We start from the raw sequence: 114,026 nt of genomic DNA on the forward strand, positions 1-114,026 counted from the left end.
GCCATCGCCTGCTCATTGTGGGCGCGGTACGTGGGGAAACTCTCCCGATATTGGTACAGCGCCTCGCCCAGGCCCGCCACGTTACCGTGGCCAAAGATGGCGAAGGCGCCGCCGAACAGGGGGATCAAGGAACCATCGCCCTCTTCCGTGCGCAAGGCGGCCAGATAGCGGACTAAAGCCTGGGCCATGGTCAATCTGATTGTGGCGCTCATGCTGCACGCTCCAGGCGGTTGCGCGTGCGCTGCCACAGGGAAATCAGCTGCTCGAAGTTGGCGCGCACTGCGGCGATCAGGCCCGCATCGTCCAGCTCTCCGGCCAGCCAGCGGCGGCTCGGTTCCTGGAAGATGGTGCGGCCCACCATGAAGCCGCGGCACGTCGTGCTGGCACTGGCTTGCTCAAAACTGGCGGCCAGGGCGGCAATCGGCGCGTTCAAGCCCAGCAGGACGACGCCACGGCAATACGGATCGCGCTCGTGCACCAGGGCATCGATGGCTTGCCATTGCTGGGCTGACATGCTTTCCAGCTTCCACCATTCCGGGTAAATGCCCAGGTTGTACAGGCGCTTGACGGCGCGCAAGACCGTGTCGTCGCCGTGCGGCAAGGCATCCGACGGTATGACTTCCAACAACAGTTCGTGACCGCTCACTTGCGCCGCGTCATACAGGGCCTTGATCTGCGCTTCCTGCTCCAATCGGTTTTCCACGGTATCGTCCGGATGCAACTGCACCAGGCACTTGATCACGTGTTCCTTCGGCCAGCTGAGCAGGTGCGAACCGATGGAGCGGCCCCAGTCGAATTGCAGCGGATTGGAGCCGGGCAATTCCACGGGACGGCCGATCCACCAGCCGCGCCCCGTCGCATCGTTGAGCGCGTCGACGCCATAGCGTCCATCGATCAGCACGCCCGTCTTGCCGGCCAGTTGCAAGGCCGTTTCCGTCTGCGCCACGGCTTGCACCATCAATTGCTTCAGGGCGCAAATAGCCGATTCGGGCGCGCCTGCCTGTTGCGCCAGCTCAAAGAATTGCGTGCGGTGATCAAACGCAAACACGCACAGTTCATCCCACTGCGGGCGCGCCACCGTCGTGCGGTGCAGGCGCGACAGGGTGGCGTCCTGGTCCGGTTGCATCAGTTTCGCCGCATTGGCGAGGAAATAGTCGAGCTCGATGGGCGACGGCATGGCCGGTGCGCAACCGTGGCGCGATACGACGAGGGCGCCGCAGCCGTTCGCATAGCGGCAGCACGCTTCGTAATCCTCGCCGCGCAGCCAGCCTTTCAGGAATCCCGACAGAAAGGCGTCGCCCGCGCCCAGCACGTTCAGCACTTCCACGCGCACGCCGCGGTAGTTATATGCGTCGTCCAGGCTGTGCGGCACCACGCTGTCGATGACGGCGCTGCCCAGCGGGCCCCGCTTGACGACCAGGGTGGCCAGGGTAACGGCCCGCACGGCGCGCAAGGACGCCATGATGTCGGCACCGCCGCCGGCGATCATGAATTCCTCTTCCGTGCCGACGATCAAATCGAATTGCGGCAGGATCGCCTGCAGGTGGCGCGTCACGCCGTCGTTCGAGACGAAACGCGTTTCGCCATCCGCCTTGCCGGAAAGTCCCCACAGCACGGGCCGGTAATCGATGTCGAGCACGGTGCGCACGTTGTTGGCGCGCGCCAATTTCAGGGCCTGCGTGCTGACGGCGTGCATCGTAGCCGTCGAAAAATGCGTGCCGGTGATCAACAGCGCCTTGCTGGAAGCGATGAAGGCGGCGTCGACGGCGGATGGCTCGATGGCCATGTCGGCGCAATTTTCACGGTAGAAAATCAGGGGAAAGGTGTTTTTATCCTTGATGCCCAGCATGACGAGGGCCGTCAGGCGGTCGCGGTCGATGCCGACATGGCTGACGTCGCAGCCCTCTTTCGATAACGTGTCCGTCAAGAAACGGCCCATGTGGTCGTCGCCCACTTTCGACAGCATGGCGGACTTGAGGCCCAGGCGGGCCGTGCCGAAGGCGATATTCGCCGACGAGCCGCCCAGGTACTTGGCGAAACTGGTCGCGTCTTCCAGGGTGCTGCCGATCTGCTGCGCATACAGGTCCACCGCCAGGCGGCCCAGGCAGATCACGTCCAGCGCGCGGCCCTGGGCAAATTGTGTCGGGTTATTCATGGTTATCCTTAAATCGTGACACCGTCGAGTTCACTCATCAGCGTTTGCATTTCCGCACCGCCCGCCATCATGTCGAGTACTTCATCCTTGGAAACAGTTTCCTTGGTGTAAGTGCCCAGCGATTTGCCCCGGTTCAAGAGGGTGAACGAGTCGCCCACGGGGTAGGCATGGTGCACATTGTGGGTAATAAAGATCACGGACAAGCCACGTTCGCGCGCCTTATAGATCAATTTCAACACATTGAACGACTGTTTCACGCCCAAGGCCGCCGTCGGCTCGTCGAGGATCAGCACGCGCGCGCCGAAGTGGATGGCGCGGGCAATCGCCAGGCATTGCCGCTCGCCGCCCGACATGGTACCCACGGCCTGGTGCGGGTCGCGCACCATGATGCCCATTTCGGCCAGCTTGTCGCGCGCCGTGGTGGCCGCATATTCCATATCCATCACGGGCAGCACGCCGAACATTTTCCGGATCGGTTCGCGGCCCATGAAGAAATTGCGCGCCACGGACAGCAATGGCACCAGCGCCAGGTCCTGGTAGACGGTGGCCACGCCCAGGTCGAGCGCTTCCTTCGGCGAATTGAAGCTGACGGGCTTGCCGTCAACCAGATACTCGCCGCTGGTGGGCCGGTGCACGCCGGCCAAGGTCTTGATCAGGGTCGACTTGCCGGCGCCGTTGTCACCGAGCAGGCAATGCACTTCGCCCGGTTTCAGGCGCAGGGTGACGTTTTGCAGGGCGATGACGGAGCCGAAACGTTTGCTGATGTTTTCCAGCGCAAGGATGTATTCGCTCATGGCTTATCTCGCTTCCGTGACACGGGCACGGACAAAGTTGTTGAACAGTACCGCGATCAACAGCATGACGCCGAGGAAGACGCGGAACCAGTCCGAATTGATATTGGTATAAGTAATGCCGATCTGCACCACCCCGAAGATCAGCGCGCCGAAGCAGGCGCCGACGACGGAACCGTAGCCGCCCGTCAGCAAGGCGCCGCCGATGACGGCCGCGATGATGGCTTCGAATTCCTTTTGCATGCCGCGGTCGGCGGCAGCCGAACCCACGTCAAATACTTGCAGCGTGGCAAACAGGCAAGCGCAGAACGCCGTGAAGACAAACAGCGATACCTTGATGGTTTTCACGGGCACGCCCACGTTCTTGGCCGCGTTGGCGTCGCCGCCGACGGCGAAGATCCAGTTGCCGATGCGGGTGCGGGCCAGGACGAAGCCGGACACCAGCGCCAGGCCGGCCCACCAGACGATGACCTTGGGGATGCCCTTGACCAGCGGCGCGCCATTGTCGAGCGCCGTAATCCAGCCCGCCTTGGCCATCCAGGCGAACAGCGACGTGCCCACTTCGCCATGGAACAGGGTCATGGCCAGCCAGTCGTCGGCGGCCAGCGCGCCGATGCCGCTGACGATGGTGCGGTTGGCAAACATGATGGACAGGGCCAGGGTCAGGCCGCGCAGGATGAACAGGAAGGCCAGGGTGACGATAAACGAAGGCAAGCGCGTCTTGATGACCAGGTAGCCGTTGAGCCAGCCCAGCGCCATCGAACCGGCAAAGGCGAACAGGATGGCGGCCCACACGGGCCAGTGGAAGTAGACGGAAGGGATGGCGATCATCATGCCGGCAAAGCCGATCATGGAGCCGATCGACAGGTCGAATTCGCCGGCGATCATCAATACGCAGGCGCCGATGGCGATGATGCCCAGGTAGGCGGCCACTTGCGCCCAGTTGATCACGCCGTCGAGGTTGAACATGCCGGAGTCGCCGGCCGTCAGGATAAAGAAGGCGAACACCAGGATGGCGCCCGAGATCGAGGCGAATTCCGGGCGGCTGAACAGCCGCTTGAGCCAGCTGACCTTCCCCACGCGCTCATCAACGCCCTGCTTTTGCGGCGGCGTGCCCGAGGCGGCCATGCCACCCTGCTCCACGCTTAATTTCACGGTACTCATGCTATGTCTCCCTTGTTTTATAGCAACCTACCAGCCTCGACAGCAATTCCAGGGCGGCAGGACCCGCGCGCCGGCAAGCATGGCCTGCGCGCGGGGACAACGACTAAGGTCTTGATTGAACTGAAAAGCGGGTGCTTAACGGAACTGGCCGGCGTATTTCTCTACCTTGCCGATATTGTCCTTGGTGACATAACCAGGACCGGAACCGATATGGCGCGGGCCATACGATGGTGCCAGGCCGTACTCGGCCAGGCGCGCCTTGAATTTGGCGTTATTGATCAGCTTTTCGCGCACCTTGGCCAGGTCCGTGGTCTTGTCCTGCTTCATGATGGCCAGCACCGCAACGGGGATATAACCTTGCAGGTAAGGTTGCTGGTCGATGGCGAACTGGATGCTGCCATCCTTGATGCCCTTCGAGATTTCATCGGACAGGTCGAACGTGGCGAACCACATCTTGCCCTTCAAACCCATTTTTTCCAGGGCCTTCAGCGAAGCGTGGGCCGAGGTGGGGCCCAGCGCCAGCACGGCCTGGGTTTTCGGGTTGTTGCGCAGGTAGGCGCTCAACTTGCTTTCGATGGTGGTCGGATCTTCGCCCGCATCCAGGGTGGCGGCCTTGAAATCGACGCCGATGGCTTCGGCAAAGCCGCGGCAGCGCTCGAATGACGACGGATTCGTCGCGTAGTGGTTGACGCAAACGAAGGACTTGATGCCGGCCGCCTTGGCTTTTTCGCCGGCGCCCTTGCCTGCCTCGTATTCAGGCTGGCCCACGTGCATCACGGCGCCCAGCTGCTCGCTTTGCGTCAGGGTGCCCGAATTGATCGTGACAAACGGAATCTTCTTGGCAGCAACAAGGCCCAGGGGTTTTTGCAGCACGCTGAAGTCGGCGATGCTGACGATCACGCCGTCGTAGTTGCGGGCAGCCGATTGCTCGACCAGGCGCGCCATGTCGGCCAGGTCGCCGTTCGGTGGATTGCGGTAATCGACGGTGACATTGAAGTCTTCGCCTGCTTGCTTGACGGAATTTTTAATCGTATTCCACCAGGAATCGGAATCGGGCGCATGGCTGATCAGCACGAATTTCTCGCCTGCCGCGTGGCTGGCGCTCATGCCCAGACCCAGTCCCAGGCCAAGGCCCAGCACGGCCAGGTGCTTCAGAAATCCCTTACGCTTATTGCTTTGCATGAATGTCTCCTTGAAGGATTAATTTTTATAGTTGCCAGCTTTTGTCGCGTGTCAGCGGGGAGCCGGAAGACCGGCAAGACCCGATGCACTGCGCACAGCTTAGGCCACAAAAAAGACAAATGCAATAAAATTTTCAAAATAAATTTAAATAGAAAATCATTTCTATTTTCCGGATTCACTCCTATAATTCTCGCCAGAACCAGCCGCCGCAATCCTGTTGCGCGGCCCAGCAAGCAACCGAGGAAAACACCATGGCAGCCACCGCCCCCATCGAACAGCTGATGCAGCACATTGCCGCCGAGTACGACAACCTGTCGCGCCAGCTGAAAGTCATCGCGCAATACATTGAAAAGCACCGCGCCAGCCTCATGCTCGAACGCATCAGCGACATCGCGGCCGCCTGCGACGTGCAGCCGTCCGCCATCGTGCGCTTCGCGCAGCGCTTCGGCTATACGGGCTTTTCGGAAATGCAGGACGTGTTCCGCCAGGCCTACACGGACCAGGCCGGCGCCACGCCCGACTACCAGCAGCGCATCCGCAAGCTCATTTCCACGCGCGACGCCGCCCTCAGCGCAGGCGACCTGACGCGCGAATTCGTCGGCGCCAGCCGCGCCGGCCTCGACGACCTGGCGGCCGGCCTCGACGACGCGCAGCTGGAAGCGGCCGTCAACCTGCTGTTAAAAGCGGAAAACATCTATGTGATCGGCGTGCGCCGGTCCTTTCCGATCGCCTCCTACATCGCCTACGCGCTGGAACACACGGACAAGCGCGTGCACCTGATTAGCGGACTGGGCGGCATGCACCGCGAACAGATGCGCAGCGTGCGCGAACGCGATGTGGCGATCGCCATCAGTTTCTCGCCTTACGGCAAGGAAACCCAGCAGTGCATCAAGGCGGCGCAAGACAAGGGCGCCAAGGTCCTGGTGATTACCGACAGCAAGCTGGCCCCGCTCGCACGGGCCACCGACGCGCTGCTCACCGTCACCGAGGGCAGCGCCTTCGCCTTCCGTTCGCTGACCAGCACCATCTGCCTGTGCCAGGCGCTGTTCATCGCGCTGGCATACAAATTAGAGCTCGACATCGAAGAAATCCACACCCCAGGAGAACATGATGATTGAAGTAGCGTTGTTCGGCGCCGGACGCATCGGCAAAATCCACGCGGCCAACCTGGCTGCCCAACCCGGCGTGCAGTTCAAGTACGTGGTCGACGTCAACCAGGAAGCGGCCGCCGCCCTTGCCGGCTTGCACGGCGGCAGCAGCGCAACTGTGGAAGCGGCGCTGGCCGACCCGGCCATCAAGGCCGTCGTCATCGCTTCCAGCACGGATACGCACGCGGACCTGATCCTGCGCTCGGCCGCCGCCGGCAAGGCCATCTTTTGCGAAAAACCCGTCGACCTGACCATCGACCGCGCGCGCGCCTGCGCCGCCGCCGTCAAGGAAGCCAAGGTACTGTGCATGCTGGGCTTCCAGCGCCGCTACGACCCGACTTTCAATGCCGTCAAGACACGCATCGAAGCGGGCGAGATCGGCACGCCGGAGTTGCTGGTGGTCACCAGCCGCGATCCCGGCCCGCCGCCCGTGAGCTACATCAAGGTCTCGGGCGGCATCTTCAAGGATATGCTGATCCACGATTTCGACATTTTCCGCTGGATACTCGACGATGAAGCCGTCAGCGTGCACGCCACGGGCAGTTGCCTCGTCGACCCCGCCATCGGCGAGGCGGGCGACCTGGACACGGCCGTCGTCACCATCCGCACGGCGAAAGGACGCTTGTGCCAGATCAATGCTTCGCGCCGCGCCGCCTACGGCTACGACCAGCGCTTCGAAGTGCTGGGCAGCGCCGGCATGCTGCAGGCAGGCAACCACAAGCCGACGGAAGTGACGGCCTATGGTTCCGTGAACGTCAGCGTGGACAAGCCGGAAGATTTCTTCCTGGAACGTTATCGCGTGGCCTACGCGCAGGAAATGGCGCACTTCTTTGACGCCCTCACCCACGGCACGCCGCTGCGCACCACCGTCCACGATGGCTTGAAGGCACTGGAACTGGCCGAGGCGGCCACCTTGTCGTGGCGCGAACAGCGCGTGGTCACTTTATAAACCAATAATAAAAATATCTGGAGACACCATGTCATCCCCAACATTAAAAGTCGGCATCGTCGGCCTGGGCCGGCTGGGCCAGCGCCACGCCATCAACCTGGCACAGCGCGTGCCGAATGCCGAGGTCGTGGCCGCCTGCAGTCCTGTGCAAGCCGAACTGGACTGGGCCGCCAGCACGCTCGGCATCACCAATGTTTATGCGGATTACGACGCCCTGCTGGCCCACCCGGGCCTGGACGCCGTGTTCCTCGTCACGCCCACGTCGCTGCATGCGGACCAGATCATCGCCGCCCTGCGTGCCGGCAAGCACGTATTTTGCGAGAAACCGCTGTCGCTGGACCTGGCCGACTGCCTGAAAGTGGAAGCGGAAGCGGCGCGCCACCCGCAGCTGACCATCATGATCGGCTTCGTGCGCCGCTTCGACGCCAGCTACCATGACGCGCAGCAAAAGATCGCGCAAGGGCTGATCGGCAAGCCCTACCTGGTGCGTTCGCAAACCTGCGACCAGAACGACCCCAGCGGCGCCTTCATGCGCTTCGCCCCCACCAGCGGCGGCATCTTCCTCGATTGCAGCGTGCACGATATCGACCTGGCGCGCTGGCTGCTGGGCAATCCCGTGCCCAAACGCGTGTACGCCAGTGGCACCAACGCCATCCACACGGGCTTGCAAGCGTTTGGCGACGTCGACAATGGCTTGGCAACGGTGGAGTTTTCCGATGGCAGCATGGCCAGCTTCATGGCGTCGCGCACCATGGCGCATGGCCATGAAACCCTGACGGAAGTGTTCGGCACGGGCGGCCGCCTGGCCGTGGGCAGCAATCCGCGCCTGAACAGGGTGGAAATTTCGGATGCGCATGGCGTGCGAAATGAATGCACACCGGACTTCTATGCCCGCTTCGCCGACGCCTTTTTGATCGAGGCGCAGGAGTTTACGGATGCGGCGCTGGGCCGGCGCACCTTGTCCTTGACCTTGCACGACGCGACGGAAGCGACGCGCATCGGCCTGGCCATGACGCAAGCGATGCGCGAAGCGCGGCCCGTCGAGTTTTAAGCTGCCAGTGGACTCAGGCAGCCGGCGCAGGAAACGGTTGCTTGGGTTCCACGGCCAGCCGCAAGCCCATGGCATCGAGGATGGCCGTCAAGGTGCTCAGCGAGGGATTGCCTTCGGGCGACAGGGTGCGGTAAAGCTGGGTAGGATTGAGCTTGGCCGCCTGCGCCACGGCCGGCACGCCGCCAAAGGCGCGCGTCAGCTGGCGCAGCACGGCCAGCAGTTCGCCATGGTCGCCATCGACGAGGATATTGTTGATCAATTCCAGGGCGAAGGCGGGATCGTCGCGGTACAGCTCAGCCATCGCTTCGTCATGCGAGCGGTCTCTTGGTGGTTTGCGGATGTCCTCGTTCATGTTCTCTCTCATGTCCCCTCTCCTTCCAGTCGTGCCAGCAGGCACAGGCGTACTCGATATCTTTCGGTTGCGTGCGCTTGTCGCCACCGCACAGCAATAAAATGATCTGTTCGCCGGCAATGGCATAGTAGATACGGTAGCCGGCCCCCACATCGATGCGCAACTCCCACACGCCGTCGTGGCAAAACTTGTGGTCGCCAAAATTGCCAGGAATCATACGCAGCACGCGGCGCACGATGGCCACCCTGGCCGTGTTGTCGCGCTGGCGATTCAGCCATTCCGTATATAAATCCCTGCCCGATGATGTCAGATAGTGCCGGATCTCGTACATCATATTCGTCCATAAACGAAGAAAGATCAAGGAGAAAATCACGTGTACATGTAAAAAAGAAGACCACGCCATCTTGCTACCAAACCCGCTCACACAGGCCGCAAATGCCGGGTTCACTGAGCTACATCAAGATGCATTTCTCTCATTGTTATAGGGAAATGATGTCGCCCGACCGTGCCTCACGTCTGGCTGATTGCGCTATACAATAGGCGCTGTCCAACCGTGAAGAACCCTGCCTCCATGACCAACAACGACAGCAACTCCCCTTCCCTCGCCGACGTGGCCGAACGCTACGTCAAGCTGGTCCTGGCCATGGGCCAGCACGATGCCTCGTATGTCGACGCGTATTACGGCCCGCCCGCGTGGCAGGCCGCAGCGGTCAAACAGCCGCAGAGTTTGAGCGATATCAAAGATGGCGCAAATGCGGCGCTGGCCCTGCTGGCTGACGCCTCCTGCCTGCGCGCCCTCAACCTGCGCAAGCAGTTGCAAGCCGTGCTGGCCAAGGCGGACATGCTGCAAGGCACACGCCTGGATTTCGACACGGAAAGCGCGCGCCTGTACGACGCCGTCTCGCCCCACCACAGCCGCGCATATTACGCAAAACTGGTGGCGCAGATCGATGCCCTGCTGCCTGGCGACGGCACGGTCAGCGACCGGGTCAACGCCTTGCGCGCGCAACTTATCATTCCCGCCGACAAGCTGCGCGCCGTCATGGATGCGGCCATCCGCGCGGGCCGCGAACGCACCTTGCAGTACATCGCCCTGCCCGAAGGCGAGGATTTCGTGCTGGAATTCGTCACCGACAAACCGTGGAGCGGCTACAACTGGTACAAGGGTAACTACCAGAGCGTGATCCAGATCAATACCGACTTGCCCGTGTATATCGACCGCGCGGTCGACCTCGGCTGCCACGAAGCGTATCCCGGTCACCACGTCTACAACGTGCTGCTCGAGCGCGACCTGGTGCGCGGCAAGGGCTGGATGGAATACTGCATCTATCCGCTGTACTCGCCGCAATCGTTGATCGCCGAAGGCACGGCCAATTACGGCATCGAACTGAGCTTTACAGATGCAGAACGGCTGGCATTCGAACAGCAGGTGCTGTACCCGCTGGCCGGCCTCGATCCGGCGCTGGCGCCCCGCTACGCACAGCTGAACCAGTTGCTGGCCAAGCTCGGCTACGCCGACAACGACATCGCGCGCCAGTATCTCGAAGGCAGCCTGACCCGCGAAGAAGCGCTGGAATGGCTGGTCAACGTGCGCCTGTATCCGGCCGAAAAATCCGCGCAGCGCCTGCAGTTCTACGACGCCATGGGCGCGTACGTCATCAATTACAACCTGGGCCAGGACATGGCGAAAGCCTATGTCGAGCGCCAGGGCGCGACGCGCGCCGAGCACTGGGCCGCGTTCCGCGACCTGATGTCGTCGCCGCGCGTGCCCAGCCATTTGCAGGCATAAGCCTTACTTCGGCGACAGCCAGTACAGCGGCAAGGCCACGGCCAGGCATGCCAGCCCCGCCAGCAGCATGGCCAGCTGAAAACCGGCGGCCAGGGCGGCAACCTGCCCCGCCCGCTCCAGCAAAGCGGCGGCGCGCAAGCTCATCACGCTGCCCAGCACGCCCACGCCCAGGGTCATGCCCGCCTGGCGCAAGGCATTCATGATGGCCGAAGCCATGGCGGCTTGCTCGCCGCGCACGGATGCCATCACCAGCAAACCGGTGGCCGGCACGGCCAGGCCCATCGCCAGGCCCAGCAGGCCGAACAGGCTGCCGACGATGGCGTAGGGCGTCCGCGGCGCCAAGGTCGCCGTCGCCAGCAGCACCAGGCCCGCCAGCACATAGCCGCCCAGCATCATTCGCCGCAGCGACAAGTGGCGGCTGAGGCGGCCGAAGCAGAGGGAAACGACGCCCATGGCCGCGAACTGCGGCAACATGCGCCAGCCGCTGGCGCCCGCCGGCCAGCCCTGGATTTGCTGCAGGTACAGCGAGAAAAAGAACAGGCTGCTGTAGCAGGCAAACCCCAGCACCAGCGACGCCAGGTTGATCAACGCAAAGGTCCGGTCGCAAAACAGCCGCAAGGGCAACAGAGGACGTGGCGCGCGCGCTTCGACAGCCAGGAAGGCGACGAAGGCCAGCAGCGCCACGCCCAGCGATGGCCAGGCAGCCATGCCGCCCGGTCCGTTCACCTCGCCCAGCGCGATCAAGCCGTAGGTGAGCGCACCGAGCCAGACGATGCTGAGCACCTGTCCCGTCCGGTCCAGCGCCGCCTGTTCCCGGTAATGGCGTTCCGTCATGCCCCAGGCGCCCAGCAGCATGGCCAGCACTCCCAGCGGCAGGTTGATCAGGAAGATGCTTTGCCAGCCCGTGGCCTCCAGCAGCATGCCGCCCAGCAGCGGTCCCAGGATCAGCGCCAGCGCACTGAAGGCCGACCAGCCGCCGATCACGTGCGCCCGCTCGCGCGGGTCGGGAAACGCGCGGCTCAGTATCGGCATGGCGCCCGGAATCAGCAAGGCGCCCGCGACGCCCTGCACGGCCCGCCCCGCCAGCAGCAGCGGCAGGCCGACCGCCAGCGCGCACAGCAGCGAACCGGCCGTAAACAGGGCCACGCCCAGCAGCCAGATGCGCTTGTGCCCATGCCGGTCGCCCAGCGGACCGGCCGACAGCATGCAGGCCGACAGGCACAGCGCATACGCGTTGACCACCCACTGCAAGCCCGCCATATCCGTCGCCAGCGCCGTTTGCAGGGTGGGCAAAGCCACGTTGACGATGCTGATGTCGAGCGAGGCGAGAAAAGTGCCCAGGTAGGCGGCGGCCACCAGGGCCGCGCGGCGATAGCGCTGCATGGCGTGTCTCCAATTCATGAGTTCGCCTTCATCATAACCATCGACTGACCGTCGGTCAATTAAAAGCTAATCGTGTGCACGCGGACGCTTGGGCGACGCCCGCGCTTCACTTATACTGGGCGTATGACCACGACACGACACGCCAACCCCGCCCTGCCCGATGCCGCCGCCGCGCCGGCCCCCGTTCGCCCGCGCACCAAGCCTGCCGAAGTGCGCCTCGATGAATTGATGGCCGCCGCCGAGCGCCTGTTTCTCGACAAGGGCGTGGAAGCGACCACCGTCAGCGACATCACCACCCTGGCCGGCGTGGCGAAAGGCACGTTCTATCACTATTTTCCATCCAAGCACGAGATGCTGGCGGCGCTGGCCGGACGCTATACGCAGCACTTCCTGGCCAGCCTGGAAACGGCCGTCGACCTGTGCATGCCCGGCGACTGGGAAGGCCGGCTGCGCGCGTGGGTGCAGGCGAATGTGGCCACTTACCTGCGCACCTGGCAATTGCACGACATCGTCTACACGAGCCACCGGCGCAGCATCGGCATCGACCCCGCGGACAATCCCGACAAGAATGCCATCCTGGCCCAGTTGGGCGCCATCCTGGCGGGCGGCGCGGCGGCCGGCACCTGGCCTTTGCCGCAGCCACGCCTGGCGGCCCTGATGATTTACTCGGCCGTGCATGGCGTGACGGACGACGCCATCGCCGCACAGTTACAGGACAGCAGCGCCTTCGCCGCCGACGTGGCCGACGCCTGCCTGCGCATGCTGGGCCGCTGACGGCGCGCAGCGATGTGAGCCACTCCTGCGCGGCATCAAGGCACGGCGCCTGACGTCATCCATACTGTATCGATTGGAGACACAGGCAATGAACCGGATTCTTTCCCGCATCCCCGCCCTGCTGCTGGCCCTGGCCTGCCTTGCAGCCTTCCTGCCGCCGGCACTGGCCCGCGATGCTGCCGTCGCGCCCGCCCTCAGTGCGCGCCAGCAGGCGCTGATGGCGACCGTCACGGGCAGCGCCGCCCATCCGCGCATCCTGCAGGTGCGCCTCGATGAACTGCATCCGACCCAGCCGGCCATCGGCTACGACCAGGTGTACTACAAGCTGGGACGCTATGCGGCCGAAGAAAAACATATCGCCGACATCGCCAAGCCAAAGAAATTCGCCGACCTGTGCGAAGCCAATGGCCAGGGCGACGTCTTGCCCGGCACGGCCAATGTCGCCGGCGCCACCTTGGCCACGCCACCGCCCGGCTACCGCTGCAAGGCAGCCGTGGGCAGCCGTCCCGACGACATGAAGACTGTCGTCATCGGCCCGCGCGGCACCTTGTACCTGACCGATGGCCACCACACGTTTTCAACTTTCTGGGATGCCGATGACGGGCGCAACCACCAACTCAAGGTGTGGGTCAAAGTCAGCGATAATTTCAGCGCGCTGGGCGAAACGGCCTTCTGGGCCCGCATGCGCGCGGAAAACAAGGTATGGCTGAAAAACGGCCGGAACCAGGCCATCACGCCGCAGCAGTTGCCGTCCGCCATCGGCCTCGCATCCCTGGGCGACGATCCCTACCGCTCGCTCGTGTACTTTACGCGCGAGATCGGCTACCAGCCGCCCGGCCAGGCCACGGAATTTCTCGAATTCTACTGGGCCGACTGGCTGCGCCGCAAACCGGCGCTGGACCTGGCGCGTGTCGACCTGCTCGATCCCGCCGTGTATGCCAGCACCATCCTGCTGGCGGCGCAGGCGATGGTGGCGCTGCAACCGGCGGAGCTCGTCAGCGGCGGCAAGCGCGCGGCGGACCTTGGCGCCCTGCGCAAAGTCGACCACGCAGCGTTCGACGAACTGACCGAAGACAAGGGCAAGCTGGGCTACGCCATCGACTACCGCAAGTCGCTGCTGCGTCAGTAACATCCAGGCGTGTCATCATCCTGACATCTGCGCCCGCTAGCATGTCGGCACTTTTCAGGCCGACATCACGGGACTCCATGTACAAGCACAGCATCCGCCGCAGTACCTTATCGATTGCCATCGCCCTCGCACTGGGCGCCAGCCTGGTCGCCTGTGGCGGCACAGACTATCGCGACACCACGGCGCCCGTCGCCCCGGTGGACCCCGTCACCCCGGCACGCATCCTGAACGTGGTAGCAGCCACCGGCAAGGCCGTGGCGAATGCTTCCGTCTCCGTGCTCGACGCCGGCAAGAATGTCGTCGGCAGCGGCACCACGGACGCGACAGGCAAAGTGGCCATCACCCTGGCTGCCGCGGCGAAGGCGCCCTTCCTCGTCTCCGTCACGCCGGCAGGCGGCACCACCCTGTACGCGCTGTCGCTGAAGGAAAGCGCCGTCAACCTGACGCCGCTCACCTCCGTCATCGCCATGCAGCTGCTGGGCAGCATCCCCTCGAGCGCGTCTCCCGCCAGCCTGGCCGCCATCGATGCGGCCAGGCTGCAAACGGCGCAGACGCAGCTGGGCACGGCCCTGGCGGCGCCCCTGCAAACCCTGGGCATGGCGGCCAACTACGACTTCGTCAATGGCGCCCTGACGCCGAACAGCAAGGACCCGGCCGACGTCCTGCTCGACAACCTGCAGGTAAAACAGAGCGGCACGGATATCGACATCGTCAATGCCAGCGGCAGCATCGTCGCGCAGATCATCGATGGCGGCGCGCCTATGGCCACCGGCAAGAGCGTGCTGGAAACGCCGCCCGTGCTCGGCGCGCGCCAGCAAGTGCTGGCCGCCACGGCCCCCGGCACCGATGCGGCGCCCGTCTTCCTGCAAGTGTCGCTCGACGAACTGCATCCCACGCAGCCAGCCGTCGGCTACGATCAGATCTACTACAAGCTGGGCCGCTACGGCGCGGAAGACCTGGTCATGGCCAAGACCAACAAGCCGAAGAAATTCGCCGAACTGTGCGAAGCCAACGGCCAGGACGACGTGGTGAGCAAGACGGCCAACGTGGCCGGCGCCACCCTGAGCAATCCACCGGCCACGTTCCAGTGCAAGTCCGCCGTGGGCACCAAGCCGGGCGACATGAAGACGGTCGTCATCGGCCCGAACGGCACCCTGTACCTGACGGACGGCCACCACACGTTCAGCGCCTTCCGGGATGCCGACAATGGCCAGAACCATCAGCTGAAGGTATGGGTCAAGGTGACGGACAATTTCAGCAAGCTCAGTGAATACGATTTCTGGGCGCAGATGAAGAAGGTCAACAAGGTCTGGCTGAAGGATGGCGGCAACAAGGCCATCGCCACCAGCCAGCTGCCCGCGTCCATCGGTTTGAAGTCGCTGGGCAACGACCCGTACCGCTCGCTCGTCTACTTCACGCGCGACGCCGGCTACGTGGTGCCGTCGACGGCCACGGAATTCCTCGAGTTCTACTGGGCCGACTGGCTGCGCACGCAGCCTGGCATCGACCTGGCCAAGACGGACACGCGCGACGTTGCCAGCTACATGGCCACCATCAAGAGCGCATCGACGGCGATGGCGGGCCTGAAGGCGAACGATATCGTCAGCCGCGGCGTGACGGCGCAAACCCTGGGCTGGACGGGCGTCTTCAGCCAGGCCGCGCTGGACGACCTGGTCACGCCGACGGGCAAGCTGAGCTACGCCATCGCGTATAAAAAATCGCTGGCCAAATAAGCGCGGCGCAAACGACAACGGCCCGCCTGTCAGCTGACAGGCGGGCCGTTTTTATGGACAACGTCGCTTACGCGATGCGTTCACCATTCTCCGGATCGAACAGGGCCGCTTTCGACAGGTTGAACGACAGCTGCATCGTCTGTCCTGGCAGCACGGCTTCGCGCGGATGCGTGCGGCAAGTCACGGCGGCGCCGTTCAGGCGCGTCGTCAGCAGCGTATCCGGGCCGGTCGGCTCGACCAGGTCGATCAGGCAACCCAGTTCCTGGCCCACGTCGCCGTGCGCGCTGCTCATGTCCGTGATCTGCTCCGGGCGCACGCCCAGGATCACGTCGCGGCCCGCATAGCTGCGCAGCTTGTCGGTGGCGAACGGCAGGGCCAGGCGCATGCTCTTGCCTGCGTTCTCGATGGCGACAAACACCTCATTGCCTTCGACGACGGGCTTGACGGTGATGAAGTTCATCGATGGCGAGCCGATGAAGCCGGCCACGAACAGATTCGCCGGATTATCGTAGATTTCCTGCGGCGTGCCCAGTTGCTGCACCACCCCATCCTTCATGACGGCGATCAAATCGCCCATGGTCATCGCTTCGATCTGGTCATGCGTGACGTAGACGATGGTGGCCTTCAGGCGCTGGTGCAGCAGCTTGATCTCGGCGCGCATTTCCACGCGCAGCTTGGCGTCCAGGTTCGACAGCGGTTCGTCGAACAGGAACAGCGACGGCTTGCGCGAAATGGCACGGCCCATGGCGACGCGCTGACGCTGACCGCCCGACAGCTGCGCCGGGCGGCGGTCCAGCAAGTGCGTGATCTGCAGGGTTTCGGCGACGCGGGCGACGATTTCCTCCTGCTCCGCCTTCGGCACTTTTTTCACGTTCAAGCCGAACGCGATGTTTTCGCGCACCGTCATCGACGGGTACAGCGCATACGACTGGAACACCATGGCGATGTCGCGGTCCTTCGGCGGCAGGTCGTTAACCACCTTGCCGTCGATGAGGATTTCGCCGGAAGTGACGCTTTCCAGGCCGGCCACCATGTTGAGCAAGGTCGACTTGCCGGAGCCGGAGCCGCCGACGAGGATCAGGAACTGGCCATCCTTGATCTCGATGTCGATGCCCTTGAGGACTTCGACGCCATTCGTGTACACCTTGCGGATGCTGCGTATCGATAAACTGGACATATTCTTTCCTTAACCTTTGACTGCGCCTGCGGTCAGACCGCGCACAAAATAACGGCCTGCGACCAGATAGACCAGCAGGGTCGGCAGCGCGGCAATCACCGCGGCCGCCATGTTGACGTTGTATTCCTTCACGCCCGTGGACGTGTTGACCAGGTTGTTCAAGCCCACCGTGATCGGTTGCGAATCGCCGCTGGCGAAGACGATACCGAACAGGAAGTCGTTCCAGATCTGCGTGAATTGCCAGATGATGCAGACGACGAAAATCGGACCCGAAATCGGCAGCACGATCTTGCGGAAGATCAAGAAGAAGCCGGCGCCGTCGATGCGGGCCGCCTTGATCAATTCTTCCGGCACGCCGATATAGTAGTTACGGAAGAACAGGGTCGTGAACGCCGTGCCATACACCACGTGGACGAAGACCAGGCCGGTAGTCGTATTGGCCAGGCCGAATTCGCCCAGCAGGCGCGCCATCGGCAGGATCACCACCTGGAACGGAATGAAGCAACCCACCAGCAAGGCGGCAAACAGGATTTCCGAACCGCGGAAGCGCCAGTGCGCGAACACGTAGCCGTTGAAGGCGCCCAGGAAGGTCGAGATCAGCACGGCGGGAATCACCATCTTGATCGAGTTCCAGAAGAACGGCTGCATGCCGTCGCAGGTGACGCCCGTGCAGGCCGAGGACCAGGCCTTGGACCAGGAGTCGAACTGCCACACATGCGGCAGTGCCAGCAGGTTGCCGCTGCGGATCTCGTCGAGCGACTTGAACGACGTCGACAGGGTCACGTACAGGGGCACGATGTAGTACACCGCAAACAGGATCAGCAGCAGATATACAACCACCCGTCCGAGGGTGAGGCGATTATTGCGTGTAGGTGTCATCTCATCGCCTTTGCGCTGCGCGTTTCCAGGTACATCAGCGGCACGAGCACGGCCACGATGGTGGCCAGCATCATCATTGCCGATGCCGAGCCCAGGCCCAGCTGGCCGCGGGTGAAGGAAAACTGGTACATGAAGATGGCCGGCACGGACGACGAATTGCCAGGTCCGCCAGCCGTCAGTGCGATGACCAGGTCGAAGCTCTTGATGGCGATATGCGCGAGGATCAGCAGCACGCTGAAGAACACGGGACGCATGGCGGGAATCACGATGCGCCAGTAGATCGTCGGCAGGGATGCGCCATCGACTTGCGCCGCCTTGATGATTTCATCATCGATGCCGCGCAGGCCGGCCAGGAACAGGGCCATGACGAAGCCCGACGATTGCCACACGCCGGCGATCACCACCGTGTAGATGGCCATGTCGGAATTGACCAGCCAGTCGAAGGTAAACGAGGTCCAGCCCCAGTCGTGCATGACCTTTTCCAGGCCCAGGCTGGGATTGAGCATCCATTTCCACGCCGTGCCGGTGACGATGAAGGACAGCGCCATCGGATACAGGTAGATGGCGCGCAGCGCGCCTTCGGCGCGGATTTTCTGGTCCAGCAGGATGGCCAGGAACAGGCCGATGGCGATGCTGCAACCGATGAACAGGACACCGAAGATACCGAGGTTCTTGAGCGAGGTCCACCAACGCTCGTTGTCGAACAGCTCGACGTATTGCACCAGGCCGGCGAACTCGTAGTTCGGCATCAGCCGCGATTCGGTCAGCGACAGCCAACCGGTCAAAAAGATAAAACCATAGACGAATACCAAGCTGGCGATGAGCGTGGGGCCCAGCACCATCTGCGGTATCCATCGGTCGAATTGCTTGCGTATGGACATAGGACAGCCGTAGAAGTAGAACTGCGTGTGGCGCCGGCCTGGACGAATGCCAGGGCGGACGCCTGCGATGCATGCGATGCAGAGGGCGCCGGCGGGAGTGCCGGCGCCGTCGTGATTACTTCACTTTTGCCGCTTTGGCCAATGCAGCAACCGCGTCTTTCGAGCTCATGTTGGTGTTCATGAACTTGGCGATGACGTCGGTCACGGCGCCTTGCGTGGCCGATGCCAGCGCCATGCCGTGGGCGAACGATGGCACCAGGCCGCCGTTCTTGTTGGTGGCGTCCATGTCTTCCATCGATTTCAGGGCGCAAGCGTCAAACTTGTCCTTCGATACGCCGGAACGCACGGGGATGGAACCCTTGTTCAGGTTGAAGATCGACTGGAACTTCGGATTCATGATGGCGTTGGCCAGGGCGATCTGCCCTTTCTTCGCATTCGCATCCTTTTGCGTGAACATGGCAAACGAATCGATGTTGAAGGTGTAGGCCTTGTCCGTGCCAGGAGCGGCCACGCACAGGTAGTCCTTGCCCGGCACCTTGCCGGCTGCCGTGAACTCGCCCTTGGCCCAGTCGCCCATGAACTGGAAGCCGGCCTTGTTGTTGATGACCATGGCGGTCGCCAGGTTCCAGTCGCGGCCTGCCGCATCCTTGTCGATGTAGGTCTTCACCTTGCCCAGGGTGTCGAACACCTTGAGCATGGTCGGGCCGGTCAATTCCTTCTGATCCAGCTTGAGGATGGCCTTCTTGTAGAATTCCGTGCCGCCCACGCCCAGCGCGACGGATTCAAACACGGTGGCGTCCTGCCATGGCTGGCCGCCGTGGGCGATCGCGATGCCGCCCGATTTCTTGATTTTCTCGGCCGCGTCGAAGAACGCATCCCAGGTGGTCGGGGTGGTGGCCACGCCGGCTTTTTTCAGCACTTCCGGGTTGACCCACATCCAGTTGACGCGGTGGACGTTGACAGGGGCGGCAACGTAGTGGCCCTTGTATTTCATGATGTCGGCGACGACTTTCGGCAGCACGGCATCCCATTTGCCTGGAATGGCGGCATCATCGATATTGGCCAGCACGCCTTCCGCGCCCCACTCCTGGATCGACGGGCCCTTGATCTGGGCGGCCGTTGGCGGGTTGCCGGAAATGACGCGGGTTTTCAGCGCGGTCGCGGCGTTTTCGCCAGCGCCACCGGCCACGGCGAAGTCTTTCCAGCCGAAGCCGCTTTCCTTCACGATTTGCTGCAACTGGCCCACGGACTTCGCTTCGCCGCCGGAGGTCCAGTAGTGCAACACTTCCACGTCGGTCGCAAAGGCGCTGCCGGCAAATGCCAGGGTGGTCAACGCGGCCAGTTGGGTAATCTTGAATTTCAGTTTCATCTCCACATTCCTTTTTTGATCAAGCTTTTAGGGGGCTTCGGCATACGGGGGCCGAAAAAGGTGAAATCTGCGCCTGTACCGGCGCTCTTGTGCTCAGACCCGCTTGCAAACGGGCATCATCTTCAGTGAAAAGACGGCGCCGTGATCCATGAAACGACTACATTGCATTTATATCACGGGACGGCGCCAAAAACGCATCCGCGAAGGATGCGCCAGGTTGATCTAGACTTACAACGCCTGCTAACTTAGAACCAAGTTTCTACCTGGAAACCATAGGACGTGCCGCTGGTGTTGTTGTTATAGATCGGGCCGCCGTTGTTCGACGCATTGACCGAGGCGGTGGCCGCATCGTTCCATTTGCCGTAGGTCACGAAAGCGCGCAGTTCTGGACGCGACCACAGGCCAGGACCGGCCGAGATCGTCGGCGCGATGGTCAGCTTGGTCAGGCGCTTGGCCGGCAGGCCGCCCGCTTGCGTCACGCGGTCCGTGCCCAGTTCGCCCACCAGCTTGAAGTTGTCGGTGAATGCGTACACAGGGCGCACGCCAACCGAGGTCCAGGTCGACGAACCGTTGGCGTTCGACTCGTCTTTTTGCCACAGGGCGACGAATTCCATGCCGAAGTTGGCCATCGGCTGGATCGCCATGTCATTGAAGATACGCGTGCGCTTGACGTCCGAACCGAAACTGGTGTCGCCCGAAGCGCCGAACTGCGCGCCCTTGCCCGTGCCGGGACCGACGCCGTACTGCACGCCGAAGGTGTTGCCGCCGCCAAACACTTTACCTTGACGGTGGAAGGCCGACAGCTGCCAGCCATTGTGTTTCTTACCGTACAAGTCGTTGTCCTTGCCTTCACCGATGATGTAGGTCGCGGCCAGGTCCAGCGTGCCGTTTTCATTGACGGGAATCTCGCCGTAGATGAAGTTCTGGCGCACGGCCGAACGGGTGCCGAGCAAGGCGCCCGGCTTGCCGCTGATCGTGCCGAGGCTGTCATCGAACTTGTTGAAATCGTTGTCCTTGAAGAAGGCATACGAGAATTTACCAGGACCAGCAGGAATGCGGTCCAGGCCGGCGCCCGTGCCGTTCATATTGATGTATTGCAAGTCCAGCATGTGGATGTCAGGACGGTAGTAGAAGCGTTTACCGATCCAGGCCGTGCCGCCGTTCAGGAAGTCGAGTCCCTGCGCTTCGACGTAGGCCTTGACGATGCCCAGCTTGTTGTCGCCGAAATCCGAGTTTGGCGCGTAGGCGTTGACCCAGATGGTGGCCAGGTAGTTCACGCCGCCGGACTTGGCGATGGACTTGGTGTAGCCGAATTCCGTATAGGCGTCGCACTCATTGCCCAGACGGTATTTCATGGTATTGCCACCCAGGCCGAAGCAGCCTTGCGAACCTCCGTCGCCCGATGTATTGCTGCCAGCGCCGGCGCGCAGGTAGCCGTGGAAGCCTTCGGAATCGGATGGGTACATAGGGTCGGCGGCAGCGGAACCGCTGGCGATGGCTAAGACGATGGCAGCTGGCAGCGTTTTCAACACGGCCTTCAACATGGTGCGATGCAGCATGGTAAGTCTCCTCAGTAATTTATTTTTTATCTAGTCATTCGTGGCCGAATGTACTGGCCAGAATTCTTTCCAGCAGGGACATAGTAACTATACTACGAACAAATATCAACATATTATGTTGTAATCCTACGACTACTCTGCGACACTTTATTTGCGTACCGACAGGCGCGTTGACTGCCCTGTTTTTTCCGCTGGCGCCGCCCATTTCCGGCACTGCGGACAAGCATTTACGCAGGCGTCCCGCATTTTTCGGCACGCGGCACGTATACGAATTAAAATCCTTGGTTTTTGCCATAATGACAGTGCGCCGCCAAGACAGCGCACGCAGACGAGACTAGGCACCGCCATGAAAATAGATGAAAAAATGGAAGTAGCAGGCAGCGATCCGGCGGAGCGTTTCAGTGAAGGGCCGCGCTTGCTGGCCGACATTGGCGGCACCAACGCCCGCTTCGTGCTCGAAACGCGCCAGGGCCACCTGGAAGCGGTCGCCGTGCTGCCCTGCGACGACTACGCTTCGCTGCTCGACGCCATCACCGCCTATATGGATAGCAGCGAGGCGCGCGCCGCCGGTTCGGCGCGCGTGCGCCATGCGGCCATCGCCATCGCCAATCCCATCGACGACGACAATATCCGCATGATGAACCATCACTGGTTCTTCTCGATCGAGGCCATGCGCGCCACGCTGGGCCTCGACACCCTGCTGGTGGTGAATGACTTCACGGCGCTGGCCATGGCCCTGCCCTATCTGCGGCCCGACCAGCGCCTGCAGATCGGCGGCGGCATGGCGCGCGCCGACAGCGTCATCGGCCTGCTCGGTTCGGGCACGGGCCTGGGCGTGTCGGGCATGATCCCCGCCGAAGACCGCTGGATCGCGCTGGGCAGCGAAGGCGGCCACGTCAGCTTCGCGCCCTGCGACCAGCGCGAGATGGACGTGCTGTCCTTCGCCTGGCGCGAGCTGTCGCACGTCTCGGCCGAACGCCTCGCTTCCGGGCGCGGCCTGGAACTGATCTACCGCGCCCTGTCCGAGCGCGCCGGCAAGCCCGATGCGCTGCCGCTGCTGGCAGCCGAAATCACCAGCCGCGCCCTGAACAATGAATGCGACGTGTGCCTCGAAGCGGTGGACTGCTTCTGCGCCATCCTCGGCTCCATCGCTGGCAACGTGGCCATGACCCTGGGCGCGCTGGGCGGCATCTATATAGGCGGGGGCATCGTGCCGCGCCTGGGCCCCCTGTTCGAACAGTCGCAGTTCCGCGCCCGCTTCGAGCAAAAGGGCCGCCTGAACGAATACCTGGCGCAGATTCCCACCTTTCTGATCACGGCCGAACTGCCGACTTTCCTCGGCATCGCCGCCATCCTCGCGCAAAAGCTCAAGCGCGCCCATTCCGGCGCGCCCGTGCTCGAATCCGTGCGCCAGGCGCGCGGCAGGATGAGCCCCTCAGAGTGCAAGGTGGCCGACTGGGTCTTGAAGGAGCCGAACGCCATGCTGACCCTGCCGATTGCCGAAATCGCCCAGCGCGTCGGCGTGAGCCAGCCGACCGTGATGCGCTTTTGCCGCTCGATCGGCGTGCAGGGCCTGGCCGACTTCAAATTGAAGCTGGCGTCCGGCCTGACGGGCGGCGCCATCACGGTGGCCCACTGCCACGTGGAGATATCGGATTCCGACGCCGAACTGGCGCGCAAGGTGCTGGGCAATAACGCCTCGGCCGCGCTGGCCCTGCGCGACATGCTCGACGTCAAAGCGCTGACGGCCGCCATCGAACTGCTGCGCGGCGCGCAGCGCGTGGAATTGCTGGCCGTGGGCAGCGCCCGCGTGGTGGCCGACGACATGCAGCACAAATTGCTCAACCTGGGCATCGTCAGCAGCTTCTTTGCCGACCCGCAGGCGCAGGAAATGAGCGCCGCCATGCTCAAGCCAGGCGACGTGGCGCTGGTCATTTCCCGTTCCGGCGCCCTGCCCGACCTGCTGCGCACCGTCAAGGTGGCGCAGGGCTGCGGCGCGCGCGTGCTGGCGATCACGGCCAGCGGTTCGCCGCTGGCCAAGCTGGCCGACGTGCTGCTGACCTTGAACCACCCGGAAGGCAACCTCAATTTCGTGCCCATGATCGTGCGCCTGCTGCAGCTGATGATGCTCGATATCCTGTCGGTGGGACTGGCGCGGCGCGACACGGCGCAGCGCACCAGCGCCGCCGAACTGGAAGAGGGGCAATTGCATGGCATGCGCATCAGCGGCAAGCTGAAATTCGGTGGCCACCTCGAATAAGGCGGCGCACGCCGCCCCCACCTCCTCCGACGCCGCCAGCGGCGCCACCGTGCACGACGTCGCGCGCGTGGCCGGCGTGTCGGCCATGACGGTGTCGCGCGTGATCAACGGGCGCGCCAGCGTCAGCGCGGCCACGCGCGACAAGGTCGAGGCGGCGATCGCCAGCCTGCACTACCAGCCCAACCTGGCGGCCAGGGCGGCGCGCACGGGCACCCTGCGCATCGGCCTGTTGTACAGCAACCCGAGCGCGGCCTTCCTCAGCGAATTTTTAGTTGGCGCCATGGATCAATGCCGCCAGGGCGGCGGCCAGCTGCTGCTGGAACGCTGCGAAGACCTGGACAGCCAGCGCGCCGGCATCGATTGCCTGGTGGCGGCCGGCGTGGATGGCATCCTCGTGCCGCCGCCCCTCTGCGATTCGCCGGAAGTGCTGGCGCAGTTGAACCGGATGGGCATCCCCGCCATCGCCGTGGCCACGGCGCGGCCCTCGCCCGGCGTTTCGGCCGTGCGCATCGACGACTACGAAGGCGCGCTGGCCATGACGCGCCACCTGCTCGCGCTGGGCCACCGCGACATCGGTTTCATCGAAGGCGATCCGGCGCACACGCCGGCCCTGCTGCGCCGCCAGGCTTTCGAGGACGCCATGCGGGAAGCGGGTTTGCGGGTAGCGCCGCACAGGGTGGCGCAAGGTTACTTTACGTATCGTTCGGGTCTCGACGCGGCGCGCCAGCTGCTGGCGCAAGCACCGCATCCCAGCGCCATCTTCGCCAGCAACGACGACATGGCCGCCGCCACCCTGGCCGTGGCGCACGGCATGGGCTTGCAGGTACCGATGGAATTGAGCGTGTGCGGCTTCGACGACACGCCCGTCGCCACCACGGTCTGGCCCGAGCTGAGCACCATCCACCAGCCCATCGCCGACATGGCGCGCGCCGCCGTCAATCTCGTCATCGACGAAATCCGCCAGCGCCGTGCCGGAGAAACGGTGCCCGCCACGCATCATTTGATGGCGTTTACCTTGATGGAGCGGGCGTCGACGGGGGAATGTGCTCCGGTCGGGCACATTCCGGGCGCGAAGTGACTGCCCCCACCAACCCGTCGAGCGCCACTTAGCGCACCACAGTGCGCTGCACCAGCGACTCCACCAGTTCCACCGAAGGGGGCGCGCCACCGGCCGCCAGGCAGGCGCCCGCGCCCGCCGCGACGGCAAAGCGCAAATGCTGGCCGCCATCGGCCTCGGGCCGGTACATCTGGCTGTACAGCAAGCCGCCGATGCTGGCGTCACCCGCCCCCACCGAATCGACCACCTCGATGACGGGCGGCGCCGCCTGCCATGTCTGCTCGCCCCGGTACAGCGCCGCGCCTTGCGCGCCGCGCGTATACAAATACGTGGCTTGCGGATTCCAGCTGCGCAGGGTGGCAAACGCGCCATCGATGTCGTCATGGCGGAACAGGCCCGCCAGGTCTTCGTCCGACACCTTGATCACGTCGGCCAGCTGCGTCATGCGGCGCAAAGTGGCGTCGTAGCGTTCATCCATCATGATGCGGAAATTCGGGTCGTAGCTGATCTTCACGCCAACCGCCTTCAGTTCCTGCGCCAGCGCCAACAGCTTGCCCGCCAGCGGTTCGCGCGCCAGGCTGATGCCGCCGAAATGCACCCACTGCGCCCCCTCCATCCAGCCGGCCGGCAGGAGCGAAGAGTCGAAATGCAGGTCGGCGCTGTCGTCGCCGATGAAGTAATACGTAGGCGGATGCAGTTCATGCACGATGGCCAGCAGCGGCGACTTCGCATGGCGCTGCAGGAAGCGCATGTCCAGGCCCGCCGCCCCGGTCGCCTGCGCCAGAGCGTCGCCGAAGACGTCCAGGCTGACGCCGCCCGCAAAGGCGCTTGGCACGCCCAGGCGCGCCATCACGCGCGCCACGTTCCAGGTCGAACCGCCCACCTGGCTGTTCCAGGAGTCGGCGCCCGTGCGCAGCATGTCCGTCAGCGCTTCTCCGGCCGACACAAAGCGTGGGAAATTGGCGGCGCTCATGCGGCACCGCCGATCACGTTCAGCACTTCATAGCAGGCGCCCATGGTGTGGTAATCGGTCTTGCCGGCCGGGCTTTTCTCGTTGCTGATTTTTTGATTTTCAGGCGTCAGGATGCGGTACCAGGCGCCGTGTTCGTGGTCGACAAAGTGCGTCCAGCTGTAGTCCCATATCTTGTCGTAGCTATGCCAGTAAGCCTCGTCGCCCGTGCGCACGGCCAGCACGGCGGCGGCCGCGAAGCTTTCCGCCTGCACCCAGAAGTATTTGTCGCCGTCGCAGATCTCGTCCTGCGGGCCGAAACCGTAGTGGATGCCGCCATGTTCGCCATCCCAGGCCTTGGCCAGCGCCGTGTCGTACAGGGCGCGCGCGCGCGGCAGCAGCCAGTCCGACGGGCCGGCCATGAACCGGCTGTGGCGCTCCATGATCAGCAGCAGCTTGGCCCATTCCGTGAAATGGCCGGGCTGGTAGCCCCACGGACGGAAGATATTGCTCTTGTCGTGCAGGTTGTAATCCCAGTCAATCGACCAGTCGGGCTTGTAGTGCTCCCAGATCATGCCGTTCGCCAGGCCCGCCTGGCGCACCGTGATGTTGTGCGCCAGGGTTTCGGCGCGGTGCAGATATCTCGCTTCGCCCGTCGCCTCGAACGCGGCCAGCATGGCTTCGCAAGCGTGCATATTGGCGTTCTGGCCCCGGTAGCCGTCCAGGGTGGACCAGTCGGCGCTGGCCACGTCCGCATACAGGCCGTGTTCGGGCAGCCAGAAGCGCTGTTCCATCAATTCGAAGGTCTCGTCCAGATACGCGCGCGCTTCCGTCACGCCAGCTTGCAAGGCGTGCGCATAGGCCAGCAGCACGAAAGCCAGGCCGTAGCAGTGGTTGGCGCCGTCTTCCACCGTCTTGACGCCGTCTTTCCACGACAGTTGCCAGGCATAGCCGCCCGTGGCCGGGTCGCGGTGCACGTCGCGCAGGAAGGCAACGCCGTGGCGCAGGGCCGCCTGGTAAGCGTCATCGCCGAAGTGGCGGTACGCCATGGCGTAATTGAAGATGAAGCGCGTGCTGCTGACCAGGTGACGCGTACTGGCGTCGTACACCGTGCCGTCATCGAGGAAGAAGTGATAAAAGCCGCCGCTCGGGTCAAACGCGCGCGGGTGATAAAAATTCATCGTGTGCTGGATATGCTTTTCGAGCATGTCCCTGGAGCGGAAATCGGGATTCATGGGTCTCTCATGATATTGTTATCGATAACAATGATGATATCATGCCGTCCCCGCGCCGTCATGCCCGCTCAGGGAGTCTTGGCCAGCCTGAGCTTTTCGCGCCACAGGGCCGCTTGCGCGGGGTCGGCCGCCTGTTCCAGCTCGCCCCTATCGTACACCTTGATCAGCCGTTCGATGGCTTCCAGGTCGCCCTGCTTCGCCGCCAGCAGGTACAGCGCGAAGGGCTTGGGCGCCGGCCCTTGCCGGGTCGGGCCGCCACGGCCCTGCTCCAGCAGCCGCGCAAAGCCCGTCTGGCCCGGCGGACTTTTGGCGATGGCCGCCATTTCGTACCAGCCCAGGGCCGCCTCGTCGCTCTGCGGCACGCCCTGCCCCACTTCATACGAGTACGCCACATTGTTCAAACCGGAGGGATCGAGCGCCTTGGCCGCCCGCATGTACCAGGTGAATGCCTGCTTGCGCTGCGCCTCGTCCTGCGCCGTCATCATCAGGCGGTAGCCGATTTCATTGTAGGCGGGGATGAAGCCGTTTTCCGCATAGAACTTCAGCCAGTGCAGCGCGTGCGCCTGTTCTTCCGGGCTGCTGCGGATATTTTCATAGTGCATGGCCAGCGTGAAGTTGGCCAGCTCCACGCCTTGCGCGGCGCCCTTGCGCGACCAGTATTCGCCCAGCTTGCGGTCGATGGCCATACCCTGCCCCAGCGTGTAGGCCACACCCAGGAAAGCCTGCGCCGGGCCATAGCCGCCTGCGGCCGATTTCCGCATCCACGCCAGGCCGGCGTCGACGTCGCGCGGCGTGCCTTCGCCGCCGTGCAGCATCTGCGCCAGCTCCAACTGGGCAGCCGCATTCCCCCCTTCCGCGGCCAGGCGCGCCTTCCCGAAGGCGGCGACCTTGTCCGGCGACAGGTCGGCAGGACGGTCGACCACGGCCCGCACCCTTGCGCGCATGTCATCGAGGCCGGACATATCGAATTCGACCAGCGCCGGATGCTGGCGCGGTGCGTTGGTGGACGCTGGCTGCGCCAGCACGCTCTGCGCCAGGGCCAAGCTCAATACCAACAGGATGGTCTTCATTTGTTTTCCTTCTCTGCCAGCTTGCCGCGCCATTCGGCCGCGTCTTCGGCATTCGCCTGTTCTCCCAGTTCGCCTTTGACGTACACCTCGATCATGCGCCGCATGGCGGGCACGTCGCCGCTCCATCCGGCCCGCTCGTACCAGACCAGGGCCCACTTGTCCGACCGTTTCACGCCCAGGCCCAGCTCATGTGCGCGGGCCAGGTTGCGCATGCCGGCCGGCTCCTTTTCACGCGCCGATCTGTAATACCAGTGGAAAGCCTCGCCGCGATCTTGTTCATCGACGGCTGCGCGCATCAGGTGCTCGCCCAGCGCATTGTAGGCGGGCACAAAGTGCTGCTCGTTCGCCGCCGCCTTCAGCCAGGTGATGGCCAGCGCCTGCTCTTCGGCACTGCTGTCGCCATCGATGTATTCCATCGCCAGGATGGTTTGCGCCTCTGCATCGCCCTGCGCCACGCCCCGGCGCAGCCAGTATTCGCCCTGCACGCGGTCGATGGGCACCTTGCCGCCCAAGGTGTAGGCCACCCCCATGGCCGCCTGCGCCGGCGCATAGCCGCCTTCGGCCGACTTGCGTATCCAGGCCATCGACTGTGCCGTATCTTGCGGCGTGCCGACGCCCAGCTGCAGCATGCGCGCCAGGTCCAGCTGCGCCTCCACGTCGCCCGTTTCCGCCACGCGCCGTGCCTGCTCAAATTCGGCGATGCTTTCCGGGCTATGACTAGCCGCATCCGCCCTGACCTTGATGGCGAGCAGCTGCAGGTCGAGCAAGGTGGGCGGGGTCTGGGCCAGGAGCGGCAACGGCAGCAGGAAAGGAATCAGCAAGAGGAGTTTCTTGGGCATGCGAAGGTGTCGGGAAGAAGAAAACACGCATGGTAGCCGATGCCATGCCAGACAGGCGCGCACTGCACAAGAAGTTTGACAGGGCAAGCCGGCAGGCTTACATTGCACGAGCCCACCACTTACACAGGAATGCCATGAACCGCCTCGCCACAACCGCCTTGACCCTGCTGCTCGCCGCAGCCTCCGTGGGCGCCAGCGCCGCCGACACCCAGCTGGCCGGCTGCGCCGCCAAGCGCGAAAGCATCCGCAGCGAATTGCACCAGGCGCAGGAACAGGGCCTGTCCGACAAGGTCGCGGGCCTGACGCGCGCGCTCGACGAAGTCAACGCCCACTGCCGCGACAGTACCCTGATCGAGCGCCACAACAAGAAAATCGTCAAGGCGCAAGCCAAGGTGAACCAGACGGAGCGTTCGCTGCGCCTGGCCCAGGAAGCGAACAAGGAGCCGAAGAAGATCGCCAAGCTGGAAGGCAAGCTGGAAAAAGCCAGGGCCGAGTTGGCGGCCCTGCAGGCGCAACAGCCTTAAGCCTTCTCGCCCAGCAGTTGATAAATGCTGGAAAAATCCAGCCCGCCCGCCCCTGCCTTGCTGTGCAAACTATATAGGTTGCGCGACAAGGCGCCCAGCGGCACGCTCGCTCCGCTGGCCAGCGCGCTTTCCACGGCCAGCCCCAGGTCTTTCAGCATCAAATCGACGCCAAAGCCCCCCGTGTAGCCGCGCGACGCGGGCACGTTTTCGGCCACGCCCGGGCACGGGTTGTAGACCTCCAGGGTCCAGTTGCGGCCCGAGCTTTTCGCCATCACGTCCGACACCACCTTCGGGTCCAGCCCATTGGCCACGCCCAGGCGTATCGCTTCGCTGGTGCCGATCATGAGTATCCCCAGCAGCATGTTGTTGCAGATCTTGACCGTCTGGCCGCAGCCCGAACCGCCCGCGTGGAAGATGGCCTTGCCCATGACGTCCAGGTAAGGCCGCGCCGCCGCCAGCGCGGATTCCTCACCGCCCACCATGAAGGTCAGGGTGCCGTTGGTGGCGCCCGCCGTGCCGCCCGACACGGGCGCGTCCAGCATCGGCATGCCCTTGTCCTGCGCCGCGCGGCCCACCTGGCGCGCTGCCTCGGTGGAAATCGTCGAGCAATCGATCAGCAGGGTGCCGGGCCGCGCCTGCGCCAGGATGCCAGAGTCCCCCAAAGGGTTACCCAAATAAGCACCCAGCACGTGGCGGCTGGCCGGCAGCATGGTGATGACGATGTCGGCCTGACCTATCGCCGCCGCCTGGTCATCGGACACCAACCCGCCGCCGTCGGCAAACTGCTTCACGCTGGCCGGCAGCAAGTCGAAACCCGTCACCGCATGGCCGGCCCGCACGAGGTTCTGCGCCATGGGCAAGCCCATGTTGCCCAGGCCGATGAAAACGATATTGGTGCTCATCGCCGCCTCCTTACTTCATCGAAATGGTGGTATTGACGCCGCTGCCGCCGTCGTCCGGGGCGAACCAGCGCGCCGTGACGGTCTTGGTCTGCGTCCAGAAGTACAAGGCTTGCTTGCCGTTCGGGCCCAGATCGCCCAGCTTCGACGCGCGCGACCCCGTGAAGCTGAAGTAGGCGACGGGCACGGGAATGGCCACGTTGATGCCCACCTGCCCTACGTCGATTTCGTTCTGGAACTTGCGCCCCGCCCAGCCGGACGAAGTGAAGATCGAGGTGCCGTTGCCGTTCGGGTTGGCGTTGATGAAGGCGATGGCCTGGTCCAGGGTGTCCGTCTCCACGACGCACATGGCGGGGCCGAAGATTTCCTGCGTGTAGACGGAATTCGACGCTGCCACCTTCGAGAAAATCGTCGGTCCCATGAAATTGCCGCCTTCGTAGCCGGCCACCTTGTGGCCGCGGCCGTCGAGCAGCAATTGCGCGCCTTCGTCCACGCCCGCCTGGATCAGCTTTTCCGCGCGCTGCATGGCTGCTTTCGACACCATCGGCCCCAGGTCGGCATCGCGGTCGCTGCCCGGCCCCACTTTCAGGGCCTGCGAGCGGGCGACGATTTCCGGCAGCCAGGAACGGGCCTCGCCCACCAGCACGACGACAGAATTGGCCATGCAGCGCTGGCCGGCCGCGCCGAAGGCGGCGCCGATCAGGTTATTGATCGCCTGTTCCTTGTTGGCGTCGGCCAGCACGACGCAATGGTTTTTCGCGCCCATCATCGATTGCGCGCGCTTGCCCGATTCGCTGGCGCGGCGGTACACATGCGTGCCCACGTGGGTGGAACCGATGAAGGAGACGGCCTTGATGTCGGGATGGTCGCACAGCATGTTGACGACGTCGGCGCCGCCATGCACGACGTTCAGCACGCCGGCCGGCAAGCCCGCCTGGTACATCAGTTCGACCAGGTACATGGTCGAGGACGGGTCTTGCTCGGACGGTTTCAGGACAAACGTATTGCCGCAAGCGATGGCGATCGGGAACATGAAGCACGGCAGCATGACGGGGAAGTTGAAGGCCGTGATGCCGGCGCCCACGCCCAGCGGCTGGTAGATATTGTAGACATCGACACCCGTGGCCGCGTTTTCCGCGATTTCGCCCAGCTGCAGGGTGGCGATCGAGCACGCGTGTTCCACCACTTCCAGGCCGCGCATGACCTCCCCTTCCGCGTCGGGCAAGGTCTTGCCATGTTCGCGCGTGATCAGTTCGGCCAGGGCGACTATGTTTTCGCGGATCAGGTGCTGGTACTTGAGCATGATGCGCATGCGCGCCGCCAGCGGGGTATTACGCCAGGTTTTAAAGGCTTCCTTGGCCGTGGCGACGGCCAGGTTGACTTCGTCGGGCGTGGAAAACGGCACCCTGGCGACGATTTCCTGCGTGGCCGGGTTGACGACGTCGCGCCATTCGCTGCTGGTCGAGGCGTGGTGCTTGCCGCCGATGTGCAGGGGGACGGCGGGGACCGGGGTGACTGCGTGAGTGAGGGCTTGGTTCATTTGAGGCTCCATTAATTCGATACGCGAAAGTCGCGTCACAGCAGCGGAAATCTGGGGTCAGACCCGGCGGGTCTGACCCCGGCACTCTGCTGATCCGCCGAAAATTATTTCTTGACCAGGTTGCACGCCGCCGCATCCATCGGCTTGAACGCCTGGTCGGCGGGGATGGTGGACAGCACTTTCAGGTAATCCCACGCGCCTTTCGATTCGGCCGGGGTCTTCACCTGCACCAGGTACATGTCGTGGATCACGCGGCCGTCGGGGCGGATCGAGGCGTTGTTCATGACGGCATCCTTGATGGGCAGCTCGCGCATTTTCTGGGCGACGATCTTCGAATCGTCGCTTTTGGCCGCCGCCACCGATTTCAGGTAGTGGTAGACGCTGGAATACACGCCCGCCTGCACCATGGTCGGCTTGGCGCCCTTGTTGAGCGCTTCAAAGCGTTTCGCAAACGCGCGGCTGCGGTCATCGTAATCCCAGTAAAAGCCGTCCGCGTAGACGAGGCCCTGGGCCGTTTCCAGCCCCAGTGCATGCACGTCCGAGAGGAACACCAGCAAGGCGGCCAGGCGCTGGTCCTTGCCGCTGCCGATGCGGAATTCGCGCGCCTGCTTGATGGCCGATACCGTGTCGGCGCCGCCATTGGCCAGGCCGATCACCTGCGCTTTCGAGCCTTGCGCCTGCACCAGGAAGGACGAAAAATCGGACGCGTTCAGCGGATGGCGCACGGCGCCCAGCACCGTGCCGCCGTTGCGCTTGACGACATCGCTGGCGTCCTTTTCCAGCGAATGGCCGAACGCGTAATCGACGGTGACGAAGTACCACGACTTTTGCCCCAGCTTGGTCAGCGCCGCCGCCGTGCCGGCTGCCTGCGAATACGTGTCGAACATCCAGTGGAAGCCGTTCGGCGAGCAGTCTTCATTGGTCAGGCGCCCCGTGGCCGGGCCGCTGAACATGGCGATGCCGCCCTTCTCTTTCATCAGCTTTTGCACGGACAGGGCCACCGAGGAATTGGTCAGGTCGGCGATGGCGTCGACCTTGTCGCGGTCTATCCATTCGCGCGCCTTGGAGGCGGCGATGTCGGCCTTGTTCAAGTGGTCGGCCGAGAGGATTTCAATCTTCATACCCTTGCATTCGGCCTTCAGGCAATCCTCGACGGCCATCTGGCTGGCGACGACGGAGCCGCGCCCGCCCATGGCCGAATACGGCCCGGACATGTCGGTCAGGATGCCCACCTTGACGACGCCATCGGAAATTTGCGCGTGCGCGCCGGTGAAAGACAGGGAAAGCGCCAGCGCGCCCATGGCCAGAACGGTTTTTTTCATGCGTGTCTCCTGAGGGGTGAGGGTTTTTCTTATATGTATAGATGCATTCTGCATGTGTAAAAATATGCACTCAAGTGAAATTAATGCATAATTCCTTTGCAAAAATGCACAGGGAGGGTTTGCCATGCTCGATTGGGACAATGTACGGGTCTTCCTGGAACTGACGCGCAGCGCCGGCCTCGTCGATGCGGCGAAAAAGCTGGGCATCGACCATTCCACCGTATCGCGGCGCATGCGCAAGTTCGAGGAACAGGTGGGCACGCAGCTGTTCGACCGCAACTACGTGGGCTACCAGCTGACGCCCGAGGGCCACCGCCTGATGGAATACGCGGAAACCATGGAAAGCACGGTGTTTGCCGCCACCGAGGAGCTGGGCGAACACAACCGCCTGCTGTCGGGCCAGGTGCGCCTGGGCGCTACCGAGGGCTTCGGCGCCATCGTGCTGGCGCCCCACCTGGCGCAGTTTTGCGGCAGGTACCCGCACATCAGCGTGGACCTGATCGCCGTGCCCCGTTTCGTCAGCCTGTCCAAGCGCGAAGCGGACGTCGCCATCTCCATCGAGCGCCCCCTGTCCGGCCCGTATGTCGTGACCAAGCTGTCCGACTACCGCCTGAAACTGTACGCCACGCCAGGCTACCTGGCGCGCCACGCGCCGATCGCCAGCGTGGCGCAGCTGGCGCAGCACCCCATCATCGGCTACGTGGACGACCTGGTTTTCAGCGCGGAGCTGCGCTACATGGATAACGTGGCGCCCGATTCCCTGCGCGCGTTTCGCAGCACCAGCGTCATCGCCCAGTACCACGCGGCGCGCGCGGGCCAGGCGCTGGCGATCCTGCCCTGCTTCGTGGCGCAGCAATCGAACGAACTGGTGCCCGTGCTCGACGGCGAGATCGACCTGCTGCGCGCCTTCTGGATGATCTCGCCGAGCGAGCGGCGCAATATCGCCCGGGTCAGCGCCCTGTGGAACTACCTGCGCACCGCCATCGACCTCAATCACGCCTACCTGATGGGCGAAACGGCCACGCCCAGCTGGCCAAGCTGACTGCGCGCTACACTGTCGCCACAAATGAATAAGGGAGAACGCCATGCTGATGGATGCAAACCAGGCCGTTTTGGTCATTGTCGACCTGCAAGGCCGCTTGATGCCGGCCATCCACGACGCAGGCCTGGTGCTGGCGCAAAACTTGCGCCTGGCCAAGATCGCCCGCCTGCTCGACGTGCCCGTGCTGGGCACGGAACAGAACCGCCAGGGGCTGGGACCGAACGTGGAAGAGATCGCCGCCCTGTGCGAACAGACCTTGCACAAGACGCATTTCGGCGCCTGTTCTGATGGCTTGCAGGACATGCTACCCGCCGGGCGCAGACAGATCGTCGTCACCGGTTGCGAAGCGCATGTGTGCATGCTGCAGACGGCCATCGGCCTGCTGGAACGCGGCTATGACGTGAGCATCGCCATCGACGCCGTCGGTTCGCGCCAGGCCGCCAGCCGCGACGCGGCGCTGGCCCGCCTGGACAAGCTGGGCGCCCACCTGGTGACGGTCGAGATGCTGGCCTTCGAGTGGTTACGCGACTGCAAGCACCCGCGTTTCCGCGAAGTACTGGCGTTAATTAAATAATACGCGAGGTTTAAGCCAGATCAAGCCCTTCGGCGGCCCATTTGCTAGCTTGGTAACAGCGCCGCCATTGCGAGCGGCGCGCCGTCCATATCAGCAAGGGAACCATCATGGCCTATATCCTGCGAGGCAAGCTGTGCGGCTTGATCTGCGCCGAGTGTCCTGAAGCCTTATCCCACGTCATCGTGCGCCTGTACCGGCCGCGCGCGTCGCAAAACGTCACGGCCCTGGCCGTGGCCAGCGCCAAGGAAACCTTCGCCATCCTCACCGATGACGAAGTGCAGGCCAAGGCCCCCTTTCTGCTGGCCGAAACGCGCACGGACGACGATGGCAACTACAGTTTTACCCTGGCAGGCGATTACCAGGGCGAGGCCGTCGAAGTCGACATCCTGTGCCCTACCGTGCCGCATCTGAAACCGGGGCCGAAAGGCCCCGTGCCGCTGCAGTTTTCCATCACCACGCTCCAGCCCCGCTGGCGCCAGGCCGACAATGATTTCCTCGCCGTCTGGGACTATTGCCTGCCGCAACGCTTCTGGTGCCTGGTGCGCGCCCGCTTCGGCGCCTGGACCATCTGCGGCCGGCTGCGCACCTGCGATGCGCCGCATGCGCCGATCGCCGGCGCCACCGTGCGGGCGTTCGACGCCGACTGGCTGCAGGACGACGCGCTGGGCCAGGCGATCACCGATGCCGGCGGACGCTTCCGCATCGATTACCTGACGTCCGACTTCACCTTGACGCCCTTCTCGCCCTTCATCAACGTGGAGTTCGCCAGCGGACCCGACGTGTATTTCACGGCGCAGCTGGGCAGCGTGACCATCCTGTCGGAAACGCAGGCCAACGGGCGCCAGCCGGGCCGGGAAAACGTGGGCCACTGTTTCTGCGTGGAATTGTGCTCGAAAGAAGTCTTGCCGCCCGACGTGGAAGGCGTGCCGCACTGGCAACAGGTGGAAATCTTCGACATCCACCCGTTTCCCTCGCTGGCGGGCTTTTCCCCGCAAGGTTATGCAGGCGGCGCGGGCGCCTCGTATGTCTTCGCCGGCGGCGTCACCCTGAAGGGTAATTGTCCGCTGCGCAACAGCGCCATCCCCGCCAACCCGCTCGAATACCGCTTCCTGACCGGCGAATGGTCCTGGCCCGGCGGCACGGACGATCCCACGGCGCTGCCCACGGTGGCGCCGGCCAGCCTGGCGCCGTTGACGCAAGTGCTGGGCACGCATGTCGGTTATGTGTTTTATACAAACGGACTGGGCCTCGCCGATTCGGCGCCCGTCATCATCAATGCGGGCGATCTGCAAGCGGGCGGCTGGATACGCGTGGATGGCAAGCCCGTCACGGTGGACATGCGCGATGGCACGACGGCCATCGTCAACGTGGCGCCCAATATCTTCCTGCGCACGTTTGATCTACTGACGGTGAACACGCCGGCCATCACCAGCCTGCATCCGGCCAAGTTGCCGGGCGGCTTGCCCATCCTCGACGCGGGCCGCAGCCTGACGGCGGCCGAAAGCGAACCGATACGCCGCTACCGCCTGGGCTTCGAGGTGCGCGACGGCATCAGCCTGGCGCAGGTGGCCACGGACGGACTCGACTCCATCGTCTTCGACAATTCGCCCGTCATCGTGGCGCTGGACCTGGAAGAGCTGCGCAGCAATGCCTGCAACCCCATCGCGGGCGGCCTCGTGCATATCCTGTACACGATCGACCATCCGCATTTGCGCTTTTTCAATATCACGATTTCCAACAACAACGGCATCCAGCATCCGCCGCCACCGCTGCCGGCCGCCAGCTTTACCCCACCGCCGCCACCGAGCAACTATCTGTTCCGCGGCGGCGCGGGCGGACCGCATTTATCGGGCAACAATGGCGGCTTCCCCGTCAACGTGGCGCTCGATCCGCCGTGCGCCTACCGCGTGGCGATTTCGTGGCAGACACGGCATTACCTGGCGTCCAGCCACAGCATCGACAGGCTGTACTGCAAGTAGGCATGCTTCAGAAATAGCGCACCCACGCCCGTTGCGAAGTGCGCTTGTAGTTGGCGAACGCGCGGCAGGGAAAGTACAGCACGGGCATCAGGGCCAGCGCGATCAGCCACACTTGCCAGACATGCTCGACGCCATACCGGGCACCGTGGTTGGCGCCCAGCACGACCGTCAAGGCGAGGCCGATGGCCAGCAGCAGGTATAAATGCAGCAGATAGTAAAACATGGGCGCGCCGCCAAAGGTGGCGCACGCCCGCGTGAACCAGTTGTCGACGCTTTCCAGCCAGGCCAGGCCCAGCAAGCCCAGGCCCAGAGTGAACAGCAGGAAATCCAGCGACGGCGGATACTTGGTGAAGTTCAGTACGCTCATGACCGTGCGCAAGGCCGTGTCGCCCGCCACCCACGGCAAGGTTTCGCCATACATATTCAAACCGCGCAGCACGGCCAGCAGCAGCAAACTGCCGCCGCCCAGCGCCAGCAACAGGCGGCGCCGTCCTTCGACAGAGCGGCCGCGCGCATACAGGGGGCCGGCCGCATAGCCGAGCACGATCACGCCTATCCATGGCAGCAGCGGATAGCTGACCTTGATCTTCATGGCGCCGTCCGCCACTAGGTAACCCCGTTGCAGCAGCACCGTCAGCGCGTAATAGGCAAAGCTGCCCTCTTCCGCGCGCAAGCCGGTCAACAGATGCTGTCCCGCGATGATCGCCACGCCCAGCAGCGCCAGCACTTTCAATGGCAGCCGGTGCAGCACGGCCAGCGCCATCATGGCCAGGCCGATGACCCAGATCACCTGCAAATACAGCACGGCCGGCGGAAACGCCCCGCTCCAGGCGAAGTTGACGAAGACCAGTTCCAGCAGCACCAGCAGCAAGCCCCGCTTGAACAGAAAACCGCTGGCGCTGCGGGGCCCGGCCGCCGGATGCGCGTACAGCCAGGCGGACAGACCCGTCAGGAAGACGAACATGGGTGCGCACACGTGGGCCGCCAGGCGGGTAAAGAACAGGGCCGGATCGACGCTGGCCGCATCCATCGGGTCGCTCACCTGGTGGTGCAGGAAGACCGTTTCGCGCACATGGTCGAACAGCATGATCAGCATGACGAGGCCGCGCAATACGTCGATGACGGCGATGCGGGCGCGCAAGGTAGCAGTAGAAGTCAAGGTCATGGCGATAGCTTAAAAACGGTAATACGCGTTCAGGGTCAGCGTGCGTTCGGCCCCCGGCGCCACCCACAGCTGACTATAGGAACTCGCATAGTAGCTGCGGTTGAACAGGTTTTCCACGTTCAAGGCCAGGCGCAGTTTGGCGTTCGGCGAATACGAGGCCAGCAATTTGGCCGTCGTGTAGGCCGGCAGGGTAAAACTGCTGCTGACGGCGACGTCGCCCAGGCGCTCGCCCACGTACTGCACGCCGCCGCCCACGCTGGCCGTGCCCGTACCCAGCGCGAACTGCTGCGTGGCAAGGACATTGGCGCTGTGGCGCGGCACGTTGGCGAAGCGGCTGCCCGTCACGATCGTATTGTCGCCGCGCGTGACGGTGGCGTCCGTATAAGCATAGGCGCCCGAGACGCGCAAGCCGCGCGCCACTTCGCCCGACACGTCGAGCTCCAGGCCACGGCTGCGCACCTCGCCCGCCGCGATGGCGAAGTCCGTGTTGGCGGGATTCGTCGTCAGTACATTGCGCTTGCGGATGTCGTACACGGCCACGGTGCCCGTCAGCTTGCCCGTTTCCAGCTTCGCGCCCAGCTCATACGAGCGGCTGCGCTCGGCCGGGAAAGCCTGGTTGGCGATGCTGATGCCGCTGTTGGGCCGGAAGCCCTTCGCCGCGCTCGCATACAGCGACCATGCCTTCGATGGCTGGTAGACGAGGCCCGCGCGGGGGCTGGTGGCCGACAGCGACTGGCGGTTGCTCACGTTCAAGCGATTATTCCTCACATCCTGCGTGTAGCTATCGTGGCGCACGCCGACCAGCGCCTTCCATTGGGCACCCAGGTCCAGTTGATCCTGCGCATACAGGCCGCGCGCCCGTTGCCCTTCCTGCGTATCGATGGACAGAGCCAGCGGATCGGCCTTGCCGCCATACGCGGGATGGAAGATATCGATGGCATAGGCATTTGCTGCCGAGGGATTGCGCCGCAGCTGCACCCGGTGGTCGTCGAAATGATAGGCGTCGACACCGGCCAGCACTTCGTGCGCCAGGCCCCCCGTCCTGAACTTGCCCAGCAACTCGACCCGGGCCGACGCGTCGGTGGCCGAAAAATCGCGGTGGCGGCGCTGGCGGTTCAGGGTGCGGCCATCGGCCAGCAGCTTGTTCGCCTCGGTCGAATAGCCGGTCAGTTCGCTGTCGCGGTAAGAAACGCCCGCCTGCACCGTCCAGTCGTCGGACAGCGCGTGGTGGAGGAACAGCTGCTGCCCCAGCGACTTGACGGTCATGGGACCGTCGCCCGGTTCGCCCAGGAAGCGCGAGACGGGGACAAGTCCCAGCTGGCCATGCACGGCCACCACGCCCCGGTCGAACGGCGCGCGCTGCCGCACCGCTTCGATTTCATACGACACGGTCGTGTGTTCGCCCAGCAGCCAGAGGAAGGAAGGCGAAAACAGGCTGCGTTCGACCTTCAAGGTATCGCGGAAGCTGTGCCCCTCTTCATGCGCCGCGTTGAGGCGGTAGGCGATAGTGCCGCTCAACGGCCCCGTCAAGTCGGCGGCGGCGCGGCGCGTCTGGAAACTGCCCAGTGAAAAATCCGCGCCATATTCGGGCGTGAACTTCGGCTTTTTCGTCGTGATGTTCACCGTGCCGCCCGGCTCGCCCCGGCCGTACAGGGCCGAAGCGGGGCCTTTCAACACTTCCACCGCCTGCGTATTACCGCCGTCGCGCATGCCGTTGTAGCCGCGGCTGGAACTGAAACCGTTGACCATGTAGTCGGAACCGAAATTCGGGTCGCCCGTGAAGCCGCGCATGGCATAACTGTCCCACAGGCCGCCCAGCGGGCTTTGCTTCGCAATGCCGCTGGCCAGGTCCAGCGCGCCAGCCAGGGTCGTCACGCCCGCGTCGCGCAGCAAGTCGCCGGTCAGCACGCGCACGCTTTGCGGCAAGTCCATCAGCAAGGCATCCGTCTTGGTGGCGCCCGTGGCCGACAGGCTGCGGTAGTGCTGGCGCTCGGCCTTGACGGTGACGACATCCTGCCCAGCGGGCTTGTCGGCGGCAGGGTCAGCCGCCAGCACCAGGGGAGAGGCGGCGGCAAGCAAAAGCGCCACGGGGCGGCGGTAAAACACGGACATGGGATTCCTGACAATGGGCAATTCAATGCAATAGGCTTGCATTATAATTGATAATCAATTCTCATTAAAGATTTCATGGAAAATCTGCGCCAAGAACTCCACGGACACTGGCACCTTGGCCGTGGGCGTGACGACCGTTCACGTCGGCGTAACGGTGTCTGGCAGCGCGCGGCAAGCTGGTGGTGGATGCGGCCGGCTGAACGCCGGCTTGTTACTGGCAGGTGGAAGCGTTAATATGCAAGAACAAACTTGTATATTAACGAGGCCGGACATGCGTGAAAAACTGGAAAAACTGCTGGCGCAGGGGCGCGACAACGCCCTGCTGCGCTTTGGCCTGGGAGATGCTTACCTGAAAGAGCATGACGCGCAACAAGCGGCCCTGCATCTGGCGCAAGCCACCGTGCAGCAACCGGGCTATTCCGCCGCCTGGAAGCTGCTGGGCAAGGCTTTGCACCAGCTGGGCCGGCTGGATGACGCGCAAGCCGCCTGGACCACCGGTATGACGGTGGCCCAACAGCAAGGCGACTTGCAAGCCGTCAAGGAAATGACGGTGTTCCTGAAACGCCTGCAAAAACAGCGGCAGGCGGCACAGTAAAAACGGCTTAGTGCGCGTGCGCCGCGCCCTTGGCCTCCGCAGGCAGCGTTTCGCCCCGTTCCTTCGCCAGGCGCTTGGCCAGCAAGCCGCCCGCTTCGGCCGCATAGGCGCGGCAGGCGCTGGCGTCGATCAGGGGATTGTCCGTGCCGCTGCGCCTGGAGGCCTTGCCCAGCACGTCCGTCGTGCCCGGATGCACGGGGATGATGATGTCGCATGGCAAGGCCGCCACCTTGGCGATGCTCGCTTCGAACGAGGCTGAGATGTCAGGCGTGCCACCCTTGCCCGCGCCTTTGCCTGTATAGCGGAAATCGCCGCTCGCATACGGGTTCAGGCTGTCCGCATACACGACGTCCAGGCAGCGGTCGCCTTCGCACGAGGTCCACGTCCACGTCGTGCCGCCTGGCGTGTGGCCCGGCGTCATGTGGGCAGTCAAGGTCAACGGTCCGACCTTGACGGTATCGCCCTCGCCCACCAGGCTGACCTTGCGCACCTTGGCGACGTGTACGACGGGATTGGCCTGGTACTGCGGATCGTCCTTGCCGTTCGTGCCGCTTTGCAGGCCAAGGGCGCCCGAGGCGCTGGCCATCACGGTGGCGCCGCTGGCCCTTTGCAACGCGGCAATGCCGCCCGCATGGTCCCAATGGGCGTGCGAATTGAGGATGACTTTCACGTCCTCGATGCGAAAGCCCAGCGCCTGGATATTCGCAATGATCAGGGGCGCCGATTGCGGCAGCGCGCCGTCGAGCAGGATATGGCCCTGCGGACTCGTCACCAGCACGGCGGACAAGCCGGCCGTACCCACATACCAGGTATTGCCAAAGACATTGAACGGCTTGACGGGCGCGTTCCATTCCTTGCAACTATCACAATTAACAGGTTTGTCCTGCACCGGTGCGGGCGTCTTCGCCTGCACCGCGCCAGCCGCCATGGTCGCAACCGTAGCCAGCATCAACTTCGCCAATAGTGTCATCTTCATCTCCAGAGTGTCAAAAAGAAGGGCGCCCGCACTGGCGCGCCCGGGGGGGGTATCAATGCATGCGGCCGGTCCTGTCGGCCAGGGTGTCGCGGATGTGTCCGGCGTCGAGCGAGCGCCGCTGCGCGCCGGCGGCGTCCAGCAGCACCACGGTGACGTGCTTGCCGCCGCTGCGCATGCGCATCGTCAGGCAGCTGCCCGCCGCGTTGCTGCTGCCCGTCTTGGACAGCAAAATGTCCCAGCCCTTGCCGCCCACCAGCGGATTCGTGTTGTGCAAGGTGCGCGTCCTGCCATTGACGGCCACGCTGGCCTGCGGGTGGCTGGTGATGCGCGCGATGTCCGGATAGCGCGCGGCCGCCGCGACGATCTTCGCCACTTCGCTGGCCGTGGACGTATTCGCCGGCGAACTGCCGACCGGGTCCGTCAGGGTGGTGCGCGTCAAACCCAGCTGGCGTATCTTCGCCTGCAAGGCGAGGTGAAACGCCGCGCTGCCGCCGGGATAGGTGCGCGCCAGCGCGGCGGCGGCGCGGTTTTCGGATGGCAGCAGCGCCAGTTGCAACAGCGCGCCGCGCGACACGGCCACGCCCTCGGCCAGCAGGCTGTGGCGCTGCATGGAAGCGTCGCCATCGGCGCGCACGATGCGCAGCTGTTCCTCCGGGTCGAGGCCCGCATCGAGCACCACCATGGCCGTCATCAGCTTGGTGATCGAGGCGATGGGCACGACGGTGTCCGCATCCTTCGCCATCAGCACCTTGCCGCTGGCGTCATCGAACACCAGCATGTGTTTCGCGCTGACGGGCAAGGCCAGCATGCCGGAGGCGGCCTCGGCCAGGGTCGCCCCGTTGACGGCGGGCTTGCCCTGCACCTGCAGCAGCAAGGTGGCGCAAGCCAGCAACAAGGCGGGCACGGCCAGTTTCCAGCCGGCCGTGTCCGGGCCGGGCGCCATCAGGCGTTCTATGCGCGTCAGCAAGGCCCCGCCACGTGCCGACATCAGCAAGCCGGAATGTTGCGGCACGGCAGCGTGCAGGGACAGCGCATGCAGCGCCGTGGCCAGCTGCTGCGGGTCTTGCAGCGCTTGCGCCGCCAGGGCATCGGCCACCTGTTCCCGTTCGGCCCGCATGCGCGCCGACAGCCACCAGACGACGGGGTGAAAAAACAGCAGCGCCTCGGCCACGCTTTGCAACAGGTTGACCAGGTAATCCCAGCGCCGCACGTGGGCCAGTTCATGCGCCAGCAGCGCTTCCAGCAAGGCGACGGGCATGCCGCTCAGCAAGGCGGCCGGCAGCAGGATGACGGGGCGCCAGAAGCCCACGGTGACGGGGCTGGCCAGGCCCGCATGCAGCTTCAGCGGAATCTGGCCACTGCGGCGCAAGCCCATGCGCTCCGCCAGCGCATCGAGGCGCGCTTGCCAGATGGCCGGCGCGGCCACTGCCTGGCGGCGCAGCTTGCCAACCCAGGCCAGGCCCAGGCACAGGCGCAAGCTCATCAGGCCAACGCCCGCGCTCCAGGCCAGCACCAGGGCCGGCATCCACGCTTGCAGCGCGGCGCGCCAGGCGGGCGGCGCGTCCACCGGCAGCCGGGCCGGCGAGACGCCCGACAGCAGAGACAGCAGGTGCACAAAGGGAATACACAGGCACAACAGCAACGCCAGCGCACAGACGGCATAGCGCCAGCGCGCGCTGGCGTGGCGCAGCAGCCGGAGCAATACGGCAGATACGGCGCCGACGATCAAGCCCTGCCAGACGAAATACAGCAAGACCCAGCCCAGCGCGGGGACAAGGTTGCCCACATCGATGCCGAGGTGCATGTCCACGTTCATGGCGCCTTGCCATCCTTGCTGCTCAGAATTTTTTCAATTTCCAGGCGTTCCGCGTCGCTCACGTGCTCGCGCAGCGCCGTCAGCACGAGCGCCTTGCCGGAACCGGAAAACACCTTGCCGATCAAGTCCTTGAGCAAGCTGGTCTGCAGTTTTTCCTGCGCTTCGACGGCGGCATACAGCTGCGGCCGCTGGCTTTCATCGCGGCTCAGCAAACCCTTGCCATGCATCAATTGCAACTGGCGCAGCACGGTGGCGTAACTGGCGTCGGCACGCTCCGCGGCCAGGGCGTCATACACGGCGCGGGCGTCGGACGGACCGCGCTGCCACAGGATGCGCAGCAGGTCCAGTTCGGCGGCCGTGGGATGGGGAGTGGAGGTATTTTTTAGCATGACGCTAGAATACCCAGTCTAGAACGTCCTGTCTAGAACTTTTTTTCTAGATTGCCGGCAAGCCTAGAATTCGCGCAAGCGGTCGAACAAGTCCAGCAAGGCCGCCTCGTCGACGAGCGCGGCCCCCTGCCCGCCCGCTTGCTGCAATTGCTGCCGCAGCTGGGCCAGCAGCTCTGCCAGCACCGTGTAGATTTCCTCGCGCTCGACCGTCTCGATGATGCTGGCGCGCCGCTCGATCTTGTTGAATGCCTCCACATAGGCGGCGACCATCGCTTCCAGCGCGGCGGCGGCGGCCGTCGCCGCCATGGCCGCATCGATGCTGCGCGTCACGGCCAGCATGTTCTTGTAGGCCAGCGCCGCCTTTTTCGCATACGCAGGGGAAATTTGCTCGCGGCCATCCCAGTCGCGGAACGGGTTGAGCAGGTTTTCAGCCAGCCATTCCGGCTTGCGCGCCTTGGTGACCGATAGGTCCAGTCCCTGCGCCGCCGCTTTCTTGTAGCCGGCCTTGATGGCCTTGGCGACATCGGCTGGCAAGCTGGTCAGCCACAAGGCCGACAGCTGCGGCAATTGCGCGGCCGATGGGAACTCCTCCGCCGTGAAGCCGAACAGGTCATAGGCGGTGAACGTCCGCAGCCGGGTCAGCTGCGCAAGGCTGGCCATCTGCGACGCCATCCCCGGTTTGCCCCAGATGCGCAAGGATGTCAGATGGGGAAAACGCCGCGCCACTTGCGCCAGATCAACTTCCTTCATGCCGATCAGCGACAGGCCGCCCAGCTGGCCGAGACCGTGGAACGGCGGCAGCGCGTGCTTGCACTGCAGTGTCAGGTGGCGGCCATCTGCGCCATCTTCGATGCGCAGCGCCGGCGATGGCGCGCTGTCCAGCGCGAGAAGGTTCAAGCCTTCGTTCAAGACGAGGCTGGTGACGCCATCGGGCTGCAGGATCAGGCGTTCCAGGCCGCTGCCGCTGAAATCAAGCGCATGCACCGTCGATGATTGCCAGTCCAGCTCATTGATGAAGGGATTGCCCTGGATAAACTCCATCAAGGCTTGCGTGCCGTTGCCCGTCTCGATCGACATCAGGCAAGGCAATTGCTCCAGCTCGGACACGTCGCCCAGCGCCAGCAAGACGCTGTCATTGATTTTCGTCGCGTCTTGCCGGAAGACCTGGCCGCCCAAGGTCACTTCACGCTTGTCCGACGCGGCCTTGAACTGCTGGCGCCGCAGCGGATCGATGCGCTCCCAGTTGCGCTGGCGCAGCACGCTGTCGCCCACGTACCAGGCGCTGCGGTAGCTGTTGACTTCCACATCCACCAGCGGCGCGATATTGCCAACGAGCGTATAGCCAGGCGGCACGTTCGCCGTGGCATAGCAGTGATCGTGGCGATTGTTCCAGAAGAAATAATCGCACAGCAGCGGCCGCATGGCTTGCACGGCCGCCGCATCGGGCAAGGCGTCGCCGGTCCAGTCCAGCTCCAGCACGGCAGCTACCGGCCTGGACGAGGATGCATCCTTGATGCGGGTGACCTGGCAAGCCACATACTGCTGCAGCTCGGGCGAAAACACACTGTAAACATCTCCAACATTCGCTAGCACGCAACTTCCTTTTCAAAACACCTGACGGTCGAATGTTGAAAGATAGCAAAAATGACAGCGCGGTGTCGTCCTGTTCAGTCCGCGTGCAGCTTGTGGTGCATGCGGCGCAGTCCCAGCCACACGGCGGCCGCCACGAACGGCACCAGCGCGCCGACGAGGATTTCCGGATTCACGGGCAGGCCCAGCACCTTGGCCGCCTTGCCCGTGTAGCTGAACAGGCCGATCACGTAATACGAAATGGCGGCCACGGACAAGCCTTCCACCGCTTGCTGCAAGCGCAGCTGCTGCGCCGCGCGGGCGTTCATCGATTGCAGGATTTGCCGGTTCTGCAATTCCTGCACGATGCCCACGCGCGTGCGCAGCAAGTCATTCGTGTTGGCGATGCGCTGCGCCATCGCTTCCTGGCGGCTGGCCATCGCTGCGCACGTATTCATGGCGGGCGTCAAACGGCGATCCATGAATTCCTCGACCGTGGGGATGCCTTCGATGCGTACTTCGCGCAACTCGTCGATGCGCGCCTTGACGAGGCCCATGTAGGCTTTCGAGGCGGAAAAACGGTAGCTATTGTCGAGCGACAGCTTTTCAATGCGGGCCGCCAAACGCGTGATGCGGTCGAGCAAGGTTTGTTCGGCCACGCCCTCGTCGGCCTTGACCAGACCCGGCGCGTCGTCCGTGTCGACCATGGCGGCGGCCAGGGTCGCCAGTTCGTTCTCGATGGCGTTCAAGGATGGCGCCGCCTGCATGGCGTAAGGCAAGCCCAACAAGGCCATCATGCGGTAGGTTTCGATTTCCAGCACGCGCTGCACCAAGCGGCCCGACTGCTGCGAACGCATGCCCGCGTCGCGGATGACGAAACGGCTGAAGCCGTCGGACTGGATGGTGAAATCCGTCCACAATTCGCCGCCCTGCAATACCTTGCTGCCGGCCAGGGTATTGCCTTCAAACACGCGCGACAAGCCTTGCATGAAGATCTCGGCCGGCTCGGTCGCTTGCTCCAGCACCACGTGCGCCGCCACCATCAGCTTGCCCTTCAAGCCCGCCAGCCATTGCTGCGGCAATTGCGCCAGCGGCATGCGCTCGAACGCCTGCTCCAGCGGCAAGGCGGTACCGGGATGCTCGGCGAAGGTGAACGTGGCAAATTCCGTGTGGCATTCCCATTTCAGGCGGAAGCGGCCGAAGTCGTAATAAAAATACTTGGCTTCGGTGCTTGGCGGCGTGACGCCGAAATGCGTGCACAGGGCCGCCAGGGTGGCGTGCTGGGCCGCCATATTCGACGCACCGGGCGCCGCGCTGTCATCTTTATACACGGCCAGATGGGTGATCAGCTCGGGGGCGTCGAGCTGCAAGAATGGCCGCGAGTGGATTTCCGCGGCCAGCGGCACGCGCAAGGCGTGGTTCAAACTGGAGTTAATCAAGTGCATGATAGCCAAAGGTAAAGTTGCGAAACTGCTTAGACCCGCGCGGGTCTGATTGTCACAGTGTAACAAAGCAGAAAGCATGCCATCCTTTTCAAACTCCGCTCATGCCGTTTTAGCAACTCCCATCGCGCCCTGCGCCGCGTCCTGGCGCGTGCCCAGCCACCAGAAAAACGCGGCCAGCGCCACGGCCGAAGCCTGTCCCAGTGCCAATTTCAATGCGCTGTCGAACAGCAGCGGTGCGACAAAACCGGACACCAGCGCAAACACCAGCATTTGCACGAAGTTTTGCAACGAGGCGGCCAGGCCCCGCATCTGCGGGAAGATGTCGAGCGTCGACATGGTCATGCCCGGCAAGGCCAGCGACATGCCGAACGCGTACAGCATCACGGGCACGACGGCGAACGGGATGCTGGCCGCGAACCAGTGGTTGTAGGCTATGTTGAGCGCGCCCGTGGCCGCCATGGCCAGCAAGCCCCAGCGCACCAGCACGGTGCTTTTCACCGCATGGGCGAGCTTGCCCGACAGCGCCGAGCCGCCCACCAGGCCCGCCACCATGGGGATGAACATCCAGCCGAACGCCGTTTCCGGCAAGCGCAGCAGTTCCAGGATGAAATGCGGCGCGGACGCGATGTACAGGGCAAAGCCGCCAAACGCGAAGGCCACGGCCAGCGAACGCAGCAGGAAAGCCCGGTGGCGCAAGGCCAGCCAGTAATTGCGCGCGATGTTGCCTGGGTGGAAGGATTGGCGTTGCTCGACGGCTAAACTTTCCGGCAAGCCTTTCAGGCAGGCGAGCGCCAGCAGCACGGTGACGGAAAACGTGAAGACGAACGTCGATTGCCAGCCGTAGGCCACGTGCAGCCAGCCGCCGATGATGGGGGCGATGGCGGGCGCGATGCCGAACACCATCATGATATTGGCCAACATCTTTTGCGCGGCCGCGCCCGACAAGCTGTCGCGCACGATGGCTTGCCCGATCACCCTGCCCGCCCCCGCCGAGGCGCCCTGCATGCCGCGGAAGAACAGCAGCCAGCCAAAACTGGGCGCGAAGGCGGCGCCGATGGAGCCGACGGCAAAGATCAGCAGCGAGGCGAGGATCACGGGACGGCGGCCGAAGGAGTCGGACAAGGTGCCATAGAACAAGGTCATGAAGGCATACGCGGCCAGGTAGACGCTCAGGGTCTGCTGCACCAGCACGCTGCTGACGTCGAAATGCGTGCCGATCGCGGGAAACGACGGCAGGAAGGTATCCGTGGCGAACGGGCCCAGCATGGCCAGCCCCGCCAGCACCAGGGTCAGGTTGCGCGCCTTCATGCGAGCGCCTGCGCGGCATGCTGACGGCGCAAGCCATCGAGGGCGGCCAGCGAGAACGCGGCGACATGCTGCGCAATGCTGGCCGTGCCCGCCTCGTCATAGGTGATTTCCGGCGCCACCAATTCATGCACGATGCGCGACCGCGCGTAGAACACGGCCTGGCCGATCACGCTGAACACGCATTTCTGCACCACGTCGGCCGGCATGGCCTGCCCTACCACGCCACGGATCAAGCCCGTAAACAGCGCATGGTGCGCGCGCACATCGCGGTCTGCCAGCATGTGGATGGCGGCCGTCGGCTCGATCAGTTCGCGCGCCACCAGGCGGCTGAACAGCGAAGCCGGTCCCGGACGCAGCATGTCGAATACCATCGATTGTATCGCCAGGCGCAACTGTTCCACGGGCGCCACGGCCGCCGCAGTGCCGGCGTCCGGCGCGGCAGCGGCCGAGGCACGCGCCAGCGCGCGCGCATGGTCGAAGGCGGCCAGGTACAGCTCTTCCTTGCCATGAAAGTAATAATTAACCATCGCCACGTTGACGTGGGCCGCTTCGCAAATCCGGCGCACGGACGCGAGCCGGTAGCCTTCGTCGGCAAACAGCTGGACCGCCGCTTGCAGGATGCGCGCGCGGGCCGGTTCCGTTTCCTGCTCGCTTCTCTTTTCTTCCGTCATGCCACTCCCATCGTTTAAACAGCCGTTTAATATTGGATGGCATTATATCAAACAGCCGTTTAACTTTCAGGCGAACACAAAAAAGCCCGGCGCACCGGGCTTTTCAAGGGCGTATCGGCAGCTTAATGCTTCATGGCCGGCATCGGGGCCGAGGCGGCGCCCAGCGGACGGGCCACGGCATTGACTTCGATGGTTTCGCGGCGCTTGTCCTCGCCTTCGACGACGAGGGTCAGCGGAATCTTGTCGCCCGCCTTCACCTGTCCTTTAAGTTCCAGCAGCATGACGTGGTAGCCGCCCGGCTTCAGTTCGACGGCTTTGCCGGCTGGCAAGGCGATTTCCTTGACCTGGCGCATGCGCATCATATTGTCCGTCATGCTCATTTCGTGGATTTCCGCCACGCCCGCCACGGGCGAGCGCACTTCCAGCAGGCGCATGGCTTTCGGCGCCGTGATCTGCATGAAGGCGCCCGTGGCTTTTTGCTGCGGTACGGTGGCGCGCACCCACGGGTCGGTGATTTGCACGGCAGTCTGGGCAACGGCGGAGAAGGACAGCACGGTCAGGGCCGCGGCCAGCAGGGTTTTGACATGGGTCATGATTATTCCTTTCGTGATAGTTACAAGGTGTATTTCGATTTCATCAAGGTCTTGATGTCCTGCACGCACTCGTCGCCCGTCAACTGGTGCTTCAAGCCCAGGCGCATGCGCCCCTCGTTATCGAGCACATAGCTGATGGCCGTGTGGTCCATCGTGTACGAGCTGCCGCTGGGCACGCGGCGGTAGAAGACCTTGTAATTGAAGGCCGTCTGCGCCGTCGCCTGCGGGTCCGTGCGCAAACCGAGGAAGCTGGGGTCGAAGGCGCGCATGTATTCGCCCAACAACTCCGGCGTATCGCGCTCGGGGTCGATGCTGATGAAGATGACTTGCAGCTTGTCGGCATCGGCGCCCAGCTTCTGGCGGATTTCCAGCGCGCGCGACAACGCTGTCGGGCAGACGTCCGGACATTGCGTAAAGCCAAAGAAAACCATCACATATTTGCCCTTGAAGTCGGCCAGGGTGTAGACCTTGCCGTCGGGGCCGCTCAATTTGAAGTCGGGCTTGTAATCGCCTCCCGTCAAGTCGAGACCGTTGTAATGGGGTTTGGGCGCTTGTTCGCAAGCGGCAAGCGTGAGCAATCCCGCCGTGCCGGCGAGAAGGAAAAGACGACGTTTCATGGCATTCTGGCCCGATGGGCGTAGTGGATACAGTTAAGACGTGGAAAGCGTGACGGCTGCGTTCAGGCAGACGCAGGGGGGCCGCGCGGGCTGGCGGCCAGCCACGCGAACGGGGCCCGCGGCGCCTGGTAAAACAGGGGCGGATACAGGTCGTGGCCCGTGATGACAGGCAGCGTCGATGACGACGACGGCGGCAAGCCCACGCTGCCCGCATGGCTCATGCAGAACGGGCAATGTTCGATGTGGTGCAGCACGGAATCGGTGGTGGACTTGGCGGCCGGCGCCAGGTCCGCTTGCGTGTAGACGGCGCCGCTGGCCGAGCAGATTTCGACGGCGGCATTGTTCGCGTTGGCGTGCAGCGAGGCAAACGCATACGACAGGGATGGCGACAGCGCATTGAGCAGTATCGCCAGGCAGGCGAACCACATATGCCACTGTTTGCGCTTCAATAATGATCCCATGGCCCCGATTATAACGGAGTCTGGCTATCCGGGCGCCGGGCCGCGCAGGAACAGGCTGGGACGCACGCCCGCCACGTCCACGCAGGCGTCGCAAAACGCGGGGATCGAGGCAAAGCCGGAACCGGCCGCCACTTGCGCCAGGTCGCGTTCGCCGTCTTCGTCGTCGGCATCCGCTTGCGCCGCCGTGTGCAGCGCGTGCGCCAGGCGCTGTTCGCGCACCAGACTGAGCAGTGCCTCGCCCTCGGCAAACAGGCGCGCCCTGGCCTTGTGCGGCGTCACTTGCCACAGGGCCGCCAGGCGGGCCGCCGTCCACTTGCCTTGCGGCGTATCAAAGATGTGCTGCGCCAGCGCCTGGCTCCAGCGCTTGCCGCCGCCGTGGCCGCCCTCCGCCTCGTCGCCTTCCAGCGCCAGGGTGAACACGGCCGGCTTGCCCCGCCCCGGCATCACGTCGCAGGCGAAGCGCAAGAAGGCGGGCACGACGAAACTGTCGCCGCTTGCCAGTTTCTTGGTGGCGATTTCATTGTGCAAAGTCACAAAACCCTGGCGCACGGTAACGCGCAGCCGGAGCGGAAAGCGCAAGCCCAGCAAGTGCAAGGGGTGATCGGAAACGAGGGCCATGCGTCAGGTCAAGGTGGTGAACGAGCCGCCAGCATGCCACACATCGCGCGCCGGGTCTGTCATCACAGCGACGCCACGCCGTAGCGGCGCAAGCCGTCGAGGTCGACGACGCGGATGGATTGGTAGGCGATGCTGATCAGGTTCAATTCCGCCAGGTGGCCCAGCGCCTGATTCACGCGCTGTCGCGAAATGCCCGTCAGCAAGCCGATTTCTTCCTGCGACAGCTCAAGCACGCTGGACGTGCGCGGATATAACATGGGGTGGAACAGTTGCGCGATGGCTTGCGCCACTTGCGCGTCGACGGCCAGCAGGCGCTGGTTCTGGATGGTGGCGATGAATTGGCCCATGCGCTCGTTCAGCTGGCGGATGACGAAGGCATTGAAGGAGAGGCTCTCGGCCAGCAGCAGGTGAAACAGGTCCACCGGCACGAGGAGGATGCTCGATGCGCGCACGGCCACCACGTCGTAGCGGCGCAGTTCGCGCTTGAGTACGCTGCCCTCGCCGCACCAGCCGCCGGCCGGCACGCCGGAAAACGTGGCGCCGCGCCCATCGGCGTTGTAGACGGCCAGCTTGATCAAGCCCGTGTGCACGCCGATCCAGTGCGCCGACGGTTCGCCGCGCCGCGTGATGAAGGCACCCGCCTCGTAATGCCGCAGCACGCTGTCGGCGCGCAACAGGGTCTGATGCCGCGCGTCGAGGGCCGTGAACCAGTCATGGCTGTCGAGTTCTGGCACGGCAAGGCCTACACTATCGTTGCTATCCATTCCATCCTTCTGTTGTCACTCGTCACCTGTCACTAAGATGACAGTGATTTTCCAGCACCGGTGCTATGCTAACCGGTATCAATCCCGAAACAGGGAGCTATAGAATTTTATTTACCAGGAGACAAGCATGACACCTGATTTCAATACCGGCCTCGGCAAAAACAGCGCCAACTACGCCGCCCTCACCCCGCTCGACTATATCGCCAGGGCAGCGGCAGTATATGGCAATCGCCTGGCAATTGCACATGGCGCCGTGCGCCAGACGTGGCGTGAAACGTATGCGCGCACGCGCCGCCTGGCATCCGGTCTCATCAAACTGGGCGTGGGCACGGGCGACACGGTCGCCGTGATGTTGCCGAACACGCCCGCCATGGTGGAAGCGAGCTTCGGCGTCCCGATGGCCGGCGCCGTCCTCAACGCCCTGAACATCCGCCTCGACCTGGCCTCGCTGACCTTCATGCTGCGCCATGGCCAGGCGAAAGTCTTGCTGGCCGACACGGAATTCGCCGAGCTGGCGCGCCAGATGGCGGCGCAGATTCCCGGCTTGCGCGTGATCCAGGTCAACGACGTGCTGGGACCGGAAGTGGACGCCTTTTCCGACCTCGACTACGAAAGCTTGCTGGCCAGCGGCGACCCCGATTACGACTGGCAGCCGCCCGCCGACGAGTGGGACGCCATCGCCCTGAACTACACGTCCGGCACCACGGGCGACCCGAAAGGCGTCGTCTACCACCACCGGGGCGCGGCGTTGAACGCCCTGTCGAACATATTAGAGTGGGACATGCCCAAGCATGCCGTGTATTTATGGACATTACCGATGTTCCACTGCAACGGCTGGTGCTTCCCGTGGACGGTGGCCGCGCGCGCCGGCGTCAACGTGTGCCTGCGCAAGTTCGAGCCGAAACTCGTGTTCGACCTGATGCGCGAATTGCGCATCACCCACTATTGCGCCGCACCCATCGTGCACGCGGCGCTGGCCAACGCGCCCGCCAACTGGCGCGACGGCATCGATTGGACCGTGCGCGGCATGGTGGCTGGCGCGCCGCCGCCGGCGGCCATGGTGGCGAAGATCGAAGCCATGGGTTTCGACCTGATCCACTCGTATGGCTTGACGGAAGTGTACGGCCCGGCCGCCATCTGCGCCGAGCAGGACGAGTGGGCGGCCCTGTCGCAGGAAGAACGCGCCGTACTCAAATCGCGCCAGGGCGTGCGCTACCACTTGCAAAGCGCCGTGGCCGTGATCGACCCGGAAACCATGCAGCACGTGGCGGCCGACGGCGAACAGATCGGCGAGATCATGTTCCGCGGCAACATCTGCATGAAGGGTTATTTAAAGAATGAAAAGGCGACGCAGGAAGCGTTTGCGGGCGGCTGGTTCCACACGGGCGACCTGGGCGTCATGTATCCGGACGGCTACATCAAGCTGAAGGACCGCAGCAAGGACATCATCATTTCCGGCGGAGAAAACATTTCCAGCGTGGAAGTGGAAGACGCGCTGTACCACCACCCGCAAGTGCTGGCCGCCGCCGTCATCGCCCAGCCGGACGAAAAATGGGGCGAGACGCCGTGCGCGTTTGTCGAGCTGCGCGAAGGCGGCACGGTGACGGAAGCGGAATTGATCGCTTTCTGCAAGAACAACCTGGCCGGTTTCAAGGTGCCGAAAGCCATTTATTTCGGTCCCCTGCCCCGCACGTCGACGGGCAAGATCCAGAAGTTCGAATTGCGCAAGCGCATGCAGTCGGACAAGGCCATCGACGTCTAGGCTTAGCTGCCCTTGCCTGTCAGCCACGCCGGCTGCGCCACCACCAGGCGCGAGAAGCTGGCGATGCTGGCCACGGCGGCGAAGCCTGCCGCCAGGCAAAGCGCATACGTCGTGCCCCGGCTGGCGGAAACCGTGAAGCAATACGCGACCAGCGCCGCGCCCGTCGCTTGCCCGATCAGGCGCGACGTGGCCACCACGCCGCTGGCGCCGCCGGCCCGCTCGGGCGGCGCGCTGCCCATGATGGCCTTTAAATTGGGCGCCTGGAAGAAACCGAAACCGATGCCGCACAGGGCCATGCGCCAGCCGATGTCGAACACGCTGGGGTGGGCCGGTATCCACACGAGTGTCAGCAAGCCGCCGGCCAGCGCCGCCAGGCCGATGCCGCCCAGCACGCCCGGCGAATAGCGGTCGCTGAGGCGCCCGGCGACGGGCGCCATCACGGCCACCAGCACGGCCCACGGCGTCATCAAAAAGCCCGTCTCGACGGGCGAACGGCCCAAGGTGACTTCAAAATAAAACGGCAGCGAGACGAAGGCCAGCCCCTGCGCGGCAAACGTGCAGATGGCCGTCAGCGACGACAGCAAGAACAGAGGACGGCGGAACAGGTCGATCGGCAGCATGGGCGCCGCATGCCCCGCCTGGCGGCGCAGCAGCAAGACAAAGAACACCACCACGGCCACCAGTTCCGGCAGCAAGGTCGACAGCGCCGCGTGGTGGGCCGCGTCGCCGAACAATAAAATCAGCAAGCCGAAGGCGCCCACGTTGTACAGGGCCGTGCGCGCATCGAGGGTATGCCCGGAAAGTCTGGTGGCCGGCAGCATGCGGCTGGCGAGGAAGAAGCCGGCCACGCCCAGCGGCACATTGATGGCGAACAGCCACGGCCACGACGCCGTCGCCAGGATCAAGGAGGCGGCCGTGGGGCCGATGGCGAACGCGACGGCCACCACCAGCGCATTGTTGCCGAACGCGCGGCCCAGCAAGTGTTTAGGGTACAGGGCGCGCAGCAGCGCCGTATTGACGCTCATCATGGCGCTGGCGCCGACACCCTGGAACAAACGCGCCACCACCAGCGACGGCAAGGACCAGGCCAGCGCGCACGCGAGCGACGCCAGGGTAAATAAAAACATGCCGGAGATAAACACGCGCCGGTAGCCGGCGATTTCGCCCAGCGCGGAAAACGGCAGCAGGGTCGCCACCATGGCCAGCTGATACACGTTGACGATCCAGACGGAAGCGGCGGGTGTCGTGTGCAGCTCGCCGGCAATGGCCGGCAAGGCCGTGTTGGCGATCGCCGTATCGAGCGAAGCCATGCCCACGCCGATGGCCAGCGCCAGCATGGCCCATACACGGGCGCCGGGCGGCAAGCCGTCCTCGCCCACCATCACGGCTTGCGTTTGCTGCCGCATAGACTGCTGCATAAATACACTACCTGTTCATCTTGTTGATCCGGGTAATACACTAAGTAATCCTCAGGAAATTATTGTGAATTTATGACGAACAGAACTGGATGCTATGCAAGGCGCACGCTGCGACGCAGTGCGAGCACTGCTAGCAGCGGGCAACGCCGCAGAGCGCCGGTTATGGAAGTCAGAAATCACAATAATTTATTGGGGGTTACTTGGCATGTATGTAAGAAATCTGCAGGACAGGCCAGCTTACTTCTGGCAATCGATGACCTTGAAATCTTTCGAATAGCAGATGCGCAACTCGCCCGAGTGCTTTTCATAGCCGAGCCAGCGGCCCTTCAATTGCGGATTATGCTGCTTCATCCACTGGAACAACTCATTCTTGGGCATGCTGGAGTCCGGCAACTTCAAGGCCTGGAACAATTCGCGCTCCTTCTCGAAATACTGCTTGGCCGTATCGAAATCGCAGGCGCCATGCTTTTCCCATTCGCCCTGCAACAAGGCTTCGCCCGGCTGCATGCACATATAGGGCAGGATCTCGGACGGCGCCAGCTTCGGCAAATTGCCCTTGCAGTAACGCGGATGCAACTCCGTCTTGCGCGGCGGCGTCACGGAAATGTCGTCGCAGCTGGCCGGGTTGTTCGACTGCGCCCACAGGCCATGCACGATCCAGCCGAAGTGGTTGCTGTCTGCACACTGGAAGGCGGCCTTCTTCGACACGGCGCCGCGGCGGCGCTGGCTGTCGCAAAAGCCTGGCGACCACGACAACGCCAGCATGAAGTAATCGGTGGGCACGTTGGTGCTTTGCTTGTAGCACGTGTTTTTCTCGTCCGACGGCTTGACGTCGTAATCGTAATAGCTGACGTTGCGGGGAATGGCGCAGCTGGCGTCGGCCGCGTGGACGGCGCCGGCAGACAGGCTGAGGAACACGGCGGCCAGCGCGGGCAAGACGGAGCGGATTTTCATCGAGTTTCCTTCAAGATATAAAAACGCCGGCAACTGAGTGCCGGCGCGGTATCAATCAAACAAGTTGATCAGCAAACCTTGTGCATCCAGCCATGCGTATCAGCCGCCGTGCCATGCTGCAAGCCCAGCAGCGCTTCGCGCAGGGCCAGCGTGACGGCGCCGTTTTCATTGTTGTTGATGGTCATTTCAAAGCCATTGGCCTTGGCCACGCCCACCGGGGTGATGACGGCGGCCGTGCCGCAGGCGAACACTTCGGTCATGCGGCCCGAGGCGATATCGTCGCGCCATTGCTGGACGGACAATTTACGCTCTTCCGTCGCATAGCCGAGGTCTTTCGCCATTTCCAGCAGGCTGCGGCGGGTGATGCCTGGCAGCAGGGTGCCCGTCAATTCCGGCGTCACGACGGTGACTTTCTCGCCATCCTTGTAGACAAAGAACAAGTTCATGCCGCCCATTTCTTCGATGAATTCGCGGTGCACGGCGTCCAGCCAGACGACCTGGTCGCAGCCCTTCTCTTGCGCTTGCGACTGGGCCATCAGGCTGGCCGCGTAGTTGCCCGCGCACTTGGCTTCACCCGTGCCGCCCGGCGCGGCGCGCACGAAGTCTTCGCTGATCCACACGGTGACGGGTTTCACGCCTTTCGGGAAGTAGGCGCCGGCCGGCGAGGCGAACAGCACGAACAGGTATTCTTCCGAAGGACGCACGCCCAGGTAAGGATCGGTGGCGATCATCAGCGGACGCATGTACAGGCTCTCGCCCGTGTTCTTCGGCACCCAGTTGCGGTCTTGCGCAATCAGCGCATCGCCCGCTTCCAGGAACAGCTCGACAGGGATGGCCGGCATGGCCAGGCGCGCGGCGCTGCGGTTGAAGCGTTCCGCGTTTTGTTCTGGACGGAAAGTCTTGATGCTGCCATCGGGCTGCGCGAACGCCTTATAGCCTTCGAAGATGGCCTGGCCGTAGTGCAGCGACGACGCGGACGGGTCCAGCATCAGCGGACCGTAAGCCTTCAGTTCGCCCTGCTGCCATTTGCCGTCGCGGTAAGGAATCACCACCATGTGGTCGGTGAAGATGCGGCCGAAGGCGGGATTGACCATGCGCGCGGCGCGTTCGGCGTCGGACAGGGGGTGGGCGGATGGGGTGACGACGAGATTCGGTGTGGAAGTGGTCATGGCAGCAGAAGACGAGTCAGGGAGAATAAAGAGATTCCCTATTGTAGCGCCTAATGCGCGCGGCGAGGCGGCGGATGGCCTTACAGCAATGTTGCGCCGCATCAAAAAACAGCGCCGTCAGGCGGCCCGCAAGGGCTTGCCCCGCCCCGCTTGCGCTTCCCCGGCGCACTGGCTGCAGCGCATCTGTACGGAAATCACGTTGGCGCCGATGTCCATGCCGTGCGCCAGCGCCGCCTGGCGCAGCTGCTCCACCAGCGGCGCATCCTGCACCAGCACGCTGCGTTCGCACACGCGGCACACGAGGTAGCAACTGTCCGTTTCCACCTGGTCGGGCTTGATCAAGTAGCGCGCCTTGTTGCCGCTGGCGCTAGCTTCGCGCTCGCGCAGCAGCAAGCCGGCCAGTTCCATTTCCTTGAGCACGCGGTAAATCGTGCCCAGGCTGACGGCAATGCCGATGTGCAGCAGTTGCTGATAAATGCTTTCCGCATTCATCGCTTGCCGCTGCGTACCGGCCAGCACTTGCAAGATGCAGATGCGCGCGCTGGTCGGACGCAGGCGCACGGCGCGCAAGCGCTCGAACACGCGGCCATCGCCCTGGTATTGAATGTCTTGCATGGGATTCTCCGCTTGTGCGTTCTGCTCTACTGACATTGCCAAGCGAGAAGCGCAAAAGGGAACCGGGAAATGAAAAAAAGCGCCGTTCCCGACTACTGGAACGGCGCCTTGCGCTACCTCAAACCGGCAAACATCAGAACTTCATGTTGGCCGTCAGGGTTGCCGAGCGGCCCGGTGCCACGCCAGCGTAATGCGGCGAGGAAACCTTGTCGAAGTACAGCTTGTTCGTCAGGTTCTGGATATTCAGCTGCAAGGTCACGTTGCGGTTGACCACATAGCTGGCCATGGCGTCGAAACGCGTGTAGGCCGGGGCAAACTTGTTGTTGGCCACGTTCGCGTAGACCTTGTCGACGTAGTTCACGCCGCCGCCCACCGTGATGGCGGGCGTGACCAGGTAGGACGTCCACAACGAGGCGCTGTTTTTCGGCGTGGTCGGGAACTGGTTGCCGTTGTACGGCGACGGTGCATACACGGGTACCGCCGTCGTGCCCGTATTGACGTAGCCATTGTTTTCCACGATGGCGTTCAGGTGCGTGTAGCCGCCGAACACCGACCATTCCTTGGTGATATTGCCGCTCACGCCCAGCTCGATACCCTTGACTTGCTTGTCGCCCACGTTTTGCGTGGTGCCGTCCGGTGCCGTCACGCGCGCATTGCTCATGTCGCTCTGGAAATAGGCGCCGCTCACGGACAGGCGGCCACCCGGCAACACTTCCCATTTCGTGCCCAGCTCGAAGCTCTTGCTCTCCTGCGGCTTCAGGTTCTGGATGGCGACCGTCAAGCCGTCGATGCCGTCGCCGCCGTCATTGCCCGGTGGCGTGGACGAGGTGCCGTAGGAAACATACACGCTGCTGTTGGTCGATGGCTTGTACACCAGACCCGCCTGGTAGCTGGCGAAGGTGGCGTGCACCTTGGCGCTGGTGGCGGCGGTGGTCTTGCCGTCGAGCGTGTATTGCGGCGTGTTCAGCGAACTCTTGTAGTCATCCCAGCGGATACCCACGTTGAGCAGCCATTGCGGCGTGAACTCGATGGTGTCGAAGCCGTACACGGAACGCGTGTTGGTGACGATGTTCGTGCGTGCCGGCGACACCGTGCGCGTGTAGACCCATGGGTCGTTGGCGTTCGGGTTGAGCAACGGTGCGCAGTTGTACAGGGTGGCCGCGCCATAGGTCGGGCAGTTGGAACCGACTTTTTCCAGCGGGTTGTTCGTCCCCGGGCTGAACATATAGGAGCTGCGATCCGTTTCTTCGCGGCCGATTTCCAGGCCCACCGTGTAGGTGTGCTTCACGCCGCCGGCCAGGAATTCGCCGCCCAGGCTGGTCGCATTGGCCAGCGCGTCCGTATCGGTCGTGCGCGTGTTGGCGCGGCGCCAGACGGTGCCGTACAGCATGGTGTTGCCCTTGGAATCGTCGGGCTGGGTCCACACGTAGTCATTGCTGGTCTTGCCGTAACGGGTCACGTTGCGCAAAATCAACTTGTTGCCGAAGTCGTGGCGCACGTCGATGGTGCCGATATCGCTTTGCGTGTCGCGGAAATCGCGGTTCACCAGGCCATAGAAGGTGTCGCGCGGCACGTTGACGGGGGTGCCGTTGCCGTTTCTCGATACATTCGCGCCCGACGAGAACGGGTTGTTGAACGGCAAGCCGGTGTCCGGCAATTCGCTCGACTGCATGTGGTAGTAGCTGAGCGTCGCCTGCGTGGCCGATTTCAGGCCGAAGGTGATCGATGGCGCGATGCCCCAGCGGTCGCCATTGATGTAGTCGCGGCCGGCCATGTGGGCGTCATGCGCCATCACGTTCAGGCGCACGGCCACGTCGTCGCTGATGACGCGGTTCACGTCGGCCGTGGCGCGGCGGTACTTGGCGCTGCCCAGGCCCACGGTGGCGTTGGTGAAATTGTCGACTTTCGGCGTCTTGCTGATCAGGTTGACGCCGCCGCCCGCGGACGAACGTCCACCGTAGGCCGAGTTCGGGCCCTTGACGACTTCGATTTGTTCCAGCGCAAAGATTTCACGCGATTGGGAACCCGTGTCGCGGATGCCGTCGATATACGTATCCGTTTGCGCGTTGTAGCCGCGGATGAACAGATTGTCGCCCACAGGATTGCCGCCTTCGCCGGCGCCGATGGTGATGCCCGGCACGGTGCGCAGCGCATCCGTCAGCGAGACGGCGCCCGTTTGCGAAATGATTTCGGCAGGAATCACGGTGACGGATTTCGGCGTGTCCAGCAGCGGCGCCGTCAGCTTGTCGTTGGCCGATTTGACGGGCGCCTGGATCAGGCGGTCAGCCGTGCCCACGACCTTGACTTCCTGCAACTGCTGCGGCTTGTCCACCGTTTGCGCGTGCAGCGCCAGCGGCATGGCCAGGGTGGCAAACGCGGCCAGGGCCGTGCCATGCATGCGTGGCGCGGAAGTGGTGTGGTGCTTGCGGCTGCGGATGAGGGCTGCCGGCTTGGCGGCGCCCGCTTGGTCTTTCAATGTCATCGCTATCTTTCACTCTATCGGATGGATTAAATTATGGCTGGCTACTGCGCCGTGGCGCCTGGCTGGCTCGTTGATTGCTTGGGTACGACAAAACTAGAACCGCCACAGCGCCGTCATGCGCAACGCCCGGGGCGAGCCGGGCGCGATGTTGTCGTTGCTGTGGGCGGAGGCAAAATATTTTCTGTTGAACAGGTTTTCCACATTCAGCTGCAGCTGAAAATTTCCTTGCGGCTTGAAGTAGACGGCGCCGTCGACGCGGGCATATCCCGGCAGCGCCACCGTATTCGACACGGACGCATACACGGCGCTGCGGGCAATGATGCCCAGCGCCGCGCCCCAGGCAGGCGAAAAATCGTAACGGTTCCACAGCGACAGGCTGTGCCGGGGCACATGGGCCACCGTGGCCCCCTCGAATGCCGTGGCCGATTGCATGGCCGTCAGCACGGCCCGCTGCCAGGCATAGCCGCCCGCGATGCTCCACCCGGGTTGGACCTTGCCCTTCACTTCCAGTTCCAGCCCCTCGCTGCGCTGGCCATCGACCAGCATGGCCCGCGTGGCGTCATTCGGGTCGGTGACGGCGACCTTGCTGCGCGTCAAACGGTACAAGGCCGCGCTGGCCGACAGGTCCGGCGTGGCTTCCCATTTCACACCCGCTTCCACATTGCGAAAACGCTCCGGTTCAAACACGGCGTTGCTGGGAGTCAATGACGCCAGCTGTTCGCCCGCGCGCGGCAAGAACGATTGGCTGACGCTGGCATACAGCGACAGCGCCGGCACGGGCTGATAGATCAGGGCCGCGCGCGGCGACCACGGCGCATCCGTGCGGGCGATGCGCGCGCCATTGCGGCGGTTGACGAAATCGACGGCGAAGCGCTCGTAGCGCAGGCCGGCAATCGCCTGCCATTGCGGGCTGAAGCGGACCTGGTCCTGCAGGTACAGGGCGGCCGTGTCGGCCACGCCATGGTTGTCGGCATCCGTGGCGCTGGGGCGGAAGGTCACGGGCAAGTCCGTCACGGGGTGCGAAGTGGGCAGGCTGATGTGCGTGACGCCCTCGCCCAGGGTGGTGAAATAGCCGGTGTTGCGCAGATTGTCCGTCGTCTGGCGGCCCAGTTCCCCGCCCGCCGTCAGGCGGTGCCGCACGGCGCCGCTGCTGACCGTCCACTCCACGTCCGTCTGGTTGAACAGGTTGCGCCGCAAGGTGGCGCTGTTGTACGCCAGCACCGTCACGCTGGCGCCATCCGCGCTGACGGGGCCGGGAAAGGCATTCTGGTACAGCTTGTCGTAATCGGCCAGGCGCGTGCGGTTGCGCAAGACCGCGCCGCCGACGAACGCATGCTCGATGGTCACGCCCAGCGCATCGATGTACGCCCACGACGGGCTGCTGCCGGCGATGCCGAAAAACGTGGACGGGTCCGTGTCGAACGGCCGGCCCCGGTACGACGGCACGCCCCGGTCCGTCACGCGGTCGTCGCGAAAATGTTCATAGCTGGCTTGCACGGTGGTGCGCGGCGACAGGCGCCAGGCCACGACGGGGTTGACGGCGCTGCGGCGCACCTTGACGCCCTGGCGAAACGAGCCGCTGTTTTCCGCCATGGCGTTGACGCGCACGGCCACGTCGCCTTTCACGACCTGTTGCAGATCGATGGCGGCGCGCCCGTTGCGCCAGGCGCCCAGGCTCAGCGTTGCTTCGCCGCCATTGACCCACTGCGGCTGCTTGGTGGCCCGGTTGATCACGCCACCGCCGCCGCCATGGCCGAAGACCAGGGCGTTCGGCCCCTTGATGGCCTCGACCGCTTCGATATTGTAGAAATCGCGGTAGTACTGCACGTCGTCGCGCATGCCGTCCAGATAGAAATCCGAGGTCGAGCTGTTGCCGCGCAGCACGGCCGTATCGCGGTTGCCCTCGCCTGCGGCCGTGCCCACGCCCGGCATGTAGCGCATGGCGTCGGCCAGGGTGCGCATGTCCTGGTCGCGTATCAATTCACGGCTCACCACGCTGACGGCCTGCGGCGTGTCATGCAGGGCCGTGTCGTTGCGGCTGGCGGCGGAAGAACTGGTACGGCGGTAGCCATCGTCGCCGCTGCCCTGCACGGTGACGGGCGCCAGCACTTGCAAGCCGGCGCCCTCCCCGTCCAGGTCCGCGCGCAGGGGCGTGGGCGCCAGGCGCACGATGTAACTTCCGTCCGGCAACTGCACGGCCACGAGGCCCGTTCCTGCCAGCAATTGCTGCAAGCCCTGGCCCGTGGCCACGGTGGCGTTCAAGCCTGCGCTGCGTTTGCCCTGCGTCAAGCCGCCTTCGGCCGACAGCAAGATTCCCGCCTGGCCCGCGAACTGGCGCAGGGCCTGGCCCAGGGGCGCGGCGGCGATGCGGAAGCTGTGCACGGTCTCTTCCGCCGCCGCTGCCATCGCATGCATGACAGGCACGGCCAGCAGCGCCGCGGCCAGGGACAGCGGCAGCAGACGGCGGGCAAACGGCAGGGAGACAGGGTACGGCGGCACGGCATTCCTTATTGATGTTGAGCAGCTTACTTCTACCTTGCCAAACAACTTTTCAAAAAGGGAACTACTTTTTGAGAAATATTCTCATTTACTATTTTGACTGCGGCAGCTGGGCTTCCACCGTCACCCACCAGTCATGCAGGCGATGTATTCTCACGGGCAAGGTCGCTTCCAGCGCCGCCAGGATGCGGTCCGTATCGGCCAGCGGGTAGCTGCCCACCAGGCGCAGGTGGGCCACCTCGGGCGCGCAGCCCAGGTGGCCGCGCCGGTAGCGCGACAGTTGCGCGAGGAAATCATCGAGCCGCATCTGCTCCGGCTGCAGGCGGTACTCGATCCAGGCGGCCCCGTTCGGGTCGGCGGCGTATGGCTCGCCGATGAAACCGTCGCCGAAGCGCACTTGCTGGCCGGCCGGCACGATGCGCGGCACGCCGCCATCGCGGGGCGCCACCTCGACGCTGCCCTCGTAGACGGCCAGCAAGGTGGCATCGCCCTGCGGCTGCACGCTGAAACGCGTGCCCAGCGCGCGCAGGCGGCCGTGCACGGTGTCGACCACGAGCGGGCGCGCCGGCTGGCGGCTGTCGCGCGCGGAGGAGAGATAGATTTCGCCGCCATGCAGGGCGATGCGGCGCAGATGGTCGCTGTAATCGATGTCGAGGGCAGTGGCCGTGTTCAGCCACAGTTGCGAACCGTCGGCCAGCGCCAGCTGGCGGATGGTGCCGACCGGCGTTTTTTCGCCCGCATGCAGGCTGGCAACCCAGCTGCGCGTATCGCGCCGCAGCAGCGCGGCGCCGCCCGTGCCGGCCGTCAGGCACAGCGCCAGCAAGCCCTTGACCAGGCTGCGGCGCGCGGCGTCGCTCTGGCGCGGGCCTGCGGCGTCGAGCGCCTGGCGCGCCGGTTCCGCCGGCACCTGGCGAAATTCGGCGCTGACGGCTTCCACCCTGCGCCAGGCGGCGCGGTGGGCGGGCGAGCTGGCATGCCAGCGCTCCCAGGCTTGCTGGTCGGCAGGACCGGCATCGTCCCCGCGCAGCACGGCGAACCATTCGGCCGCTTCCTGCAGGATGGCGTAGTCGGCCGGCGGCATGGCGGCGCCTGGCTTAGGCGGCATCATCCATGCACAGCATGCATTGCAGCATGGCTTGCGCCATGTATTTTTTCACCATGCGTTCGGATACGTCCAGCTGGCCGGCGATCTGCGCATACGTCAGGCCGTCGAGCTGCGCCAGCAGGAAAGCCTGGCGCGCGCGCGGCGACAGGGTATCGAGCATGGCGTCGATGCGGCACAGGGCTTCGACCACGAGGACCCGCTCTTCCGGCGACGGCGCCATCATTTCGGGATGGCTAGCCAGGGCCGCCAGGAACGTGCGTTCCAGGGTCAGGCGGCGCCAGTGGTTGACCAGCAAGCCATTGGCCACCGTGCTCAGGTAGGCGCGCGGCTCGCGCAGGCTGTCCGCCGATTGCGTCGCCAGCATGCGCACGAAGGTATCCTGCGCCAGGTCGGCCGCACCGTCGCGGCAACCGAGCTTGCGCCACAGCCAGTTATACAGCCAGCCATGGTGGCTGGCGTACAGGTCGCTAAAGGTATCGAGGGAGGGAGAAATGGTGGACACGGGCAAACAAACAAAGGGGCTGCCATACTTGCCGGTCAAGTGGGTCAGCACTGCATCACGAATGAGAATGATTTTCATTTTCACACAATTTCACGACGATGTAAATTGTCAAAAGCATCATCCCAGCCTGGCGCGGACATTTTGCGCAACAGTGCCAGCGCACCATCATTTGCGAATGATTCTCGTTTGCGTTAAAATGTCAGCCTTCCTTCTTCCCCGCCATGCCTGACACCCCCGCATGGCGGCGCCATCGAAAGCCGCCATGACGACCTCCTCCCTTCCACAACCCCAGTTGCGCGCCAGCGCCGACGAGGCGCCGGAGACCCGCCAACAGCAACGCCAGCCTGCCGCCAACCCGCCACAACGGCGCTGGCACTGGAGCTGGAAACAGGTGTGGTTTCAATTGCACTGGTTTATCGGCATCACGGCCGGCACGGTGCTGGTGATCATCGGCCTGAGCGGCGCCACCCTGGCATTCAAGGATGAATTGCTCGATGTCATGAATCCCGGCGTACGCCATGTCGCCGTGGAAAGCCGCGCGCCGCTGACGCCTGGCCAGTTGAGCAACATTGCCGCTGCCGAACATGGCCAGCGCGTCGCTTCCATCACCATGTACGCCGAGGCGGGCACGGCGCCACGCGTCTTCTTCGCGCCGAAGAATGGCCAGCGGCGCGGCGAGTCCATTTATGTCCACCCCTACACGGGCGCGACCCAGCCGGCACTGACGGGGGCGGGCTTTTTCGAGTGGACGGAATCGCTGCACCGCTGGCTGCTGCTGCCCCGCGATCCGGGCCGGCAAGTGGCGGGCGCGCTGGCCCTGTGCCTGCTGGGACTGGCCCTGTCCGGCCTGTATCTGCGCTGGCCCCGCCGTCCGCTGGACTGGCGCACCTGGCTGACCTTCGACCCTGCATTAAAGGGCCGCTCCTTCCTGTGGAACCTGCACGCCGTGGCCGGCACCTGGTGCCTGGTGGTGTACGTGGCGCTGACCCTGACGGGCATTTACTGGAGCTATGACGTGGTGCGCGACAATATCGACGCCTGGGCCGGCAAGCCGCCAAGGGTGGCGCAGGCGCCGGCGAAAAAGGGACCGGCCGGGGAAAAGAAAGAAGCGCCGACCGTCGACCTCGGCCCGGCCTGGAGCAGCTTCCAGCAGCACGCGGCCGGCTGGACCCTGGCCAGCGTGCGCCTGCCGACACGCGCCGGCGAAGCCGTGCAATTCACGTGGCTGGCCAGCGACGCGCCGCACGAGCGGGCGCGCAGCCGCATGAGCATTGCAACGGCCGACGGCGCGGTGACGGAAAACGAACCGTACAGCCAGCAAGCGCTGGGTGCGCGCCTCGTCAACATCATTTATCCGTTGCACATGGGCACGTATTTTGGTTTGCCGGGCCGCATCATCGTCACCCTGGCCAGCCTGGGCCTGCCCCTGTTCGCCATCACGGGCTGGATGCTGTACCTGGGCCGCCGCAAGGCGAAACGCGCCGTGCAGGCGCAGCGCGCCATGCTGGGCGCCGGCGCGCCGGGCCAGGCGAACACGGGCTTGCCCACCCTGGTGGCCTACGCCAGCCAGTCGGGACAGGCCGAGCGCCTGGCCCTGGAAAGCGCGCGCGCCCTGCAGCAGGCGGGCGTGGCCGTCGACGTGCAATCGCTGGACCGGTTCGATCCCGCGCAATTGCGCCAGTACGAACGGGCCCTGATCGTCGCCAGCACCTTTGGCGAAGGCGAGGCGCCGGATGGCACGCGCCGCTTCGCGCGCCTGCTGCAGCAAACCTCGGGCACGCCGCTGGCGGGCCTGGAATTCGGCATGCTGGCCCTGGGCGACCGCCATTACAGCGCCTTCTGCGGCTTCGGCCATGCGCTGGCGCAACAATTGCAGGCACTGGGCTCCACGCCCCTGTTTCCCCTGATCGAAGTGGACAAGCACGACCCCGCCGCCCTGGCCGACTGGTCCACAGCGCTGGCCCGCTGCAGCGGCAGCGCCATCGACGCCATCGGCGTGCAGGAAGAAGCGTCGTATGCCGAGTGGCGCCTGGCGCGCCGCGTGCTGCTCAACCCGGGCAGCCAGGGCGGCGAACTGCATGAAATCACCTTGACGGGCCCGGCCGGCGCCAGCTGGGAAGCGGGCGCGCTGGCGGAAATCATTCCCTGCAATGCGGACGGCAGCGATGGCGATGCCGGCAATGCCCATCACGCGCCGCGCAGCTACTCGATCGCCTCGCTGCCGTCCGATGGCGAACTGCAGTTGCTGGTGCGCCAGGAACGCCATGCGGGCGAGGAAAATCAAGGCCATGGCCTCGGCTCCGGCTGGCTGACCCGCTTCGCCCCGCTGAACGCCACCGTCCGCCTGCGCCTGCAAGCCAATCCGGCCTTCGCCCCCGCCCTGGTCGACGTGCCCTGCATTTATATCGGCAACGGTTCCGGCCTGGCCGGCCTGCGCTCGCACTTGCGCGCGCGCCAGCGGGCGGGACTGGCCCGCAACTGGCTGCTGTTCGGCGAGCGCCAGCAAGCTTTTGACAGCGTCTGCGGCACAGAGTTGCAAGGCTGGCTGGACGCTGGCCACCTGGCGCGCCTGGACCGCGTCTTTTCGCGCGATGGCGCCGATGCCGGCAAGCGTGAATACGTGCAAGACCGCCTGCGCGCCAACGCCGGAACGCTGCGCGACTGGCTGGCGCAGGGGGCCATCGTCTACGTGTGCGGCAGCCTGCAAGGCATGGCGGCAGGAATCGATGCTGTACTGCAAGAATTGCTGGGCCAGGAGGGTCTCGACGCCTTGCTGGCGGCCGGACGCTACCGCCGCGACGTGTATTGACCTGGCTCAAGCCATCGCCGGTGCCGCCCGGCTATGTGGGCCGGCGCACGGTCGGCGCCAGCCATCGGATTACAGTGGGGGCATGGCGGCAGGACGATAAACCCGCGCCGCCCCACCCACTGTCTGCGAGGCTTCCCATGAAAAACCCCTGGATGAGCATGTACCTGAGCGCCGCCAACCGCATCGCCAACACGGCGCGCAGCCATGCGACGGCCGCCGTCAAGCGCGAAGCGGCGAAAAATACGCGGCAATTAACGCAAGTGTGGTTCGATTCCTTCCTGCCGCCAACAGGCAAGCCCCGGCGCAGCCGCAAGGCGAAATAAGCTCCTGGCAATGGGCGAACTGGTGCGGTGCATCACAGCAATAAATTGAAGTTTCAATCAGATGAACTAAACTGCAAGCATGGTAGTACATAAGAAAGTGACCGGCAGGCGCCGCATCCCCGCGCCGCCGCCGGGACACCGGGAGACGACCATGTTGACGCTCAAAGTGCTGGCTTGCCTTGCCCTGTCGGCCTTGCTGCTCGTACCCCTCGTGCTGCGCGACGCGATGCAAACGTCCGCCGGGCAGCAGTTGCAGGTGCCGAATGTCGATGCGCAAGGCATGTGGGCCCACTGGCCTAAGCAATAAGACGCGCGGCTGAGAAAACACCGCTGACTGCGTTGCCGTGCCTCGTCGTACATTCGTACTGCCTTCGGCGCGGCGCCTTGCCAGCGGCGTTTTTCAGCGGCGCTCGGTAACACGTCGCATCGATGAAAACCGCTTGAGTGCGGGTGGGGATTTGTTCCCTTATGTTCTTTGCTTTTTTCGTATTGCCTTCCTTCCCTCTTCACCACACTTTTGATCCAGATCATGGATTTCCACCTTTGCTGCGCCCAAACTGGAACAGTCCGCTTCGCACCGTGACGGACTTAACCTGGAGCATCAGCATGGGTAAATCGGATTGGAAGGATGAGATGGCGCTGGGCGTTCCCGTCATCGACGAGGCGCATGAGGCGCTGTTTCAGGAACTGGCGCGGCTGCAGCAGTTGGGCGACCAGCATTTCAGCACGGCGTTTCGCGAGCTGATCGCGGCTGTCGAACGCGATTTCCGCGAGGAAGAGGATTTGATGGAGCAAATCGCCTTTCCCTCGCTGGCCAACCACCGCGAACAGCATGCGCGCGTGCTCAGCGGCCTGCACCATGCCTGGGCCGCCGTCGATGAAGGCGACCTGGAACAGGGGCGCCACGCGCTGTCGCTGTTGCCGCAATGGCTGATCTTTCACCAGGCCACGATGGACCTGGCCCTGGCGGCGGCGCTGGAAATGGTGCAGCGCCAGCCTAGCTAGCTTCTACAGCAGCAGCACCGTGGCTTGCTCGGGCAAGACGACGCGGTAGTGGCCCGGGTATTTGTCTTCGCCATCGAAAATCTTGCAAAACACGGGCTGGTTGATGTCGTTGACGGCGGCCTCGTTCATGGGCAGGGTGGCGATCAGCTGCTCGCCTTCGACCAGTTGCAGCGCGCTGCCCCGCTCGGCAGCGCAAAACGCCAGCGATTGCACATCGCTGGCGAACGGCCGCTTGTACCACGGCGTGATGGCCCGCACGGCGCGCCGGGCGTCCTGCAAGACCTGCCCCACGCGCTTGACGTTCCAGGCATCGCGCGCCACGGACGGCTGGAGCACGATATTCGCCGTCAACTCGCCCCTGCTCTTATTCACCAGGAAAGTACCGTCCTGCGCGGCGATGTCTTCGTTGAGCGGCACGACGAACACGCCGCCGTCGGACACCTTGATCGGCATGGGCGCACCATTGCCTTGCAAGGCCACGCGCACGTCGTCGATGGTGGCGCTCAGCTTGGCCGGAATCAGGCGCAGGGCCATGACCACGCTGCCGCTCGACACTTGCCACACTTTCCGGGCCGTCAGATAACTGTCGCGGTAAGCCGTGAAGCGCACGCGCGGCGCCTTGGCGTCACTGCTGGCGGTGACCGTCACCGTTTGCGATGGCAAGGTTTCCTCCGCGCCCGCCGGTGCCGCTGGCGCCACGGGCGTGGCTGGCGCAGGGAGTGGCTGCACGAGCGGTGGCGGCACGACGGCGGCGGGCGGCACGCTGGCGCTCTGCAGCGGCGCGGGGATAGCCGGCGGCGCGTGCTCCTGGGCCTGGCCCAGCGACACGACACACAACCATCCGGCACAAGCGATCCATGTACGCATGCATTTCTTTCAATGAGGAAAATATTTTATCAGCGCCTGCATTATCGCAGAAGGCCAGCCCATGCGCCGCCCCGGGTCTCCCTCCACTCCTGCCCGCACTCTTTTGGTGCGCACGCTTGATTATTTAACAAATACCACTTATATTGATAATGATTCTTATTCGCATAAGTGAAGGGAATCGCGCGCCCTTCTTTTCCACTGCCCGCACGCGCCGGGCCTTGCGGTGGAACTGCTATCCAAGCCAGACCACGGGCCAGCGTCACGCCATCCCCCAGCTACTGCGCACCTCGCCAGACGAGATAGGAAAACACACAACTACAATATGCCAGGAAAATGATGCAATCGACGACAGTCTTCCCTCCTTCGCGCCAGCCCGCCTTGCGCCCCCTCCCCCGCCTGTTACATGTCGCCCTGCTGAGCCTAGCCGCCGGCACAGTCTTGCCGGCCCAGGCCGCCGACGCCGCTGCGGCCGACGTCACCATGCCGGCCGTCACCGTGCTGGGCCAGTCGATGGCCGGCACGGAAGGCACGCAGTCGTACACGACAGGCGAAGCGCGCAGCGCCACGCGCATGGACCTGTCCCTGCGCGAAACGCCGCAATCGGTCAGCGTCATCACGCGCCAGTTGCTCGACGACCTGGGCGCCGTGCGCCTGGACCAGGCGCTGGCGCAGACGACGGGCATCCAGGTTGGCCAGAACGACACGGAGCGCACGACCTTTTATGCGCGCGGCTTCGGCATCAACAATATCCAGATCGACGGCATGGCGCGCGGCGGCCAAGCGCCGCTGCAAGACACGATTTTGTACGACCGCATCGAGGTCGTGCGCGGCGCCACCGGCCTGATGGGCGGCAAGGGCGACCCGTCGGCCACCATCAACATGATACGCAAGCGCCCGACGAAGGAATTCCAGGCCAGCGCCGGCCTCATCATGGGCCGCTGGGATGACCAGCGCGTCGAGGCCGACCTGTCCACGCCGCTGAACCCGCAGGGCAGCGTGCGCGCGCGCACGGCCCTGGCCTGGCAAAAACGCGATTCCTACCTGGACATGTATCACGAACGCAAGACGGTCGGCATGCTCATCGTCGAGGCGGACCTGCGTCCCGGCACCCTGCTGACGGCGGGCGTCGACTTCCAGGATAACCAGCCCACGGGCGCCACCTGGGGCGCCGTGCCCTACTGGAATGCGGACGGCAGCCTGGCCAATTTGCCGCGCAACACCAGCTGGACGGCGCCATGGAGCACCTGGGCCAAAAAACAGCACACGGTGTTTACCTCGGTGGACCAGCGCCTGCCGGGCAACTGGAATCTGCACCTCGGCTATGCGCGCACGGAAAGCACGAACCGCACCACCGTTCTGTATGCGGGCAAAGGTTATCCCGATCCCGCCACGGGCAAAGGCATGGAACTGTGGACGGGCGCCTGGGGCGCGGGCAAAAATTACAGCGACAATTTCGACGTCTACGCCAGCGGGCCGTTTACCTTGCTGGGACGCAAGCACACGGCCATCATCGGCTGGAATGGCGACAACAGCCAGGATCGCTCCATCGGCGGCAAGGAAAAAATCGATTACTCGAAACTCATCCCCGATTACCGTAGCTGGACGGGCAACATCCCCCGCCCCGTGTTCACCCCGGATGGCTCGCACACGGAAACCGTGACACGCCTGGCGGGCGGCTATGTGGCCACGCGTTTGAGCCTGGCCGACCCGCTGCACGTGATCATCGGCGCGCGCAGCAGCACCTATCGCACGGACACGCGCAGCTACAACACGCAAGGCGTGTACACGGGCAGCAGCGACTTTGTGGAAACGCGCAATGAAGTCACGCCGTACGTGGGCGCCGTGTTCGACCTCAACAAGCAGTATTCCGCCTACGCCAGCTTCACGCAGCTGTTCAATCCGCAATCGAGCAAGGACCGCAACAACCAGTTCCTGGCGCCGGAAACGGGCGACAATGCGGAACTGGGCGTCAAGGGCGAATTCTATGAAGGCAAGCTGAATGCATCGGCCGCCCTGTTCCACACGAAGAAAAAGAACCTGGCGGAACTCGACCGCACGGTACCGCCCGGCTTTTTGCTGCCCGACGGCAGCCAGGCCATGGTGGCCAACGGCGCCGGCGTGACGGCCAAGGGCGTCGAATTCGACGTTTCCGGCCAGTTAACGCCCGCCTGGGAAGCGAGCGGCGGCTATACCTATCTGCACGCGGCCGAGGCCGATGGCCGCCGCGCCGCCACCACCCAGCCGCGCCATTTGCTACGCCTGGCCACCAGCTACCGTTTCGACGGCCGCCTTGCAGGGCTGAAAGCGGGCGCCAGCCTGACGGCGCAAAGCGCCACCTACAGCGAATCGTGGTACGGCCGTCCGCCGTCAAGCGAGATGACGAACATCCCGCAAGCCGGTTATGCGCTGGTCAACGCCATGGCCAGCTATGCCATCAACCGCCATGCCAGCATGCAGCTGAACGTGAATAACTTGCTCGATAAAAAGTACTACCGCAACGTGGGCTTCTTCGATGGCGTGTTCTGGGGCGAACCGCGCAACATCAGCCTGGCCGTGCGCACGGCGTTTTAAGCGGGGTGCAGTGCCTCAGGCTGCCGGCGCGCTGCGCCAGTGCGCGGGCGCGGGCAAAGTGAAGCCTTCGAGCAAGGGACCGCCCACGGGCGCCAGCACGGCGGCGGCCACCTGCCCGAACGCATGCTGGCCGGCCGGCAAGTCGCTGGCGACCAGGCGCAGCGCGCCGTCCAGCTGCCCGGCGACGGCGGCGTCGAACGCCTGCAGGCGGCGGAACAGATGCTTGCCGCCGCCGCTCCATACGCCCGCCGCGCGCAAGTGCAGGTCGGCCAGCGCTTCGTACAGCTGGCAAGCCACGGCCAGCGCCTCGCCCGGATGCACGCTGTCGACCAGGTCTTCCAGTGCGGTGGTGATGGCGTAGCGGCGGCGCTGCAGGTTTTCCACGTCGAGCAAGGGCGGCCCGGCTGCGGCGATGGCTTGCGCCAGCGCCAGCAGCTGCGCGTGCTGCGCTCCGGGCGCAAGGATGTTTTCCCCTTCCACCACCATCATCACCAGCGGCACCTTGCCGCCCGGCGCATCGATTTCCTTGCAAAAATACGTGAACGTGGCCATGTCGTGCGCAAACAGTTCCACCGTGCGCCCTTCGGCCACGAGGGTGTCGCGCCAGGCGCAATCGACGTGGTCGAACAGCAGCAGCAAGTCGATGTCGGAAGTGGGCGTCTGCCGGCCCGTGGCGAACGAACCGCCGATGATGGCCGCCACGGCCGTGGGATAGCGTTCACGCACCAGCCGCACGGCGATCGCGCGGATAGCGTCATAGGTGGAAATGTCTGTCACAGCCAGTGCTCCTTGCCGAAAAGCACTATCCTACACGCGATACGCGGCCTGCCGCCATCCTGCTACACTGGCGCTCTCTGATCAAGGAACCAACATGGAATACGATTGCATCGTGGTGCCTTCGCCCGTGGGCGAGCTGACGCTGGTGGCGCGCGGGACGGCCCTGGCCGCCATCCTGTGGGAAAACGACAAGCCCAACCGCGTGCGCCTGGGCGCGATGCGCGTCGATGACGGTTGCGCCGTGCTGCAGGAAACGGCGCGCCAGCTGGCGGAATATTTCGCCGGCACGCGCCAGTGTTTTGACGTGCCGCTCGATTTCGCCGGCACCGCCTTCCAGCAGGAAGTGTGGCGCGCACTGCTGACGATACCGTATGGCCAGACGCGCAGCTATGGCGAGATCGCGCGCCAGATCGGCCGTCCTGCCGCCGTGCGCGCCGTGGGCGCCGCCAACGGCAAGAATCCCATTTCCATCATCGCCCCCTGCCACAGGGTCATCGGTGCCACGGGCGAGTTGACGGGCTTTGCGGGCGGCCTGCATGCCAAGGAAACCCTGTTGGCGCTGGAAGGCATCGCCCTGTCCAGCGACCGCGAAGCGCTGAAAACGGGCCACGCCCGCCGCCGCGCCGTGCCCGTCGATACGGCGCAAGGCTGCTTGTTTTAGACGCGGCATCGCTCCCCTTGTGGGATACTCACGCCCTCCGTTCAAGCAAACACACCCTATGCCCTACCTTGTCATCCTGTTCTTTGTCGTCCTGTATTTGCTGGCCACGTTCTTTTTTCACATCCCCGCCCTGGTTGCCCTCGTGTATGGCGTGCTGAGCCTGAGCTGTTTCGTTGCCTATGCGATCGACAAATCGGCCGCCAAAGGGGGCCGCTGGCGCACCTCGGAACGCACCTTGCTGCTGCTGGGGCTGCTGTGCGGCTGGCCGGGCGCCGTGCTGGCCCAGCAATGGCTGCGCCACAAGTCCAGCAAGCGCTCGTTCCGCATCCTGTTCTGGATCACGGTCGCCCTCAATATCGGCGCCTTCGTGTATTTCAGCATGCATTACGCGGCGCCCGATATCGGCACCGAGGTGGCGCCCATCGAACTGTAAAACCACTGCAAGCCAAGATGTAACAATTATTGCAGCCCGTTGTTCTTGAAATGATCGCCTGTCAGAATATCAATATTCACGATATTCAAGCCAATTCATTTACACGGGAAAGCCCTTTTCGACCATGCGTACCTTGCAATTCCACAATTCCTTCCTGTTCCGCCTTGCCGCCGCGATTTGTTTCGCCATCACCTTGGCGGGCTGCACAAGCTATCGCTTTATTCCCCCGGACTCCGATGCGGGGCGTCAATGCGTGACGAGCTGCGGAACCAATCGGCAAATATGCATTGCCGGCAAGGAACAAGTTGCCGCGGCCCAGGCACAAGCCTGCGAGATGCGCAACGTCAGTACCGTTTCCCTCTGCCTGGCCGTGGCGAAAACAGATGCGGACCGGGAACTATGCTCGAAGAAACGCCAATATTGCGCCTCAAACAACTCTGCAACGTGGCAATGCGAGGCGGATTACCGAAGCTGCTATACGCAATGCGGCGGCAGGATCGAGGAAAGCGAATAAACGCGGACAGCCTGATGCCGTCGAACAGGATGCCGCGTGGCAAGCGCAAGGCGCGATGAACGACGCGCGGCAGGCATCTGCTTACTCGCCCAGCAGGCGCAGCGATTCCAGCCAGTCCGCCTTCCATTCACGCAGCAACGGTTGCGTGGCGAACGCCTTCTTCAGGTGCGCCATCGGCACGCGGTGCACGTCGTGCAAGCCGAACGCCAACGTCACCGGATGCCACAGATGGCTGTTCTTGCCGCCGCGCGAATTCTTGCGCACGCGCGCGCCATCGTCGCCGAAGATGCCCACGCCGCTGGCCAGCCCCTTGTCCAGGTCGACCTTGCCCACGCCGGCGAAGGCCAGCAGAATCTGCTCGCGCCCCAGGCCCTTCAAGGCGCTGGGCAAGACCACGGGGCCCTTGTCCGCCTCTGCGACATCCGGCTGCGGATGCTGCAACTCCTTGAGCAAACGCAACAGATCGCGCTCCTGGAAGTGCAAGCCGTCCAGCGGCGCGCGCAATCCCGGCGCCTTCAGTTCGATGGCGATGTTGCCCGAGTCGCGCGTAAAGCGCAGCCACACGTCGTCCGCGCCCGAGGCCAGGTGCTGCTTGTCCCCGATAAACACGACGGGCGCCGCATAGCGCGTCACGCCGTCATGGAACAGCTCGGCCCATGCGTCGCTGTAATCGAGCCAGACGTAGGGCAAGCCGCCCTGCTCCAGCAAGCGCGCCAGGGTCCATGGCGTGCCCGTCTGTTCAGCCAGCCAGGCACAGGCGTCAAGGGCGGTGGCGCGGTATGGCAGGGATATGGCAGTCATGGCGGTTCCATCGATAAAAGTGGAGCGCAGTGTAGCAGACCTCGCCATCATCCCCTGCGGCAGGCGCTGCGCGATGTGCTAAGCTGGAAGCATCAGCACGCGCCATGCCCATTCCGGCCGCCTGGCGCACCACCGCGAGGGGATCACCATGCATTCGAGCACCAACGCCGCCACCGCACCTGCCCCGCCACCGGAACGCGATTCGCCCACGCCGGCCAGCGAAAGCCATGCCGAGGAAGCACTCGATGAAGCGCTGAAGGAAAGCTTCCCGGCCAGCGACCCGATCGCCATTGCCACGCCAAAACCAGCCGGCAAGACGCCGCCCTGACGGCGCGCCCCGCCAGCCACCGTTGCGGTGGCTTTTTTTTGCCTGAACTGAATCCGGACGCCCCGCCCCCGCGTAGATGGCTATGCCACGACCGAACGAAGTTACTACGCGGAAAGGAAACGCCATGCAGCACTACAGCAAAAAGACGGATACCCTGGACCAGCGCCTGTACCTGGCCCAGCGCATCGACCGGGCCGATGCGCGCCTGCAACACCTGCACGATGCGGCCGAGCGCGAACGCTGCGCGCAATGGATCACGGCCTGGGCCGTGGCGGCGGGCGCCGACGCGCCGCGCGGCATGAAGCTGCGCATCCGCGGAGAATTCATCCTGCTTTGATCCAAAACAAAAGCCCCGCCCGGTGCATGCGCACGGGGCGGGGCCAGTCAAACCGGCACGGACTTAATCGGACGTGTCGCGGTACTGCTCGGGCGTCGTGTCGCCATCGGCGACTTCATACCACATCGCATTGAGCACGGCGAAGGTCGCCGCCAGCGGAAGACCCAGTATCCAGGCGAAATACCACATAGTTATATCCTTTCGTTGATTCTTAGTAGGCGTGACCGCTGTCATCCTTGATTGCTTTTGCATCAACCTTGCCCCACAGCACTTTATACACCCACGTCGTGTACGCCACGATGAGGGGAATGAAGACGGCCGTGACGACCAGCATGATGAACAGGGTCATGTGGCTGGACGAGGAATCCCACACCGTCAGGCTGGCGCGCGGGTCGATCGACGATGGCAGGATGAACGGGAACATGGCCGCGCCCACGCCGAGGATGATGCCGGCGATGCCGGCCGCGCTGGCCAGCAAGGCGGGCACTTCGCGGCGCGCGCGCTGGAAGGCGAAGGCCAGCAGCGGGCAAAGCAGGCCCAGCGCGGGGGCGATCCAGGTCCACGGATGGGCGGCAAAGTTGAGGAACCAGGCGCCCACGTGGACTTCCGCCGTTTTCAGCAGCGGATTCGACGGACCGTCGACCACCACCGTGCTGCTGATGCGGTAGCCATCGACCCACAGCCACAGGGCCACGCCGGCCAGCGCATACAGCACGACGGTGGCAAGCGCCGCCACGCTGCCGTAGCGGCGTGCCCGTTCGGCAACCGGGCCGTCCGTTTTCAGCTGCAGCCAGGTGGCGCCGTGCATCACCAGCATGGCCACCGAGACGAGGCCGCACAGCAGCGCGAACGGGTTGAGCAGCGCAAAGAAGCTGCCGTCATAGAAGATGTGCATGTCTGGCGAGAAACGGAACGGCACGCCTTGCAGCACGTTGCCGATGGCCACGCCGCAGATCAGGGCCGGCACGAAACCGCCCACGAACAGGGCCGCATCCCAGCGGGCGCGCCAGCGCGGGTCTTCGCGCTTGCTGCGGAACTTGAAGGCCACGGGACGCACGATCAGCGCCACGAGGATGACGAACATGGCCAGGTAAAAGCCCGAAAACGACACGGCGTACAGCTGCGGCCAGGCGGCAAAGATGGCGCCGCCGCCGAGGATCAGCCACACCTGGTTGCCTTCCCACACGGGACCGATACTGTTGATGACGACCCTGCGCTCGAGGTCCGTCTTGCCGACGAAGGGCAGCAGGATGCCCGTGCCCAGGTCGAAGCCGTCCGTGATGGCAAAGCCCACCAGCAAGATGCCGATCAGCAGCCACCAGATCAGGCGCAGTGTTTCGTAAGAAATCATTTCATGCAAAATCATGGTCTGGCCCTCCTTAGGCGCGTTGAGTCTGAATGGCAGCGGGGGCTGGCGCGGGGGCCGGCGCCTTCTCTTCCGGCCCCTTGCGGATGGCCTTGAGCATGAGCTTCATTTCAATCATCAACAGCACCGTGTAGATGGCGGCAAAGCCGGCAATCGTGATCAGGAGGGTCGAGGCGCCCAGATTCGAGACGGCCACGGCCGTCGGCAGCACGCCTTCGATCACCCACGGCTGGCGGCCCACTTCGGCCACGATCCAGCCCGCCTCGATGGCCACCCACGGCAGCGGGATGGCGAACACGGCCAGCTTCAGCAGCCAGCGGTGCTTGTCCAGGGTGCGGCGCGTCGACAGCAGGAAGAACGTGCCGGTCAGCAAGATAAAGAACATGCCCAGGCCCACCATCACGCGGAAGGACCAGAACAATGGCGCCACGGGCGGCACGGTATCGAGCGCGGCCTTGCGAATTTGCTCGGGCGTGGCCTGGCGCGGGTCGTCGACATAGCGTTTCAGCAGCAAGGCATAGCCCATGGACTGGCCTTTCGACTCGAACATGTCCTTCGCATCCTGCGGCACGGGGCTGCCCGGCGCCACGCTGCGGATGGTTTGCAGCGCGTCATACGCCTTGATGCCATCCTTGATCAGCAGTTCGCCGCGGTCGACCAATTGCTCGATGCCGGGGATTTCCGTCGTCAGCGAACGCGTGCCGATCAAGCCCATCACCATCGGGATGTGCACGGCGTAATGCGTCTCGCGCGCTTTCGCGTCGGGGAAGCCGAAGGCCGTGAAGGCGGCCGGGGCCGGCTCCGTGGTCCACATGGCCTCGATCGCGGCCAGCTTCATCTTTTGGTGTTCCGACGACAGGTAGCCGCTTTCATCGCCCAGTACCACCACCGACAGCGAAGCGGCCAGGCCGAACGAGGCGGCGACCGTCATCGAGCGCTTGGCCAGCTGCACGTGGCGGCCCTTCAGCAGATACCAGGCGGAAATACCCAGCACGAACACGGCCGCGGCCGTATAGCCGGCCGACACCGTGTGCACGAATTTCGCCTGAGCAACAGGATTCGTCAGCACGGCGCCGAAATCCGTCACTTCCATGCGCATGGTTTGCGGATTGAAGGCCGCGCCGACGGGATTTTGCATCCAGCCGTTGGCGATCAGGATCCACAGGGCCGAGAAGTTCGAACCGATGGCCACCAGCCAGGTCGTGACCAGGTGGCCACGCTTCGACAGCTTGTCCCAGCCGAAGAAGAACAGGCCGACGAAGGTCGCTTCCAGGAAGAAGGCCATCAAGCCCTCGATGGCCAGCGGCGCGCCGAAAATGTCGCCCACGTAATGGCTGTAGTAGCTCCAGTTCATGCCGAACTGGAATTCCATGACGATGCCCGTCGCCACGCCCATGGCGAAGTTGATGCCGAACAAGACACCCCAGAACTTGGTCATGTCGCGCCAGATGGGGCGGTTCGTCATCACGTAAACCGTCTCCATGATGGCGAGGATCACTGACAGGCCTATCGTCAGCGGAACGAATATAAAGTGGTACAGGGCTGTCAGCGCAAACTGCAGTCTGGATAAAGCGACAATATCGAAGTCCATATGATTTCCTTGGTGTTTCCCTACTGTAATTGTAAACTTGGTATCTATCTGATGCGATTCGATTGGTTCCGCCGCCTTCGGGCTGGCGTGCGGCACCGCCTGTCTCCGTTCTTGTCAATCCCCCCGCAAACCCGCCAAGGCCGCTTCGAAGCCATCCGTGCCGCGCCGCAGCTCTTCGACGATGCGGCCGTCGCGGATGCGCAGCAGCCGGTCCGCCAGCGCCGCTTCGCGCCGCAAGTGGGTTGCGATCAGCAAGCTGCGCCCTTCACAGCGCGCGCGCAAGCGCTGCAAAACGTCGCCTGCCGTCCCCGCATTCAGTGCTTCCGTCGCTTCGTCGAGCAGCCACAAGGTCGATTCGTGCAGGAACAGCCGCGCCAGCGCCAAACGCCGCGCCTGCCCGCCCGACAAGCCCAGGCCGCCCTCGCCCAGCATGGTGTCGAGGCCGCCCGCCAGGGCGCGCACCTCGTCGTCCAGGCCGGCCGCCTGCAGCGCAGCCCACAGCTGCGCATCGCTGGCGGCGGGGTCGGCCAGGCGCAGGTTGTCGCGCAAGCTGTCCTGGAACAATTCCGTCTTCTGCGTGAACAAACAGGCGCGCGGCGCGCTCACCTTGCCCGACAATGGCGCCAGCTCGCGCGCGGCCAGGGCCAGCAAGGTGGACTTGCCCGCGCCGCTGGGGCCGATCAAGGCCACGCGCTCGCCGGCGGCGATGTGCAGCGATACGTCATGCAGGATGGCAACGTGGCTGCCCGCATGCGCGGCGCTGACGCGTTCCAGGCGCAAGCCCGGTGCGGCATCCAGGGGCAGCGTGGCGACATCCTGCTGCTCCAGGCGCGGCGCCAGGCGGCGCATCGCCAGCAGCATGCGCCCCGCCTCCAGCGCGCCGCGGCGCAATCCCGCAAACGGCTCCACGGCCGTCAGGGCGATCAGCAGGGCCAGCGCCGCGGCCGGCACGCTCAGCGCCTGCTGCTGCACCAGCGCGGCGACGGCCAGCAGCACCCCGGCCAGCGTCGCGCTGCCGGCCACGCCATACGCGGCGCCCGCCGCCGTTTCCAGGCGCAGCAGGGCGAAATCGGCTTGCGCCAGCGAGCGGTCGATCCGCCCCAGCGCCGCGCACTGGGCGTCGATGCGGCCCGCCATCACCAGGTCCGTCTGGCCGGCCACCAGGTCGATGGCGCCGGAACGCAGTTTTTCGATGGCGCGCGAACGCAGGATGGCCGGGCGGCGGGCGCGGCGCGCCACGCTCCAGCTGATGCCGCCGCCGGCGGCCAGCAGCCACGCGGCCAGGCCCAGGCCCAGCTGCCACTGCATCACGCCCAGCGCCACGCCAGCCAGCAAGGCCGCACACAGGGCCGTGAAGGCAGGCACCAGCAGGCGCAGATACAGCGATTCGAGCGCATCGATATCGGCCGTCAGGCGGAACAGCAGCTTGGCGGGCTGGCGCAGCAGGCGGCTGGCCGCTTCCGGGCGCGACCAGCCGCGAAACAGTTGCACGCGGATGCTGGCCAGCGCGGCAAACGTGGCGTCGTGCGTGACGAGCCGTTCCGCATAGCGCGAACCCGTGCGGCCGATGGCCAGCAGGCGGATGCCGGCCGACGGGCCGAACACGTCGAACAGGATGGCCGTCGAGGCGTGCAGGCCGGCAATCGAGGTGGCCGTGATGAACCAGCCGGACAAACCCAGTAAGGCCATGCCGGACACCGCCGTCAGGGCCGCCAGCAAGGCGCCCCCGATCAGCTTGCCTGGTTGGGCCAGCAGCAATTGCCGCAGGACGGGATTCGAGATCAATGTGGTGTTCATGCGCGCAACTCCTGTGCCTGCGCCCGGGCATCGACCTGCACCGTGCGCTGCAGGCGCCCGGCCAGCACGGGGTCGTGCGTGGCGACGATCATCGTCTTGCCTTTCGCCAATTCCAGCAAGGTGTCCGTCACGCGCGCCGCCGTTTCGCTGTCCAGGTGGGCCGTCGGTTCATCGACCAGCAGCAAGTCCGCGTGCGGATGCAGGGCCACGCGGGCCAAGGCCAGGCGCACGGCTTCGCCGCCGGACAAGCCCTGCCCGCCATCGCTGAGCATGACGGCCGGCTGCGCCTGCGCCACGGCAGCCAGGTCGGCCAGGTGCAGCGCCTGCGTCACTTGCGCGGCATGCGCGCCCACGCGGCCCAGGGTCACGTTCTGGCTGACGGAGGCGGCAAACACGTGGGGACGCTGGCCCATCCACGCCATGCGTTGGCGCAAGGTATTCACGGTGCCGTCGTTCAGGCGCACGCCGCCGATGCGGATCTCGCCGCCGCTGGCGGGCAGCAAGCCGGCCAGCAAGGACAGCAAGGTGGTCTTGCCGGCGCCGCTGGCGCCCAGCAGGGCGACATGTTCGCCGGCGCGCACGGTCAGGTCGAAGCCGTCGAAGACGGGCGCCTCGCCGGGATGGGCAAAGCGCAGTTGATGGATTTCGATAGCGGGCGGCGGCGCCACGGCCATGGCGGCGGCGGAGACGGCAGCGGCTGCCACGCCGGCGCCGGGCAGGGGCACGCCCTCCCCCGCCAGGTCGTGCAGGCCGGCCAGGCCCGCTTCGCCGGCCGCCTTGTCATGCCAGACGGCGGCCAGTTCGCGCAAGGGTTCGAAAAACGCGGGCGCCAGCAGCAGGATGAACAAGCCCTGCCCCAGGCTCAGTTCGCGGCCCCAGGTGCCGAAATTGATGCTGCCCAGCAAGGAGAAACCGATAAACGCGGCCACCATGGCGACACCGAGCGCGGAAAACAGTTCCAGCACGGCGGACGACAGGAAGGCGATACGCAGCACCACCATCGTGCGCCGGCGCACGGATTGCGACGAGGCATCCAGGCGTTCGGCCGTGGCATCGACGGCGTCGAGCGCGCGCAGGGTAGCCAGGCCGCGCAGGCGGTCCAGCAGAAACGCGTTCATGCTGCCCATTTCCACCATCTGCGCGCGGCTGGCCGCTTGCGCGCCCATGCCCACGAGGGCCATGAAGACGGGAATCAGGGGCGCGGCGATGAGCAGGATCAGGGCGGCGATCCACGACAGGGGCGTCACCACGGCGAGGATCACGAGCGGCACGAGCATGACTTTCCAGCGCGCGGGCTTGTAGCGCACCAGGTAGGGCACGATGGCTTCGGCCTGTTCGGCGATGACGCTGGCCGCCTGCCCCGACTGGGCGCGCTGGCGGTCCAGCGGCGAACGGTGCGCCAGCGCTTGCGCCACTTGCGCGCGCAAGGTGGACAGGTGGTCGCGCGCCGCCGCATACATGCGCCGCGCGCCCCACGCTTCGCCGCCGGCGCGCAGCACGCCCAGCAGCAGCACGCCGGCGGCCGGCAACAGGGCCGCGCGCCACGGTGCGCCGGCCAGCATGGCTTGCACGGCCCAGGCCAGCAAGGCCGCTTGCGGCAGCCACAGCAAGGCGGCGCCGCCCTGCGCCAGGCCGGCGGCACGGGGAAGGATAAAGCGGGGCAAGGACAGCGGCGTGGTAGGCATATCTATACTTTTTGAGTTTTCAGAATTTTCTGTAAATTCGATATTTTGTATAATACTGCGAAACATGACATATATCAATTGACCCTGCGGGTGTGGCGTGAAAAAATTCAGATAATTATGAAAACTCAACATATCCAAATGACGCCGCTGATCCTGACCTTCGTCAGCCATTTCGGCGAGATGGGCAGCCGCTGGGGCTTTAACCGGACAGTGGGGCAAGTGTACGCCTTGTTGTTTGTCGCAGAGCATCCTTTACACGCGGATGAAATCGCGGAACACCTGAGTTTTTCACGCTCGAACGTGAGCATCGGCTTGAAGGAATTGCAGGGCTGGGGCTTGATACGCCAGTCGCGCATCCCCGGCGACCGGCGCGAGTATTTTTCCTCGCTGGGCGATGTGTGGCAAATCTTCCGCGTGGTGGCCGCCGAGCGCCGCCGCCGCGAAGTGGCGCCGACCTTGACGGTGCTGCGCGAATCGCTGCTGGCGCCGGCCACGGAGCCCGTCGACCAGTATGCGCAGGAGCGCATGCGCGAAATGTATGAACTGGTCGACCTGGCCAACACCTGGTTCGACGACTTGCAGCGCCTGTCGCCCGAATCGATGGCGCAGCTGATGAAAATGGGCGCCAAGGTGCAAAAGCTGCTCAATGCCAAGGATCGCTTGTTCGGCGTCAGCAATAACAGCGACTGAAACCCGCCTCCCCTCTTCCCACTCAAGGCATTGCTAGCACAAGCTGGCATGCCTTGTCACGCCATTTCCGCTCGCCGTACAGGCTTTCGCCAGCACAGCCATACATAGCCGTATGCGATGTTGTCAAGCATGCCAATAGCATTATTTAAATTGTATTAATTTACATCAAGACTAAGCTTGCATATGCGTACTCACGCAAAGGCGACCGGGCGACAAGTCGACCTCCCTGACCGGACGGCGCGCACCCTGAAGCAGTGAAATGTCTGCAATAAAATAAAAGGGGATTTTCATGAAAAGCATAACAAGCATTGCCATACGGGCATCCATGCTGGCCGCCCTGACGGCCTGCATGGGCGTGGCACAGGCTGCTACATGGGTCGATGTGGGACCGGCCAGCGGTTTCAGCATCGAAGGCAGCACCGTCACTTACTCGCCGTCACCTGCCCTCATGGTGAAATACTATAACGACAATCTCGTGCCGCAGAGTCCCACCGACATCCAGGGCTACATCAACGGCGTTTTCGGCACCAGCCTGGGTGCGGCTGTCTCGTTTTGCGACAATGCCACCTCAGGCTGCACCGCCGGCACCACGGCAGGCGCCAGCGGCGGGGTGAATTCCTTCACGAGTGCGGCGGACTATGATTACCTGGCCATCCATTTCGGCCAGGGCGAACTGGTCTTCCACTGGGCAGCGCCCGTCGCAGCCGGCACGACCTTCACGGTGGAAGGCTTGCCCAAGGACCTGAGCAATTACCGCGCCTACGTTTCCGCCATCCCTGAACCGGAAACCTATGCCATGCTGCTCGCCGGCCTGGGCCTGCTCGGCATCCTGGCGCGCCGCCGCCAGGCAAAATAAGAGCATCGGGCAAGACCCGCAACACGGCGCCGGCGCACCCATGTTTACAGCGCGCTTGCGCCGCGCCGCCCACTCTTTACACCGTCTTTATGCCCCTCCCGCTATGCTGACCGGCATCTTCAGTCATCGTTGCGAGGGAGCCCACATGCATGAATCCCCATTCCAGCCGCGCGCGCGCCATGCGCTGCGCCAGCACTTGCCCGTGCGCGAACGGCTGCGCCTGGCGCGCCTGGCCAGCAAGAAAGTACTGTCGCTGTGTTCCGCGCTGCTGTGCGCGGCGCCGCTGCTGTATTTGTTGAGTGTGGTGCTGGGCGCGCAGCCCTGAACCGCTGCGCGAAAACCGGATGTGGGGAAAGATGGGGTGCGTTGCGGCAGCTTGCCGCCGCATGATCGTGGCCAGTATGAAACTGGTCCGCCCAGAGGGAATCGAACCCCCATTCACGGTTTAGAAGACCGTTGTCCTATCCGTTGAACGATGGGCGGAGAGGTGCAGTATTTTAATCCATGCGCGCCAGCAATGAAATGCCAGCGCGGAATAGAAAACGGGCTGTCATTTCTGACAGCCCGCTTATGACTTTGGTCGGAGTACAAGGATTCGAACCTTGGACCCCCTGGTCCCAAACCAGGTGCGCTACCGGGCTGCGCCACACTCCGAAGACAAGATAATAACGCCCCCACCCAATTTCGTCAATTGCCATAGACGAATTAGATGGAAATAACTATCGCTCCCTGCCTTTATGCACCGACCTTGTCGGCAATGCGGCGCGCCATCGACTCGGCCTTTTCCTTATCTTTCGCCTCCACCATCACGCGGATCAGCGGCTCGGTGCCGGAAGCGCGGATCAGCACGCGGCCCGTGTCGCCCAGCTCGGCCTCGACCAGTTCTTTCTCGGCCACCATGGCGGCATTTTTTTGCCAGTCGAAACCGGGCGCCACGCGCTGGTTGATCAGGGTTTGCGGGAACAGCACCAGTTCGGCCAAGCATTGCTGCAGGCTCTGGCCGCTGCGCTTGAGGGCGGACAATACTTGCAGCGCGGAAACGATGCCGTCGCCCGTCGTGTGCTTGTCCAGGCACAGCAGATGGCCGGAACCTTCGCCACCCAGTATCCAGCCCTTTTCCTTCATGACTTCCAGCACGTAGCGGTCGCCCACCTTGGCGCGCGCAAAGCCGATGCCCTGCTGCTTGAACAGCACTTCCAGCGCCATATTCGTCATCAGGGTACCGACGGCGCCGGCCACGGGGCCTGTCGCCAGGCGGTCCTTGACCATGACGTACAACAACTCGTCGCCGTTATACAGGCGGCCCGTGGCATCGCACATGATCAGGCGGTCGGCGTCGCCATCGAGGGCGATGCCCAGGTCGGCGCCGTGCTCGACGACTGCTTCGGCCATGGCCTTGGTTGCCGTGGCGCCGAAGCCCGCATTGATGTTGAAACCGTCGGGCTTGTTGCCGATGGCGATGACTTCCGCGCCCAGCTCATGGAACACGTGCGGCGCGATATGGTAGGCGGCGCCATGCGCGCAATCGACGACGATCTTCAGGCCGCGCAAGTCCAGCTCGTTCGGGAAGGTACCCTTGCAAAATTCGATGTAGCGGCCCTGTGCATCGTCCAGGCGCTTGGCGCGGCCCAGCTTGTCCGACGGCACGCAAGCCATGGGCTCGTCGAGTGCCGCCTCGATTTCCAGTTCCACGCTGTCGGGCAGCTTGGTGCCCTGGCCGGAAAAGAACTTGATGCCATTGTCGTGGTACGGGTTGTGCGAAGCGGAAATGACCACGCCGGCCGACAGGCGCAGCGCCCGCGTCAGGTAGGCGATTGCCGGGGTCGGCATAGGGCCGGCCAGCATCACGTCCACGCCGGCGGCCGACAGGCCCGCTTCCAGCGCCGCTTCCAGCATGTAGCCGGAAATGCGCGTGTCCTTGCCGATCAGCACCGTCGGTCGCGTCTTGCCGCCTTGCGACTTGGCCAGCACCTTGCCGGCCGCATAGCCGAGGCGCATGACGAAGTCGGGGGTGATCGGAGCCGTGCCCACCAGGCCACGGATGCCATCCGTGCCAAAATATTTACGCGTCATAGTATTTCTCTTTTTGTTGTTTATGATAAATCTTACAGGCTCAGTGTGCCATGCGCCAGACCTTCAGTGCATCGACGGTTTCAGCTACATCATGCACACGGATAATTTCCGCACCTTGCGCTACCGCAGCAAGCGCACCGGCGACACTGCCGGCCAGGCGCTGCTCGACGGGACGTCCCGTGACGGCGCCGATCATCGACTTGCGCGACAGCCCGGCCAGCACGGGCAGGCCCAGTTCGCTGCGCAACTGGCGCGTGGCGCGCAATAAGGCATAGTTCTGTTCCACCGTCTTGCCGAAGCCAAAGCCGGGATCGACGCACAGGCGCTCGCGGGCGATGCCGGCCGCCGTCATCGTGTCGATGCGCTCGCGCAGGAAGTCGATGACTTCGCGTACCACGTCTTCGTACTGCGGCTGGGCTTGCATTGTTTCCGGCACGTTTTGCATGTGCATGATGCACAGCGCGCAATCGCTGTCCCGCACGGCGTCGATGGCGCCCGGCGCGCGGAAACCGTTGATATCGTTGATCATGTCGGCGCCCGCCAGGATGGCTTCGCGCATCACTTCCGGCTTGTAGGTGTCGACGGACAGGGGTTTGCCGCAGTCGCGCAAGGCGTACAGCACCGGCATGACGCGCTGCAACTCGTCGTGCAGCGGCAGCGGCGGCGCGCCGGGACGGCTCGATTCGCCGCCGATGTCGATGATGTCGACACCGTCGATGATCATCTGCTCGGCGCGGGAAATGGCAAATTCCAGGTGCTGGTACTGGCCCGCATCGGAAAACGAGTCGGGCGTGATGTTCAGGATGCCCATCACCAGCGCCTGCGTGCCCTGCAGGTTGAAGCCGAAACGGCCGAATTGCAAATAGTGTCGCATGTGAATCTTTGTAGTCGTCAGGAAAAAACTGCTGCGGCAACGAAAAAGGGCAAGGATTGCTCCTTACCCTTCTCTTGCATGCCACGAATCAGGCAGTGGTCGCTATCAGGCTGGCGCCGTCACGTTGGGCGAAATGCCGCCCGTGCCGCTGTCGCCCGCATTGCGGCGTGGCGGGATGACTTTCGGTGGACGCGGCTCCAGGCCGGCCATGATGTCATTGATTTGCTCTGCATCAATGGTTTCCCATTCCAGCAAGGCTTTGGTCATCATTTCGACCTTGTCGCGGTTGCCTTCCAGCAAGGTGCGCGCCAAAGCATATTGCTTGTCGAGAATGTTGCGGATTTCAGCATCGACCTTTTGCTGCGTCGCTTCCGAGATCGTCTTCGTGGCGCCACCGAAGAAACCTTCGTTTTCGCTGTCTTCGTAGACCATCACACCCATGCTGTCGGACATGCCGAAGCGGGTCACCATGGAACGGGCCAGCTTGGTGGCGCGCGAAAAGTCGTTCGATGCGCCCGTGGACATTTGGCCCACGAAAATCTCTTCGGCGATACGGCCACCGAACAGGATGGAAATTTCTTCCAGCATCTTGTCCTTGTAGGCGGACAGATTGTCGTGTTCCGGCAACTGCCACGTCAGGCCCAGGGCCCAGCCGCGCGGCATGATCGTTACCTTGTGCACGGGATCGGCCTTCGGCAGCAGCTTGGCGACGACGGCGTGACCGGACTCATGGTAAGCCGTATTGCGACGCTCTTCCTCGCGGATGATCATCGATTTACGCTCTGGACCCATGTAGATCTTGTCTTTCGCATCTTCGAAGTCCGCCATTTCCACCAGGCGCTTGCTGCGGCGCGCGGCGAACAGGGCTGCCTCGTTGACCAGGTTGGCCAGGTCCGCGCCCGAGAAACCGGGGGTGCCGCGGGCCAGGATATCGGCTTTCACGTCGGTACCGATAGGTACTTTGCGCATGTGCACGTTCAAGATCTGCTCGCGGCCGCGGATATCGGGCAAGCCGACGGACACCTGGCGGTCGAAACGGCCCGGACGCAGCAGCGCTTTGTCGAGTACGTCGGCGCGGTTGGTGGCGGCCACGACGATCACGCCGGAGTTCGCTTCAAAACCGTCCATCTCGACCAGCAACTGGTTCAAGGTCTGTTCGCGCTCGTCATTGCCGCCGCCCATGCCGGCGCCGCGGTGACGGCCGACAGCGTCGATCTCATCGATGAAGATGATGCATGGCGAATGCTTTTTCGCGTTTTCAAACATGTCGCGCACGCGGCTGGCGCCGACGCCGACGAACATTTCCACGAAGTCGGAACCGGAAATCGAGAAGAACGGCACCTTGGCTTCGCCAGCGATGGCGCGCGCCAGCAGGGTCTTACCCGTGCCCGGAGGACCGACCATCAGCACGCCGCGGGGAATGCGGCCGCCCAGTTTCTGGAATTTGCTGGGGTCCTTGAGGAAGTCGACCACTTCGTTGACTTCTTCTTTCGCTTCGTCGCAACCGGCGACATCGGCGAAGGTGACGGTGTTGCTGGCCTCATCCATCATGCGCGCCTTCGACTTGCCGAACGAGAATGCCCCGCCCTTGCCGCCGCCTTGCATCTGACGCATGAAGAAGACCCAGACGCCGATCAACAGCAGCATGGGGAACCAGGAAACAAAAATAGTTTGCAGGAAAGACGCTTCCTCGGGCGGACGCACATCGAAATGCACGCCATTGTCGCGCAAGTCGCCGATCAAGCCCTTGTCGAGGCTGGTGGCGGTGGTACGCACCTTGGTGTCGTCCATCAGCTTGGCGGTGATCGACGAACCTTCGATCACGACATCCTTGACGCGCTTGGCTTTGACTTCATCCAGCAAATCGGAATAAGCGATGGCCTTGCTGCCGCCTGTGGCGCCATGACTGTCGAATTGCTTGAACAGCATGAACAACAGCAGCAATACGACTACCCAGATGGCAGATTTGGAAAACATGTTATTCACGAAGACTCCTTGGATGCAGTGCGCATCTCTTTACCTATAGCTAGAAACACGATTTTACTCGCAATAAGCGGGCCGTGCCAAAGCCCGCCGATCCGTGCGCGCGAAAAAATCGCGTTCACGCAAAAAAATGCAGTATAAACAATTTAGGCTTTTATGCCATCAGACGCTACTGCACTTCTCGTTCCCATGTGCGGATTCCCTCTTAAATATCAAGGGCGGAATCATCTTCTTCCACGGCATTTTTCAGCGGATTCTTGATTCCACGGCCCATCAGGAAGATTTCCGACGATTTATCGCGGCTGGCCTTGGGCTTTTTCTGCACGACGACCTTGAATTCGGCGCGGAATTTCTCCACGATCTGGCTGAAACCCATGTCCTTGAAGCATTTCACCAGCAGCACGCCAGACGGTTTCAGGTGCAATTGCGAAAATTCGATGGCCAGGTCGATCAAGTGTTCCATGCGCGCGGCATCCGCCGTGGCAATGCCCGACAGGTTGGGCGCCATGTCCGACAGGACCAGGTCGACCTTGCGGCCCTGCAACACCACTTCTAGCTGGCGCAACACGCGCGCTTCGCGGAAGTCGCCCTGGATGAAGTGGAAATCGGCGATTGGCTCCATTTCCAGCATGTCCAGGCCAATCAGGGTACCATTGACCCCGCCGCCGTCCTTGCCGGCCAGCTTGCGCCGCGTGTACTGGGCCCAGCTGCCAGGAGTGCAGCCCAGGTCGACGATCACCTGGCCAGGTTTGATCAGTTTCTCGTCTTCATCGATTTCTTTCAGCTTGTATGCTGCCCGGGCGCGGTAGCCCTCTTTTTGCGCCAACTTCACATATGGATCATTTATGTGGTCGTGCAACCAGTTTTTGTTTAATTTCTTCTTTGCCATTCGCGTAGAATACTGCTTTTAAGGGAATTACTAAATATTATTATGCTAAAACTTACACCCGTAGAGCGCAGCGCACTGCGCGCCGAAGCACACGCGCTGAAGCCTATCGTCATTATTGGCGAAGCGGGCTTGACACCTGCTGTCCTCAAAGAGATCGACCTTGGCCTGGATTCGCACGGTCTGATTAAAGTCCGCGTGTTCGGCGACGACCGCGAAGCCCGCGTCGGAATGTACGATACGATTTGCGGCAATCTCGGCGCCGCCCCGGTACAACATATTGGCAAACTGCTGGTAATCTACCGTCCGAAAAAAGAAGTGGTTAAGGAGAAGGTCAGCGCCGGCAAAGGCATGCGCGAAGTGACCATCGTCAAGGCCAGCGCCAGCGGCACCAAGCGCCCGAGCGTGACGAAAGTCATGATCAAGGGCAATGAGCGCGTTACCGAAGGCGGTTCCATCAAGCGTGCCAAGCCACGTCAGAAAAGCGCCAAGAAAAGCGCACTGGGCAGCAAGTAAGCCTGTTCACCCGGCAACCGCGAGGCGGCCGGGCTTGAAACAAGAAGCGGAGCACGGGATATTCCCTGCTCCGCTTTTTTATTGCTGCTGATTCAAGATTACTGCTGTTTCCAGATCAGCACGCCCGCCAGCAGGCTCTGCACGGCAAAGATCAGGGTCGACACGCCATGCAGCATGCCGAAGCGGCTGCGCATGGCCTCGTCCATGAGGCCCGACGGCGCTTGCGCCTTGATTTCGGCCATCAGGGGCGAAATGCCGAAATGGCTGAGCAGCGCGCACACCAGCATCGATAGTACCAATGCGGCCAGCAAGCGCCGGCGCTTCAGTTCCAGCGCGCCCGCGCCCCATTGCAACAGGGCCAGCAGCACCAGCGCACAGGCGATGGACAGCCAGGCCTCGGCGCGGAACATGCTGCCGGCGATATTGCCCGCCAGCACGCGGTCACTGAGGGTGCCGAACAGGGTGGGCGCCACGATGAAGCCGATGGTCCACAGGCTGCCGGCCCACAGGGTGGCAACGAGGAGGCGCACGCGCGTCAGCATCAGATGTACAGCACTTCCAGGATTTCGTATTCGCGCGGGCCGGACGGCGCCTGCACTTCCACCACGTCGCCGGCGTACTTGCCGATCAGTGCGCGGGCGATCGGGGACGTCACGGAAACCTTGTTCATTTTCAAGTCGGCTTCATCGAGGCCGACGATCTGGTACGTGACTTTCTGGCCCGATTCCAGGTCTTCCAGGTTCACGGTCGAGGCAAACACCACGCGGCCTTCCGCGTCGAGCGCGGTCGGGTCGATGATTTGCGCTGCGCCCAGCTTGCCTTCGAGCTCGGCGATGCGGCCTTCGACGAAGGCCTGGCGTTCCTTGGCGGCATCGTACTCGGCGTTTTCCGACAAATCTCCGTGCGAACGCGCTTCGGCGATCGCATCGATGACGATGCGGCGTTCCTTGGTCTTCAAATGATGCAGCTCTTCCTTCAAGAGTTCTGCGCCGTATTTGGTCAATGGGACTGAGGTCATGTTATCTCTACTATCTGCTAGTTATCGGCGCCGCTGTCCGTGTTTTGCCACGGTTAACGGACTTACCAAGTGAAAACCACAGAGGCCGCGCGCTGCTCTGCACGGAACTCTGTGGTTGATAAGCATGCAGTGTACCGCCTAACGGCGGCCACTGCAAACGCACTTAGTTCAAGGTCTTGTGCAGACCTTGCAAATCGTACACACGCAGCTCATCCAGGTGGCGGATGCCTTCGACGGCCGCTTCCGCGCCGGCGATGGTGGTGTAGGTCGTCACGCGCGACGCCAGGGCCGACGTGCGGATGGCCCGCGAATCGACGATGGCGCTGCGTTTTTCTTCCACGGTGTTGATCACCAGCACGATTTCATGGTTCTTGATCATGTCGACCACGTGCGGACGGCCTTCGATCACCTTGTTCACTGGCGTGACGGCGATGCCGGCAGCAGCGATCACGGCGGCGGTACCCTTGGTGGCGACCACGGTGAAGCCGGACTCGACCAGGTCACGCGCCACTTGCACGGCGCGCGGCTTGTCCGACGCTTTCACGCTGATGAAGACCTTGCCCGATTTTGGCAGGTTCACGCCGGCGCCCAGCTGCGATTTCACGAACGCTTCGCCGAAGGTCAGGCCGACGCCCATCACTTCGCCCGTCGATTTCATTTCAGGGCCCAGGATGGTGTCCACGCCCGGGAACTTGACGAACGGGAACACGGCTTCCTTGACGCTGAAGTATGGCGGCACGACTTCCTGCGTGATGCCTTGCGAGGCCAGCGACTGGCCAACCATGCAGCGCGCGGCGATCTTCGCCAGTTGCAGGCCGGTGGCTTTCGAGACGAATGGCACGGTGCGCGAGGCGCGCGGGTTGACTTCCAGCACGAAGACGACGTCTTTCATTTCGCCATCGATCTCCTGCTTCTGGATCGCGAACTGCACGTTCATCAGGCCGACCACGTTCAGGCCCTTGGCCATCAGCGCCGTCTGGCGTTTCAGTTCTTCGATGGTTTCCGGCGCCAGCGAATACGGTGGCAGCGAGCAAGCCGAGTCGCCCGAGTGCACGCCAGCCTGTTCGATGTGTTCCATCACGCCGCCGATGAAGGTCGTTTCGCCGTCGGAGATGCAATCGACGTCGCACTCGATGGCGTCGTTCAGGAAGCGGTCCAGCAGTACCGGCGAATCGTGCGACACCTTGACGGCTTCGCGCATGTAGCGCTCGAGGTCGCGTTGCTCGTGGACGATTTCCATGGCGCGGCCGCCCAGCACGTACGATGGACGCACGACCAGCGGGTAGCCGATTTCCTGCGCCAGCGCCAAAGCGTCGGCTTCCGTGCGCGCGGTGCGGTTAGGCGGCTGGCGCAGTTCCAGCTTGTGCAGCATTTGCTGGAAACGCTCGCGGTCTTCGGCCGCGTCGATCATGTCGGGCGACGTGCCGATGATCGGTACGCCGTTCGCTTCCAGGTCCAGCGCCAGTTTCAATGGCGTCTGGCCGCCGTACTGCACGATCACGCCCACCGGTTTTTCGATGGCGACGATTTCCAGCACGTCTTCCAGCGTCAGGGATTCAAAGTACAGACGGTCCGAGGTATCGTAGTCGGTCGAAACCGTTTCTGGGTTGCAATTGACCATGATGGTCTCGTAGCCGTCTTCGCGCATGGCGAGGGCCGCGTGGACGCAGCAATAGTCAAACTCGATACCCTGGCCGATACGGTTCGGGCCACCGCCCAGCACCATGATCTTTTTCTTGTCGGTCGGATTCGATTCGCACTCTTCGTCGTACGTGGAGTACATGTACGCCGTGTCGGTCGAGAACTCGGCCGCGCACGTGTCGACGCGCTTGTAGACGGGACGGATGTTCAGCGCATGGCGCTGCTGGCGCACGGCCGTGTCGGTCGTCTGCAGCAGGAAGCCCAGGCGGCGGTCCGAGAAGCCCTTCTGTTTCAACTTGTACAGGGTGTTCTTGTCCAGGTTTTCCAGCTTCTGCGTGTCGAGCCACAGTTCCAGGTCGACGATTTCCTTGATCTGGATCAAGAACCATGGATCGATCTTGGTCAGGTTGTGCACTTCTTCCAAAGTGAAACCTTGGGCAAACGCATCGCCCACGTACCAGATGCGCTCAGGACCAGGCTCGCCCAGTTCTTCTTCGATCTTTTCGCGGTCCTTGGTCTTTTCATTCATGCCGTCCACGCCCACTTCCAGGCCTCGCAAGGCTTTCTGGAACGATTCCTGGAAGGTACGGCCGATGGCCATCACTTCGCCGACGGATTTCATCTGCGTCGTCAGGTGGTGGTCGGCGGTCGGGAACTTCTCGAACGTGAAACGGGGGATCTTGGTGACGACGTAATCGATCGACGGTTCGAACGATGCCGGCGTGGCGCCGCCCGTGATTTCATTGCGCAACTCGTCCAGGGTGAAACCGACGGCCAGCTTGGCGGCGATCTTGGCGATCGGGAAACCCGTCGCTTTCGATGCCAGGGCCGACGAACGCGATACGCGCGGATTCATCTCGATGACGATCATGCGGCCATCGACGGGGTTGATCGAGAATTGCACGTTCGAGCCACCGGTGTCGACGCCGATCTCGCGCAGCACTGCCAGCGAGGCATTGCGCATGATCTGGTATTCCTTGTCCGTCAGGGTTTGCGCAGGCGCAACCGTGATGGAGTCGCCCGTGTGCACGCCCATCGGGTCGAGGTTTTCGATCGAGCAAATGATGATGCAGTTGTCCGCCTTGTCGCGCACCACTTCCATCTCGTACTCTTTCCAGCCCAGCAACGATTCTTCGATCAGCAACTCTTTCGTCGGCGAAGCTTCCAGGCCGCGCTTGCAGATGGTTTCGAATTCTTCTTCGTTGTAGGCGATGCCGCCGCCGGAGCCGCCCATGGTGAACGATGGACGGATGATGGTCGGGAAGCCCAGGGTGCGCTGCACGGCCCACGATTCTTCCATCGAGTGCGCCACGCCGGAACGGGCCGAACCGAGGCCGATCTTGGTCATCGCGTCCTTGAACTTGGAACGGTCTTCGGCCTTGTCGATGGCTTCCGGCGACGCGCCGATCAGCTCGACGTTGTATTTTGCCAGCACGCCATTGTTGAACAGGTCCAGCGCGCAATTCAGCGCCGTCTGGCCGCCCATCGTCGGCAGGATGGCGTCAGGACGCTCCTTGGCGATGATGCGTTCAACGACCGACCAGGTGATCGGTTCGATATAGGTCACGTCGGCCATTTCCGGATCCGTCATGATGGTCGCAGGATTGCTGTTGACCAGGATGACTTTATAGCCCTCTTCGCGCAGGGCCTTGCACGCTTGCGCGCCGGAATAATCGAATTCGCAGGCCTGGCCGATCACGATCGGGCCAGCGCCAATAATCAGAATACTTTTGATATCTAAACGTTTAGGCATTTTTCTTTTTCTCCTCCGCAGCCATCAAGTTGATGAAGCGGTCAAACAGGTAAGCAACATCCATCGGGCCCGGCGACGCTTCAGGGTGGCCCTGGAAGCAGAAGGCCGGCTTGTCCGTGCGGGCAAAGCCCTGCAGGGAGCCGTCGAACAGCGATTCATGGGTCACGCGGCAATTCGCGGGCAAGGTTGCCGCATCGACTGCGAAACCGTGGTTTTGCGAGGTAATCAAGACCTGTTTCGTTTCCAGGTCTTGCACCGGGTGGTTGGCGCCGTGGTGGCCGAACTTCATCTTCAGCGTTTTCGCGCCGGAAGCCAAAGCCATGATCTGGTGACCGAGGCAGATGCCGAAGGTCGGGATGCCCTTCTCGATCAGTTCCTTGGTCGCCGCGATGGCGTAGTCGCACGGCTCCGGGTCGCCGGGGCCGTTCGACAGGAAGATGCCGTCCGGATTCAACGCCAGGGCGTCGGCAGCCGTCGCTTGCGCGGGCAGCACGGTGACTTTGCAGCCGCGCGCCGTCAGCATGCGCAGGATATTGCGCTTGACGCCGTAGTCGAAGGCGACCACGTGGTATTTCGCGTCCGCGTCGGCCAGCTGGCCGTAGCCTTCGCCCAGCGTCCATTCCGTTTCGCGGTACTCGTAGGCGTCCTTGCTGGACACGACCTTGGCCAGGTCCATGCCGGACAGGCCGGGGAAGGAGCGGGCCAGTTCCAGCGCTTGCGCGGCGGATGGCTCGTTGCCTTGCGTACCGACGAGGATGGCGCCGCCCTGCGCACCTTTTTCACGCAGGATGCGCGTGAGCTTGCGTGTATCGATGCCGGCGATGGCGACGATATTTTCAGCTTTCAGGTAATCGGACAGGGAGAGGGTGGAACGGAAACTGGATGCCAGCAATGGCAGATCGCGGATGATGAGGCCAGCGGCGTGAACCTTGGAAGATTCGACGTCTTCCGGATTGACGCCCGTATTGCCGATATGCGGATAGGTCAGGGTGACCATCTGGCGGCAATAGCTTGGGTCGGTAAGGATTTCCTGATACCCGGTCATCGAGGTGTTGAAAACAACCTCGCCCGTGGTATGACCGGCGGCACCGATCGAAAAACCTTTAAAGATCGTTCCATCAGCAAGCGCTAATATGGCTGGAACGGCAGGGCCAGAAAAAAATGGCGGCAAGGGCAACTCCTGATAAAGTTACCGTAGCTGCGCCACGTCAGACCGACCGCCTAGATACCCGAGCCAGATGCACTCAGGGTGTTTCAACGGTCATTTTGAATGAGGGGATGGGTAGTCGCTACGGTATATGTGTGATTGGCTAAACCTTTGAATTATAACCAAAAGGAAGCTTTTCCACAAGGAAGAAAACTCGGAATCGGCGGCATTTTTTTGCGCAGCAGCATAAATCCCCCGCCCCATGAAAAAAGCCGCCCGGCTTGCGCGGGGCGGCTGGTTCATTCTTCTGAACTATGCAATTGCGGTTATTACTTAAACCAGATAAATCACAGTTGACGTCACGACACTTGGCAAAACCGTAGCGAGCGGATGTGATTTGTGGCCGAGAAGCGCAACCGTACTAAAGTACGGTGAGCATCGCCGGCCGCAAAGCGCGCCGCGCAGTAGGTTTGGCCAGGTGTCCATCACACCAAGGCGGCGATACCTGCTTTCGCGATTTGCGCATCTTCCGCCGACTTGACGCCCGAGACGCCGACGGCGCCCACGTAATGGCCGTCGAACACGATGGGCACGCCGCCTTCCAGCAAGCCGTCGATTTCCGGTGCGCTCAGGAACGAGACGCGGCCGCCGTTGATCATCTCTTCATAGATGCGCGATTCGCGGCGGCCCAGCGCGGCCGTCTTGGCTTTCGATGGGGCGATGTGCGACGAGATCGGCGCCACGCCATCCATGCGCTGCAGCCACAGCAGGTGGCCGCCGTCGTCGACGATGGCGATCGTGACCGCCCAGTTATTCTTGACCGCTTCCGCTTCGGCGGCGGCAGCGATTTTCTTTACGTCGTCCAGGGTCAAAATCGGTTTCGATTGCATGGTGCATCCTTGTTATGTTGAATCAAAATTGTATACGAAATGCGCAGCGGCGCTATCCCCTACTGCTCGCGCTTGGCTTTCAGCTTTTGCTTGAGCTGCGCCATCACGGCAAAGGTCGCCTGCTCGCCCGCCAGGATCGCCTGGTTGCGGCTGTTGAAATCGTTGCCCTTCATGGTGCCCAGGCTGGGCTGGATCACCACGTCCGCATCCTTGAGCTCGAACTGGTTGATGCGCTGGCCCATGATGGCGAAGGTCTGCATCAGCACTTCCATCGAGCTGATGGCCTTCTGGGTATCCGTTTGCGACGAGATATTCACGGCGATGATGAAATCGGCGCCCATGTCGCGCGCAAAGCGCACGGGTACGGGGGCGACGAGGCCGCCATCGACATAGGTGTGGCCGGCAATCGTCACGGGCTGGAACACGCCCGGCACGGCCGACGAGGCGCGCACGGCCATGCCGGTGTTACCGCGCTGGAACAGGATCGGCTGGCCATTTTTCAGGTCGGTCGCCACCACGCCAAACGGAATTTTCAGTTTTTCCAGCGGCACGCCGCCCACGGCCTTGTTGACATAGCTTTGCAGCGCTTCGCCTTTCAGCACGCCGGACGACTTGCCGAACAGGGGCAAGGCCCAGTCGGAAATGGCTGCCTCGTCCATGTCGAACGCCATCTTTTGCAGGGCAAAGCCGGAGTTGCCCGCCGCATACATGGCGCCCACCACGCTGCCCGCGCTGGTGCCCGTGACGATGTCCGCGTTGATGCCCTGCGATTCGAGCGCCTTGATCACGCCGATGTGCGCGAAACCGCGCGCCGCGCCGCCGCCCAGGGCCAGGCCGATCTTGATCTTGCGCGGCGCGACGACGATGGGCTCGGGTGGCGTCAATACCTGGATAGGTTTCGGGGCGGTGGTTTCGCAGCCGGCCAGCGCAAAGGCGGCCAGGGCAAGCAGGGTCAGGCGTTTAGGGAACATGGTGGAGAATGAGAACCGCGCGCGGCAGTGGCAACAAAGGAGAGCCGATTGTAGCGCAAGCGGGGCCGCCCGCACTGAAGGCCGCCTTAAATGTTTATAAATGACAAGATTCTGAATCGTGCGCGCCACTGCGGCTGCTAGACTGGCGCCTGGCTTACCGCATCATTAATGTTGTTTTTAATATAATCAATTGCGCGCACCAGCCTGGCGCCGCAAGCCAACCTATATTGATCGGCTTATGAAAACAGACCTGTTACGCCTCATCGCCCATCCATGCCTGCTCGCTGCCGCCCTGCTGGGTGCGGCAGGCGCCAACGCCGTCGCGGCGACGCAGGGCGCCAATAACATCGCGGCGAAAATGGCGGGCTTTACCTGCACGGGGAACTTGCAGATGCCCATGGATCCGGGAGAGCACACGATAGCGCTCAGCTTTGACGCCCCCGACCAGCACGGGGCGCAAGGCACCCTCATGGTTGACGAGCGCGGCAAGGCGAGCAACTTCTACGACTGCCGGCAAAGCGGCGACAACCTGGCGTGCACATATGACGCGGGACCGGCCAGCGGCCCGCTGACCATGCGCTTTAGCGGCAAATTGAAGGAAGTAAAGGGCGAGATCAATTCCCCGTTTGAAAACAGCGCCACCATGCACTTTTCCGCGCGCTGCCAAAAATCGGCGCAGTAGCAGCCAACCCTCCGGCGTCGCAGCGTCCGGTGTATTGCTCAACCCTGCTTGCGCAACCCTGCCCCTGGTCTGGCAGGCAGTCAACCTATAAACTCTTCTCACTAGCCGAATCACAGAGCATGTCCGACGCATATCAATTTTCCGACAGCCGCGCCCTGAGCGACCCGTTTGCGCAACAGCTATCGCAGCAGCCGCCCGACGGCGCCCTCGCCTGGCTGACCGCCATCCTCGCCACGCAGGCGCCCGCGCTGCGCTCGTCGAACGCCACCTTGCTGGCCTACACGGGCAATCCGGCCGCCCTCGCCTGGATCGACGCCAATGTGGGCTCGCCCGTGGCGGGGCAATGGGGCGTGGCGGCGGCGCTGCTGGACACGCCGTGGCCGCGCATCCTGGACTGGCTGCAGCGCGGCGGCCCGCACCGGCTGATGGCGCTCGATACCTTGCTCGCCTACCGCAAGCCGGCCGTCAACATGTCGCCGCTGGAACAGATCGCCGCCCCCGTACTGCCGCAAGCGCCCGCGCGCGCCGACCTCGACGCCGCGCTGGCCGCCTGCCTGGCCGCCTCGGCGACGCCGCGCATCCAGGCGGCCGTCAACTCGATCCAGCAGCATGCGGACGACATCCTGCGCGGCGGCCCGCGCGGCGTGGCCGTGGCCGACTTGCCGCGCCTGTATCTGGACCCGGCGCCATTCCAGAATGCGTCCGCTCTCCTGGAACGGCACGAAACGGTGGTCGCCGGCATGCGTGCAAACCTGCAGAACTTACTCAAGGGAATAGTGTGAAGAGACCAACCCTTGTGTCAATCGACTTGAGCGATATCAACTCGCCGCGCCAGCTGCACGCGGCGCTGGCCGCCGCACTGGGTTTTCCTTCCTTCTATGGCATGAACTGGGATGCTTTCCACGATGCCATCACGGGCCTGGTGGACATGCCGCAACAGCTGGAGCTGCGCGGCTGGCCAGCCTTCGCCGCGCGCCTGCCCGACGAAGCGGCCATCCTGCAGCGCATCCTGGCGCGCATGGCGCAAGATGCGCCGGACGGGGCGGCGCAGCTATGCTATGCCTGACATGTCAGCACCTTTTTACTTCGAGTAACCCTGCTCATTGAATTGCCCCGCATCCAGGGTCGCCCAGGCATGGCGGATGCCCCACCACATCAGATAGGCATTGCCGCCGCCGCGCGCGCGGAACCACGGTTTCACGGGGTCGATGGGCCGCACCTTGGCCGGGGGCAAGATCAACACGCCCCTCGTCTGGCCCGCGTCGCTGGTGCCCGCCACCAGCACGTTCTGGCCGAAGTGATTCGCCTGCGCGATGCCCAGCGCCACGTTCGTCAAGGCCGTGGCGGCGCCCATCTCGCCCAGCAAGGCCGGCGTATTGAACGTCTGCTGGAGAAAATCGAAGGCCGGCAATTCCATCGTCAAGGTTTGCGCCAGGTAGGCGATGCGGTCCGATGAAGCCGGATGCGCGTTGTGCGCATCGTGGATCACATAGCCGATCTCGGCATCGGTCTTGCGTCCATTCACGGCCGCCTGCGCCAGCGTCGCCTGCCACGCCTGCACCGTCGGCGGCGGCAAGCCCTTCTGCGCAGCAAAGGCGCTGACCTGCTGCGTGGCCGGGTAGCCTATCCACGCCAGCGCATCGCGCTCCGTCTTGTAGTGGGGACCGGCCAGCACCAGCAACACCATGTTTTCATTGATCTGCTCATCTTTCGGAAAACTGGGCGCATCCCAGCTCATCACCCACACCGTTTCCTTCGGATGCGCCTGCAGGTAATCGAGCGCGGCCGCCAGGGAAACAAATCCGGCATGCGCGCCACCGGCCGTCACACGCACGTCAGGCGGGGTGGACTTGGTCCAGGAGTTGGGGAAGCTTGGATTCCCGATGGAAAAAGTATCGATGATTTCTTCGCGCAGGGCGGCGCCGGCCAAGAGAGGATCAAAACGCTCTGCGGGCACGGCATATTCGACATGAATGCCCGCCAATTCATTCCAGCCTTTTTTATGTTTGAAGTCGTGGGCGTTATAAAAATAGGTGGGATTGGAAAAATACACACCGTGGAAATTACCTATCATTTCAAACAAATATTTACCATGAAAATTAAAAAAAGTGCCCTTTCCATTATTTGACGAAGCTATCCCCGAAACAGATCTTACTTCGGAAAATATAGCAGGATATTGTTCTAACATATCGTCTTTTTTATTTGGCTTTACTTTCCCGAGCGTCCATAGCAGTTGCCATTCGGTTGGATAATCCTGACGCTGCAGCGGATTTAACCATTGCACACCGACCACTTGAGCAACGAATGGCTTCTCTGCTTCGATTGCTTTTAGCATGTCGTCATTAGTAGTAGTTCCCGAATGCACAGCGCAGGAAGATAGTCCTATTGTGGCCATGAGCGCGACCATGGAGGTAAATCTGAATTTTTTAGCCATTATTAATCCCTCTAATTTTAATTACTGGCATCTTCGCGTGAATCTATAATTTTTTCCGGCATTGCTCCTCCTGTGGATTCTTTTATCCACTCCGAGGCAGTCTGCCGTTTTAATCTCCCTTTTTTTAGATACTCCTTAAATACGAGCATATCCTTGCTTCCCTCAAAATCATTAAGAAACCGCCAATCCGCCATCGTCCTCAATTCCCGCAGCTCCGTTTCCAGCAGATGACAACAGCCCACGGCCACGTCATACGCCAGCGCCTTTCTGGCGTGCTCGCTGTTGGTCAGGATGGTGGAGTGATCGGTGGCATAGGTGCCGACGTTGCCAGCCAGGCCCGCCTGGATTTTCCGGTGGCGCCAAGCGGTGTATTCGGCGCTTGCCGTTTCGGGATGGTCTTCTTCGGTGACATGTTTGTCTTTCTGGACCTTGCCTTCGCGCTTGGCCATCATGCGCAGGGAGGCGTGGTATTCGTATTGCAGGGCCGCTTCGCTGCCTTCATCGCCGCGCGCCGCGTCCGTGCGCTGTTTTTCGCCATGCAGGCCGCCGCGCGGTATCGGCAACTCGCGCTCGCCATGGAAAGGGTCGCCCTGCGGATGGGCGGCATCCTTGTTGCGTTCCCAGCCGTGAGGATGCAGGCCCATGTCAAAGCTGGGGCAGATCGCGCCAAACAACTTCGCCTGCGGGAAGAACTTCTCCGGCAAGTCGGGCGCTTCCAGCGGGATTTTCCAGTACTTGTCGGGCGAGGCATTGATACGCTTGCGCATCAAGGTGGTGGCCACGATGGCGATGGGCGCAAACGCCACGGTGAGTATCTGGAACAGCCAGTTTTCTTGCGCCTCCAGCCCCTTTTCCACGCTATACGTGGAAATCATGGACGGCGGATTCCAGAAATGGTCGCTGCCGAAATCAATGGCAGGACGATGATCGCCCCAGTAGTCGTACGCGCCCTTTACGCCGACGGGAAAACCCTCGGCAAACACGCGCTGGGTAAATATTCCCTCGCCACCTGCCCTGGCGATTTCGCCAGGGTCGACCTTGCCCTGGCGGTCTCTCCTGGGCAGGCCGTCCTTGTTCAGCACCGGGCCGGCCAAGCCGCGCCAGCCGATGCCTTGCACCGTCAAGGACGAAATCACCTGGTCGTGCGGATTGCAATACAGGGTCACGCGGCCCACGGTTGCGCCCCGCACGCCATAGGCATCGATATCCTGCTGCGCCTTGAACGGGTGGTGCGCACTGCTCATGGCCTGGTCGATCTTCCCGGCCGGCCATTGTGCGGCGCGCCGCTCGCCGATGAGGGCGAAAAAGGCCGCCAGCGTGTCGATGCGCGCCGCGGCCGTCTGGCGGCCCGTGCTGCCGTCCGCCGCCTTCAGGTTGGACGACGTCCAGTTCTCCGCCATGTTGTCTTCCACCACGCTGTAGGGTGGATTACACAGGACATAATTATCGGCAATGCAAGGCCATAGCCTGCCTTGGGAGTCCGCCACCTTGGGCAGGCGCTCGCCCAGGAAGGCCGCCGCCATGCTGACCATATTGCCCTGGCTGTGGCACACGATGGTGATCGGCACATCGGCCTGCTTTTGCCGGATGGCCTCGATCAACCGCGCCAGGCGGTAGGCGGCCAGCACGAAATACGGCCGTGGCGGGCAAGCGTACACCTGCCGGTCATTGGTGGGATTCATGTGCTGGATCTGCATCCACAGGAATAGCTGGTCCGACAGGCCTTCGCCCCACAAGTCCGGCAGCGAAGTGCAGCCATTGGCAAAGGGCCCGCCGCCCCAGTAATTCTGTTCATTCAGGAAGATGCCGTCGCCATACGTCTGCAACTCGATATCATTGGCTGCGTAACCCCAGCGAAAACGGATCACGGGCGAATAGCCGTCGCCCTCCATGAAGGTTCTGGGTTTCATCAGGGGATTGATGAAGCCGTCGCGCGTCAGCTGCTTCAGATAGCGGGCCGGCGTCATGGCGATGCCTTCCTGGGCGCCACGCCCGGCATCGTGTACGCGCCGGTGCAAGCGGGCATTCAATCCCGCGCACAAACCGGCTTCCGCCTCGTCATACCACTCGCCATCAGAGTTGACGCCATGCACGAAAATCATGATCCCCGGCAAGGGCAAGCGCGTGGTAATCGGCAAGGTGTCATGGTCGAAGCGCAGCAGGCCATCGTTTTCGCCTATCTGCAGGTATTTGCTTTCATCGAAGGGCAAGGAACCGGCCTTGGGCTTGTGTACACTCATGCTTGACTCCCGTGAATGGTGGACAATGCACGATCCATGCTCAGTCGCGCGGCCTGAAAATACGCACCTTGAGTTTTTCCAGGCTGTCGCCCACGATGGCCGCGCCCTTGCCTTCGCCATCGGCATCGACTACGTGCTGCGAGCCATCCTCGCGCTCGACGACGATCTTGACGCCGCTGACGGGACTGCCGTCGAGGCCGGAAAGCACCTGCGGCATGCGGCCCAGGTCGCCTTCGTCAAAGCTCGGCAGTTCAGCCTTGCTGCTGGCCGGCCCATTCCAGTGATGGCCGTCAGTCTTGATGGTCAGCGCACCGGGGCCGCCCAGTTCCACGCTGCCGCCCGCCAGTTTCAGATAGGCGCCCCCGGCCGTCATGAACGTGATTTCATCCTGCGCCATGCCGATCAGGCGGGTATTCGCCGTCAATTGCAGGGCCTTGGCGGCGTTGAGCTGCATGTCGTCAAACTGGCTCTGCATGAGAAATTTGCCATGGTGCGCGATCTGGGCGATGCCGCCCTTGTGGGCAAACACGGAAACGCCATCGCCGGCCTGTACGCTGCAGCGCTGGCCGGCGATCACGTGCACATGCTGCTGCGCCACCGTGTCGACATTCACGCCGGCATAGCTGACGATGGTCTTGGGACTGCTCAGCGCCAGCCCCGCAGGCGCCGTCAGGCTGGCCGCAGGCGCCTCGGCACCAGCCACCGCTTCTTTCAAGGCGGCGGCGGGCGCCACGTCGACCGGCAGCGCCTGGTGTGCGCCAGCGTACTCGCCCAGCGATTTGAACAGGTTCAAACACTCCTGCATCAGGGCCACATGTTCCTCGGCCGATAGCTGGCCGCCTGCGGCGTCGAGCCGGCGCCAGGCCGACAGCAGCAATGCCTTGCCGCTGCGCACGGCGCCGCCATGATCGCTGCGCAACTCGAATCCGTCGCCGCGCTGGCGGCCTGCGCCGCCCGCGCGCGGCTCGACGAGAAATCCCAGGTTGAGCTCGGTGGCGGCGTGATCGCTGGCCAGCTGGGCGCTGATTTGCCGGGGCGTATCGTCGAAACGCAGCTGATTGCCGCCCTGGCCCCGCACTTCGCGGCTGCGCATGCCCGCCAGGTAGCGGTTGCCCGGCAGCGCGCCCCGCTTGCTGAGCGCCGGTGGCGGCGCCACCGTATTGAACAATTGCCCCAGGACAATCGGCCGGTCGGGATCGCCGGCCAGAAATCCGATCAGCACTTCCGAGCCGACGCGCGGCAATGCCAGCGTGCCGCACTGGTGCGCGCTGCCCTGTCCATCCCCAGCCCAGTTGCTGACGACACGCAGCCAGGCCGTGTCGCGCTCCGTATCCGAAGCACCGGAACCTTGCGCGTGCGCATGATCGGCAGCACGGGTAGCGGGGAAACGCACCTTGATGCGCCCTTGCTCGTCGCAATGCACTTCTTCGCCGCCGGGTCCGACGACGATGGCGCTTTGCAGTTGCGGCTGGGGCACATCGCGCTGCGGATCGAAGGCGGGCACCAGGGCCACGCTGGAACGCACGCAGCGAAAGCGCATGCGATAATGCGGCGTTCCTGGCCCCGTCTCGCCCGCTCCCCAGGCCGCTCCTTGCCCCTGCCAGCCATTCGAGGCGAACAGGCGCGCGATGCGCGCATCCAGCGCTTGCGGCAGATTGTTGCTGGCATGCACCTCCAATGCCGTCACCAGGAAACGCCGGCCCTCCGGCCGGTGCTGGTCGATCTCCGGATGTCCCGCCAGACTGAACTGCTGCCCCGCGCACAGCGTGCGCACCACGCCTTCGCCATGAAAGCACTTGGTTTCCACGTCATGGCGTGCCATCGCCAGCAAGCCCAGCCGTCGAAAATCCTCGGCGTCATTGCCCAGGTGCGGCGTCGCCACCAGATAATCGTCGAGGCTGGCGGCAAAACTATTGCCGCTGCTTCCCTGATCCGCCATCCCGCCAGCGTCCACCTGCATAAACTGGCGGTTACGCGGCGCCGCATAGTCCCAGCTGTGGTAGCCGGCACTGCCGGCTTGCAAGGTGCGCACGGCGCCCCAGGCCGTGATGGTATCGCTCTCTTCCGTGGCGTCCGCGCGGTGGTAGCGGATCACCGGCGCCGCATTCTCGGGCAGGCGGCTGGCATCATCGAACAGCAACAGGACGTGCGAGGGCACGGCGTCGGATGCCCCGCTCAGTGCGGCGCCAGGCTGGATGACCCAGGAAATGCCGCGCCGCCGCAGCAGGCGCCGGATGAATGCGGCATCGGATTCATTGTGCTGCATGGTCAATTCACGGGCCGGGAATCGACGGTCGGCCAAGGCCTGATCGATTTTGCAGGCAAACGTGGCGCCGATGATGGTGCTGCCCAGCCGCCATTCGGCGATCAGCAATTCGACGATTTCCAGCTCCGTCTTGCTGCGGAAAACACGCGTATTGCGGCGTTTCTCCATCAACGTCAGCGTATCGTGCAGCACCAGCTGGTAGGTGGCGAGGCCGCCATCGCTCAGTCCCGCGGATGCCTGGCCGACGATGCCGCACACGCTGCGCAACTGCCCTGCGTCGGTCACGATCTGCAACTCCGCCGGCACGCCGATGAACTGCTTGAGCGGCAGATGCGCATCGAGCGAGACGCAACGTATGTCGTACTCCAGGCTGCCGCAAATGGCTTCACGGCCATGCACCTGCTGCGGTAACAGCACATCATCGTTCACGCCGTCCGCATACGCCAGCCGCAGGCGCAATGGCCGGTTGCTGGAGTTCAACTCCTTCGCCCCCAGCATGAATTGCATGAATTCTTCCGCGCTATCCATTCCACCTCCCTGCATGCCGATACGCATCGCCCCAAGCTCATCAGTATTCATCTATTTACCGGCGGCCAATTGCGGCGCGTCAAGCGGAACCGGGAAATCGGACGTCATAGTGCATGGCGTCGCAGTCGCTGCCTGCCGCTCCCGCCAGCAAACGCGCAGCTTGCCCGAGGCAGGCAGCACCCTGCCGAGCCGCCAGGGTGCTGCCGTGCACATCGGCAGCGCGCAGGATCAGACGGATGTCGTATTGCACGCTAGGTAGGCCAAACAGGCTCAACATGCTTTTCAAGGCCAGTGCGCCCGAATTTCCAGGAAGAAAATCGTCGAACCGTGCCCGCGTCAGAGGGCCCAGGCACAGGCGCACGCGCAAATCCCTGCGCCGGCAACGGGCGCCCAGCATGGCCCCCTGCCCCAGGCTCGCATTGCTGCGATTGAGCAGCGAATGCTCATTGCTTGGGCGCACGTGCCAGGTGCTGACGAACGATTCGATGCGCAAGGGCACGTTAAAATAATCGGCCAGCACGTCCGCCATCCATGCGGCGCTGACGGGCCGCTGCCGCAGCGCCGCCGCGTAGTAAGCGAGCGCTTCCGGTGGCAATGCGCCTGTGCTTGCCAGGCGCGACGGCCAGGCGCCAGCCAGCGCCAGCTGCAATGACAGGAAGCCGGGGCGGCCGCTGGCGTCGACCTGGCACTCAATCCGGCTGCCGGCCCAGGCCTGATACAACAGCACGGGAGCGCGTTGCGACAGGGCGTCGAGAAAAGCACGCGCGCCGGCATTCCCCGTCGCCCGCTCCTGGCGCACCAGCCGCTCCGTATAGTGCAGGGGCAAGGTGCCGTTCACACCCAGCAAACCCGTGAAACTGGGCCGCAGGTGCAGGCGGCCATGCTCGCTGTCATGCCACACTGCCTCTATCTCGCAGGCAGGAAAGACCAGGGCAACGCTATGATGGAAACGCAAACCATCGTGCAAGGCCGACTCCGCGCACGCCCCCTGCCGGCATAGCCAGCGTTCGAGCAGGCGTACGGTCTGGAAGAAACCGAAACGGTACGGCGCCTGGGACAGCAGCGCGACTACGCCAGCGTCTGCTGGCCATTGCGGGGCAGGCATCGCAGCAACTCCTTCCCGCTTTTGTGCGAAATCACGAACAAACGGCAATAGCTGTTCACATGCACATACATGCCCAGCACATGGTCGATCACTTGCGCAAAGACATGCAGGCCACTGCCGATATAGGCTTCTTCCTCCACTGTCAGCAAGACGTCGATGCCAAACACCAGTACGCCGCCACTGGCGTCGGGCATCCAGGTGCTGCTGGCGCGGTGCGTCAATGCCTTGATGCCCTGAATTTGCCGTTGCGACATCAGGGAAGCCGGCAAATCATGCAGCGTCAGCATTTCCTGAAACAGCGCCACGCCATCGTCCAGCAAGGATTGATGATTCAATGACAGCAATGCCAGCAACCGGGCTTGCGCAGCCAAGTCGGCTTTAAAGCGGTACGCCGGACTCGGTTGACGCAACAGGCGCACCGGCAGCGCGCCAGCCGCCCCCTCGTGCCGCAGATCGCCGCCGGGCGAACCGAATGGCAATGCGCCCGGCAAATCGCGATTGCTGCACGTCAGGTCGACCGATACCGTCGCCATGCCCCCATGCGTATCGTCCTCGTCGCTGTCGACAAACGCCAGGCTGCTTTCGTAACCGGGATGGGCGAGCGCCCGCGCCTCGTCGCGCCGCAGCACCCAGCAAGGGCTCTTCGCGCCGGCAGGCTGCCCATGGTGTATGGCATAAAACGGCTGGCATTGCGTGACCGTGCCGGCATTGGCCCCCTGCCGCACCAGGCGCACGGCGTCGACACTATGGATGTCATACGCATGCGCATATTTATGTTCGGCGAGCAAGGGATACTCGCTGTGCGTTTGCGTCAGCCTGATCGGTGCTGCTGCCTGCTGGAACAAGTTAATGACCGGCGTGCAGCCAAGCAGCAGATTGCTTGCCGATACAGAGCGCAGCAAACGTGCGCCAGCGCTGCCGGCAGCGATGTCCCGCAAGCCCAGGTGCAAGGTCCAGCGCTCGCATCCGGGCGGCAAGCGTGGCGTAATCAAGCCAAGGTCGATATCAAAAAACTGGAATTTCTCAGGGAAGGCAAAGTATTCGGTCAGCAGGCAATAGGCGCGATGCGAGCCCGGCTTGCGCGGCAGCAGCGCTTCATCCGGCAAGAAACCGACGGCACGCAGCGGCACTTGCGGCAGTGGCAACTGTACGCCTCCCGCCTCGACCCACGCGTGCGCGGCATGCAGAAACAGGGCATCGCGCAACGTGGCGGCGAGCGATGGCGTGCCGTCGATGAAGACGCGCACGGCAGGCAGCGTGCATTGTTCCAGCGTGCCGGTGGCCGACGTGGAGACAATCTCGATGGCGATCGCGGTCGCGATGTCGGCGGGCAAATGCATCGCCGCAGTCACATCAATGATGGGAATGAAACGCGCACCGGCAAGGCTGAGCGGTGCCAGCACCACATCATAAGCGGTGCGAAACTTGCAGACGACACCCTGATATTGGGCTGCATGCATCAAGGTTCCGCGCGGCAACGTATCGATGCCGTCACGCGCCTGGCCCGCCGCCCCACTGGCGTCCACATGGGCAATCGAACACGCTGGAAACGGCCTCAGGTAGTGTGGGAAATTCACTTCCAGCATGGACTCGGTGAAGACACGGCGTGCGTCATCGACCTTCTTGGCCGTGCGGGCATTGCACAGGGCATATGCCTCGATCAGGCGTTCAATGTGGGGGTCCTGGCAATTGCTGCCCACGATACCCAGTGCGGCAGCGACACCAGGATAGCGCGCGGCAAATTCCTGCTGATGCGTACGCAGCATGCCCAGTTCGAGTTCATAGTATTTCAGCAAAGATTCCATGCCGGCGGCTCCAAGGCAGGACGGGCGACACATATCGCCAGACGGAAACTGCATTATTCAATAATGATAAAAAAGTAAATTGCGCAAGAACAATAAGTCGACCTGCGGCGTGGCGGCAGCATCGTTCCCTGCTGAAATATGCTTGACAGCCCCGCCTGATTTCCCGTACATTAAGTGCATGTCCTCCTTCAAACATTCCTCCCCTTCCCTGCTGTCGCTATCGCGACTACTACTAGCACGCGCATAAGTTTGCCGCATTGCTTCGCCTGGCCACACGCCGGCGTGTTTCAAAAACCCTGGAAGGTTTGATGATGTTTGCACCATCCCCATTCGTACACGTAATCCCCACTGCGACCGCCCCCGCTGGCATCGTCGCTGCACTGCTATCGCTACCGATCGCTTGCCTGGCCTAGTGTTGCGTGGCCGCCCGGCAAGCTTGCGCCACAACCATTGATTTCCCCCTATCTTCAGGAGTACCCGATCATGATGTTGCAAAACCCAGCTTCCAAATACCGCGCCTTTCCTCCCGTCAAATTGACCGACCGTCAATGGCCGAACCAGATCATCAGCAAACCGCCTATCTGGATGAGCACCGACTTGCGCGACGGCAACCAGTCGTTGATCGAGCCGATGAGTGCGGAAAAGAAGCTGCGGTTCTTCGACATGCTGATCGCCATCGGCCTGAAAGAAATCGAAGTGGGTTTCCCATCGGCATCGCAGACGGATTTCGATTTCGTCCGCAAACTCGTCGATGAAGGCCGCATCCCGGACGACGTCACCATCATCGTGCTGACCCAGTCGCGCGAAGAGCTGATCCGCCGCACGGTGGAATCCGTCGTCGGCGCCAAGCGCGCCATCGTCCACCTGTACAACTCCGTGGCGCCCGTATTCCGCAAAGTCGTGTTCGGCATGTCGCGCGAAGAAATCACGAATATCGCCACCACCGGCACCACCCTCGTGAAGCAATTGGTGGCGCAGCATCCGGAAACGGAATGGGGTTTTGAATACACGCCGGAATCGTTTTCCACCACGGAACTCGATTTCTCCAAGCATATCTGCGACGCCGTCAGCGCCATCTGGAAGCCGACGCCGGCCAACAAGATGATCATCAACCTGCCCTCGACCGTGGAATGCAGCACCCCCAACGTGTATGCGGACCAGATCGAATGGATGTCGCGCAAGCTGGCGCGCCGCGATTCCATCATCATCAGCGTGCACCCGCATAACGACCGCGGCACGGCCGTCGCGTCGGCCGAGCTGGCCGTGATGGCGGGCGCCGACCGCGTGGAAGGCTGTTTGTTCGGCAATGGCGAGCGCACCGGCAACGTCGACCTCGTCACCCTGGCGATGAATCTGTACACGCAAGGCGTGCATCCGGGCCTGGATTTCTCCGACATCGATACCGTGCGCAAGTGCGTCGAAGAGTGCAACCAGTTGCCCGTCCACCCGCGCCACCCGTATGCGGGCGACCTCGTGTTCACGGCCTTCTCCGGTTCGCACCAGGATGCGATCAAGAAAGGTTTCGCCAAGCAAGAAGCCGGCGCCATCTGGGAAGTGCCGTACCTGCCGATCGATCCGGCCGACCTGGGCCGCAGCTATGACGCCGTGATCCGCGTCAACAGCCAGTCCGGCAAGGGCGGCATGGCGTACTTGCTGGAACAGGAATACGGCCTGGTCTTGCCGCGCCGCCTGCAGATCGAATTCTCGCGCGCCGTGCAAGCCGTGGCCGACGCCACGGGCCGCGAAATCGCCGCGCAGGATATCCACGACATCTTCCAGCGCGAATACCTGGAGCAGACGGCGCCGTACGCCTACGCTTCGCACCGCATGGTGGAAGACACGAGCAGCGACGAATCCGTGCAGATCGACATCAGCCTGTCGCACCGCCAGACGCCGCTGGCCCTGCAAGGCGGCGGCAACGGTCCCATCGACGCCTTCGTCAATGCGCTGGGCTTGGACATCAAGCTGATGGATTACCATGAGCATTCGATCGGCTCCGGCGCCAATGCGCAAGCGGCTTGCTACGTGGAATTGCGCCTCGACAACGGCCCGACCCTGTTCGGCGCCGCCATCGACAGCAATATCGTCACCGCCTCGTTCAAGGCCGTGCTGTCCGCCGTGAACCGCCGCATCGGGCAAACGGAAGCCGAAAAAACAACAGCGGCCGACGTGGCTGCCAGCGCCGCCTAAGCAATTTCGGCGCGCTCCAGAGGGAGAAAAAGCGGTACGGCTTGATCGCCGTGCCGCTTTTTCATTTCTATAGGGCAATTAGTAGTGCAAATCAGGTATCACCCGCCGTATAATTGTTTCATAACAAGACCACCGGAGACAGATCATTAGCTACCGAGGGAATCAGTATGAAATTAACGGATATGAAGATAGGCGTGCGCCTGGGTGCCGGTTTTGGCGTGGTGCTGCTGCTGATGGCAGTGCTGGTGGGCACGGGCCTGCTGCGCCTGGATAAGATCGGTGCGCTCAGCGAAGCCATCATCGAGAAAGACTGGGCCAAGGCCGACGCCATCGCCACCATCCGCAGTACCACGCGTTCGAACGCGGCACTGGTGCTGGAACTGTTCATCCATGAAGATCCGGCCCGCGCCAACGCCATCCACGGCGAAATCGATGCCAACAAGGCCACCATCACCGATGCGCTGGTCGTGCTCGATCGCCTGATCGTGCTGCCTGAAGGCAAGGAACTGTTGGCCACCCTGAAGCAGCAGCGCAAGGCCTATGTCGTGTCGTTCAGCCAGGCCGACAAGCTGCTGGTGGCGGGACAGCGCGCGGAAGCGGCCGTGCACGTGCGCGACGACACCCTGCCCGCCCTGAACCAGCTGCAAAAGACGGTCAACCACCTGAATGAAATCCAGCGCGGCGTGGTCGTGCATGGCGGCCAGCAAATCAAGCAGAATATTTCCGCCGCCAATATGCTGATGGCCAGCCTGGGCACGGCCGCCCTGCTGCTGGGCGTGCTCTTTGCCTGGTGGGTCACGCGCTCGATCACCACGCCGATCGCGTATGCCTTGCGCGTGGCGCAAGCCGTGGCCGGCGGCGACCTGAGCAGTAAAATCGTGGCCGACGGCAAGGATGAAGCGGGCCAGCTGCTGCAGGCGCTGCGCGACATGAACACCAACCTGGCCACCCTCGTGGGCCAGGTGCGCGGCGGCACGGGCACGATCGCCGTGGCGTCGAGCCAGATTGCCAGCGGCAATGCCGACCTGTCGGCCCGCACGGAAGCGCAAGCGAGCGCGCTGGAAGAGACGGCCTCCTCGATGATCGAGATGACGGGTACCGTGCGCAGCAACAGCGACAATGCGCGCCAGGCCGACAGCCTGGCCCGCTCGGCATCGGCCATCGCGCAGCGCGGCGGCTCGGCCATGGCGGAAGTGATCGGCACCATGGACGCCATCAATGCCTCGTCGCGCAAGATCGTCGACATCATCGCCGTCATCGACGGCATCGCCTTCCAGACGAATATCCTGGCCCTGAACGCGGCGGTCGAGGCGGCACGGGCCGGCGAGCAGGGACGGGGCTTCGCCGTCGTGGCTTCCGAAGTGCGCAACCTGGCGCAGCGCTCGGCAGCGGCCGCCAAGGAAATCAAGGAACTCATTGCCGACTCCGTCAGCCGGGTCGACCAGGGCGCGCAGCTGGTCAGCCAGGCGGGCGCGACGATGGATGAAGTGGTGGCCAGCGTGGGCCGGGTCAGCGCCATCGTCGGTGAAATCAGCGTCGCCAACCACGAGCAAAGCGAAGGCATCGAGCAAATCAATGCCGCCATCATGCAGATGGATCAGACGACGCAGCAAAACGCGGCGCTCGTCGAGGAAGCGGCCGCGGCGGCGGCTGCCATGCATGAACAGGCGGGCGACCTGGAAACCCTCGTCAGCCAGTTCAAGCTGGAACAGAGCGCTGGAGGCCAGGCGCCAAGCCGCCCTGCCCCGTCCGTTCCGCGCCTGCACTAAGCCGCTTATTCCACCTGGCGCGCCAGGCGGATGCCGGAAAATTGCCAGCGCGCACCGGCCGGGAAGAAATTGCGGTAGCTGGCGCGCGCATGGCCGGCCGGCGTGGCGCACGACGAACCGCGCAACACGTATTGATTCAGCATGAACTTGCCGTTGTATTCGCCGAGTGCCCCGGGCGCCGTGCGGTAGCCCGGATACGGCGCGTAGCTGCTGCAGGTCCATTGCCAGCAGTGGCCGAACATTTGCCGCAAGCCTGCGCCCGGCGCACCGGCGGCCGGATGCAGCCGGCCCGTTTCCACGGCGACACCTTGCGCCGCCACTTCCCACTCCGCCTCCGTCGGCAGGCGCGCGCCAGCCCAGTGCGCATAGGCGTCCGCCTCGAACAGGGACAGGTGCGTGGCCGGCGCCTGGAGATCGAGCGGACGCAAGCCGAACAAGGTGAATTCCTGCCAGCGGCCGGCGTCATCGCGCTGCCAGTACAGCGGACACGCCAGTTGCTGGCTGCGCACCCAGTCCCAGCCTTCGGCCAGCCACAGGTGCGCCGTGCGGTAGCCGTCCGCCTCGATGAAGGCGAGATAGTCGCCATTCGTCACCAGCGCGCTGGCCAGTTCAAAGGGCGCCACGTATTGCGGATGGCGCGGCAATTCATTGTCGAAGCAAAAACCGTCTCCCGCATGCCCGATCTGCGCCAGGCCGCCGTCGAAGGCGAGCCAGGCCGTGGGCTGCGCGTGTTCTTGCGCTGGCGCAAGTCCGCTATCCCCGCGCTCCAGGTAGGCGGGAAACAGGGCGCTCTGCGCCAGCAGATGCTTGACATCCGTCAACAGCAACTCCTGGTGCTGCTGCTCGTGCTCGAGCCCCAGCGCCAGCAGCATGGTCAGCCGTTCGCGCTCGTCGCGCGCCAGTTCGCCCGCCAGCAGGCGCGCGATGCGCGCATCGACATTGGCCCGGTAGGCGCGCACGACCTCCATGCCGGGGCGCGTCAGCAAGCCCCGCTGGGCGCGCGGGTGCTTCTCGCCGACGCCGTTGTAATACGAATTGAACAGCACGCGGAAGGCCGGGTGGAAAGGCGCGAACGCCGCTTCCATGCTTTCCAGGATAAACGTTTCGAAAAACCAGGTGGTATGCGCGAGGTGCCACTTCACGGGACTGGCATCCGGCATCGATTGCGCGCCGCAATCCTCGTCGGACAGGGGTTCGGCCAGCCGCAGAGAATGCTGGCGCACTTGATGGTAATGATCGATCAGCATCGTCGCCTTTTAGTCTCGAATCACGCGTGCGTAAATGACGGCAAACCACTGCTGCGGGTCCGTCCAGACTTGCACGGTGGAAAATCCTGCCTGCTCCAGCAAGCCGACGAAGGTGGCGCGCGTGTATTTGTAGCTGTCTTCCGTATGGATGCGCTCGCCTTTCGCGAAGCGCCGCTGTCCACCTTTCCAATGGACAACTTGTTCGCTGCGCGCTTCCAGGTGCATTTCGACGCGGCG

General features: G+C 63.5%; 101 protein-coding genes, 2 tRNA genes and 1 pseudogene (1 of these 104 running past the window's edge). 35 read left to right on the forward strand and 69 right to left on the reverse strand.

What is annotated here, in order from left to right; genetic code table 11:
• The 5 genes and pseudogenes from OX460_RS13025 to OX460_RS13045 all read right to left on the reverse strand — a co-directional run.
• Window positions 1–212 (reverse strand): annotated as a pseudogene (locus OX460_RS13025) (3D-(3,5/4)-trihydroxycyclohexane-1,2-dione acylhydrolase (decyclizing)); the annotation flags it as partial.
• Complete coding sequence (gene iolC, locus OX460_RS13030) at window positions 209–2,155, reverse strand: 5-dehydro-2-deoxygluconokinase (protein WP_289898902.1); 1,947 nt, start codon at window positions 2,153–2,155, stop codon at window positions 209–211. The pseudogene OX460_RS13025 and the gene iolC, both read right to left, overlap by 4 nt.
• Before the next feature lie 8 nt (window positions 2,156–2,163).
• Window positions 2,164–2,949: an ATP-binding cassette domain-containing protein gene (locus OX460_RS13035; RefSeq protein ID WP_251351989.1), complete on the reverse strand. Its 786-nt coding sequence runs from the start codon at window positions 2,947–2,949 to the stop codon at window positions 2,164–2,166.
• A gap of 3 nt (window positions 2,950–2,952) precedes the next feature.
• Window positions 2,953–4,074 (reverse strand): ABC transporter permease, encoded by a 1,122-nt coding sequence (locus tag OX460_RS13040; protein ID WP_289899353.1) that lies wholly within the window; start codon window positions 4,072–4,074, stop codon window positions 2,953–2,955.
• Window positions 4,075–4,245: 171 nt separating this feature from the next.
• On the reverse strand, window positions 4,246–5,292 hold the full coding sequence (locus OX460_RS13045) for a sugar ABC transporter substrate-binding protein (RefSeq protein WP_251351991.1): 1,047 nt from the start codon (window positions 5,290–5,292) through the stop codon (window positions 4,246–4,248).
• Between the two features lie 251 nt (window positions 5,293–5,543).
• Here OX460_RS13045 and OX460_RS13050 point away from each other — a divergent pair, with 251 nt between their 5' ends.
• The 3 genes from OX460_RS13050 to OX460_RS13060 are packed head-to-tail and all read left to right on the forward strand — an operon-like array spanning window position 5,544 to window position 8,440.
• Window positions 5,544–6,410, forward strand: coding sequence for a MurR/RpiR family transcriptional regulator (locus OX460_RS13050; RefSeq protein WP_289898903.1), 867 nt, complete (start codon window positions 5,544–5,546; stop codon window positions 6,408–6,410).
• Window positions 6,403–7,389: an inositol 2-dehydrogenase gene (gene iolG, locus OX460_RS13055; RefSeq protein ID WP_081345411.1), complete on the forward strand. Its 987-nt coding sequence runs from the start codon at window positions 6,403–6,405 to the stop codon at window positions 7,387–7,389. Before OX460_RS13050 ends, iolG begins: the two co-directional genes overlap by 8 nt.
• A 28-nt stretch (window positions 7,390–7,417) precedes the next feature.
• Window positions 7,418–8,440, forward strand: a complete 1,023-nt coding sequence (locus tag OX460_RS13060; RefSeq protein WP_289898904.1) for a Gfo/Idh/MocA family oxidoreductase — start codon at window positions 7,418–7,420, stop codon at window positions 8,438–8,440.
• Window positions 8,441–8,453: 13 nt separating this feature from the next.
• Here the strand turns inward: OX460_RS13060 and OX460_RS13065 are convergent, their stop codons facing one another.
• Together OX460_RS13065 and OX460_RS13070 are read right to left on the reverse strand one after the other, a co-directional pair.
• Window positions 8,454–8,792, reverse strand: coding sequence for an addiction module antidote protein (locus tag OX460_RS13065; protein WP_099664432.1), 339 nt, complete (start codon window positions 8,790–8,792; stop codon window positions 8,454–8,456).
• Window positions 8,749–9,123, reverse strand: coding sequence for a type II toxin-antitoxin system RelE/ParE family toxin (locus OX460_RS13070; RefSeq protein WP_289899354.1), 375 nt, complete (start codon window positions 9,121–9,123; stop codon window positions 8,749–8,751). Before OX460_RS13070 ends, OX460_RS13065 begins: the two co-directional genes overlap by 44 nt.
• A gap of 240 nt (window positions 9,124–9,363) precedes the next feature.
• Here OX460_RS13070 and OX460_RS13075 point away from each other — a divergent pair, with 240 nt between their 5' ends.
• Complete coding sequence (locus tag OX460_RS13075) at window positions 9,364–10,581, forward strand: hypothetical protein (RefSeq protein WP_289898905.1); 1,218 nt, start codon at window positions 9,364–9,366, stop codon at window positions 10,579–10,581.
• Window positions 10,582–10,584: 3 nt separating this feature from the next.
• Here the strand turns inward: OX460_RS13075 and OX460_RS13080 are convergent, their stop codons facing one another.
• Window positions 10,585–11,964, reverse strand: coding sequence for an MFS transporter (locus tag OX460_RS13080; RefSeq protein ID WP_289899355.1), 1,380 nt, complete (start codon window positions 11,962–11,964; stop codon window positions 10,585–10,587).
• Window positions 11,965–12,192: 228 nt separating this feature from the next.
• On the opposite strand from OX460_RS13080, the gene OX460_RS13085 reads away from it, so the two are divergent.
• From OX460_RS13085 to OX460_RS13095, 3 genes are all read left to right on the forward strand, one after another.
• On the forward strand, window positions 12,193–12,738 hold the full coding sequence (locus OX460_RS13085) for a TetR/AcrR family transcriptional regulator (RefSeq protein WP_289899356.1): 546 nt from the start codon (window positions 12,193–12,195) through the stop codon (window positions 12,736–12,738).
• Window positions 12,739–12,826: 88 nt separating this feature from the next.
• Window positions 12,827–13,867: a ParB/Srx family N-terminal domain-containing protein gene (locus OX460_RS13090; RefSeq protein WP_289898906.1), complete on the forward strand. Its 1,041-nt coding sequence runs from the start codon at window positions 12,827–12,829 to the stop codon at window positions 13,865–13,867.
• A gap of 77 nt (window positions 13,868–13,944) precedes the next feature.
• Window positions 13,945–15,600 carry a ParB-like protein gene (locus OX460_RS13095; protein WP_289898907.1) on the forward strand — a complete coding sequence of 552 codons (1,656 nt, stop codon included), beginning with the start codon at window positions 13,945–13,947 and terminating at the stop codon, window positions 15,598–15,600.
• A gap of 67 nt (window positions 15,601–15,667) precedes the next feature.
• On the opposite strand, the gene ugpC is transcribed toward OX460_RS13095, so the two are convergent.
• From ugpC to OX460_RS13120, 5 genes are all read right to left on the reverse strand, one after another.
• Window positions 15,668–16,777: a sn-glycerol-3-phosphate ABC transporter ATP-binding protein UgpC gene (gene ugpC / locus OX460_RS13100; RefSeq protein ID WP_099664438.1), complete on the reverse strand. Its 1,110-nt coding sequence runs from the start codon at window positions 16,775–16,777 to the stop codon at window positions 15,668–15,670.
• 9 nt (window positions 16,778–16,786) lie between these two features.
• Window positions 16,787–17,656 (reverse strand): carbohydrate ABC transporter permease, encoded by an 870-nt coding sequence (locus OX460_RS13105; RefSeq protein ID WP_034777933.1) that lies wholly within the window; start codon window positions 17,654–17,656, stop codon window positions 16,787–16,789.
• Window positions 17,653–18,537: a sugar ABC transporter permease gene (locus OX460_RS13110; RefSeq protein WP_010397323.1), complete on the reverse strand. Its 885-nt coding sequence runs from the start codon at window positions 18,535–18,537 to the stop codon at window positions 17,653–17,655. Before OX460_RS13110 ends, OX460_RS13105 begins: the two co-directional genes overlap by 4 nt.
• Before the next feature lie 115 nt (window positions 18,538–18,652).
• A complete protein-coding gene (locus OX460_RS13115; RefSeq protein WP_099664439.1) occupies window positions 18,653–19,906 on the reverse strand; it encodes an ABC transporter substrate-binding protein in 1,254 nt (417 codons plus the stop codon).
• Between the two features lie 245 nt (window positions 19,907–20,151).
• Window positions 20,152–21,465: a carbohydrate porin gene (locus tag OX460_RS13120; RefSeq protein ID WP_099664440.1), complete on the reverse strand. Its 1,314-nt coding sequence runs from the start codon at window positions 21,463–21,465 to the stop codon at window positions 20,152–20,154.
• A gap of 346 nt (window positions 21,466–21,811) precedes the next feature.
• Between OX460_RS13120 and OX460_RS13125 the strand changes: the two genes are divergently transcribed.
• Both OX460_RS13125 and OX460_RS13130 read left to right on the forward strand, forming a co-directional pair.
• A complete protein-coding gene (locus OX460_RS13125) occupies window positions 21,812–23,725 on the forward strand; it encodes a glucokinase (RefSeq protein ID WP_099380657.1) in 1,914 nt (637 codons plus the stop codon).
• Complete coding sequence (locus tag OX460_RS13130) at window positions 23,709–24,803, forward strand: LacI family DNA-binding transcriptional regulator (protein WP_289898908.1); 1,095 nt, start codon at window positions 23,709–23,711, stop codon at window positions 24,801–24,803. The genes OX460_RS13125 and OX460_RS13130 overlap by 17 nt, the downstream gene beginning before the upstream one ends.
• Before the next feature lie 28 nt (window positions 24,804–24,831).
• Here the strand turns inward: OX460_RS13130 and OX460_RS13135 are convergent, their stop codons facing one another.
• The 4 genes from OX460_RS13135 to OX460_RS13150 form a co-directional block, all read right to left on the reverse strand.
• Window positions 24,832–25,755 (reverse strand): carbohydrate kinase, encoded by a 924-nt coding sequence (locus OX460_RS13135; RefSeq protein ID WP_289898909.1) that lies wholly within the window; start codon window positions 25,753–25,755, stop codon window positions 24,832–24,834.
• On the reverse strand, window positions 25,752–26,966 hold the full coding sequence (locus OX460_RS13140) for an AGE family epimerase/isomerase (RefSeq protein ID WP_289898910.1): 1,215 nt from the start codon (window positions 26,964–26,966) through the stop codon (window positions 25,752–25,754). Before OX460_RS13140 ends, OX460_RS13135 begins: the two co-directional genes overlap by 4 nt.
• 68 nt (window positions 26,967–27,034) lie before the next feature.
• Complete coding sequence (locus OX460_RS13145; protein WP_289898911.1) at window positions 27,035–28,036, reverse strand: tetratricopeptide repeat protein; 1,002 nt, start codon at window positions 28,034–28,036, stop codon at window positions 27,035–27,037.
• Window positions 28,033–28,875 (reverse strand): tetratricopeptide repeat protein, encoded by an 843-nt coding sequence (locus OX460_RS13150; RefSeq protein ID WP_289898912.1) that lies wholly within the window; start codon window positions 28,873–28,875, stop codon window positions 28,033–28,035. Before OX460_RS13150 ends, OX460_RS13145 begins: the two co-directional genes overlap by 4 nt.
• Window positions 28,876–29,009: 134 nt before the next feature.
• Here OX460_RS13150 and OX460_RS13155 point away from each other — a divergent pair, with 134 nt between their 5' ends.
• Window positions 29,010–29,399: a DUF1090 family protein gene (locus OX460_RS13155; RefSeq protein WP_180278561.1), complete on the forward strand. Its 390-nt coding sequence runs from the start codon at window positions 29,010–29,012 to the stop codon at window positions 29,397–29,399.
• Here the strand turns inward: OX460_RS13155 and mmsB are convergent.
• From mmsB to OX460_RS13170, 3 genes are all read right to left on the reverse strand, one after another.
• Window positions 29,396–30,301 carry a 3-hydroxyisobutyrate dehydrogenase gene (gene mmsB / locus OX460_RS13160; RefSeq protein ID WP_289898913.1) on the reverse strand — a complete coding sequence of 302 codons (906 nt, stop codon included), beginning with the start codon at window positions 30,299–30,301 and terminating at the stop codon, window positions 29,396–29,398. The two genes, OX460_RS13155 and mmsB, sit on opposite strands and share 4 nt — an antisense overlap.
• Before the next feature lie 10 nt (window positions 30,302–30,311).
• Window positions 30,312–31,838 carry a CoA-acylating methylmalonate-semialdehyde dehydrogenase gene (locus OX460_RS13165; RefSeq protein ID WP_289898914.1) on the reverse strand — a complete coding sequence of 509 codons (1,527 nt, stop codon included), beginning with the start codon at window positions 31,836–31,838 and terminating at the stop codon, window positions 30,312–30,314.
• A 104-nt stretch (window positions 31,839–31,942) separates the two neighbouring features.
• Complete coding sequence (locus tag OX460_RS13170; RefSeq protein ID WP_251351264.1) at window positions 31,943–33,160, reverse strand: ABC transporter substrate-binding protein; 1,218 nt, start codon at window positions 33,158–33,160, stop codon at window positions 31,943–31,945.
• Between the two features lie 124 nt (window positions 33,161–33,284).
• On the opposite strand from OX460_RS13170, the gene OX460_RS13175 reads away from it, so the two are divergent.
• The 3 genes from OX460_RS13175 to OX460_RS13185 all read left to right on the forward strand — a co-directional run bounded on the left by OX460_RS13175 (window position 33,285) and on the right by OX460_RS13185 (window position 36,755).
• Window positions 33,285–34,202 carry a LysR family transcriptional regulator gene (locus OX460_RS13175; protein ID WP_251351263.1) on the forward strand — a complete coding sequence of 306 codons (918 nt, stop codon included), beginning with the start codon at window positions 33,285–33,287 and terminating at the stop codon, window positions 34,200–34,202.
• 43 nt (window positions 34,203–34,245) lie between these two features.
• Window positions 34,246–34,776 carry an isochorismatase family protein gene (locus OX460_RS13180; protein ID WP_289898915.1) on the forward strand — a complete coding sequence of 177 codons (531 nt, stop codon included), beginning with the start codon at window positions 34,246–34,248 and terminating at the stop codon, window positions 34,774–34,776.
• 107 nt (window positions 34,777–34,883) lie between these two features.
• Window positions 34,884–36,755 (forward strand): hypothetical protein, encoded by a 1,872-nt coding sequence (locus OX460_RS13185; RefSeq protein WP_289898916.1) that lies wholly within the window; start codon window positions 34,884–34,886, stop codon window positions 36,753–36,755.
• Between the two features lie 7 nt (window positions 36,756–36,762).
• On the opposite strand, the gene OX460_RS13190 is transcribed toward OX460_RS13185, so the two are convergent.
• Window positions 36,763–37,920 carry a heparan-alpha-glucosaminide N-acetyltransferase domain-containing protein gene (locus OX460_RS13190; protein WP_251351260.1) on the reverse strand — a complete coding sequence of 386 codons (1,158 nt, stop codon included), beginning with the start codon at window positions 37,918–37,920 and terminating at the stop codon, window positions 36,763–36,765.
• Window positions 37,921–37,929: 9 nt separating this feature from the next.
• Window positions 37,930–40,032 (reverse strand): TonB-dependent siderophore receptor, encoded by a 2,103-nt coding sequence (locus OX460_RS13195; RefSeq protein WP_289898917.1) that lies wholly within the window; start codon window positions 40,030–40,032, stop codon window positions 37,930–37,932.
• Between the two features lie 271 nt (window positions 40,033–40,303).
• On the opposite strand from OX460_RS13195, the gene OX460_RS13200 reads away from it, so the two are divergent.
• Entirely contained in the window at window positions 40,304–40,627 is a 324-nt protein-coding gene (locus tag OX460_RS13200) for a tetratricopeptide repeat protein (protein ID WP_289898918.1), read from the forward strand.
• A 7-nt stretch (window positions 40,628–40,634) separates the two neighbouring features.
• Here OX460_RS13200 and bla read toward each other — a convergent pair whose 3' ends face one another.
• From bla to OX460_RS13260, 12 genes are all read right to left on the reverse strand, one after another.
• Window positions 40,635–41,597 carry a subclass B3 metallo-beta-lactamase gene (bla, locus tag OX460_RS13205; RefSeq protein ID WP_289898919.1) on the reverse strand — a complete coding sequence of 321 codons (963 nt, stop codon included), beginning with the start codon at window positions 41,595–41,597 and terminating at the stop codon, window positions 40,635–40,637.
• A 58-nt stretch (window positions 41,598–41,655) separates the two neighbouring features.
• A complete protein-coding gene (locus tag OX460_RS13210; RefSeq protein WP_289898920.1) occupies window positions 41,656–43,419 on the reverse strand; it encodes a M56 family metallopeptidase in 1,764 nt (587 codons plus the stop codon).
• A complete protein-coding gene (locus OX460_RS13215) occupies window positions 43,416–43,808 on the reverse strand; it encodes a BlaI/MecI/CopY family transcriptional regulator (RefSeq protein ID WP_099664459.1) in 393 nt (130 codons plus the stop codon). Before OX460_RS13215 ends, OX460_RS13210 begins: the two co-directional genes overlap by 4 nt.
• A gap of 63 nt (window positions 43,809–43,871) precedes the next feature.
• Complete coding sequence (locus OX460_RS13220) at window positions 43,872–45,371, reverse strand: hypothetical protein (protein ID WP_289898921.1); 1,500 nt, start codon at window positions 45,369–45,371, stop codon at window positions 43,872–43,874.
• Between the two features lie 104 nt (window positions 45,372–45,475).
• On the reverse strand, window positions 45,476–46,822 hold the full coding sequence (locus tag OX460_RS13225) for a DUF3422 domain-containing protein (protein WP_289898922.1): 1,347 nt from the start codon (window positions 46,820–46,822) through the stop codon (window positions 45,476–45,478).
• Between the two features lie 99 nt (window positions 46,823–46,921).
• Window positions 46,922–48,130, reverse strand: coding sequence for a multidrug effflux MFS transporter (locus tag OX460_RS13230; RefSeq protein WP_289898923.1), 1,209 nt, complete (start codon window positions 48,128–48,130; stop codon window positions 46,922–46,924).
• Window positions 48,127–48,801: a CerR family C-terminal domain-containing protein gene (locus tag OX460_RS13235; protein ID WP_289898924.1), complete on the reverse strand. Its 675-nt coding sequence runs from the start codon at window positions 48,799–48,801 to the stop codon at window positions 48,127–48,129. The genes OX460_RS13230 and OX460_RS13235 overlap by 4 nt, the downstream gene beginning before the upstream one ends.
• A 122-nt stretch (window positions 48,802–48,923) precedes the next feature.
• The gene (locus tag OX460_RS13240) at window positions 48,924–49,394 is read right to left on the reverse strand and encodes a copper chaperone PCu(A)C (protein ID WP_289898925.1); all 471 of its coding nucleotides are present in this window, start codon (window positions 49,392–49,394) and stop codon (window positions 48,924–48,926) included.
• Between the two features lie 20 nt (window positions 49,395–49,414).
• Window positions 49,415–50,011, reverse strand: coding sequence for an SCO family protein (locus OX460_RS13245; protein WP_251351250.1), 597 nt, complete (start codon window positions 50,009–50,011; stop codon window positions 49,415–49,417).
• A 62-nt stretch (window positions 50,012–50,073) separates the two neighbouring features.
• Complete coding sequence (locus tag OX460_RS13250) at window positions 50,074–50,460, reverse strand: DUF2946 domain-containing protein (protein WP_289898926.1); 387 nt, start codon at window positions 50,458–50,460, stop codon at window positions 50,074–50,076.
• Window positions 50,461–50,496: 36 nt separating this feature from the next.
• Window positions 50,497–51,090 carry a hypothetical protein gene (locus OX460_RS13255; RefSeq protein ID WP_289898927.1) on the reverse strand — a complete coding sequence of 198 codons (594 nt, stop codon included), beginning with the start codon at window positions 51,088–51,090 and terminating at the stop codon, window positions 50,497–50,499.
• 62 nt (window positions 51,091–51,152) lie between these two features.
• Complete coding sequence (locus OX460_RS13260; protein ID WP_251351247.1) at window positions 51,153–51,854, reverse strand: Crp/Fnr family transcriptional regulator; 702 nt, start codon at window positions 51,852–51,854, stop codon at window positions 51,153–51,155.
• Between the two features lie 127 nt (window positions 51,855–51,981).
• Between OX460_RS13260 and OX460_RS13265 the strand changes: the two genes are divergently transcribed.
• Window positions 51,982–53,616 carry an acyl-CoA synthetase gene (locus OX460_RS13265; RefSeq protein WP_289898928.1) on the forward strand — a complete coding sequence of 545 codons (1,635 nt, stop codon included), beginning with the start codon at window positions 51,982–51,984 and terminating at the stop codon, window positions 53,614–53,616.
• Between the two features lie 2 nt (window positions 53,617–53,618).
• Here the strand turns inward: OX460_RS13265 and OX460_RS13270 are convergent, their stop codons facing one another.
• The 8 genes from OX460_RS13270 to OX460_RS13305 form a co-directional block, all read right to left on the reverse strand.
• The gene (locus OX460_RS13270) at window positions 53,619–55,022 is read right to left on the reverse strand and encodes an MFS transporter (protein WP_289898929.1); all 1,404 of its coding nucleotides are present in this window, start codon (window positions 55,020–55,022) and stop codon (window positions 53,619–53,621) included.
• Between the two features lie 249 nt (window positions 55,023–55,271).
• The gene (locus OX460_RS13275) at window positions 55,272–55,988 is read right to left on the reverse strand and encodes a hypothetical protein (protein WP_289898930.1); all 717 of its coding nucleotides are present in this window, start codon (window positions 55,986–55,988) and stop codon (window positions 55,272–55,274) included.
• 68 nt (window positions 55,989–56,056) lie between these two features.
• Entirely contained in the window at window positions 56,057–57,157 is a 1,101-nt protein-coding gene (locus tag OX460_RS13280; RefSeq protein ID WP_289898931.1) for a branched-chain amino acid aminotransferase, read from the reverse strand.
• Window positions 57,158–57,274: 117 nt separating this feature from the next.
• Window positions 57,275–57,772, reverse strand: coding sequence for a transcriptional repressor (locus OX460_RS13285; RefSeq protein ID WP_180278566.1), 498 nt, complete (start codon window positions 57,770–57,772; stop codon window positions 57,275–57,277).
• 133 nt (window positions 57,773–57,905) lie between these two features.
• A complete protein-coding gene (locus OX460_RS13290; RefSeq protein ID WP_289898932.1) occupies window positions 57,906–60,254 on the reverse strand; it encodes a TonB-dependent siderophore receptor in 2,349 nt (782 codons plus the stop codon).
• A 93-nt stretch (window positions 60,255–60,347) separates the two neighbouring features.
• Window positions 60,348–62,753: a TonB-dependent siderophore receptor gene (locus OX460_RS13295; protein ID WP_289898933.1), complete on the reverse strand. Its 2,406-nt coding sequence runs from the start codon at window positions 62,751–62,753 to the stop codon at window positions 60,348–60,350.
• 91 nt (window positions 62,754–62,844) lie between these two features.
• Window positions 62,845–63,861 carry a FecR domain-containing protein gene (locus OX460_RS13300; protein WP_289898934.1) on the reverse strand — a complete coding sequence of 339 codons (1,017 nt, stop codon included), beginning with the start codon at window positions 63,859–63,861 and terminating at the stop codon, window positions 62,845–62,847.
• Complete coding sequence (locus tag OX460_RS13305; RefSeq protein ID WP_289898935.1) at window positions 63,848–64,438, reverse strand: sigma-70 family RNA polymerase sigma factor; 591 nt, start codon at window positions 64,436–64,438, stop codon at window positions 63,848–63,850. Before OX460_RS13305 ends, OX460_RS13300 begins: the two co-directional genes overlap by 14 nt.
• A gap of 184 nt (window positions 64,439–64,622) precedes the next feature.
• On the opposite strand from OX460_RS13305, the gene OX460_RS13310 reads away from it, so the two are divergent.
• From OX460_RS13310 to OX460_RS13325, 4 genes are all read left to right on the forward strand, one after another.
• On the forward strand, window positions 64,623–67,169 hold the full coding sequence (locus OX460_RS13310) for a sulfite reductase flavoprotein subunit alpha (RefSeq protein WP_289898936.1): 2,547 nt from the start codon (window positions 64,623–64,625) through the stop codon (window positions 67,167–67,169).
• Window positions 67,170–67,306: 137 nt separating this feature from the next.
• Window positions 67,307–67,492, forward strand: a complete 186-nt coding sequence (locus tag OX460_RS13315) for a hypothetical protein (RefSeq protein WP_289898937.1) — start codon at window positions 67,307–67,309, stop codon at window positions 67,490–67,492.
• 151 nt (window positions 67,493–67,643) lie between these two features.
• Entirely contained in the window at window positions 67,644–67,799 is a 156-nt protein-coding gene (locus OX460_RS13320) for a hypothetical protein (RefSeq protein ID WP_180278567.1), read from the forward strand.
• Between the two features lie 299 nt (window positions 67,800–68,098).
• Window positions 68,099–68,497, forward strand: a complete 399-nt coding sequence (locus tag OX460_RS13325; protein WP_289898938.1) for a hemerythrin family protein — start codon at window positions 68,099–68,101, stop codon at window positions 68,495–68,497.
• A 3-nt stretch (window positions 68,498–68,500) separates the two neighbouring features.
• Here the strand turns inward: OX460_RS13325 and OX460_RS13330 are convergent, their stop codons facing one another.
• A complete protein-coding gene (locus OX460_RS13330) occupies window positions 68,501–69,364 on the reverse strand; it encodes a hypothetical protein (RefSeq protein WP_289898939.1) in 864 nt (287 codons plus the stop codon).
• A 336-nt stretch (window positions 69,365–69,700) separates the two neighbouring features.
• On the opposite strand from OX460_RS13330, the gene OX460_RS13335 reads away from it, so the two are divergent.
• Complete coding sequence (locus OX460_RS13335) at window positions 69,701–71,935, forward strand: TonB-dependent siderophore receptor (protein WP_289898940.1); 2,235 nt, start codon at window positions 69,701–69,703, stop codon at window positions 71,933–71,935.
• A gap of 15 nt (window positions 71,936–71,950) precedes the next feature.
• On the opposite strand, the gene OX460_RS13340 is transcribed toward OX460_RS13335, so the two are convergent.
• Entirely contained in the window at window positions 71,951–72,712 is a 762-nt protein-coding gene (locus OX460_RS13340; protein ID WP_289898941.1) for a nucleotidyltransferase domain-containing protein, read from the reverse strand.
• 94 nt (window positions 72,713–72,806) lie between these two features.
• Here OX460_RS13340 and OX460_RS13345 point away from each other — a divergent pair, with 94 nt between their 5' ends.
• The 3 genes from OX460_RS13345 to OX460_RS13355 all read left to right on the forward strand — a co-directional run bounded on the left by OX460_RS13345 (window position 72,807) and on the right by OX460_RS13355 (window position 74,320).
• Complete coding sequence (locus OX460_RS13345; RefSeq protein WP_289898942.1) at window positions 72,807–73,373, forward strand: methylated-DNA--[protein]-cysteine S-methyltransferase; 567 nt, start codon at window positions 72,807–72,809, stop codon at window positions 73,371–73,373.
• A 58-nt stretch (window positions 73,374–73,431) separates the two neighbouring features.
• A complete protein-coding gene (locus tag OX460_RS13350) occupies window positions 73,432–73,806 on the forward strand; it encodes a DUF1294 domain-containing protein (protein WP_099664481.1) in 375 nt (124 codons plus the stop codon).
• A gap of 124 nt (window positions 73,807–73,930) precedes the next feature.
• Window positions 73,931–74,320 (forward strand): hypothetical protein, encoded by a 390-nt coding sequence (locus tag OX460_RS13355; RefSeq protein ID WP_251351233.1) that lies wholly within the window; start codon window positions 73,931–73,933, stop codon window positions 74,318–74,320.
• A gap of 81 nt (window positions 74,321–74,401) precedes the next feature.
• Here OX460_RS13355 and OX460_RS13360 read toward each other — a convergent pair whose 3' ends face one another.
• Entirely contained in the window at window positions 74,402–75,121 is a 720-nt protein-coding gene (locus OX460_RS13360; protein ID WP_289898943.1) for a hypothetical protein, read from the reverse strand.
• A 148-nt stretch (window positions 75,122–75,269) separates the two neighbouring features.
• Here OX460_RS13360 and OX460_RS13365 point away from each other — a divergent pair, with 148 nt between their 5' ends.
• Together OX460_RS13365 and OX460_RS13370 are read left to right on the forward strand one after the other, a co-directional pair.
• Window positions 75,270–75,449 carry a hypothetical protein gene (locus tag OX460_RS13365; RefSeq protein ID WP_099664483.1) on the forward strand — a complete coding sequence of 60 codons (180 nt, stop codon included), beginning with the start codon at window positions 75,270–75,272 and terminating at the stop codon, window positions 75,447–75,449.
• 124 nt (window positions 75,450–75,573) lie between these two features.
• Window positions 75,574–75,786, forward strand: a complete 213-nt coding sequence (locus tag OX460_RS13370; protein ID WP_289898944.1) for a hypothetical protein — start codon at window positions 75,574–75,576, stop codon at window positions 75,784–75,786.
• Window positions 75,787–75,849: 63 nt separating this feature from the next.
• Here the strand turns inward: OX460_RS13370 and cydX are convergent, their stop codons facing one another.
• The 5 genes from cydX to cydD all read right to left on the reverse strand — a co-directional run bounded on the left by cydX (window position 75,850) and on the right by cydD (window position 82,225).
• A complete protein-coding gene (gene cydX / locus OX460_RS13375) occupies window positions 75,850–75,975 on the reverse strand; it encodes a cytochrome bd-I oxidase subunit CydX (protein WP_077402854.1) in 126 nt (41 codons plus the stop codon).
• 22 nt (window positions 75,976–75,997) lie between these two features.
• Complete coding sequence (cydB, locus tag OX460_RS13380; RefSeq protein WP_289898945.1) at window positions 75,998–77,152, reverse strand: cytochrome d ubiquinol oxidase subunit II; 1,155 nt, start codon at window positions 77,150–77,152, stop codon at window positions 75,998–76,000.
• Window positions 77,153–77,165: 13 nt separating this feature from the next.
• On the reverse strand, window positions 77,166–78,743 hold the full coding sequence (locus OX460_RS13385) for a cytochrome ubiquinol oxidase subunit I (RefSeq protein WP_289898946.1): 1,578 nt from the start codon (window positions 78,741–78,743) through the stop codon (window positions 77,166–77,168).
• A gap of 114 nt (window positions 78,744–78,857) precedes the next feature.
• Window positions 78,858–80,540 (reverse strand): ATP-binding cassette domain-containing protein, encoded by a 1,683-nt coding sequence (locus OX460_RS13390; RefSeq protein ID WP_289898947.1) that lies wholly within the window; start codon window positions 80,538–80,540, stop codon window positions 78,858–78,860.
• On the reverse strand, window positions 80,537–82,225 hold the full coding sequence (cydD, locus tag OX460_RS13395; protein WP_289898948.1) for a thiol reductant ABC exporter subunit CydD: 1,689 nt from the start codon (window positions 82,223–82,225) through the stop codon (window positions 80,537–80,539). Before cydD ends, OX460_RS13390 begins: the two co-directional genes overlap by 4 nt.
• Before the next feature lie 138 nt (window positions 82,226–82,363).
• Here cydD and OX460_RS13400 point away from each other — a divergent pair, with 138 nt between their 5' ends.
• The 3 genes from OX460_RS13400 (at window position 82,364) to OX460_RS13410 (ending at window position 84,096) form a co-directional block, all read left to right on the forward strand.
• Complete coding sequence (locus OX460_RS13400) at window positions 82,364–82,915, forward strand: GbsR/MarR family transcriptional regulator (RefSeq protein WP_170909696.1); 552 nt, start codon at window positions 82,364–82,366, stop codon at window positions 82,913–82,915.
• 289 nt (window positions 82,916–83,204) lie between these two features.
• Window positions 83,205–83,771, forward strand: a complete 567-nt coding sequence (locus OX460_RS13405) for a PEP-CTERM sorting domain-containing protein (RefSeq protein WP_289898949.1) — start codon at window positions 83,205–83,207, stop codon at window positions 83,769–83,771.
• Window positions 83,772–83,916: 145 nt separating this feature from the next.
• A complete protein-coding gene (locus OX460_RS13410) occupies window positions 83,917–84,096 on the forward strand; it encodes a hypothetical protein (RefSeq protein WP_099664490.1) in 180 nt (59 codons plus the stop codon).
• Window positions 84,097–84,179: 83 nt separating this feature from the next.
• On the opposite strand, the gene OX460_RS13415 is transcribed toward OX460_RS13410, so the two are convergent.
• From OX460_RS13415 to OX460_RS13440, 6 genes are all read right to left on the reverse strand, one after another.
• A tRNA-Arg gene (locus tag OX460_RS13415) sits at window positions 84,180–84,254 on the reverse strand.
• Window positions 84,255–84,348: 94 nt separating this feature from the next.
• A tRNA-Pro gene (locus OX460_RS13420) sits at window positions 84,349–84,425 on the reverse strand.
• 81 nt (window positions 84,426–84,506) lie between these two features.
• Window positions 84,507–85,844: a phosphoglucosamine mutase gene (glmM, locus tag OX460_RS13425; protein ID WP_289898950.1), complete on the reverse strand. Its 1,338-nt coding sequence runs from the start codon at window positions 85,842–85,844 to the stop codon at window positions 84,507–84,509.
• A 40-nt stretch (window positions 85,845–85,884) separates the two neighbouring features.
• Complete coding sequence (gene folP / locus OX460_RS13430) at window positions 85,885–86,718, reverse strand: dihydropteroate synthase (RefSeq protein ID WP_289898951.1); 834 nt, start codon at window positions 86,716–86,718, stop codon at window positions 85,885–85,887.
• Between the two features lie 105 nt (window positions 86,719–86,823).
• On the reverse strand, window positions 86,824–88,704 hold the full coding sequence (gene ftsH / locus OX460_RS13435; RefSeq protein ID WP_035817778.1) for an ATP-dependent zinc metalloprotease FtsH: 1,881 nt from the start codon (window positions 88,702–88,704) through the stop codon (window positions 86,824–86,826).
• A gap of 202 nt (window positions 88,705–88,906) precedes the next feature.
• Window positions 88,907–89,590, reverse strand: a complete 684-nt coding sequence (locus OX460_RS13440; protein ID WP_034757436.1) for an RlmE family RNA methyltransferase — start codon at window positions 89,588–89,590, stop codon at window positions 88,907–88,909.
• A gap of 42 nt (window positions 89,591–89,632) precedes the next feature.
• On the opposite strand from OX460_RS13440, the gene OX460_RS13445 reads away from it, so the two are divergent.
• Window positions 89,633–90,103 carry a YhbY family RNA-binding protein gene (locus OX460_RS13445; RefSeq protein ID WP_010397237.1) on the forward strand — a complete coding sequence of 157 codons (471 nt, stop codon included), beginning with the start codon at window positions 89,633–89,635 and terminating at the stop codon, window positions 90,101–90,103.
• A gap of 98 nt (window positions 90,104–90,201) precedes the next feature.
• Here OX460_RS13445 and OX460_RS13450 read toward each other — a convergent pair whose 3' ends face one another.
• The 6 genes from OX460_RS13450 to OX460_RS13475 all read right to left on the reverse strand — a co-directional run bounded on the left by OX460_RS13450 (window position 90,202) and on the right by OX460_RS13475 (window position 97,523).
• Window positions 90,202–90,645, reverse strand: a complete 444-nt coding sequence (locus tag OX460_RS13450; protein ID WP_251351225.1) for a DUF4149 domain-containing protein — start codon at window positions 90,643–90,645, stop codon at window positions 90,202–90,204.
• Window positions 90,645–91,121, reverse strand: a complete 477-nt coding sequence (greA, locus tag OX460_RS13455; protein WP_034757428.1) for a transcription elongation factor GreA — start codon at window positions 91,119–91,121, stop codon at window positions 90,645–90,647. Before greA ends, OX460_RS13450 begins: the two co-directional genes overlap by 1 nt.
• A gap of 163 nt (window positions 91,122–91,284) precedes the next feature.
• Window positions 91,285–94,515, reverse strand: coding sequence for a carbamoyl-phosphate synthase large subunit (gene carB / locus OX460_RS13460; RefSeq protein ID WP_077402818.1), 3,231 nt, complete (start codon window positions 94,513–94,515; stop codon window positions 91,285–91,287).
• Window positions 94,508–95,686 carry a glutamine-hydrolyzing carbamoyl-phosphate synthase small subunit gene (gene carA, locus OX460_RS13465; RefSeq protein ID WP_289898952.1) on the reverse strand — a complete coding sequence of 393 codons (1,179 nt, stop codon included), beginning with the start codon at window positions 95,684–95,686 and terminating at the stop codon, window positions 94,508–94,510. The genes carB and carA overlap by 8 nt, the downstream gene beginning before the upstream one ends.
• A gap of 461 nt (window positions 95,687–96,147) precedes the next feature.
• Window positions 96,148–96,552 carry a heme-binding protein gene (locus OX460_RS13470; RefSeq protein WP_034757420.1) on the reverse strand — a complete coding sequence of 135 codons (405 nt, stop codon included), beginning with the start codon at window positions 96,550–96,552 and terminating at the stop codon, window positions 96,148–96,150.
• 59 nt (window positions 96,553–96,611) lie between these two features.
• Window positions 96,612–97,523 (reverse strand): patatin-like phospholipase family protein, encoded by a 912-nt coding sequence (locus tag OX460_RS13475; protein ID WP_289898953.1) that lies wholly within the window; start codon window positions 97,521–97,523, stop codon window positions 96,612–96,614.
• A gap of 238 nt (window positions 97,524–97,761) precedes the next feature.
• Between OX460_RS13475 and OX460_RS13480 the strand changes: the two genes are divergently transcribed.
• The 3 genes from OX460_RS13480 (at window position 97,762) to OX460_RS13490 (ending at window position 99,271) form a co-directional block, all read left to right on the forward strand.
• Window positions 97,762–98,205: a hypothetical protein gene (locus OX460_RS13480; RefSeq protein WP_289898954.1), complete on the forward strand. Its 444-nt coding sequence runs from the start codon at window positions 97,762–97,764 to the stop codon at window positions 98,203–98,205.
• A gap of 119 nt (window positions 98,206–98,324) precedes the next feature.
• Complete coding sequence (locus OX460_RS13485) at window positions 98,325–98,987, forward strand: hypothetical protein (protein ID WP_289898955.1); 663 nt, start codon at window positions 98,325–98,327, stop codon at window positions 98,985–98,987.
• Window positions 98,988–99,001: 14 nt separating this feature from the next.
• Window positions 99,002–99,271 carry a barstar family protein gene (locus OX460_RS13490; protein ID WP_289898956.1) on the forward strand — a complete coding sequence of 90 codons (270 nt, stop codon included), beginning with the start codon at window positions 99,002–99,004 and terminating at the stop codon, window positions 99,269–99,271.
• Between the two features lie 15 nt (window positions 99,272–99,286).
• Here the strand turns inward: OX460_RS13490 and OX460_RS13495 are convergent, their stop codons facing one another.
• Entirely contained in the window at window positions 99,287–100,033 is a 747-nt protein-coding gene (locus OX460_RS13495; RefSeq protein ID WP_289898957.1) for a hypothetical protein, read from the reverse strand.
• Here OX460_RS13495 and OX460_RS13500 point away from each other — a divergent pair.
• Complete coding sequence (locus OX460_RS13500; protein ID WP_289898958.1) at window positions 100,013–100,333, forward strand: hypothetical protein; 321 nt, start codon at window positions 100,013–100,015, stop codon at window positions 100,331–100,333. The genes OX460_RS13495 and OX460_RS13500 overlap by 21 nt on opposite strands.
• 323 nt (window positions 100,334–100,656) lie before the next feature.
• Here the strand turns inward: OX460_RS13500 and OX460_RS13505 are convergent, their stop codons facing one another.
• The 4 genes from OX460_RS13505 to tssF all read right to left on the reverse strand — a co-directional run bounded on the left by OX460_RS13505 (window position 100,657) and on the right by tssF (window position 108,583).
• Entirely contained in the window at window positions 100,657–102,879 is a 2,223-nt protein-coding gene (locus OX460_RS13505) for a DUF3274 domain-containing protein (protein WP_289898959.1), read from the reverse strand.
• Between the two features lie 40 nt (window positions 102,880–102,919).
• On the reverse strand, window positions 102,920–105,673 hold the full coding sequence (locus OX460_RS13510) for a type VI secretion system Vgr family protein (protein ID WP_289898960.1): 2,754 nt from the start codon (window positions 105,671–105,673) through the stop codon (window positions 102,920–102,922).
• Window positions 105,674–105,752: 79 nt separating this feature from the next.
• Complete coding sequence (gene tssG / locus OX460_RS13515; protein WP_289898961.1) at window positions 105,753–106,778, reverse strand: type VI secretion system baseplate subunit TssG; 1,026 nt, start codon at window positions 106,776–106,778, stop codon at window positions 105,753–105,755.
• Window positions 106,742–108,583, reverse strand: a complete 1,842-nt coding sequence (tssF, locus tag OX460_RS13520) for a type VI secretion system baseplate subunit TssF (protein WP_289898962.1) — start codon at window positions 108,581–108,583, stop codon at window positions 106,742–106,744. The genes tssG and tssF overlap by 37 nt, the downstream gene beginning before the upstream one ends.
• Before the next feature lie 483 nt (window positions 108,584–109,066).
• Between tssF and leuA the strand changes: the two genes are divergently transcribed.
• Window positions 109,067–110,773, forward strand: a complete 1,707-nt coding sequence (leuA, locus tag OX460_RS13525; RefSeq protein ID WP_099664506.1) for a 2-isopropylmalate synthase — start codon at window positions 109,067–109,069, stop codon at window positions 110,771–110,773.
• A gap of 167 nt (window positions 110,774–110,940) precedes the next feature.
• Window positions 110,941–112,542 (forward strand): methyl-accepting chemotaxis protein, encoded by a 1,602-nt coding sequence (locus OX460_RS13530; protein WP_289898963.1) that lies wholly within the window; start codon window positions 110,941–110,943, stop codon window positions 112,540–112,542.
• Window positions 112,543–112,547: 5 nt separating this feature from the next.
• On the opposite strand, the gene egtB is transcribed toward OX460_RS13530, so the two are convergent.
• Together egtB and egtD are read right to left on the reverse strand one after the other, a co-directional pair.
• On the reverse strand, window positions 112,548–113,789 hold the full coding sequence (gene egtB, locus OX460_RS13535; RefSeq protein WP_289898964.1) for an ergothioneine biosynthesis protein EgtB: 1,242 nt from the start codon (window positions 113,787–113,789) through the stop codon (window positions 112,548–112,550).
• A 9-nt stretch (window positions 113,790–113,798) separates the two neighbouring features.
• Window positions 113,799–114,026 carry the 3' end of an L-histidine N(alpha)-methyltransferase gene (egtD, locus tag OX460_RS13540; protein ID WP_251351217.1) on the reverse strand. The gene runs 765 nt beyond the window's last position, so the window shows 228 of its 993 coding nt (coding positions 766–993); its start codon lies beyond the right edge, outside the window — the gene reads right to left on this strand; its stop codon occupies window positions 113,799–113,801.

The organism is Janthinobacterium sp. SUN033, assembly GCF_030397595.1.
Classification (GTDB): Bacteria; Pseudomonadota; Gammaproteobacteria; order Burkholderiales; family Burkholderiaceae_D; genus Janthinobacterium; species Janthinobacterium kumbetense.

Excerpts from the sequence above, each read along its gene's own strand:
- OX460_RS13120 (WP_099664440.1), bottom strand. The coding sequence starts at position 21,465 with ATGCTGCATCGCACCATGTTGAAGGCCGTGTTGAAAACGCTGCCAGCT.
- OX460_RS13140 (WP_289898910.1), bottom strand. The coding sequence starts at position 26,966 with ATGAATCCCGATTTCCGCTCCAGGGACATGCTCGAAAAGCATATCCAG.
- cydB (WP_289898945.1), bottom strand. The coding sequence starts at position 77,152 with ATGATTTTGCATGAAATGATTTCTTACGAAACACTGCGCCTGATCTGG.
- OX460_RS13370 (WP_289898944.1), top strand. The coding sequence starts at position 75,574 with ATGCAGCACTACAGCAAAAAGACGGATACCCTGGACCAGCGCCTGTAC.
- cydX (WP_077402854.1), bottom strand. The coding sequence starts at position 75,975 with ATGTGGTATTTCGCCTGGATACTGGGTCTTCCGCTGGCGGCGACCTTC.
- OX460_RS13270 (WP_289898929.1), bottom strand. The coding sequence starts at position 55,022 with ATGCGGCAGCAAACGCAAGCCGTGATGGTGGGCGAGGACGGCTTGCCG.
- OX460_RS13090 (WP_289898906.1), top strand. The coding sequence starts at position 12,827 with ATGAACCGGATTCTTTCCCGCATCCCCGCCCTGCTGCTGGCCCTGGCC.
- leuA (WP_099664506.1), top strand. The coding sequence starts at position 109,067 with ATGATGTTGCAAAACCCAGCTTCCAAATACCGCGCCTTTCCTCCCGTC.
- OX460_RS13085 (WP_289899356.1), top strand. The coding sequence starts at position 12,193 with ATGGCCGCCGCCGAGCGCCTGTTTCTCGACAAGGGCGTGGAAGCGACC.
- OX460_RS13505 (WP_289898959.1), bottom strand. The coding sequence starts at position 102,879 with ATGAGTGTACACAAGCCCAAGGCCGGTTCCTTGCCCTTCGATGAAAGC.
- OX460_RS13290 (WP_289898932.1), bottom strand. The coding sequence starts at position 60,254 with ATGACATTGAAAGACCAAGCGGGCGCCGCCAAGCCGGCAGCCCTCATC.
- OX460_RS13050 (WP_289898903.1), top strand. The coding sequence starts at position 5,544 with ATGGCAGCCACCGCCCCCATCGAACAGCTGATGCAGCACATTGCCGCC.
- OX460_RS13260 (WP_251351247.1), bottom strand. The coding sequence starts at position 51,854 with ATGGATAGCAACGATAGTGTAGGCCTTGCCGTGCCAGAACTCGACAGC.
- OX460_RS13315 (WP_289898937.1), top strand. The coding sequence starts at position 67,307 with ATGAAAAACCCCTGGATGAGCATGTACCTGAGCGCCGCCAACCGCATC.
- OX460_RS13355 (WP_251351233.1), top strand. The coding sequence starts at position 73,931 with ATGCGTACCTTGCAATTCCACAATTCCTTCCTGTTCCGCCTTGCCGCC.
- OX460_RS13125 (WP_099380657.1), top strand. The coding sequence starts at position 21,812 with ATGAAAATAGATGAAAAAATGGAAGTAGCAGGCAGCGATCCGGCGGAG.
- OX460_RS13035 (WP_251351989.1), bottom strand. The coding sequence starts at position 2,949 with ATGAGCGAATACATCCTTGCGCTGGAAAACATCAGCAAACGTTTCGGC.
- OX460_RS13280 (WP_289898931.1), bottom strand. The coding sequence starts at position 57,157 with ATGACCACTTCCACACCGAATCTCGTCGTCACCCCATCCGCCCACCCC.
- mmsB (WP_289898913.1), bottom strand. The coding sequence starts at position 30,301 with ATGAGCACCAATATCGTTTTCATCGGCCTGGGCAACATGGGCTTGCCC.
- OX460_RS13365 (WP_099664483.1), top strand. The coding sequence starts at position 75,270 with ATGCATTCGAGCACCAACGCCGCCACCGCACCTGCCCCGCCACCGGAA.
- OX460_RS13075 (WP_289898905.1), top strand. The coding sequence starts at position 9,364 with ATGACCAACAACGACAGCAACTCCCCTTCCCTCGCCGACGTGGCCGAA.
- OX460_RS13330 (WP_289898939.1), bottom strand. The coding sequence starts at position 69,364 with ATGCGTACATGGATCGCTTGTGCCGGATGGTTGTGTGTCGTGTCGCTG.
- OX460_RS13325 (WP_289898938.1), top strand. The coding sequence starts at position 68,099 with ATGGGTAAATCGGATTGGAAGGATGAGATGGCGCTGGGCGTTCCCGTC.
- OX460_RS13060 (WP_289898904.1), top strand. The coding sequence starts at position 7,418 with ATGTCATCCCCAACATTAAAAGTCGGCATCGTCGGCCTGGGCCGGCTG.
- OX460_RS13350 (WP_099664481.1), top strand. The coding sequence starts at position 73,432 with ATGCCCTACCTTGTCATCCTGTTCTTTGTCGTCCTGTATTTGCTGGCC.
- glmM (WP_289898950.1), bottom strand. The coding sequence starts at position 85,844 with ATGACGCGTAAATATTTTGGCACGGATGGCATCCGTGGCCTGGTGGGC.
- OX460_RS13155 (WP_180278561.1), top strand. The coding sequence starts at position 29,010 with ATGAACCGCCTCGCCACAACCGCCTTGACCCTGCTGCTCGCCGCAGCC.
- OX460_RS13285 (WP_180278566.1), bottom strand. The coding sequence starts at position 57,772 with ATGCAAGACATTCAATACCAGGGCGATGGCCGCGTGTTCGAGCGCTTG.
- OX460_RS13080 (WP_289899355.1), bottom strand. The coding sequence starts at position 11,964 with ATGCAGCGCTATCGCCGCGCGGCCCTGGTGGCCGCCGCCTACCTGGGC.
- OX460_RS13450 (WP_251351225.1), bottom strand. The coding sequence starts at position 90,645 with ATGCTGACGCGCGTGCGCCTCCTCGTTGCCACCCTGTGGGCCGGCAGC.
- OX460_RS13485 (WP_289898955.1), top strand. The coding sequence starts at position 98,325 with ATGTCCGACGCATATCAATTTTCCGACAGCCGCGCCCTGAGCGACCCG.
- OX460_RS13475 (WP_289898953.1), bottom strand. The coding sequence starts at position 97,523 with ATGTTCCCTAAACGCCTGACCCTGCTTGCCCTGGCCGCCTTTGCGCTG.
- OX460_RS13240 (WP_289898925.1), bottom strand. The coding sequence starts at position 49,394 with ATGACCCATGTCAAAACCCTGCTGGCCGCGGCCCTGACCGTGCTGTCC.
- OX460_RS13510 (WP_289898960.1), bottom strand. The coding sequence starts at position 105,673 with ATGGATAGCGCGGAAGAATTCATGCAATTCATGCTGGGGGCGAAGGAG.
- OX460_RS13105 (WP_034777933.1), bottom strand. The coding sequence starts at position 17,656 with ATGACACCTACACGCAATAATCGCCTCACCCTCGGACGGGTGGTTGTA.
- OX460_RS13215 (WP_099664459.1), bottom strand. The coding sequence starts at position 43,808 with ATGCTAAAAAATACCTCCACTCCCCATCCCACGGCCGCCGAACTGGAC.
- OX460_RS13530 (WP_289898963.1), top strand. The coding sequence starts at position 110,941 with ATGAAATTAACGGATATGAAGATAGGCGTGCGCCTGGGTGCCGGTTTT.
- OX460_RS13440 (WP_034757436.1), bottom strand. The coding sequence starts at position 89,590 with ATGGCAAAGAAGAAATTAAACAAAAACTGGTTGCACGACCACATAAAT.
- egtB (WP_289898964.1), bottom strand. The coding sequence starts at position 113,789 with ATGCTGATCGATCATTACCATCAAGTGCGCCAGCATTCTCTGCGGCTG.
- OX460_RS13345 (WP_289898942.1), top strand. The coding sequence starts at position 72,807 with ATGGAATACGATTGCATCGTGGTGCCTTCGCCCGTGGGCGAGCTGACG.
- OX460_RS13150 (WP_289898912.1), bottom strand. The coding sequence starts at position 28,875 with ATGCCCAAGAAACTCCTCTTGCTGATTCCTTTCCTGCTGCCGTTGCCG.
- OX460_RS13210 (WP_289898920.1), bottom strand. The coding sequence starts at position 43,419 with ATGAACGTGGACATGCACCTCGGCATCGATGTGGGCAACCTTGTCCCC.
- OX460_RS13480 (WP_289898954.1), top strand. The coding sequence starts at position 97,762 with ATGAAAACAGACCTGTTACGCCTCATCGCCCATCCATGCCTGCTCGCT.
- OX460_RS13275 (WP_289898930.1), bottom strand. The coding sequence starts at position 55,988 with ATGAAAATCCGCTCCGTCTTGCCCGCGCTGGCCGCCGTGTTCCTCAGC.
- OX460_RS13170 (WP_251351264.1), bottom strand. The coding sequence starts at position 33,160 with ATGAAAAAAACCGTTCTGGCCATGGGCGCGCTGGCGCTTTCCCTGTCT.
- iolG (WP_081345411.1), top strand. The coding sequence starts at position 6,403 with ATGATTGAAGTAGCGTTGTTCGGCGCCGGACGCATCGGCAAAATCCAC.
- OX460_RS13200 (WP_289898918.1), top strand. The coding sequence starts at position 40,304 with ATGCGTGAAAAACTGGAAAAACTGCTGGCGCAGGGGCGCGACAACGCC.
- ugpC (WP_099664438.1), bottom strand. The coding sequence starts at position 16,777 with ATGTCCAGTTTATCGATACGCAGCATCCGCAAGGTGTACACGAATGGC.
- OX460_RS13445 (WP_010397237.1), top strand. The coding sequence starts at position 89,633 with ATGCTAAAACTTACACCCGTAGAGCGCAGCGCACTGCGCGCCGAAGCA.
- OX460_RS13065 (WP_099664432.1), bottom strand. The coding sequence starts at position 8,792 with ATGAACGAGGACATCCGCAAACCACCAAGAGACCGCTCGCATGACGAA.
- OX460_RS13180 (WP_289898915.1), top strand. The coding sequence starts at position 34,246 with ATGCTGATGGATGCAAACCAGGCCGTTTTGGTCATTGTCGACCTGCAA.
- OX460_RS13095 (WP_289898907.1), top strand. The coding sequence starts at position 13,945 with ATGTACAAGCACAGCATCCGCCGCAGTACCTTATCGATTGCCATCGCC.
- OX460_RS13190 (WP_251351260.1), bottom strand. The coding sequence starts at position 37,920 with ATGACCTTGACTTCTACTGCTACCTTGCGCGCCCGCATCGCCGTCATC.
- bla (WP_289898919.1), bottom strand. The coding sequence starts at position 41,597 with ATGACACTATTGGCGAAGTTGATGCTGGCTACGGTTGCGACCATGGCG.
- OX460_RS13320 (WP_180278567.1), top strand. The coding sequence starts at position 67,644 with ATGTTGACGCTCAAAGTGCTGGCTTGCCTTGCCCTGTCGGCCTTGCTG.
- OX460_RS13265 (WP_289898928.1), top strand. The coding sequence starts at position 51,982 with ATGACACCTGATTTCAATACCGGCCTCGGCAAAAACAGCGCCAACTAC.
- OX460_RS13405 (WP_289898949.1), top strand. The coding sequence starts at position 83,205 with ATGAAAAGCATAACAAGCATTGCCATACGGGCATCCATGCTGGCCGCC.
- OX460_RS13185 (WP_289898916.1), top strand. The coding sequence starts at position 34,884 with ATGGCCTATATCCTGCGAGGCAAGCTGTGCGGCTTGATCTGCGCCGAG.
- OX460_RS13040 (WP_289899353.1), bottom strand. The coding sequence starts at position 4,074 with ATGGCCGCCTCGGGCACGCCGCCGCAAAAGCAGGGCGTTGATGAGCGC.
- tssF (WP_289898962.1), bottom strand. The coding sequence starts at position 108,583 with ATGGAATCTTTGCTGAAATACTATGAACTCGAACTGGGCATGCTGCGT.
- OX460_RS13165 (WP_289898914.1), bottom strand. The coding sequence starts at position 31,838 with ATGAACCAAGCCCTCACTCACGCAGTCACCCCGGTCCCCGCCGTCCCC.
- OX460_RS13245 (WP_251351250.1), bottom strand. The coding sequence starts at position 50,011 with ATGAAACGTCGTCTTTTCCTTCTCGCCGGCACGGCGGGATTGCTCACG.
- OX460_RS13175 (WP_251351263.1), top strand. The coding sequence starts at position 33,285 with ATGCTCGATTGGGACAATGTACGGGTCTTCCTGGAACTGACGCGCAGC.
- OX460_RS13385 (WP_289898946.1), bottom strand. The coding sequence starts at position 78,743 with ATGGACTTCGATATTGTCGCTTTATCCAGACTGCAGTTTGCGCTGACA.
- OX460_RS13230 (WP_289898923.1), bottom strand. The coding sequence starts at position 48,130 with ATGAAGGCGCGCAACCTGACCCTGGTGCTGGCGGGGCTGGCCATGCTG.
- carB (WP_077402818.1), bottom strand. The coding sequence starts at position 94,515 with ATGCCTAAACGTTTAGATATCAAAAGTATTCTGATTATTGGCGCTGGC.
- OX460_RS13195 (WP_289898917.1), bottom strand. The coding sequence starts at position 40,032 with ATGTCCGTGTTTTACCGCCGCCCCGTGGCGCTTTTGCTTGCCGCCGCC.
- folP (WP_289898951.1), bottom strand. The coding sequence starts at position 86,718 with ATGCGACACTATTTGCAATTCGGCCGTTTCGGCTTCAACCTGCAGGGC.
- OX460_RS13110 (WP_010397323.1), bottom strand. The coding sequence starts at position 18,537 with ATGTCCATACGCAAGCAATTCGACCGATGGATACCGCAGATGGTGCTG.
- OX460_RS13070 (WP_289899354.1), bottom strand. The coding sequence starts at position 9,123 with ATGTACGAGATCCGGCACTATCTGACATCATCGGGCAGGGATTTATAT.
- OX460_RS13135 (WP_289898909.1), bottom strand. The coding sequence starts at position 25,755 with ATGAGCGCCGCCAATTTCCCACGCTTTGTGTCGGCCGGAGAAGCGCTG.
- OX460_RS13410 (WP_099664490.1), top strand. The coding sequence starts at position 83,917 with ATGCATGAATCCCCATTCCAGCCGCGCGCGCGCCATGCGCTGCGCCAG.
- OX460_RS13305 (WP_289898935.1), bottom strand. The coding sequence starts at position 64,438 with ATGAAAATCATTCTCATTCGTGATGCAGTGCTGACCCACTTGACCGGC.
- OX460_RS13390 (WP_289898947.1), bottom strand. The coding sequence starts at position 80,540 with ATGAACACCACATTGATCTCGAATCCCGTCCTGCGGCAATTGCTGCTG.
- OX460_RS13310 (WP_289898936.1), top strand. The coding sequence starts at position 64,623 with ATGACGACCTCCTCCCTTCCACAACCCCAGTTGCGCGCCAGCGCCGAC.
- greA (WP_034757428.1), bottom strand. The coding sequence starts at position 91,121 with ATGACCTCAGTCCCATTGACCAAATACGGCGCAGAACTCTTGAAGGAA.
- tssG (WP_289898961.1), bottom strand. The coding sequence starts at position 106,778 with ATGCCTGCCCCGCAATGGCCAGCAGACGCTGGCGTAGTCGCGCTGCTG.
- OX460_RS13500 (WP_289898958.1), top strand. The coding sequence starts at position 100,013 with ATGCGCGCCACCGGCCGTCACACGCACGTCAGGCGGGGTGGACTTGGT.
- OX460_RS13225 (WP_289898922.1), bottom strand. The coding sequence starts at position 46,822 with ATGCACTTGATTAACTCCAGTTTGAACCACGCCTTGCGCGTGCCGCTG.
- OX460_RS13335 (WP_289898940.1), top strand. The coding sequence starts at position 69,701 with ATGCAATCGACGACAGTCTTCCCTCCTTCGCGCCAGCCCGCCTTGCGC.
- cydD (WP_289898948.1), bottom strand. The coding sequence starts at position 82,225 with ATGCCTACCACGCCGCTGTCCTTGCCCCGCTTTATCCTTCCCCGTGCC.
- OX460_RS13300 (WP_289898934.1), bottom strand. The coding sequence starts at position 63,861 with ATGATGCCGCCTAAGCCAGGCGCCGCCATGCCGCCGGCCGACTACGCC.
- OX460_RS13400 (WP_170909696.1), top strand. The coding sequence starts at position 82,364 with ATGACGCCGCTGATCCTGACCTTCGTCAGCCATTTCGGCGAGATGGGC.
- OX460_RS13255 (WP_289898927.1), bottom strand. The coding sequence starts at position 51,090 with ATGGCCCTCGTTTCCGATCACCCCTTGCACTTGCTGGGCTTGCGCTTT.
- OX460_RS13360 (WP_289898943.1), bottom strand. The coding sequence starts at position 75,121 with ATGACTGCCATATCCCTGCCATACCGCGCCACCGCCCTTGACGCCTGT.
- OX460_RS13235 (WP_289898924.1), bottom strand. The coding sequence starts at position 48,801 with ATGACGGAAGAAAAGAGAAGCGAGCAGGAAACGGAACCGGCCCGCGCG.
- OX460_RS13145 (WP_289898911.1), bottom strand. The coding sequence starts at position 28,036 with ATGAAGACCATCCTGTTGGTATTGAGCTTGGCCCTGGCGCAGAGCGTG.
- OX460_RS13115 (WP_099664439.1), bottom strand. The coding sequence starts at position 19,906 with ATGAAACTGAAATTCAAGATTACCCAACTGGCCGCGTTGACCACCCTG.
- OX460_RS13470 (WP_034757420.1), bottom strand. The coding sequence starts at position 96,552 with ATGCAATCGAAACCGATTTTGACCCTGGACGACGTAAAGAAAATCGCT.
- OX460_RS13045 (WP_251351991.1), bottom strand. The coding sequence starts at position 5,292 with ATGCAAAGCAATAAGCGTAAGGGATTTCTGAAGCACCTGGCCGTGCTG.
- iolC (WP_289898902.1), bottom strand. The coding sequence starts at position 2,155 with ATGAATAACCCGACACAATTTGCCCAGGGCCGCGCGCTGGACGTGATC.